Origin of the sequence: Kribbella italica, from assembly GCF_014205135.1 — a bacterium.
Classification (GTDB): Bacteria; Actinomycetota; Actinomycetes; order Propionibacteriales; family Kribbellaceae; genus Kribbella; species Kribbella italica.
This window is the reverse complement of record NZ_JACHMY010000001.1, coordinates 3242446-3357788: the sequence shown is the minus strand read 5'-3', so window position 1 is coordinate 3357788 and position 115343 is coordinate 3242446. Positions and strand designations below refer to the sequence as shown.

Annotated in this window: 96 protein-coding genes, 3 rRNA genes and 1 pseudogene (2 of these 100 only partly in view); 64 read left to right on the top strand and 36 right to left on the bottom strand. The window is 68.1% G+C overall.

The window, feature by feature from the left end; translation table 11 throughout:
* The 9 genes from HDA39_RS15470 to HDA39_RS15430 all read left to right on the top strand — a co-directional run.
* Positions 1-19 carry the 3' end of an extracellular solute-binding protein gene (locus HDA39_RS15470; protein WP_184795912.1) on the top strand. 1262 nt of this gene lie to the left of the window's left edge, so the window shows 19 of its 1281 coding nt (coding positions 1263-1281); its start codon lies off the left edge, out of view; the stop codon is at positions 17-19.
* The gene (locus HDA39_RS15465) at positions 16-948 is read left to right on the top strand and encodes a carbohydrate ABC transporter permease (protein ID WP_184795911.1); all 933 of its coding nucleotides are present in this window, start codon (positions 16-18) and stop codon (positions 946-948) included. Before HDA39_RS15470 ends, HDA39_RS15465 begins: the two co-directional genes overlap by 4 nt.
* A complete protein-coding gene (locus tag HDA39_RS15460; RefSeq protein ID WP_184795910.1) occupies positions 941-1759 on the top strand; it encodes a carbohydrate ABC transporter permease in 819 nt (272 codons plus the stop codon). Before HDA39_RS15465 ends, HDA39_RS15460 begins: the two co-directional genes overlap by 8 nt.
* A gap of 1 nt (position 1760) precedes the next feature.
* A complete protein-coding gene (locus HDA39_RS15455; protein WP_184795909.1) occupies positions 1761-3494 on the top strand; it encodes a GH39 family glycosyl hydrolase in 1734 nt (577 codons plus the stop codon).
* A gap of 2 nt (positions 3495-3496) precedes the next feature.
* A complete protein-coding gene (locus HDA39_RS15450; RefSeq protein ID WP_184795908.1) occupies positions 3497-4885 on the top strand; it encodes an NAD-dependent succinate-semialdehyde dehydrogenase in 1389 nt (462 codons plus the stop codon).
* Positions 4882-5790 carry a dihydrodipicolinate synthase family protein gene (locus tag HDA39_RS15445; protein ID WP_184795907.1) on the top strand — a complete coding sequence of 303 codons (909 nt, stop codon included), beginning with the start codon at positions 4882-4884 and terminating at the stop codon, positions 5788-5790. The genes HDA39_RS15450 and HDA39_RS15445 overlap by 4 nt, the downstream gene beginning before the upstream one ends.
* A complete protein-coding gene (locus HDA39_RS15440) occupies positions 5787-7484 on the top strand; it encodes a dihydroxy-acid dehydratase (RefSeq protein ID WP_184795906.1) in 1698 nt (565 codons plus the stop codon). Before HDA39_RS15445 ends, HDA39_RS15440 begins: the two co-directional genes overlap by 4 nt.
* Before the next feature lie 288 nt (positions 7485-7772).
* Entirely contained in the window at positions 7773-8267 is a 495-nt protein-coding gene (nrdR, locus tag HDA39_RS15435) for a transcriptional regulator NrdR (protein WP_184795905.1), read from the top strand.
* A gap of 95 nt (positions 8268-8362) precedes the next feature.
* On the top strand, positions 8363-11257 hold the full coding sequence (locus tag HDA39_RS15430) for a vitamin B12-dependent ribonucleotide reductase (protein ID WP_184795904.1): 2895 nt from the start codon (positions 8363-8365) through the stop codon (positions 11255-11257).
* A 221-nt stretch (positions 11258-11478) separates the two neighbouring features.
* Here the strand turns inward: HDA39_RS15430 and HDA39_RS15425 are convergent, their stop codons facing one another.
* Both HDA39_RS15425 and HDA39_RS15420 read right to left on the bottom strand, forming a co-directional pair.
* On the bottom strand, positions 11479-12291 hold the full coding sequence (locus tag HDA39_RS15425) for an NAD(P)H-binding protein (RefSeq protein ID WP_184795903.1): 813 nt from the start codon (positions 12289-12291) through the stop codon (positions 11479-11481).
* On the bottom strand, positions 12284-12709 hold the full coding sequence (locus tag HDA39_RS15420; protein WP_184795902.1) for a nuclear transport factor 2 family protein: 426 nt from the start codon (positions 12707-12709) through the stop codon (positions 12284-12286). The genes HDA39_RS15425 and HDA39_RS15420 overlap by 8 nt, the downstream gene beginning before the upstream one ends.
* A 90-nt stretch (positions 12710-12799) precedes the next feature.
* On the opposite strand from HDA39_RS15420, the gene HDA39_RS15415 reads away from it, so the two are divergent.
* A complete protein-coding gene (locus tag HDA39_RS15415) occupies positions 12800-13396 on the top strand; it encodes a TetR/AcrR family transcriptional regulator (RefSeq protein ID WP_184795901.1) in 597 nt (198 codons plus the stop codon).
* A gap of 31 nt (positions 13397-13427) precedes the next feature.
* Here HDA39_RS15415 and HDA39_RS15410 read toward each other — a convergent pair whose 3' ends face one another.
* A complete protein-coding gene (locus HDA39_RS15410; protein ID WP_184795900.1) occupies positions 13428-14252 on the bottom strand; it encodes an aldo/keto reductase in 825 nt (274 codons plus the stop codon).
* 129 nt (positions 14253-14381) lie between these two features.
* On the opposite strand from HDA39_RS15410, the gene HDA39_RS15405 reads away from it, so the two are divergent.
* The 3 genes from HDA39_RS15405 (at position 14382) to HDA39_RS15395 (ending at position 17236) form a co-directional block, all read left to right on the top strand.
* Complete coding sequence (locus tag HDA39_RS15405; protein WP_184795899.1) at positions 14382-15011, top strand: hypothetical protein; 630 nt, start codon at positions 14382-14384, stop codon at positions 15009-15011.
* A gap of 160 nt (positions 15012-15171) precedes the next feature.
* Entirely contained in the window at positions 15172-16110 is a 939-nt protein-coding gene (locus tag HDA39_RS15400; protein WP_184795898.1) for a hypothetical protein, read from the top strand.
* A gap of 187 nt (positions 16111-16297) precedes the next feature.
* A complete protein-coding gene (locus HDA39_RS15395; protein ID WP_184795897.1) occupies positions 16298-17236 on the top strand; it encodes an aldo/keto reductase in 939 nt (312 codons plus the stop codon).
* Between the two features lie 368 nt (positions 17237-17604).
* Here HDA39_RS15395 and HDA39_RS15390 read toward each other — a convergent pair whose 3' ends face one another.
* Positions 17605-17985 (bottom strand): MerR family transcriptional regulator, encoded by a 381-nt coding sequence (locus HDA39_RS15390; RefSeq protein WP_184795896.1) that lies wholly within the window; start codon positions 17983-17985, stop codon positions 17605-17607.
* Positions 17986-18098: 113 nt separating this feature from the next.
* Positions 18099-18365 (bottom strand): hypothetical protein, encoded by a 267-nt coding sequence (locus HDA39_RS15385; protein ID WP_184795895.1) that lies wholly within the window; start codon positions 18363-18365, stop codon positions 18099-18101.
* A gap of 139 nt (positions 18366-18504) precedes the next feature.
* On the opposite strand from HDA39_RS15385, the gene HDA39_RS15380 reads away from it, so the two are divergent.
* The 7 genes from HDA39_RS15380 to rrf all read left to right on the top strand — a co-directional run bounded on the left by HDA39_RS15380 (position 18505) and on the right by rrf (position 27160).
* A complete protein-coding gene (locus HDA39_RS15380; RefSeq protein WP_184795894.1) occupies positions 18505-18858 on the top strand; it encodes a helix-turn-helix domain-containing protein in 354 nt (117 codons plus the stop codon).
* Between the two features lie 67 nt (positions 18859-18925).
* Entirely contained in the window at positions 18926-19129 is a 204-nt protein-coding gene (locus HDA39_RS15375) for a KTSC domain-containing protein (protein ID WP_184795893.1), read from the top strand.
* A gap of 100 nt (positions 19130-19229) precedes the next feature.
* A complete protein-coding gene (locus tag HDA39_RS15370) occupies positions 19230-19457 on the top strand; it encodes a hypothetical protein (RefSeq protein WP_184795892.1) in 228 nt (75 codons plus the stop codon).
* Between the two features lie 183 nt (positions 19458-19640).
* Positions 19641-20987 (top strand): serine hydrolase domain-containing protein, encoded by a 1347-nt coding sequence (locus tag HDA39_RS15365; protein WP_337925756.1) that lies wholly within the window; start codon positions 19641-19643, stop codon positions 20985-20987.
* A gap of 791 nt (positions 20988-21778) precedes the next feature.
* A 16S ribosomal RNA gene (locus tag HDA39_RS15360) occupies positions 21779-23296 on the top strand.
* A 482-nt stretch (positions 23297-23778) separates the two neighbouring features.
* Positions 23779-26904 (top strand): 23S ribosomal RNA (locus tag HDA39_RS15355).
* 138 nt (positions 26905-27042) lie between these two features.
* Positions 27043-27160: ribosomal RNA gene (gene rrf, locus HDA39_RS15350) — 5S ribosomal RNA — on the top strand.
* The 16S, 23S and 5S rRNA genes sit together here, the layout of an rRNA operon.
* A gap of 124 nt (positions 27161-27284) precedes the next feature.
* On the opposite strand, the gene HDA39_RS15345 is transcribed toward rrf, so the two are convergent.
* The 9 genes from HDA39_RS15345 to HDA39_RS15305 form a co-directional block, all read right to left on the bottom strand.
* Positions 27285-27851, bottom strand: a complete 567-nt coding sequence (locus HDA39_RS15345) for a dihydrofolate reductase family protein (RefSeq protein WP_184795890.1) — start codon at positions 27849-27851, stop codon at positions 27285-27287.
* A gap of 1 nt (position 27852) precedes the next feature.
* Positions 27853-28668, bottom strand: a complete 816-nt coding sequence (locus HDA39_RS15340; RefSeq protein ID WP_184795889.1) for an alpha/beta fold hydrolase — start codon at positions 28666-28668, stop codon at positions 27853-27855.
* Between the two features lie 52 nt (positions 28669-28720).
* Positions 28721-29443: a helix-turn-helix domain-containing protein gene (locus HDA39_RS15335; protein WP_184795888.1), complete on the bottom strand. Its 723-nt coding sequence runs from the start codon at positions 29441-29443 to the stop codon at positions 28721-28723.
* 1012 nt (positions 29444-30455) lie between these two features.
* Entirely contained in the window at positions 30456-31109 is a 654-nt protein-coding gene (locus HDA39_RS15330; RefSeq protein ID WP_184795887.1) for a hypothetical protein, read from the bottom strand.
* A 547-nt stretch (positions 31110-31656) separates the two neighbouring features.
* Entirely contained in the window at positions 31657-35052 is a 3396-nt protein-coding gene (locus HDA39_RS15325) for a coiled-coil domain-containing protein (protein ID WP_238356066.1), read from the bottom strand.
* A complete protein-coding gene (locus HDA39_RS15320; protein ID WP_184795886.1) occupies positions 35049-35702 on the bottom strand; it encodes a hypothetical protein in 654 nt (217 codons plus the stop codon). The genes HDA39_RS15325 and HDA39_RS15320 overlap by 4 nt, the downstream gene beginning before the upstream one ends.
* Positions 35695-36303, bottom strand: a complete 609-nt coding sequence (locus HDA39_RS15315; protein WP_184795885.1) for a hypothetical protein — start codon at positions 36301-36303, stop codon at positions 35695-35697. The genes HDA39_RS15320 and HDA39_RS15315 overlap by 8 nt, the downstream gene beginning before the upstream one ends.
* The gene (locus tag HDA39_RS15310) at positions 36300-37490 is read right to left on the bottom strand and encodes a hypothetical protein (protein ID WP_184795884.1); all 1191 of its coding nucleotides are present in this window, start codon (positions 37488-37490) and stop codon (positions 36300-36302) included. Before HDA39_RS15310 ends, HDA39_RS15315 begins: the two co-directional genes overlap by 4 nt.
* Before the next feature lie 139 nt (positions 37491-37629).
* Positions 37630-38658, bottom strand: coding sequence for a substrate-binding domain-containing protein (locus tag HDA39_RS15305; protein WP_184795883.1), 1029 nt, complete (start codon positions 38656-38658; stop codon positions 37630-37632).
* A gap of 112 nt (positions 38659-38770) precedes the next feature.
* Here HDA39_RS15305 and HDA39_RS15300 point away from each other — a divergent pair, with 112 nt between their 5' ends.
* From HDA39_RS15300 to HDA39_RS15265, 8 genes are all read left to right on the top strand, one after another.
* The gene (locus tag HDA39_RS15300) at positions 38771-40378 is read left to right on the top strand and encodes a glycoside hydrolase family 13 protein (protein WP_184795882.1); all 1608 of its coding nucleotides are present in this window, start codon (positions 38771-38773) and stop codon (positions 40376-40378) included.
* Between the two features lie 3 nt (positions 40379-40381).
* The gene (locus HDA39_RS15295; RefSeq protein WP_184795881.1) at positions 40382-41737 is read left to right on the top strand and encodes an ABC transporter substrate-binding protein; all 1356 of its coding nucleotides are present in this window, start codon (positions 40382-40384) and stop codon (positions 41735-41737) included.
* Positions 41738-41740: 3 nt separating this feature from the next.
* Positions 41741-42619, top strand: coding sequence for a carbohydrate ABC transporter permease (locus HDA39_RS15290; protein WP_184795880.1), 879 nt, complete (start codon positions 41741-41743; stop codon positions 42617-42619).
* Positions 42616-43491 carry a carbohydrate ABC transporter permease gene (locus HDA39_RS15285; RefSeq protein WP_184795879.1) on the top strand — a complete coding sequence of 292 codons (876 nt, stop codon included), beginning with the start codon at positions 42616-42618 and terminating at the stop codon, positions 43489-43491. Before HDA39_RS15290 ends, HDA39_RS15285 begins: the two co-directional genes overlap by 4 nt.
* Before the next feature lie 28 nt (positions 43492-43519).
* Positions 43520-45961, top strand: coding sequence for a carbohydrate-binding protein (locus HDA39_RS15280; RefSeq protein ID WP_184795878.1), 2442 nt, complete (start codon positions 43520-43522; stop codon positions 45959-45961).
* Positions 45962-46090: 129 nt separating this feature from the next.
* A complete protein-coding gene (locus tag HDA39_RS15275) occupies positions 46091-46435 on the top strand; it encodes an SH3 domain-containing protein (protein ID WP_184795877.1) in 345 nt (114 codons plus the stop codon).
* Positions 46436-46606: 171 nt separating this feature from the next.
* Entirely contained in the window at positions 46607-47584 is a 978-nt protein-coding gene (locus HDA39_RS15270) for a GDSL-type esterase/lipase family protein (RefSeq protein ID WP_337925755.1), read from the top strand.
* Positions 47585-47587: 3 nt separating this feature from the next.
* Complete coding sequence (locus HDA39_RS15265; RefSeq protein WP_184795876.1) at positions 47588-47932, top strand: iron chaperone; 345 nt, start codon at positions 47588-47590, stop codon at positions 47930-47932.
* A 4-nt stretch (positions 47933-47936) separates the two neighbouring features.
* Here the strand turns inward: HDA39_RS15265 and HDA39_RS15260 are convergent, their stop codons facing one another.
* Positions 47937-49250: an SWIM zinc finger family protein gene (locus tag HDA39_RS15260; protein WP_184795875.1), complete on the bottom strand. Its 1314-nt coding sequence runs from the start codon at positions 49248-49250 to the stop codon at positions 47937-47939.
* A complete protein-coding gene (locus HDA39_RS15255) occupies positions 49247-52312 on the bottom strand; it encodes a DEAD/DEAH box helicase (protein WP_420488721.1) in 3066 nt (1021 codons plus the stop codon). Before HDA39_RS15255 ends, HDA39_RS15260 begins: the two co-directional genes overlap by 4 nt.
* A 24-nt stretch (positions 52313-52336) precedes the next feature.
* On the opposite strand from HDA39_RS15255, the gene HDA39_RS15250 reads away from it, so the two are divergent.
* Positions 52337-53323 carry a zinc-binding dehydrogenase gene (locus HDA39_RS15250; RefSeq protein ID WP_238356065.1) on the top strand — a complete coding sequence of 329 codons (987 nt, stop codon included), beginning with the start codon at positions 52337-52339 and terminating at the stop codon, positions 53321-53323.
* A 121-nt stretch (positions 53324-53444) separates the two neighbouring features.
* Here the strand turns inward: HDA39_RS15250 and HDA39_RS15245 are convergent, their stop codons facing one another.
* Positions 53445-54734, bottom strand: a complete 1290-nt coding sequence (locus HDA39_RS15245) for a GGDEF domain-containing protein (protein ID WP_337925753.1) — start codon at positions 54732-54734, stop codon at positions 53445-53447.
* 146 nt (positions 54735-54880) lie between these two features.
* Between HDA39_RS15245 and HDA39_RS15240 the strand changes: the two genes are divergently transcribed.
* The gene (locus tag HDA39_RS15240; RefSeq protein ID WP_184795874.1) at positions 54881-55057 is read left to right on the top strand and encodes a DEAD/DEAH box helicase; all 177 of its coding nucleotides are present in this window, start codon (positions 54881-54883) and stop codon (positions 55055-55057) included.
* Positions 55058-55137: 80 nt separating this feature from the next.
* On the opposite strand, the gene HDA39_RS15235 is transcribed toward HDA39_RS15240, so the two are convergent.
* Complete coding sequence (locus HDA39_RS15235; protein WP_184795873.1) at positions 55138-56376, bottom strand: MFS transporter; 1239 nt, start codon at positions 56374-56376, stop codon at positions 55138-55140.
* A 405-nt stretch (positions 56377-56781) separates the two neighbouring features.
* On the opposite strand from HDA39_RS15235, the gene HDA39_RS15230 reads away from it, so the two are divergent.
* The 11 genes from HDA39_RS15230 (at position 56782) to HDA39_RS15180 (ending at position 71253) form a co-directional block, all read left to right on the top strand.
* Positions 56782-59349, top strand: coding sequence for an MXAN_6230/SCO0854 family RING domain-containing protein (locus tag HDA39_RS15230; RefSeq protein ID WP_184795872.1), 2568 nt, complete (start codon positions 56782-56784; stop codon positions 59347-59349).
* A 525-nt stretch (positions 59350-59874) separates the two neighbouring features.
* Positions 59875-60381 carry a hypothetical protein gene (locus HDA39_RS15225; RefSeq protein WP_184795871.1) on the top strand — a complete coding sequence of 169 codons (507 nt, stop codon included), beginning with the start codon at positions 59875-59877 and terminating at the stop codon, positions 60379-60381.
* 188 nt (positions 60382-60569) lie between these two features.
* Entirely contained in the window at positions 60570-61520 is a 951-nt protein-coding gene (locus HDA39_RS15220) for a type IV toxin-antitoxin system AbiEi family antitoxin domain-containing protein (RefSeq protein ID WP_184795870.1), read from the top strand.
* A 329-nt stretch (positions 61521-61849) separates the two neighbouring features.
* Positions 61850-63361 carry an ABC transporter substrate-binding protein gene (locus HDA39_RS15215; protein ID WP_184795869.1) on the top strand — a complete coding sequence of 504 codons (1512 nt, stop codon included), beginning with the start codon at positions 61850-61852 and terminating at the stop codon, positions 63359-63361.
* A 43-nt stretch (positions 63362-63404) separates the two neighbouring features.
* Positions 63405-64352 (top strand): ABC transporter permease, encoded by a 948-nt coding sequence (locus HDA39_RS15210; RefSeq protein WP_184795868.1) that lies wholly within the window; start codon positions 63405-63407, stop codon positions 64350-64352.
* Positions 64349-65188 carry an ABC transporter permease gene (locus HDA39_RS15205; protein ID WP_184795867.1) on the top strand — a complete coding sequence of 280 codons (840 nt, stop codon included), beginning with the start codon at positions 64349-64351 and terminating at the stop codon, positions 65186-65188. Before HDA39_RS15210 ends, HDA39_RS15205 begins: the two co-directional genes overlap by 4 nt.
* Positions 65185-66276, top strand: a complete 1092-nt coding sequence (locus HDA39_RS15200; RefSeq protein WP_184795865.1) for an ABC transporter ATP-binding protein — start codon at positions 65185-65187, stop codon at positions 66274-66276. The genes HDA39_RS15205 and HDA39_RS15200 overlap by 4 nt, the downstream gene beginning before the upstream one ends.
* Entirely contained in the window at positions 66269-67324 is a 1056-nt protein-coding gene (locus HDA39_RS15195; protein WP_238356064.1) for an ATP-binding cassette domain-containing protein, read from the top strand. The genes HDA39_RS15200 and HDA39_RS15195 overlap by 8 nt, the downstream gene beginning before the upstream one ends.
* Complete coding sequence (locus HDA39_RS15190; protein WP_184795864.1) at positions 67321-68928, top strand: aldehyde dehydrogenase family protein; 1608 nt, start codon at positions 67321-67323, stop codon at positions 68926-68928. The genes HDA39_RS15195 and HDA39_RS15190 overlap by 4 nt, the downstream gene beginning before the upstream one ends.
* Before the next feature lie 147 nt (positions 68929-69075).
* On the top strand, positions 69076-69852 hold the full coding sequence (locus tag HDA39_RS15185; RefSeq protein ID WP_184795863.1) for an SDR family oxidoreductase: 777 nt from the start codon (positions 69076-69078) through the stop codon (positions 69850-69852).
* 21 nt (positions 69853-69873) lie between these two features.
* Positions 69874-71253: an amidase gene (locus HDA39_RS15180; protein ID WP_184795862.1), complete on the top strand. Its 1380-nt coding sequence runs from the start codon at positions 69874-69876 to the stop codon at positions 71251-71253.
* A 90-nt stretch (positions 71254-71343) separates the two neighbouring features.
* Here the strand turns inward: HDA39_RS15180 and HDA39_RS15175 are convergent, their stop codons facing one another.
* From HDA39_RS15175 to HDA39_RS15165, 3 genes are all read right to left on the bottom strand, one after another.
* Positions 71344-72495 (bottom strand): aminoglycoside phosphotransferase/kinase family protein, encoded by a 1152-nt coding sequence (locus tag HDA39_RS15175; protein ID WP_184795861.1) that lies wholly within the window; start codon positions 72493-72495, stop codon positions 71344-71346.
* Between the two features lie 156 nt (positions 72496-72651).
* Complete coding sequence (locus tag HDA39_RS15170; RefSeq protein WP_337925752.1) at positions 72652-73482, bottom strand: L,D-transpeptidase family protein; 831 nt, start codon at positions 73480-73482, stop codon at positions 72652-72654.
* A gap of 189 nt (positions 73483-73671) precedes the next feature.
* Complete coding sequence (locus HDA39_RS15165) at positions 73672-74088, bottom strand: hypothetical protein (RefSeq protein ID WP_184795860.1); 417 nt, start codon at positions 74086-74088, stop codon at positions 73672-73674.
* A 140-nt stretch (positions 74089-74228) separates the two neighbouring features.
* Here HDA39_RS15165 and HDA39_RS15160 point away from each other — a divergent pair, with 140 nt between their 5' ends.
* The gene (locus tag HDA39_RS15160) at positions 74229-75110 is read left to right on the top strand and encodes a LysR family transcriptional regulator (protein WP_184795859.1); all 882 of its coding nucleotides are present in this window, start codon (positions 74229-74231) and stop codon (positions 75108-75110) included.
* Positions 75111-75297: 187 nt separating this feature from the next.
* On the opposite strand, the gene HDA39_RS15155 is transcribed toward HDA39_RS15160, so the two are convergent.
* Entirely contained in the window at positions 75298-76272 is a 975-nt protein-coding gene (locus tag HDA39_RS15155) for an aldo/keto reductase (protein WP_184795858.1), read from the bottom strand.
* Between the two features lie 220 nt (positions 76273-76492).
* Here HDA39_RS15155 and HDA39_RS15150 point away from each other — a divergent pair, with 220 nt between their 5' ends.
* The 3 genes from HDA39_RS15150 to HDA39_RS15140 all read left to right on the top strand — a co-directional run bounded on the left by HDA39_RS15150 (position 76493) and on the right by HDA39_RS15140 (position 78459).
* Positions 76493-77458 carry an SRA domain-containing endonuclease gene (locus tag HDA39_RS15150; protein ID WP_184795857.1) on the top strand — a complete coding sequence of 322 codons (966 nt, stop codon included), beginning with the start codon at positions 76493-76495 and terminating at the stop codon, positions 77456-77458.
* Positions 77459-77655: 197 nt separating this feature from the next.
* Complete coding sequence (locus HDA39_RS15145) at positions 77656-77877, top strand: hypothetical protein (protein WP_238356063.1); 222 nt, start codon at positions 77656-77658, stop codon at positions 77875-77877.
* 321 nt (positions 77878-78198) lie between these two features.
* Positions 78199-78459 (top strand): hypothetical protein, encoded by a 261-nt coding sequence (locus HDA39_RS15140; protein ID WP_184795855.1) that lies wholly within the window; start codon positions 78199-78201, stop codon positions 78457-78459.
* Between the two features lie 86 nt (positions 78460-78545).
* Here the strand turns inward: HDA39_RS15140 and HDA39_RS15135 are convergent, their stop codons facing one another.
* Together HDA39_RS15135 and HDA39_RS15130 are read right to left on the bottom strand one after the other, a co-directional pair.
* Positions 78546-78905 (bottom strand): hypothetical protein, encoded by a 360-nt coding sequence (locus HDA39_RS15135; RefSeq protein ID WP_184795854.1) that lies wholly within the window; start codon positions 78903-78905, stop codon positions 78546-78548.
* Positions 78906-79035: 130 nt separating this feature from the next.
* Positions 79036-80172: an epoxide hydrolase family protein gene (locus HDA39_RS15130; RefSeq protein ID WP_184795853.1), complete on the bottom strand. Its 1137-nt coding sequence runs from the start codon at positions 80170-80172 to the stop codon at positions 79036-79038.
* Between the two features lie 60 nt (positions 80173-80232).
* Between HDA39_RS15130 and HDA39_RS15125 the strand changes: the two genes are divergently transcribed.
* Positions 80233-81201 (top strand): helix-turn-helix transcriptional regulator, encoded by a 969-nt coding sequence (locus HDA39_RS15125; RefSeq protein WP_184795852.1) that lies wholly within the window; start codon positions 80233-80235, stop codon positions 81199-81201.
* Positions 81202-81219: 18 nt separating this feature from the next.
* Here HDA39_RS15125 and HDA39_RS15120 read toward each other — a convergent pair whose 3' ends face one another.
* Both HDA39_RS15120 and HDA39_RS15115 read right to left on the bottom strand, forming a co-directional pair.
* Positions 81220-82275 carry an alpha/beta hydrolase family protein gene (locus HDA39_RS15120; RefSeq protein WP_238356062.1) on the bottom strand — a complete coding sequence of 352 codons (1056 nt, stop codon included), beginning with the start codon at positions 82273-82275 and terminating at the stop codon, positions 81220-81222.
* A gap of 52 nt (positions 82276-82327) precedes the next feature.
* Positions 82328-82963, bottom strand: a complete 636-nt coding sequence (locus tag HDA39_RS15115) for a TIM barrel protein (protein WP_202893007.1) — start codon at positions 82961-82963, stop codon at positions 82328-82330.
* A gap of 251 nt (positions 82964-83214) precedes the next feature.
* Between HDA39_RS15115 and HDA39_RS15110 the strand changes: the two genes are divergently transcribed.
* From HDA39_RS15110 to HDA39_RS15075, 8 genes are all read left to right on the top strand, one after another.
* Positions 83215-85308, top strand: a complete 2094-nt coding sequence (locus HDA39_RS15110) for a beta-galactosidase trimerization domain-containing protein (protein ID WP_184795851.1) — start codon at positions 83215-83217, stop codon at positions 85306-85308.
* Complete coding sequence (locus HDA39_RS15105) at positions 85308-86147, top strand: 2-hydroxy-3-oxopropionate reductase (RefSeq protein ID WP_184795850.1); 840 nt, start codon at positions 85308-85310, stop codon at positions 86145-86147. Before HDA39_RS15110 ends, HDA39_RS15105 begins: the two co-directional genes overlap by 1 nt.
* On the top strand, positions 86144-88066 hold the full coding sequence (locus HDA39_RS15100; protein WP_184795849.1) for an alpha-amylase family protein: 1923 nt from the start codon (positions 86144-86146) through the stop codon (positions 88064-88066). Before HDA39_RS15105 ends, HDA39_RS15100 begins: the two co-directional genes overlap by 4 nt.
* Before the next feature lie 88 nt (positions 88067-88154).
* Positions 88155-89468 (top strand): ABC transporter substrate-binding protein, encoded by a 1314-nt coding sequence (locus HDA39_RS15095; RefSeq protein ID WP_184795848.1) that lies wholly within the window; start codon positions 88155-88157, stop codon positions 89466-89468.
* Positions 89469-89470: 2 nt separating this feature from the next.
* Positions 89471-90415: a carbohydrate ABC transporter permease gene (locus HDA39_RS15090; protein WP_202893769.1), complete on the top strand. Its 945-nt coding sequence runs from the start codon at positions 89471-89473 to the stop codon at positions 90413-90415.
* Entirely contained in the window at positions 90415-91272 is an 858-nt protein-coding gene (locus HDA39_RS15085; RefSeq protein ID WP_184795846.1) for a carbohydrate ABC transporter permease, read from the top strand. The genes HDA39_RS15090 and HDA39_RS15085 overlap by 1 nt, the downstream gene beginning before the upstream one ends.
* A complete protein-coding gene (locus HDA39_RS15080) occupies positions 91269-92174 on the top strand; it encodes a D-2-hydroxyacid dehydrogenase (protein WP_184795845.1) in 906 nt (301 codons plus the stop codon). Before HDA39_RS15085 ends, HDA39_RS15080 begins: the two co-directional genes overlap by 4 nt.
* 56 nt (positions 92175-92230) lie before the next feature.
* On the top strand, positions 92231-92896 hold the full coding sequence (locus HDA39_RS15075; protein WP_184795844.1) for an FCD domain-containing protein: 666 nt from the start codon (positions 92231-92233) through the stop codon (positions 92894-92896).
* Between the two features lie 21 nt (positions 92897-92917).
* On the opposite strand, the gene HDA39_RS15070 is transcribed toward HDA39_RS15075, so the two are convergent.
* The 5 genes from HDA39_RS15070 to HDA39_RS15050 all read right to left on the bottom strand — a co-directional run bounded on the left by HDA39_RS15070 (position 92918) and on the right by HDA39_RS15050 (position 96033).
* Entirely contained in the window at positions 92918-93478 is a 561-nt protein-coding gene (locus HDA39_RS15070) for a dihydrofolate reductase family protein (protein ID WP_184795843.1), read from the bottom strand.
* A gap of 263 nt (positions 93479-93741) precedes the next feature.
* Positions 93742-94176 (bottom strand): hypothetical protein, encoded by a 435-nt coding sequence (locus HDA39_RS15065; RefSeq protein ID WP_184795842.1) that lies wholly within the window; start codon positions 94174-94176, stop codon positions 93742-93744.
* The gene (locus HDA39_RS15060) at positions 94173-94715 is read right to left on the bottom strand and encodes a hypothetical protein (RefSeq protein WP_184795841.1); all 543 of its coding nucleotides are present in this window, start codon (positions 94713-94715) and stop codon (positions 94173-94175) included. Before HDA39_RS15060 ends, HDA39_RS15065 begins: the two co-directional genes overlap by 4 nt.
* 187 nt (positions 94716-94902) lie before the next feature.
* Positions 94903-95442 carry a dihydrofolate reductase family protein gene (locus tag HDA39_RS15055; RefSeq protein WP_184795840.1) on the bottom strand — a complete coding sequence of 180 codons (540 nt, stop codon included), beginning with the start codon at positions 95440-95442 and terminating at the stop codon, positions 94903-94905.
* Between the two features lie 15 nt (positions 95443-95457).
* Positions 95458-96033: an NADPH-dependent FMN reductase gene (locus tag HDA39_RS15050; protein WP_184795839.1), complete on the bottom strand. Its 576-nt coding sequence runs from the start codon at positions 96031-96033 to the stop codon at positions 95458-95460.
* A gap of 94 nt (positions 96034-96127) precedes the next feature.
* Between HDA39_RS15050 and HDA39_RS15045 the strand changes: the two genes are divergently transcribed.
* A complete protein-coding gene (locus HDA39_RS15045) occupies positions 96128-99166 on the top strand; it encodes an AfsR/SARP family transcriptional regulator (protein WP_184795838.1) in 3039 nt (1012 codons plus the stop codon).
* On the opposite strand, the gene HDA39_RS15040 is transcribed toward HDA39_RS15045, so the two are convergent.
* Positions 99163-99594, bottom strand: a complete 432-nt coding sequence (locus HDA39_RS15040; RefSeq protein ID WP_184795837.1) for a MarR family winged helix-turn-helix transcriptional regulator — start codon at positions 99592-99594, stop codon at positions 99163-99165. The genes HDA39_RS15045 and HDA39_RS15040 overlap by 4 nt on opposite strands.
* Before the next feature lie 88 nt (positions 99595-99682).
* Here HDA39_RS15040 and HDA39_RS15035 point away from each other — a divergent pair, with 88 nt between their 5' ends.
* The gene (locus HDA39_RS15035) at positions 99683-101275 is read left to right on the top strand and encodes an LLM class flavin-dependent oxidoreductase (RefSeq protein ID WP_337925751.1); all 1593 of its coding nucleotides are present in this window, start codon (positions 99683-99685) and stop codon (positions 101273-101275) included.
* Between the two features lie 18 nt (positions 101276-101293).
* Here the strand turns inward: HDA39_RS15035 and HDA39_RS15030 are convergent, their stop codons facing one another.
* Positions 101294-101920, bottom strand: coding sequence for a DUF6308 family protein (locus tag HDA39_RS15030; protein ID WP_184795835.1), 627 nt, complete (start codon positions 101918-101920; stop codon positions 101294-101296).
* Between the two features lie 224 nt (positions 101921-102144).
* On the opposite strand from HDA39_RS15030, the gene HDA39_RS15025 reads away from it, so the two are divergent.
* From HDA39_RS15025 to HDA39_RS14995, 8 genes and pseudogenes are all read left to right on the top strand, one after another.
* Positions 102145-105225 carry a DUF6531 domain-containing protein gene (locus tag HDA39_RS15025; RefSeq protein ID WP_184795834.1) on the top strand — a complete coding sequence of 1027 codons (3081 nt, stop codon included), beginning with the start codon at positions 102145-102147 and terminating at the stop codon, positions 105223-105225.
* 36 nt (positions 105226-105261) lie between these two features.
* Positions 105262-106460 (top strand): IS3 family transposase gene (locus HDA39_RS15020; protein WP_184805606.1). Its coding sequence is split into 2 segments (ribosomal slippage): positions 105262-105526 and positions 105526-106460, totalling 1200 coding nucleotides; the frame shifts between segments, so codons are not numbered across the junction.
* Between the two features lie 104 nt (positions 106461-106564).
* A pseudogene (locus tag HDA39_RS43715) lies at positions 106565-106918 on the top strand (RHS repeat-associated core domain-containing protein); the annotation flags it as partial.
* A 129-nt stretch (positions 106919-107047) separates the two neighbouring features.
* On the top strand, positions 107048-107566 hold the full coding sequence (locus tag HDA39_RS15015; protein ID WP_238356061.1) for a hypothetical protein: 519 nt from the start codon (positions 107048-107050) through the stop codon (positions 107564-107566).
* A gap of 590 nt (positions 107567-108156) precedes the next feature.
* Positions 108157-108372: a hypothetical protein gene (locus HDA39_RS15010; RefSeq protein WP_184795833.1), complete on the top strand. Its 216-nt coding sequence runs from the start codon at positions 108157-108159 to the stop codon at positions 108370-108372.
* 125 nt (positions 108373-108497) lie between these two features.
* Positions 108498-108854 (top strand): hypothetical protein, encoded by a 357-nt coding sequence (locus tag HDA39_RS15005; protein WP_184795832.1) that lies wholly within the window; start codon positions 108498-108500, stop codon positions 108852-108854.
* Between the two features lie 118 nt (positions 108855-108972).
* Positions 108973-109401, top strand: a complete 429-nt coding sequence (locus HDA39_RS15000) for a hypothetical protein (RefSeq protein ID WP_184795831.1) — start codon at positions 108973-108975, stop codon at positions 109399-109401.
* A gap of 825 nt (positions 109402-110226) precedes the next feature.
* Positions 110227-110616, top strand: coding sequence for a hypothetical protein (locus tag HDA39_RS14995; RefSeq protein ID WP_202893005.1), 390 nt, complete (start codon positions 110227-110229; stop codon positions 110614-110616).
* Here the strand turns inward: HDA39_RS14995 and HDA39_RS14990 are convergent.
* From HDA39_RS14990 to HDA39_RS14980, 3 genes are all read right to left on the bottom strand, one after another.
* Positions 110613-112067 (bottom strand): serine hydrolase domain-containing protein, encoded by a 1455-nt coding sequence (locus HDA39_RS14990; protein ID WP_184795829.1) that lies wholly within the window; start codon positions 112065-112067, stop codon positions 110613-110615. The two genes, HDA39_RS14995 and HDA39_RS14990, sit on opposite strands and share 4 nt — an antisense overlap.
* Positions 112068-112211: 144 nt before the next feature.
* Positions 112212-112772: a LysE family transporter gene (locus HDA39_RS14985; protein WP_337925750.1), complete on the bottom strand. Its 561-nt coding sequence runs from the start codon at positions 112770-112772 to the stop codon at positions 112212-112214.
* Positions 112773-113041: 269 nt separating this feature from the next.
* Positions 113042-115343: the 3' portion of a UvrD-helicase domain-containing protein gene (locus HDA39_RS14980; protein WP_184795828.1), read on the bottom strand. The gene runs 1364 nt beyond the window's last position; 2302 of the gene's 3666 nt are visible here — the last part of the coding sequence; its start codon lies beyond the right edge, outside the window; its stop codon occupies positions 113042-113044.

Genomic DNA, 115343 nt, shown 5'->3' with positions numbered 1-115343 from the left:
GATGAAGGAGCCGTCATGAGTGTCGCCACGACCCGGGTCGGATCCCGCGCCGCGGCCCCACGCGCTCAAGCCGTCAAGGGCCGCAGCCGAGGCAGCGCCGCACTGCTCTTCCTCACCCCCTTCGCAATCCTCTACCTCCTGCTCTGGGCGGTCCCGATCGTCAGCGGCCTCTTCCTTAGTACGACGGACGTCAACGTTGCCGACGGCACCGGTGGCTTCGTTGGCCTGGACAACTACCTCGGCCTGGCCGGCGACAGCGACTTCCGCGCCGCCTTCGGGCACACGCTGCTGTTCGTCGTCCTCAACGTGCCGATCCTGATCGCGGTCGGTCTGATCCTGGCGCTGGTGCTGAACCGCGACCTGTCCGGCCGCAACCTCCTGCGCGCCGCCTTCGTCTCGCCGTACCTGCTGCCGGGTGCCGCTGTCGCGCTGATCTGGAACCTGGTGCTCAACCCCGTCAACGGCTCGCTCAACACCGTGCTGGAGAAGGTCGGGCTGCCCGCCCAGCAGTGGCTGACCGAGCCGGGCCAGGCGATGGGCGCGGTCGTGCTGCTGACTCTCTGGTGGCGAGTCGGCTTCCCGCTCCTGATCCTGCTGGCCGCGCTGCAGGACATCCCGAAACCGCTCTACGAGGCGGCCAGGATCGACGGCGCGAGCGCGTGGCAGCAGTTCCGGTACGTGACGCTGCCCGGGATCGCGCCGGTCCTCGGCCTCGTGATCCTGCTCCGGCTCATCGACTCGTTCAAGGTCTTCGAGCAGGTCTACCTGCTCACGGCCGGCGGCCCCAGCGGCAGCACGCGCGTCGTCCTGCAGATGCTCTACGAGACCGGCTTCCGCGACTTCAGGACCGGGTACGCCGCCGCGATCGGCTGGGTGCTCGCCCTGGTGATCCTGCTGGTCGCGATCGTCCAGCAGGTCCTGACCAGGAGGGCGGCCGGCCATGGCTAAGCGATGGATCGTCACCTGCATCTCGATCGCGATGGCACTGCTCTGGGCGTTGCCGTTGCTCTGGGCCCTCTCGTCGTCGTTCGAGGGATCGACGGCCAACGGCAACCAGCTCTGGCCGACCGAGGCAACGACCGCGAACTGGAGCATGCTGGTCGACCCGGGTGGTCGCGCGGTCAACATCTTCGTTGCCTTCTTCAACAGCATGGTCGTTGCCGTGAGCGCCACGGTGCTCGCGCTGATCGTCTGCTCGATGGCCGGCTACGCCCTGGCCCGGTTGCCGTTCCGCGGCAACGGCGCCGTCCTGGGGCTGCTGCTCGTCACGATGCTGATCCCGAGCGAGGTCGTGCTGGTCCCGCTGTTCCAGCAGTTCAACAAGCTCGGCCTGCTGAACACGTACGGCGCGCTCGCGCTGCCGCACGTCGTGTCGCTGCTCGGCGTCGTACTGATTCGCCAGTTCATCGTCAACCTGCCCGAGGACCTCACCGACGCGGCCCGGGTGGACGGCGCGAACGCCTGGCAGACCTACCGTCACGTCGTCCTGCCGCTGATCCGGCCGGCCCTGGCCACGCTCGGGATCCTGGTCTTCCTCGGCGCCTGGAACGACTTCCTCTGGCCGCTGATCTCGACCAGTTCGCCGGGCATGCAGACGTTGCCGCTGGCCCTGGTCACGTTCCGTTCGGCGTACGGCGACATCGACTACGGCGTCGTGATGGCCTCGACGATCCTCGCCGTGACGCCTCCTCTGCTCGTCTTCCTCCTTGCCCAGCGCTTCATCATCCAAGGCATCAGCAGCACCGGACTGAAAGGTTGAGATGACCACCGAGACCGATCTGCCTGACCAGAACAGCTCCCGCAGCGGCGTGCAGGAGGTGCCGTACACCCCGTCGGACCCCGACGCCGCGCACGTCCGCCTGGCCCGCGTCACCGTGGACGCGGCCGACGACCTCGGGGTGCTCGACCGGCCGTGGGCCAGCCTCGGCTACGACGAGATCAACTGGACCTACACCCCGCAGGGCCGCCGGACCCTGCAGACGATCGGCGGCTTCGCCGAGACGCCGTACCACGTCAGGCCGCACTACGTTTTCAACAGCGGCACCGGCCTCGGCCTGCCGCATTGGGGCAGCGGCAACGTCTACCACGAAGATGCCGACGGCAACCCGTACTACGACTTCACCATCGCGGACCAGACCTACGACACGATCGTTGCCGCAGGCCATCACCCGCTGGTGGAGCTGGCCTTTACGCCGCTCGCGCTGGTGCCGGACCACGCCAAGGCGGAGTTCGCGTTCGAGAGCAGCCCGACGCAGTACAGCGAGTACGAGGCGGGGCTGTGGTCCTACCCGCCGAAGGACTACGACAAGTGGGGCGGCCTGGTCGCCGCGCTCGCGCAGCACTGCCTCGACCGTTATGGCGAGGAGGAGGTGTCGGGCTGGCTCTGGGAGCTCTGGAACGAGCCGGACATCTTCTACTGGCGCGGCACGCCCGAGCAGTTCCAGGACCTGTACGCCGTGACCGCCGCCGCGATCCGCAGCGTTCTCCCTGATGGTCGCGTCGGCGGACCGACGGTTACCGGCGGGGACAAGGGCGTGGCGTTCCTGCGCGGCTTCCTGCAGGCCTGCTCGGCGCGGGACCTTCCTTTGGACTTCGTCTCCTTCCACACGAAGGGCTCGGCGTTCTCGCCGTGGCGGGTCTACGGCCCGATCGGCGCTCCGGCCCCGGTCGAGCAGTCGCCGTCGACGACCAAGATGCTGCGCGAGATCGACCGGATGCTCGCGGTGATGGAGGAGTTCCCGGCGTACGCCGGACTGCCGGCGATCGTCGACGAGTGCGACGCGTCGGTGCCGGCGCACTGGGGGATCTACGACAACGCGAACTTCGGCTACCGCAACACCGAGTACTACCCGGTCTTCCAGGCCAAGCTGATGAAGAAGGTGCTCGACCTGAACGACCGGCACGCCGCGAAGGTCGCCGAGGCCACGACCTGGAGCTTCTCGATGGAGGGCGAGCGGTACTTCGAGGGGACGCGGAGCTTCGTCACCGCGTCGGGCCTGGAGAAGCCGTTGATGAACGGGTACCGGGCCTTCGCCAAGCTCGGTGACCGGCGGCTCGCCGCGTCGTCCGACGCTCTCATCGACACCGCGGACCTGGGTGCTTTGGGCAACGGGCTCGGTGAGGAGGTCGACGTGATCGCGTCGCGCAGCTCGGCGGACGGGAGCGTCGCCGTACTGGTGTGGCGGCATGCCGACGACCAGTACCTGGAAGACGGCGAGCCGACGGCGGTCGAGCTGGAGGTCTCCGGGCTGGACGCGGGGGAGTGGACGGTCGAGCACTGGCGGATCGACCGGAACCACAGCAACAGTCACACGATCTGGCAGGACCTCGGTGCACCACAGGATCCGACGCCGGAGCAATTGGCGACGATCCGGGACCGGCAGGGGCTGGAGCGGTTCGCGGAGGACGTGAAGGTGACGGTGGACGGCGCTTATCAGGCCCGGATCGAGCTGCCGTTGCCGTCGTTGAGCGTGATCGTTCTGCGGACGGCGTGAAGATGCTCTTCATCGGTGGCAAGTGGCGGCCGGCGTCGGACGGCCGGGTGATCGACATCCTCAACCCGGCGACCGAGGAGGTGATCGGCCAGGTCCCCAACGCGTCCTCGTCGGATCTCGACGACGTCCTGGCCGCGGCCGCCGCGGGCTTCGCGACCTGGCGTCGTACGGCGCCCGCCGAGCGGGCTTCGGTGCTGGACCGAGCCGGGCGGTTGTTGCTCGATCGCGCCGAGGCGATCGCGGCGACACTCACCGAGGAGCAGGGCAAGCCGCTGGAGGAGTCGCTGGCGGAGGTCCGGCAGTCGGCCGAGTACTTCAGCTGGTTCGCCGGTGAGGCTGTTCGCTCGTACGGGCGTTTGTTGCCGACGGCCCCTGGCCGGCGGGCGTGGGTCGAACGGCGGCCGGTCGGCCCGGTCGCTGCCTTCACCGCCTGGAACTTTCCGGCCTCGTTGCCGGCGCGCAAACTCGCCCCGGCGGTCGCCTTCGGCTGCAGCATCGTCCTGTGCCCGGCCGTCGAAGCACCGCGTACGGCGGCCGCCCTCGTCCAGGCCCTGGCCGACGCCGGCGTCCCGCCCGGCGTCGTCAACCTGATCACGGGCGACCCGCCACGCGTCAGCGAACACCTGATCAGCTCGCCGGTGATCGCCAAGATCACCCTCACCGGCTCGGTCCCCGTCGGCCAGACCCTGGTCGGCTTGTCGGCCAGGCATCTCCAGTCCCTCACCCTCGAACTCGGCGGCCACGCGCCGGTCCTGATCTTCGACGACCTCGATCCAGACCAGTTGGGCCGAGCCGCCGACGCCCTCGTCCGCGCCAAGTTCCGCAACGCGGGCCAGGTCTGCATCAGCCCCAGCCGGGTCTTCGTCCAAGAAGCCGTTCACGACTTCTTTGTGGAAGCTGTCGTAGAGCGTGCTGCGGGGCTTGCTCTCAGCCCACTCGCCAACGCCCGCCGTCGCGACGCTGTCTCCTCTCTCATCTCTTCCAGTGAAGCCAACATCCGCACCGGCGGTGTCCAACCCGAAGGCCCCGGCTTCTTCTACCCGCCCACCGTCCTCACCGACCTCCCACCCGATTCCGCGGTCCTCCGCGACGAACCCTTCGGCCCGATCCTCCCGCTGCTCCCGTTCACCACCCTGGAGGACGGTCTCGAGCAGGCGAACGCCGTCCCGTACGGCCTGGCCGGCTACCTCTTCACCGCGAACACCGAACGCGCCGACGCCGCGATCGCCGGCCTCGACGTCGGCATGATCGGCCTCAACGAAGTCGCCCTGGCGTCGGCCGCCTCCCCGTTCGGCGGCGTCGGCCTGTCCGGCTACGGCCGCGAAGGCGGCACCGAGAGCCTGGAGGCGTACACGGTCGCCACCGCGGTCACGACGAAAGGAGCCCCATGACTCTGGCCCCCGGTGTGTGGGGCGTGCTCGCCACCCCGTTCACGGCGGACGTCACCGCCGTTGACACCGACTCCCTGGCCCGGCAGGTCCGCCACTACGAGACCATCGGCGCGACCGGCCTGACAGTCCTCGGTGTCTTCGGTGAGGCCGCCTGCCTGACCCCTGCCGAGCGCCGTGCGGTCGTCGACACCTTCGTTGCCTCCTGCAACCTGCCGCTTGTCGTCGGCATCAGTTCCCTTGCCCTCGACGACGTCCTCGCCGAAGCCGCCAACGTCGTACCGACCGCCGCCGATCGACTGGCGGGCTTGATGATCCAGGTCAACACTCCCGATCCAGATGCCCTGAGCAAGCACCTCACGGAGATTGCCCAGCGCACCGAACGCCCGCTCGTCGTCCAGGACTACCCGGTGATCACCGGCATCCCGATCGCCACCGCCGACCTGGTCCGGGCGGTCCAGGCCGTCCCGCAGGTCGTCGCGGTCAAGTCCGAGTCGTCCCCGAGCCCACCCGCCGTCGCCACGCTGGTCGCCGCTCTCGACGTCCCCGTCTTCGGCGGACTGGGCGGCACCTGCCTGCTCGACGAGCTCGCCGTCGGCGCCGCTGGTGCGATGACCGGCTTCTCCGTCCCCGAAGGCCTGCTCGCCTGCGTCACGGCGTACGCCGAAGGTGGTTTCGACCAGGCCCGCGAGGTCTGGCGCGACTACCTCCCGCTGGTCAACTTCGAGTTCCAGTCCGGCATCGCGCTCGGCCTGCGCAAGCACAGCCTGGTTCGCCGAGGCCTGATCGCCTCCGACACGGTCCGTACGCCGGGAGCCGTCCCGCCGCCGTCCATGCTGAAACTGCTGAGCCGCCACCTGGCCCGGACGCCGGGTGTCGAGCCGCGTGATGATGTGCTGGCCGGATGAGCGAAGAGAGCGGGATCTACCGCGGTCTGGTCAGTTACGGCGACCGGGACTTCTCCAAGTACCTGCGGCGCACGTTCCTGCACGCGAGCGGCCGTTCGCCGGAGTCGCTCGACCGGCCGGTGATCGGGATCGCGACGTCGACCAGCGACTTCAACCCGTGTCACCGGCAGCAACCGGAGCTGATCCGGTCCGTGGCCAACGGCATCATCGCGGCCGGCGGCCTGCCGATGGAGTTCCCGACCGTGTCGCTGGGGGAGAGCTTCCTCGAGCCGACCTCGATGGTCTACCGCAACCTGATGGCGATGGACGTCGAGGAGCTGGTCCGGGCCCAGCCGATGGACGCCGTGGTCCTGGTCGGCGGCTGCGACAAGACCGTCCCGGCGCAGCTGATGGGTGCGTTCTCCGCCGGGCGCCCGGCGATCCAGTTGGTCACCGGCCCGATGTCGACCGGCCGCTACCAGGGCGAGCGCGTCGGTGCCTGTACGGACTGCCGCCGCTTCTGGGCCCGGTACCGGGCCGGTGAGGTCGACGCGGCCGAGATCAGCCGCGTCGAGCGGAACCTGGCGACCACAGCGGGCACCTGCGCGGTCATGGGTACGGCGTCGACTATGGCTTGCATCGTCGAGGCACTCGGGATGGCTCTGCCCGACAGCGCGACCGCACCGGCAGTCCACGCCGACCGCCTCCGCATCGGCGAGGCCACGGGCGTCGCGGTCGTCGAGATCGCGGCCGCACGGCGTACGTCTTCGCAGGTGGTCACCGCGGCCTCGGTCCGGAACGCCGTCAGAGTCCTGCTCGCTATCGGTGGCTCCACGAACGCCTTGATCCACCTGACCGCCATGGTCGGCCGGCTGGGCCTTCGGATCGATCCGGACGAGTTGAACGAGCTGAGCGCGACTACGCCTGTCCTGGTGGAGCTGAAGCCGACCGGTGCGCACTACATGGAGGACCTACATGCGTCGGGCGGGCTGCCCGCCGTACTGCATGAGCTGCGGGACCTGCTCGACCTGTCCGCGCTGACCGTGACCGGCGAGACGCTGGGGGAGCGGCTCGGTTCTGGGCCGGTGTGGGTCGACCGGGAAGTGGTGCGCACGCTGGACTCGCCGGCCCGTGCTGAGGGCGGTCTGGTCTGGCTGCAGGGCTCGCTGGCGCCGTCGGGTGCGCTGATCAAGCGGTCCGCGGCCGACCCGGCGCTGTTCGAGACGACAGGGCGGGCGGTGGTGTTCAGCTCGCTGGCCGACCTGTCGGAGCGGATCGACGACCCGGAGCTGGACGTCGCGGCGTCCGACGTACTGGTGCTGCAGAACGCCGGACCGATTGGTGCCGGGATGCCGGAGGCCGGGTACCTGCCGATCCCGGGCAAGCTGGCCAGGGCCGGCGTGCGGGACATGGTCCGGATCTCGGACGCGCGGATGAGCGGTACGGCGTACGGGACGATCGTGCTGCACGTGACGCCGGAGTCGGCCGTCGGTGGGCCGCTCGCGCTGGTCCGGACCGGTGACCAGATCCGGCTGTCGGTCGCCGAGGGCCGGCTGGACCTGCTGGTCGCGCCTGACGAGCTGGAGCGCCGCCGGGCCGAGCTGCCACCTCCGCCGCCTGCTCCCGCCACCGGCTACCGGCGGCTGTTCCACGAGCACGTGCTGGGCGCCGACGAGGGCTGCGACTTCGACTTCTGCCGCCCTCCGGCCGGCTAGCACCCGAGGCCCTTCGGAGCGCCGTATTTTGCGCCTCCGGAGGGCCTCTGCTACGGCGCCACGCGGGAGTACACAGGCCCGCGCGGGTGTTGGAACAAAGAGACGCGCGCGGAATCCGGGCGTTCTTGCAAACTGTCGGAGCAGCGACGTAGCATCCCTAGATGTAGTGGTTACACGGGTGTAATTTTCCACAGGTAGTGGTTGGTTACCCACAAGTCGTACACAGGTTGTCCCCAGCTCGATCCACAGCGTCGCCGTTCGGCGCCCCCACGGGAGGAGTGATTCGCCGTGCACTGTCCGTACTGCCGGCACAGCGATTCCCGGGTCGTCGACAGCCGGGTGGCCGAAGACGGCGGAGCGATCCGCCGCCGGCGACAGTGCCCGGTCTGCGAGAAGCGGTTCACCACCGTCGAGCAGATGCAGCTGACGGTCGTGAAGCGCTCCGGCGCGACCGAGCCGTTCAGCCGCGAGAAGGTCATTCGCGGCGTGAGCAAGGCCTGCAAGGGCCGGCCGGTGGACGCCGACGCGCTGTCGCGGCTGGGACAGAAGGTCGAGGACGCGCTGAAGGGCGGCGGCTCGCCGGAGGTGCCGGCCCACGAGGTCGGCCTGGCCATCCTCGGCCCGCTGCGCGAGCTCGACGAGGTGGCCTACCTGCGGTTCGCGAGCGTCTACCGGCAGTTCGAGTCGGCCGACGACTTCGAGACCGAGATCGCGCTGCTGCGGGCCGAGAAGGACCCGGAGGGCACCGAGCCCGCGCCGCAGGGCGTGGCTCCACAGACATAACGGGGATGCAATACCCAGCACCACCGCAGTACAGGCACAGGGAAGTACCAACGGGGCGGTCCCGACAGACCGCAGACACAGGGCGAGGAGCAACCATGACAGAGACGGTGACCGGCCACTCGGGGTCGACCAAGAGGTCGGCGGCCGGGTTCCGTGGGCGCAAGAGCGCGCCGGCGGGACTCACCATCGAGCGCATCTTCACGACCGAGGGCGTCCACCCCTACGACGACGTGACGTGGGAGCGCCGCGACGTCGTGCAGCAGAACTGGAAGACGGGTGAGACCGTCTTCGAGCAGCGCGGGGTCGAGTTCCCCGACTACTGGAGCGTGAACGCCTCCACCATCGTCACCACCAAGTACTTCCGCGGCGCGGTCGGTCACGACAACCGCGAGTGGAGCCTCAAGCAGCTGCTCGACCGGGTCGTGAAGACCTACCGCAAGTCCGGTGAGGCCGAAGGCTACTTCGCCACTCCCGCCGACGCGGAGATCTTCGAGCACGAGCTCACCTGGATGCTGCTGCACCAGTACTTCAGCTTCAACTCGCCGGTCTGGTTCAACGTCGGCACCTCGTCCCCGCAGCAGGTGTCGGCCTGCTTCATCCTCGCCGTCGACGACTCGATGGACTCGATCCTCAACTGGTACAAGGAGGAGGGCCTGATCTTCAAGGGCGGCTCCGGTGCCGGTCTGAACCTGTCGCGGATCCGGTCGTCCAAGGAGCTGCTGCAGTCCAGCGGCGGTACGGCGTCCGGCCCGGTCTCCTTCATGCGCGGCGCGGACGCGTCCGCGGGCACGATCAAGTCCGGTGGCGCCACCCGGCGCGCGGCCAAGATGGTCGTGCTCGACGTCGACCACCCGGACATCGAGGAGTTCGTCGAGACCAAGATGCGCGAGGAGGACAAGATCCGCGTTCTCCGTGACGCCGGCTACGACATGGACCTCGGCGGCCGCGACATCACCTCGGTGCAGTACCAGAACGCGAACAACTCCGTCCGGGTCACCGACGAGTTCATGCGCGCGGTTGAGGAGAAGGGCGAGTTCGGCCTGCGTGCCCGGATCGACAACTCGATCATCGAGACCGTCGACGCCCGCGAGCTGTTCGACAAGATCAGCCACGCCGCCTGGGCCTGCGCCGACCCGGGCATCCAGTACGACGACACGATCAACGACTGGCACACCACCCCGGAAACGGGCCGGATCACCGCGTCCAACCCGTGCTCGGAGTACATGCACCTCGACAACTCCTCCTGCAACCTGGCGTCGCTGAACCTGCTGAAGTTCCTCACCGACGACGACATGTTCGACTCGGAGAAGTTCGTCAAGTCCGTCGAGCTGATCATCACCGCGATGGACATCTCGATCTGCTTCGCCGACTTCCCGACCGAGGCGATCGGCGACACCACCCGCGCGTACCGGCAGCTCGGCATCGGCTACGCCAACCTCGGCGCCCTGCTGATGGCGACCGGGCACGCCTACGACTCCGACGGTGGTCGCGCGCTGGCGGGCGCTATCACCTCGCTGATGACCGGTACGTCGTACAAGCGGTCCGCGGAGCTGGCCGGCATCGTCGGCGCGTACGACGGTTTCGAGCGCAACAAGGACGCGCACACCCGGGTGATGCGCAAGCACGCCGCGGCCAACGACGCGATCCGTACCGTCGGTGAGATCGACAAGGACGTCCAGAAGCACGCCACGCTGGCGTGGGAGGGCGTGCTGAAGACCGGCGCGAAGAACGGCTGGCGCAACGCGCAGGCCTCGGTGCTGGCCCCGACCGGCACGATCGGCTTCATGATGGACTGCGACACGACCGGTATCGAGCCGGACTTCTCGCTGGTCAAGTTCAAGAAGCTGGTCGGCGGCGGCTCGATGCAGATCGTCAACCAGACCGTCCCGCGGGCGCTGCGCCAGTACGGGTACACCGAGGAGACGATCGAGGCGATCGTCGAGTACATCTCCGAGCACGGCCACGTCGTCGACGCGCCGGGCCTGAAGACCGAGCACTACGAGATCTTCGACACCGCGATGGGCGAGCGGGCGATCAAGCCGATGGGCCACGTGCGGATGATGGCGGCCGCGCAGCCGTTCCTGTCCGGCGCCATCTCCAAGACCGTCAACCTGCCGGAGACCGCGACGGTCGAGGAGATCGCCGACGTCTACTTCCAGGGCTGGAAGCTCGGCCTGAAGGCGCTCGCGGTCTACCGCGACAACTGCAAGGTCGGTCAGCCGCTGTCGGACTCCAAGGCCAAGAAGGCTTCGGAGTCCACCGAGGCCGCGGCCGAGAAGGTCGTCGAGAAGATCGTCGAGTACCGGCCGACCCGCAAGCGCCTGCCGAAGTCGCGCCCGTCGCGCACCACGTCGTTCAGCGTCGGCGGCGCCGAGGGCTACATGACCGCGGGCTCGTACCCCGACGACGGTCTGGGCGAGGTCTTCCTCAAGATGGGCAAGCAGGGCTCGACCCTGGCCGGCGTGATGGACGCCTTCTCGATCGCGATCTCGATCGCGCTGCAGCACGGCGTGCCGCTGGAGACCTACGTCCAGAAGTTCACCAACCTGAAGTTCGAGCCGGCCGGTCTGACCGACGACCCGGACGTGCGGATGGCGCAGTCGATCATGGACTACATCTTCCGCCGCCTGGCGCTGGACTACCTGCCCTTCGACGACCGGGCCGCCCTCGGCATCTACTCCGCCGACGAGCGTTCCCGTCAGCTCGACACCGGCTCCTACGAGCCGACCCCGGTCGAGGTGTCGGAGCCCGAGTCGCTGAAGGCCGTCGAGCCGGCCCCGGAGAAGCCGGTCGCGGTCGAGGACGCCTCGATCGACGCCGCGGCCGCCAAGCCGGTCAGCTCCGAGGTCCGCACCACCGCCGAGATGTTCGAACTCATCACCGGTACGTCGGTCGACGCACCGCTGTGCTTCACCTGCGGCACCAAGATGCGCCCCAGCGGTTCCTGCTATGTCTGCGAAGGCTGCGGCAGCACCTCCGGCTGCAGCTAGCAGTCCCGGCTGCGGCGCCCTCACGGGCCGCAGCCCCGGTCGCTTCATCAGCCGAACCACCTGAAGGCTCGAACGACAGAGCCGCCCGGCCCTCACCCGGCCGACCCGAGTGAAAGCACCACGGCCCCCGGGAACTTCCCACCTTCCCCGGGGGCCGAGGTGCGTTCTGGCCGGGCCCGTCGACGGAGGAGTTCCCCGTCAAGTTCGCTGAGCCGGGCGCGTCACAGCTCACTGCCGACGAACGCGCGAAAGTCCCGGGCCGGACGCCCGGTCACGCGGTCCACCGTGTCGCTGACCCGATCCTCCGCGCCGCCGGCGATCGCGACGTCGAGCGCGGCAAGGATCGCGGCGAACTCCGGCGGGTAGGCCGACATCCGCGAGACCAGCTCCGGTGCCTCGACCGCGCGATGGGTGACCGGCCGATCGGTGACGTCGGTGATGATCGCGGCCGCCTCCGAGTAGCTGATCGCGTGGGGACCGGTGATCAAGTGGTCGGTGTTGTGCGGCACCTCGTCGATCAGCGCACACACGGCGACGGCGGCGATGTCCTCCGCGTCGACGAATCCGACCCGGCCGGTCCCGGTGGCCGTGACGATCTCACCCGCTCGGACCCCGTGGGCCACCGGATGATCGCCGGTGAAGTTGTTCATGAACCAGCTCGGCCGCAGGACCGCCCACTCCGAACACAGCGCGCGCACCAGGCGCGGCAACGCACCCAGTCCAGGGGTTTCGTCCGTGACGGCGGACGAGCTGAGCAGCACAACTCGCCGTACGCCGGACTCGACGGCCTCCCGCAGCAGCGGCTCGACCAGGGGAGCCGGCTCGGCCTCCCCGATCGGCGGGATCAGGTAGACCGCGTCGGCCCCCTTCAGCGCGGGCCGGTGCGTGGAGGCGTCAGTCCAGTCGAAGCGAATCTCACCGGGGGCACTGGGTGTGCGAGTGGCGAGCCGGGCGGCGGCGCCACACCGGCCGAGTCCTGCCGCCACCCGCGACCCTGTGGTGCCAGTGGCGCCGATGACCAGGACCTCAGACATCGCCGCTCCGGCTTTCGTTGCTGGTGAAGTCGGCCTCGTCGTTCGCGGACGCCGCTGACCAGTAGTCGCGGTAGCCGACGATCTGCCCGTCCCGCACGGTGAGCACGCAGACGTAGCGATTGCCGTACGGCTCACCGGTGCGCACCATCAGGCCTTCCACGGCGAACTCGACCACGATCACCTCCGGATCGGTGGTCTCGTGCACGGTCAGCTCGGTGACGCTCTTGACGTCGAAGATGCCGGTGTAGCCGCTCAGGTACTCGCGCACCGCCTCGCGGCCGTCCAGCCGGGTCGGCCAGCCGGGCGGAGCGAACGGGAACTCCATCGTGCCGTCGGCCGCCCAGAGATCGGCGAACCCGGACATGTCCTTGGCCAGCAGCAGGCTCAAGGCCTGGTCGAACAACTCACGCGGTGCCATGGGTGCTCCTCTCGCGTGTGGACGAGACGGTCCCGTCCCGACCACAGTACGTCGGACGGTACCGTCTCGTCCATACGCTAGGCTGGCCCGATGAACCGTCGTACGCCGTCCGGAGCCGCCGTACTGCGACCGGGCATCACCGCCGCCATCACCGACACCGTCCTGGCCGAACTGGTCGAGCGCGGTTACGCGCGGCTGTCCATGGAAGGCGTCGCCAAGCGCGCCGGCGCGGGCAAGAGCGCCCTGTATCGCCGGTGGCACACGAAGCAGGAGATGGTGCTCGCCGTACTGGCCGAGCTCAGCGTGCCGCTGGCCGACGTCGAGGACACCGGATCACTGCGCGACGACCTTCGCGCGATGATCGGCGCCGTCGCCGCCTGGCTCACCGAGCCGCCGTTCTCCCGGATCCTCCCGGACCTGACCGCCGAGGCCAACCGCACTCCAGAACTCGCCGAGGCCGTCGCGGCCACCATCGGCGAACCCCGCCGAGCCCTGGCCCGGCCGACGCTCGAACGCGCGATCGCCCGCGGAGATCTCCCCGCCGACACCGACCTCGAAATGGCCCAGGACCTGATGGCCGCGCTCATCTACTGGCGCCTGGTCGTGCGCCAAGCCCCCGCCGAACCCGACTACCTCGACCGAGTCACCGAAACCGTCCTCCGAGCCCTCGGCGCCTCCACGAAGTAGCCCTACCCAAGCCCCAGGTCACCGGCGTGCTTCAGTGTCCCGAGCGGTCCGAGTCGGCGGGGGTCGAGCCGGTGCCGTCGAACGCCGACAGCCGGCCGAGCTGCTCGTCGGTGAGTTCGAAGTCGAAGACGTCCAGGTTCTGCGCGAGTCGTTCCCGGTTCGCCGACTTCGGGATCGGTACGACGTTCAGCTGAACCTCCCAGCGCAGCACGATCTGCCCCGGCGTCTTCCCGTGGTCCTTCGCGATCTGTACGACGTCCGGCCGGTCGAGCAGGTCGCTGCCCTTGCCGAGCGGACTCCACGCCTCGGTCACGATGCCGTGCTGGGCGTGGAAGTCGCGGTTCTCCTGCTTGGTCCAGATCGGGCTCAGCTGGATCTGGTTGACCTCGGGCGCCTCGCCCGTCTCGTCGATCAGGCGCTGGAGGTGAGCCGGCTTGAAGTTCGACGTACCGATGGCACGCACCAGGCCGGCCTTGCGCAGCTCGATCAGCCCGCGCCACGCGTCGACGTACTGGTCCTGGTCCGGGTTCGGCCAGTGGATGAGCAGCAGGTCGAGGTAGTCGAGACCGAGCTTCTCCGCGCTCGCCTCGAACGCCGTCCGCGCGCCCTCGACGCTGTGCCAGCGCTTGTTGAACTTCGACGTCACGAACAGCTCCTCGCGCGGAGCACCCTTCAGCGCACGGCCGACGCCGGTCTCGTTGCGGTAGTTCTCGGCCGTGTCGATCAGCCGGTAGCCGAGCTCGAGTGCCGTCGCGACAGCGCGCTCGGCGTCGTCGTCGTTCATCGGCGACGTACCGAGCCCGAGCCGCGGCAACGCGGTTCCGTGACTCAACGTGACGGTAGGGACAGCACTCATCGGACTTCTCCTCGGCTGGTCGGGTCTCGGCCCACGGTATCCACCGACCCCGAGGTCAAACTGTCGGGATCCTGGGTGATGATGATTCCGGGCCCGTGAGGCGGGCCCCGGGATGCGAGGGGGTTGGGGATGAAGAACCGGCTGATCACGCTGGTGGACCTCGGTCTGGACAGCTCCTTCGATGCTTCGATGACGTTCGTCCAGGGCGTTGTGGGCAACGTCAACGCCGGCTGGAACGAACCGGTGATCGACGTGAACTTCGTCCGCACCCGGGACCACGAGACGGCGTTCTCCGCGCTCACCACCCCGTCGACCGTGCTGCACGTGATGGCGCACGGCGACCACAGCGAGGAACCCTCGTTCCTGTCCACCGACGGTCGGACCCAGGTCTCGCTGAGCGCCCTGGCCGACTGGTTCCTGGATCGCCAGTGGGGGATCTCCAGCGGCGTGGTGATCGCCGACGGCTGCAAGACCGGCATCGGCAAGTGGCAGCGCGCCATTCGCGACTGCCTGCAGGACGACATCACCTACATCGGCACCAGCACGGTCGTCGGCTGGTACGAGGCGACCGTGTTCTGCTCGGCGTTCTACGGCGCCCTGATCCGCAACCGCGGTCTCGGCAAGAGCCCCGCCGAGCAGGGCTGGGACGCCGCCAACCGCGCGATCAGCGCGTACGAAACTCTCACCGACGCCCGCTGTCCGTACAAGCCGGTCGTCCTCACGCCGTCCCGCCGAGCGCTGCGCTCCCTGACCGGCTGACCCGCCGTTTCTCACGGAGTGAGAGCGACACGCAGAGCTGTCGCTACGGTCCGTCGACCATGTGAGACTTTTTGTGACTCTGACCGACCGCCCAGGACCTAACAGCGGGGACTCCTCCAGCCGGGTACGCCGGCCGGTACTTGCGTTGAAGGAATCCCTGATGAAGCTCGACAAGAACACCCTCCTGCTCTCCGCCGCGGTGGTTGCCTTCCTGTACCTGCTGGCCCTTGTCCTCGGTCTGCCGGGCTGGGTCGCCGTCATGGTCTCCGTGGTCCTCCTACTGGTCGTCGCCGTGGTCTACAACGAGCCCCTCACCAAGCCGGCTCCGATCACGGTCCAGGCTCCCGTGACCCATGCGCCGCCGAGCGTTCACTCGTCACACGCTGTGGACCACGATCCGGTCTTCTCCCTTCCGCCGACCCGCACGATCGCCGACGTACGGCTGCCGTCCGCATCGCCGGACTTCCAGTTCAGCTTCTCCGCTGTCGTTCACTGGTCCACCGTCCTGTCCGGATCCCGGCACGCCGACCTCAGCAGCGTCGCCGTCGACTCCCTGCTGAACCGTGCGAAGGCCCTGACCGCCGGCCAGCAACCCACCGAGGAATCCCTCAACCAGCACCGCCTGGCCGCCCTCCTCGGCGAACCGGACCTCGACGACCGAGGCCAGGTCCGCACCTGGGCCACGGAGGTCCGTCTCCGCCTCCCCGACGCCGACAGCAAGCACCTCCAGGTCCTCGCCGCCCTCCACCGCCGCGAACAACGGACCCTGCTCGAACGCCGGATGGAACGCGACGAACGCGCCTATCTCCGCGACGAGGTCCTCGCCAGCCCCGGCTCGGCCGCCGTCTGGTGGCTCGTCAACAACCCTGGCGAAGTCGAGAAGGCCGTCGAGCTGCTGGAAACCCTCGCCCAGCTCTCCTCCGTCGCGAACACCGACGAACTCCCGCCCCGGCAGCACCCCAAGCCCCACCTCACCTCCGCCGACAAGTCCATCGCCGAACTCGCTACGGTTCTCAACCACCGCCCCGAGGAAGACACCCCCACGGACTACCGCGAACAGTTCTTCGCGGAAAAGCCACCCCACCCGGACCACGGCTGATCGGACGACACGCGCCGCGTCACTACGATCCGTCATCCCGACGCCCGGCAGCTTGGCCAGGTGGTCCAGGTAGGTGTGAAGCATCGAGGGCTCTGGCGGACTCACCGCGGCCCGCGTTCCCGTGAATCCGCAGTGCCGTGAAATCGCAGCTTGACCTGGAGCGCGCTCCAGCTACCAGGCTGGTGCCATGAACACACCAACGATGGCCCTGGGGACGATGTACTTCGGCACCAGGGTGGACGAACGAACCGCATTCTCGATCCTCGACCGGTACGCCGAACTCGGCGGAGCCTTCGTCGACACTTCTGACAACTACAGCTTCTGGACCTCGGAGACGGGCTTCGGCGGCCAGAGCGAGGCGCTGCTGGGCCGTTGGCTGGCGTCCAACTCCGGGGTCCGCGTTCGCCTCAGCACCAAGGTCGGCGCCCAGCCCACACGGGTCGGTGGGTTCCCCGACCACCTCGAAGGACTGCGCGAGGACGTCGTACGCGAAGCCATGGCGAAGAGCCTGGAGCGGCTGGGTGTGGATGGTGTCGACCTGTACTGGGCGCACGTCGAAGACCCGACCGTTCCGGTGGAGGACCTGGTCGAAACGTTCGGCGGTCTGGTGCGTGCCGGCCTGACCGCTCGCTGGGGAGTGTCGAACCACCCGTCCTGGCTGCTCGAGCGGATCCGCGCCACCGCCGAACGCGACGGCCACCCGGAACCAGTCGCTTACCAAGAGCGCTACTCCTACTTCCAGCCCGCCGGCGGCATGGAAGTAGAGGGCCAGCCGATCCCCCTGGGAATGCTGTCACCGGACGGCCTCGACTTCCTGCACCGGAACCCGTCGTTCGAGGGCTGGGTCTACACGGCCACCCTCCAGGGCCGCTACGACCGCACCGACCGCCCCCTCGAGCCCGAGTACCACCACCCCGGCACCGACCGACGACTGGCGGCACTGACCCGTGTCGCCACCGAGCGCGGACTTCTCCCCGGCCAGGTGGTACTGGCGTGGCTGGCCTCCGGGAGCCCGGCCCTGACCCCGATCGTCGGAGTCAGCACCGTCGAACAACTCGAGCAGGCCGTGCAAGGCGCATCCACCACCCTCACCAAGGACGAACTAGCGCTACTGAACGCCGCCTAGCCAACGCCACCCGGGCAGCCCGCCACCAGAAGGCGAATAAGCCCCGATCCCAGGAGGCGGGCAGCCCGCGCGTCGGCAACGGACAGCCCCGACGCCTAGAGGCGGACGAGCCCCTCGATCCCGGGAGGCGGACAAGCCCTCCGATGCCGGGAGGTGGACAGCCCCGACCGGACGCCGACCAACGTGCAGTCGTCGTTCCGCCGGGGAGGCGGACAAATCTTCTGATGCCGGGAGGTGGACAGCCCGATGTCAGGCAGGCAAACAGCCCCGACGCCGAGGCGGACGAGCCCCCGATGCCGGAAGACGGGTTGCCGACACTCGCTCGCCTTTGGTGCGCGCCGCCCCTGCGGTCGGCTCGCGGCAGCGCGTCAGGACGCCGCTTCCCCAGTCCGGCGGAGTTCGCCGCGGTACCAGTCTGCCTTCTCCTCGACCCGTGCGAGCACCCCATCGAGTTCGGCCATCTTCGCCCGGATCGAGGCGGCGTGCTCCTCGAGCAGAGTGACGCGCTCCGGCATCGTGCTGTCGTCACGACTCAACTCGCCGTACCGGCGCAGCTGCTCGATCGACATCCCGGTGTCCCGCAAGCAGCGCAGGAACCCGAGCATCCACAGATCGCCGTCGCTGTATACACGCCGGCCACCAGCGCTGCGCTCGATGCGCGGCAGAATTCCTTCCCGCTCGTAGTAGCGCAGCGTGTCGATCGTGAACCCGGACTGTGCGGCCGCCTCGGCCGGCGAGTAGGTCGTCATCACGCAAAGCTAACAGCGCGCCTGGAGCCGACTCCAGATCTCGTCGCGTCTCACGTCACACGGGCTGGTGGAGCCGTCCCCAGAAAGCAGGGGAAGGGGACGGCTCCACCAGGTCAGGGATCGAGCCAGCGGATGGTGGTCGCGCCGTTGTGACCGTGGATAGTGAGAAGGGCCGGGATGCCGTCCTGCCAGACGGTGGTCGTGGGGTAGGGCCCACCCCATCGCAGGGTGACAGTGTGGTCGGACCACTCGACGCCTTCGGCGACTATGCCGGTGCCACTGACTCCCGAGACGTCGACATGGCGAATCAGGTGGAAGCGGCGTGGAGGCTGCCTGGTGAGGCGGTCGAGGTGGCGGCGGATCGTGGGTGCGCTTGTCATGCATTCAGTCAACGGCGCAACGAGCGCCCGCACCATGAACTGAACAGGTATCCACAGGGCATTCTTTGCGCACTCGGCGAACGGCCGAAAACTCGTACCTTTCTTGCAGACAGCGACCGAGCGAGTGAAGGAGTGGGCGATGGCAGTCATCGAGAAGTGGACCGGCCGGCACGCGCAGGCCCTGCGGGAAGCACTGCGGCTGACCAACGAGTCGTTCGCCGAGCGGCTCGGGATCGCGCCGCGGACGATCACGAAGTGGAAGGAGCGCCCGGACATGCTGCCCAGCCCACACCTGCAGGAGGCGCTCGATGCGGAGCTCGCCCGCGCACCGGTCGACGTCCAGACGCGCTTCGCGGCGAACCTGGGTGAGCCTGATCAGCGGATCGCACTGGATCAGGCATCGATCGGCCAGCTCAACGCCGCGGTGACGGATCTGGCGCGGCTGCTGGCGCGCATCGAGGTGAGCGGATTCCAGCAGCCTTCGGCACACTGAGGTGGACCTGCGGCCGGGCATCGTCACGGCGTACAGGTCAAGCGAGGTGTGCTGAGAGGGGTTGGGGATGCGGCGAAAGCCGGTGAACTCGGCAAGTGTGCGGTCGATCGGCTGGCAGGACGGGACGCTCGAGGTGGAGTTCGTGAGCGGCGACGTGTACCAGTACTTCGAGGTCTCGGAGTTCACGTACGCCGCCTTGGTGCGGTCGGACAGCATCGGGCGATTCATCAACACCCGGATCAAGCCGCACCACGACTTCAAGGAGGTCTGAGGCGGCTGCGAAAAAGGTGGTCGGGCTTGGGGTTTTCGCTGTGTCACCGGCGGGCACCAGAGGGTCGTTCCACGGGGGTGCGCTCAGCCAGGAGGTGGACATGCGCACTCGTAGAGCCTCTACGACTGGTTCTCGCGTCATCACGATTGTTGTTGTGGTCTGGCTGTTGATCGGTCTCGCGGCCGCGGCGCAGCGAAACTACTTCGGAGGTTCCGATGCCACCTGCGCGAAGGTGGGGACCACGCTGGTCACCATCGTCGCCGGACCGCTGAACTACATCGGAGCCAACCCGAAGATCGACTGCGACGCCCCGCAGCCGTCCAAGTAACCAGAGCACTGGCAACACTCGAGTTCGTCCCGGCCACGGATGTTCCGGCATCCGTGGCCGGTGCTCGCAGTGAGGCGACCTAGGTGGCCGGCCGCGAAAGGATGTCGCAGGCGAAGCGCGAGTCGGAGCGGGCCGGACTGTGCGCGCTCTAGGCTCCGGAGGAGTCGAGTGTGGGGAGCAGCCGTGGGTGTTGGGAGCGACGTACTGCGAGAGCAGATCGCGGGGGAGCTGGAGCGGTTCGCCGTGCCGGGAGCTGGATGGGCGGTCATAGGTGGCGGCGAGATCGTAGGAGCCGGGGCCGCTGGAGTTGTCGACGCCACGGGCGGCGTCGAGGTGTCGACGGGAACGCTGTTTCAGGCCTGCTCGATCAGTAAGCCGGTGACGGTGTTCGCGATGCTTCGGCTGGTCGACCGAGGCCTGCTCGAACTGGACGAGGACGTCAACCGCCGGCTGACCTCGTGGCAGGTTCCACAGACGGGGAACTGGCAGCCGGTGGTGACGTTGCGCCAACTGGCGACCCACAGTGCTGGCCTCACCGTGCACGGCTTCCCAGGCTATTCGTCCGGCGAACCGCTGCCGACGACAGTGCAGATCCTGGACGGCGTACGGCCGACCAACACCTTCGGGGTAAGGGTCGACACGGTGCCGGGCGCACAGTTCCGGTACTCCGGGGGCGGGACGGTCGTGCTGCAGCAACTGCTGGAAGACGTAACCGGTACGCCGTTCCGCGAGTTGGTGCGGGAGCTTGTGCTCGAGCCGTCGGGGATGGCTGACAGCGACTATGCCCAGCCCTTGCCCGACGACCTCCACGAGCGAGCGGCGACGGCGCACGACGAGCAGGGGCTCGCGATCCCGGGGCGCTGGCACAGCTATCCGGAGTTGGCCGCCGCGGGCCTGTGGACGACGCCGAGCGATCTCTGCAGGTTCGCGCTGGCAGTGCAGGCGGCGTACGTCGGTGCTGACGGCGCACTGCTGTCGCCCGAGCTCGGCCGGGAGATGCTCACCCCACAGGTTCGCGCGAGTGATCGGCTCGGGGGACTGAATCACCTTGGCTTGGGGGTGTTCCTCGGGGCCGGCGGCGTACGGTTCGGACACAGCGGTGGGAACAGGGGGTTCAAGTGCCACCTGCTGGCGGATCGCGAGTCCGGGGTCGGCGCCGCGGTGATGACGAACGGCGACAACGGCATGTGGGTGGTGCAACGGGCGTTCGCGGCGCTGGCTTCGGCGTACGGATGGAGCGGGTACGACGAACCGCTGGACGACTGGGACGTTCCTGGTGACGACGTGCTCGACGGGCTGGTCGGGAAGTACCGGTTGCGGGACGGGTTCGGCTTCGTGGTCGATCGGCTGGGTGGTGGCGTCGAGGTGACCTTCGACGGTCAGGAGCCGATGAGGTTCATCCCGGTCGACGGCAGCACGTTCGCCAGCTCGATGGTGAGTGCGCGGTTGCGCTTGCGTGGTGACGACCTGGTCTTCGAGCAGAACGGCGAGCAGCTCGAGTGCTCGCGGGACGACCGAGACCGGGAATAGGTCGGGTGGGGGACCGGTTACACCTGATGCCGCCCGGTACATGACCCCCGGGCCTCACACTCAGCCGCTTCGAGCGGCCACTCGCCGAGAGGCGTCTGCTGGGCGGTGCGGTACTCGGTGGGTGGGTGACGAGCGATCGTCGCCCACCCACCACCCGTCTTGGCGAAACTCACTTGAACGGGTAGGGCACTATAGAGAGTGGACCTGGCGGTGACGCGAGGGCCGGCCTCGCGGAGACGCGAGTGACGAGTGGGACCAGAGGGACGGCAACGGCATCACGTCGGTGTGGTCGAGGAGTGCTCAGCACAGGTCAGGACATCGGCCGGATCTCGATTTGCATCTTCACCGTGAATGTCAGTAATGTTCTTCTTGTTGGAGCGAGTGCGGGACGCGGAAGCGGCCGGTTGCTTCGACAAAATCCTTGAAGGTCTTCTGGAGCCGAGATTCGCCTAGTGCGGGTTTGGGTTGCTGAGTCGCGCAGGGGTGCTGGTTCGGGAAGGGCCGATTTGACCGGGCCTGGACGGATCAGTAAGGTTTGTCGAGTTGCCCCGGAGTCCTGGCTGCGAAGTCATGGACGCGGTGTGTGCCCGATTCTTGAGAACTCAACAGCGTGCCGAAAGTCAATGCCGAAATTTAGCATTAACCCCATTCGCGGGTCATCTTTCGGATGATTCGTGATGGATTCCTTTGAATGTAATTTCTGGATTCAAGTCAGTTTGATTGTCTCTGATTCAAAGGATCACTCAAAGTAGTCTGTTTTCTGTGGTTCGCCGCAGTTAAACATATAGATTTCAACGGAGAGTTTGATCCTGGCTCAGGACGAACGCTGGCGGCGTGCTTAACACATGCAAGTCGAGCGGTAAGGCCCCTTCGGGGGTACACGAGCGGCGAACGGGTGAGTAACACGTGAGCAACCTACCCTCAACTTCGGGATAAGCCTCGGAAACGGGGTCTAATACCGGATATCACTCCATTCTTCATGGTTTGGGGTTGAAAGTTCTGGCGGTTGGGGATGGGCTCGCGGCCTATCAGCTTGTTGGTGGGGTAATGGCCTACCAAGGCGTCGACGGGTAGCCGGCCTGAGAGGGCGACCGGCCACACTGGGACTGAGACACGGCCCAGACTCCTACGGGAGGCAGCAGTGGGGAATATTGCGCAATGGGCGAAAGCCTGACGCAGCAACGCCGCGTGAGGGATGACGGCCTTCGGGTTGTAAACCTCTTTCAGCAGGGACGAAGCGAGAGTGACGGTACCTGCAGAAGAAGGACCGGCCAACTACGTGCCAGCAGCCGCGGTAATACGTAGGGTCCGAGCGTTGTCCGGAATTATTGGGCGTAAAGGGCTCGTAGGCGGTTCGTCACGTCGGGAGTGAAAACTCGGAGCTTAACTCCGAGCCTGCTTCCGATACGGGCAGACTAGAGGTAGGCAGGGGAGAGCGGAACTCCTGGTGTAGCGGTGGAATGCGCAGATATCAGGAAGAACACCGGTGGCGAAGGCGGCTCTCTGGGCCTTACCTGACGCTGAGGAGCGAAAGCGTGGGTAGCGAACAGGATTAGATACCCTGGTAGTCCACGCCGTAAACGTTGGGCGCTAGGTGTGGGGGACATTCCACGTCCTCCGTGCCGCAGCTAACGCATTAAGCGCCCCGCCTGGGGAGTACGGCCGCAAGGCTAAAACTCAAAGGAATTGACGGGGGCCCGCACAAGCGGCGGAGCATGCGGATTAATTCGATGCAACGCGAAGAACCTTACCTGGGTTTGACATATAGGGAAATCCTCCAGAGATGGGGGGTCCGTAAGGGTCCTATACAGGTGGTGCATGGCTGTCGTCAGCTCGTGTCGTGAGATGTTGGGTTAAGTCCCGCAACGAGCGCAACCCTCGTCCTATGTTGCCAGCACGTTATGGTGGGGACTCATAGGAGACTGCCGGGGTCAACTCGGAGGAAGGTGGGGATGACGTCAAGTCATCATGCCCCTTATGTCCAGGGCTTCACGCATGCTACAATGGCCGGTACAAAGGGCTGCGAAACCGCAAGGTGGAGCGAATCCCAAAAAGCCGGTCTCAGTTCGGATTGGGGTCTGCAACTCGACCCCATGAAGTCGGAGTCGCTAGTAATCGCAGATCAGCAACGCTGCGGTGAATACGTTCCCGGGCCTTGTACACACCGCCCGTCACGTCATGAAAGTCGGCAACACCCGAAGCCGGTGGCCTAACCCTTGTGGAGGGAGCCGTCGAAGGTGGGGCTGGCGATTAGGACGAAGTCGTAACAAGGTAGCCGTACCGGAAGGTGCGGCTGGATCACCTCCTTTCTAAGGAGCATTCGGCGATCAACTCGTAAGAGTGGTCGCCCATTCGTCGTATCTTGAGCGAATGTCTCAAGGCGACGGTGCTTCGGAATGTGGAACATTGACCATTAGGCCTGGATCGTATCTGATCGAACTAGTACTGCTCACTTGTGGGCGTGGAACGTGAGTGAGGGTGGGTGAAAGGCCGAGGCGCGCTGTTGGGTCCTGAGGGATCGGGCTGTTGGAATCTTTGCGGATTCCTGGTTCGGTTTTTCTAGGCCGCTTCTGCACTGGGGTCCTTTACTGGATTCTGGTGTGGGTGTGTGGCTGGGGCCGGCTCTCACCAAACTCCTGGTGATGGTGTTTCGAAGGGTGTGTTGTTCCCCCTGAAGGGATGCTTTCCGAGGGTAGTGGTGGACAAGGGCTGGTGTTCCTGCCCGTATTTTGAGAACTGTATAGTGGACGCGAGCATCTTTTGTAGCAATGTATTGTTCCTTATGTATGTGTGACAAGCTACTAAGGGCAATCGGTGGATGTCTAGGCACCAAGAGCCGATGAAGGACGTTGGAGCCTGCGATAAGCCCCGGGGAGTTGGCAACCAAGCTGTGATCCGGGGGTGTCCGAATGGGGAAACCCAGCTGGCATTCTAAAGCCAGTTACCAGTTCCTGAACACATAGGGTTCTGGAGGGAACGCGGGGAAGTGAAACATCTCAGTACCCGCAGGAAGAGAAAACAATAGTGATTCCGTGAGTAGTGGCGAGCGAAAGCGGATGAGGCTAAACCATGTGCGTGTGATAGCCGGCGTGCGTTGCGTATGTGGGGTTGTGGGAGCATTCAGACACTAATGCCGTGGTGTCGGGGAGTTATAAATCGTTGTTGAAGCCGAACCGGTTGGAATGCCGGGCCGTAGTGGGTAATGGCCCCGTAGGCGTAAGACAGTGACTTCCGAGTGTTTTCCCGAGTAGCACGGAACTCTTGAAATTCCGTGTGAATCTGGCGGGACCACCCGCTAAGCCTAAATACTTCTTGGTGACCGATAGCGGACTAGTACCGTGAGGGAAAGATGAAAAGTACCCCGGGAGGGGAGTGAAATAGTACCTGAAACCGGTTGCCTACAATCCGTCGGAGCGCTCACCTTGTGTGGGTGTGACGGCGTGCCTTTTGAAGAATGAGCCTGCGAGTTAGTGGTGTGTGGCGAGGTTAACCCGTGTGGGGTAGCCGTAGCGAAAGCGAGTCTGAATAGGGCGCTTTAGTCGCATGCTCTAGACCCGAAGCGGAGTGATCTATCCATGGGCAGGTTGAAGCGCGGGTAAGACCGCGTGGAGGACCGAACCCACCAGGGTTGAAAACCTGGGGGATGACCTGTGGATAGGGGTGAAAGGCCAATCAAACTCCGTGATAGCTGGTTCTCCCCGAAATGCATATAGGTGCAGCGTCGCGTGTTTCTTACCGGAGGTAGAGCACTGGATGGTCTAGGGGGCTTACCGGCTTACCGAAATCAGCCAAACTCCGAATGCCGGTAAGTGAGAGCGCGGCAGTGAGACTGCGGGGGATAAGCTCCGTAGTCGAGAGGGAAACAGCCCAGATCACCAGCTAAGGCCCCTAAGCGATTGCTAAGTGGAAAAGGATGTGGAGTTGCCCAGACAACCAGGAGGTTGGCTTAGAAGCAGCCACCCTTGAAAGAGTGCGTAATAGCTCACTGGTCAAGTGATTCCGCGCCGACAATGTAGCGGGGCTCAAGCAATCCGCCGAAGCTGTGGCATTCATATTAGTACTCGGCCAGAACTTGTTCTGGTCCAGGTGTGTGGATGGGTAGGGGAGCGTCGTGCAGCGTGTGAAGCAGCAGAGTGATCTAGTTGTGGATGCTGCACGAGTGAGAATGCAGGCATGAGTAGCGAATGACGGGTGAGAAACCCGTCCGCCGAATGATCAAGGGTTCCAGGGTCAAGCTAATCTGCCCTGGGTAAGTCGGGACCTAAGGCGAGGCCGACAGGCGTAGTCGATGGACAACGGGTTGATATTCCCGTACCGGCATTAACACGACCCGACCGAGGTCACTGATGCTAAGAACGAGAAACCATGATGTCTTCGGACGGATTGGCGGATCTTTCGACCCGAGGTGGTATTAGGTGCACTAAGGAGTGACGCAGGAGGGCAGTCCATCCGCGGCGATGGTAGGCGCAAGCTGATCCGCGGGCAAGGTGGTAGGGCGAGGCATAGGCAAATCCGTGTCTCATTGAGCCTGAGAACCGAGGCGGACCCGTTCAGGGGAAGTGGATGATCCCATGCTGCCAAGAAAAACTTCGTAGTGAGTGTTAGAGCCGCCCGTACCCCAAACCGACACAGGTGATCAGGTAGAGAATACCAAGGCGATCGAGTGAACCATGGTTAAGGAACTCGGCAAAATGCCCCCGTAACTTCGGGAGAAGGGGGGCCGGATGCGTTACACCACTTGCTGGTGGAAGCGTTGATGGCCGCAGAGACCAGGCCCAAGCGACTGTTTACTAAAAACACAGGTCCGTGCGAAGAAGTAATTCGATGTATACGGACTGACGCCTGCCCGGTGCTGGAACGTTAAGGGGACAGGTTAGCTGGTTTAGGCCGGCGAAGCTTTGAACTTAAGCGCCAGTAAACGGCGGTGGTAACTATAACCATCCTAAGGTAGCGAAATTCCTTGTCGGGTAAGTTCCGACCTGCACGAATGGCGTAACGACTTGGGCGCTGTCTCAACCATGGACTCGGCGAAATTGCATTACGAGTAAAGATGCTCGTTACGCGCAGCAGGACGGAAAGACCCCGGGACCTTTACTACAACTTGGTATTGGTGGTCGGTACAACTTGTGTAGGATAGGTGGGAGACTGTGAAATCCGGACGCCAGTTCGGGTGGAGTCATCGTTGAAATACCACTCTGGTTGTTCTGGCTGTCTAACTTCGGTCCATTATCTGGATCAGGGACAGTGCCTGGTGGGTAGTTTGACTGGGGCGGTCGCCTCCTAAAAGGTAACGGAGGCGCTCAAAGGTTCCCTCAGCCTGGTTGGCAATCAGGTGTCGAGTGTAAGTGCACAAGGGAGCTTGACTGTGAGACAGACATGTCGAGCAGGGACGAAAGTCGGAACTAGTGATCCGGCGGTGGCATGTGGGAGCACCGTCGCTCAACGGATAAAAGGTACCCCGGGGATAACAGGCTGATCTTCCCCAAGAGTCCATATCGACGGGATGGTTTGGCACCTCGATGTCGGCTCGTCGCATCCTGGGGCTGGAGTAGGTCCCAAGGGTTGGGCTGTTCGCCCATTAAAGCGGCACGCGAGCTGGGTTTAGAACGTCGTGAGACAGTTCGGTCCCTATCCGCTGCGCGCGCAGGAGACTTGAGAAGGGCTGCCCCTAGTACGAGAGGACCGGGGTGGACGAACCTCTGGTGTGCCAGTTGTTCCGCCAGGAGCACGGCTGGTTGGCTACGTTCGGGAGTGATAACCGCTGAAAGCATCTAAGCGGGAAGCACGCTTCAAGATGAGGTCTCCCACCGAGTTAATCGGGTAAGGCCCCCAGTAGACCACTGGGTTGATAGGCCAGAGGTGGAAGCACCGTAAGGTGTGGAGCTGACTGGTACTAATAGGCCGAGGGCTTGTCTCAACACCACACTTGTGGTCATACACGAGACGATATGCTGCGTAAGTAATGTTCGCGTTCACTGTACGGTTCCCGGAATACGGTCAACCCCAGCCAGATGTTATGTGGCTAGTGTGTGGTTGGTTGATATTTCTATAGAGTTACGGTGACCATAGCGTCGGGGAAACACCCAGTCTCCATTCCGAACCTGGAAGTTAAGCCCTTCAGCGCCGATGGTACTGCGACCGGGAGGTCGTGGGAGAGTAGGACGTCGCCGGACATTCACACTGTTAAGGGCCACCCCACACCGGGGTGGCCCTTAACAATTCCCCCAACACCACCACCACGACCCCCAAGCGGCCGGGCCTACCAGGCCGGCCGCTTTCACGCGTTCCAGGAACAGATCAGGCCGTGGTGCGGCGGGTGTAGATGGTGAGCAGGGTGCTGTCGCCGTAGATGGTTGCTTCGCTGAGGGTCCACGCCGTCTTGTCGGGCGTCTGTGTCCAGAGTCGCCGGCCGTGGCCGAGGATCAGGGGTGAGGCCATGAGGTGGATCTCGTCGATGAGGTCGAGGGCGAGGAGGCTCTGGGCGAGTTGGATGCTTCCGGCAACGGAGATCTCGCCGTTGACCTCTTGCTTGAGTCGAGTGACGTCCTGGGCCAGGTCGCCGTTCAGTACGGTCGTGCCCGCCCATTTGGGGTCGGTGAGAGTGCGGGAGACTACGTACTTGGGCATGGTGTTGTACTTGTCGGCGAGCCCGCCCTCGTACTGCGGCCAGGCTGCGGCGAAGCCTTCGTAGGTCTTGCGTCCGAGCAGGAGCGCCGTCGCCCGGAGCGATTCGGCCTCTTTGTACCGTTCGCCGTCTCCGCGGTCGAACTCGAAGGTCCAGTTCTGGTATTTGAAGTCCTCTCCGCCGGGTGCTTCCACGACGCCGTCGATGGAGATGAACTCGGTGAGCACGATCTTGCCCATGTCAGTTCTCCTTGATGAATGTGCGCAGCGCGGCGGCCAGTACGTCGGCGGTGGTCGAGTGCTGCTCACCGGGTACCGGCGTGAGGGTGGACGTGGGCAGGTGTGCGGCGATGGCACGGGAGCCCGCGGCCAGGGCCGGCCAGGTGTCGATCTCGTGCATCACTAGGACCGGGATGTCGATGCGCTTCCACAGCTCGGGGCGCAGCGGCTTGCCGGAGAGAGCGTCGCCGACCTGACGGGCGTCGTACGCGATCGTGGGGGCGATGGCCTCGAGTCCTGCCCAGAAGTCCTCCTCGCGCATCCCGGCGACTACCTCCTCCGGCATCATGGCCGCGGCGGTCATGAACAGGGCGACCGCGTCGCCCGGTCGGCCTTCGGCAATGGCGGCGTCGAGGCTCTCGACGTAGTCGTCAGACAGCGGGGGACGGGCGTCGTCGATGGCGGCGTTCGGCTCGAACAGCGCGAGACGCGCGATCGGCACGCCGTCGTGGGCGGCGTTGAGCGCGAGATTGGCGCCGGAGGACCAGCCGAACACAGTCGCCGGGCGCCCCTGACCGGCCTGTTCGATGATCGCCTCGAGGTCCTCGAACTCGCGCTCGACGACGTACGGCGGAGTGTCGCTGCTCTCGCCGCGGCCGCGCCGGTCGTAGTTGATGACCAGGAACTCGCCGGCGAGCAGTTCCGCCGTCTCCTGGTTCAGCGGGTTCGCAGCGCGATAGCCGGTCGCGCCGTCGATGAGGACGATCGGGTCGCCGGCGCCCCACGCCGTGTAAGCAATGATGGTGCCGTCGGCGGAGGTGACGGTGCCTTCTGGCATCGGAGTGGCCTTTCGTTGGGTGCGCGGTGACGGTCACCGCTCGCCCACGACGCTATGAGGCGGCCGGATTCTCCGGCTTGTACAGAAGCGACAGGGGATCGGCGGCGGGGTCCGGCTGCCGGAGCTGGGTGGCAGTTCGGCCGATGAACCGTTGCAGAGAGCGGGCGAGGTGCGGCTGGTCGTAGTAGCCGAGCTTGTGCACGACATCCAGGGCTGCGAGCCCCGCCCGCAGCAGCACCGCAGCCTCCCGTGCCCGTTCGATCTGACGGATCGCGCCCTGGGTGAGTCCGGTGGCCGCGGCCACCCGCCGCTGCACTGCCCGCGAACCGACCCGTGCGGCGCCGCCCCACACCACCTCGTCCACGAGCGGGTCACGGACCAGTACGCCGGCGCGCACGAGCTTCTCCACGAGCAGTTCCGCGTCGTCGAAGTCGGGGATCTGCCACTGCTCGTCGCGCAGTACGAACGTCCGTTCGGTCACGTGTGGACTGCCACGGCCGCCGTCGACGAGCGCGCCGATCGGGAGGTGCGGCATCGAGGTGCCGTGCGCGAAGGTGATCCCGAACGACTCCGAATCGCCCGCCGTCTCGGCGATCGACGCTGTCGTCTCAGGTCCGCTGATAGCGGCGTGCATGACGCCTTGCTGCTCCCAGAAGACCAGTTCCCAGGTCGAGGTGGCGATCGAGGTCATCCGGTCGACCCCGGACGTGCTGCCGCGCCAGACCCGCGCCACGTAGGGCGAGTCCGACGCGCGATGGTCACTTTCGATCGGCATCGTCCTACCCCCTGACTGATGGCTGTGCGCGTGCGATGAAGAGCATTTCACGCGGAGGGTGCGCCTTCTGCGGCCGTTGACAGGGAGCATCTGCCCGGCCTGTACGAGGTCGATTCTGGCTCACGCGGTGAGCGTAACAACGGCGGCTCGAACGGCCAGTACGCCGGATCCGGCAGCTGGCGGCCGGCCCGACCGAGGACGACGCCACCAAGAAGCGCGAGGCCGCCTTCCTCGCGAACGTCACCGACGGGCTGGTCGACATCAAGGAGGCTGACTACCCGCGGCGTTGAGCGTCGGGGGAATCTCCGACGGCCCCGCTGCGGCCGGGCGATTGGGCTGGTGTTCCGCGGCCCCGGGGCACGTTGACGCGGACGCGGCGCGCGACCTGCGCGAGCCCTCGGAGGTCGAGCCGTGATCGGACCACCATCAGTCAGCCGATCATCACTTGACGGCTGGTCAGATCCTTCGCCGCGGCCGACATCGGGCTCGGCCCGACCCGGAACGCCGGGCTGTGGGAGTGCCGCGGCGTGCCGGCCGCCTGGCGCGTGCTGGGGCGGGGCCGCGGGGACAGGAGTGTCGCGGTGTGCTGGCCGCTTGGCGCGTGCTCGGGGCGGGGGCCATGGGAGCAGATGGGCGGCGTCGACCAGCCGCTTCTCGCTCGCTGTCTGCAACGGTTCATCGGCCGAACTGCCACCCGACTGCGGCACCCGGACCCGCGGCATGGCGCCGTCGGCACCCGGCCAGGCCGAGCGGAACGGCCGGGGCCAGGAGGCCGTCAGGTTTTCCCGGTGCCGCGGTGATCGTCGGACGCCGCGACGACGAGGTCGCATGCAAGGCCACGGCGCCGGTTGGTTCGTGGCATCGTGGACAACCCGGACGACGTCAATGTCCGGTCGCGTAACCTGCGCCGGGTCGCAGTACGGGCAGTCGCAGTACGGGCATCAGTGGCTAGGTCTGCCCGCTGTGATCGCGGCGGAGTTAGCTTGCGGAGGACCGTTGGGGGCTTTGGGGGTCAGAGGTCTTCTGGGGTGATGCCTACGAGGGCTGCCGCGGCGCAGATGTGGACCGGGGAGAGGTCGATGGGGGCGACGGGGGCCTGGAGGAGGGTGCCGCGTTCGAAGGGGGTCAGGTCGATGTCGATGCCGTGGGCACCGGCGACCATGCCTCGGACGTAGGTGAGCCAGCCCATCGTGGGGATACCGCGGCGGAAGAGGCCGGCGGCAGTGGCGAGCTCGGTGTCGGCGATGCTCGCCCACTCGGGTTCCCAGATGGTGACGACTGCTCGGAGGACCTGGGCGAAGCGCTCGGACTGGATGAGCGCGTCTTCGTCGCTCCAGTGGAGGGTGAGCTGGTCCGACGCGGTGGTCAGGGTGCTGCCCATGGAGAGGTCGAAGAGCCAGGGGAGTTCGCCGGTGCTCTGGAGGTGGAGTCTGGTGGTGCTGGAACCGTTGGAGAGGACCTTGGTGGTCGCCTCGACCATCTCCTCAAGGGGAGTGGTGCCGTCGGCTTCCAGTACGTGGTACCCCCAGCGCTCGTCCTGGGTCCAGGCGTGGACGTCGGGGAAGGCCACGGCGACTGCGGTGAGTGTTCGGCCGACACGGAGTGCGCGCTGCTCGACGGACTCGTCGCGGTGCGACCACTGGGCGCGCAGAAGCCAGGATGCCATTCACGCCCTCCGATCGGTTACCGGCTGGAGTTGCCCCACGGACGGTACGCCGCGTGACGACGGGTTGGCCAGATGTGAGCCGTGGAAGCGGGCGACATCCCCGTTCAGCAGACACATCACGGGTCCAGTGTGAGGGATCCCTGGTGCGGGCTGGACCGTGGGGGTCCTATTCCGCAGTATCCCGGCCTAACCTGCGCGGTTGGTGAGGTGGTTCGGGGGAGGTGCCGCTTGCCGTCGGTGGTGATGCGGCCGGGGAGGTCGCGGGGGTGGAGGCCGCTGCGGCCGGAGAAGAGAGGAGTGGTGGAGGGGGCGGGGCGGTGGTGATGCGGCCGGGGAGGTTGTAGGGGTCGAAGCCGCTGCGGCCGGAAAGGAAGAGAGCGGTGGGGCGCCTGGGTGGTGGTGTGGGTGCGATGGGTGGCGGGTGTGGGGATGGCGCGGCAGGACCCGGCGGGTAGGACCCGGTGGGCGCGGGCAGGACCCGCCGGGGCTCGCCCCGGGCGGCTGTGGTGTGGGTGTTGCCTGCTCAGCGCAGGTGGGGTGGGGCGGGTTACGGGGTGTCGAGGGTGGGGGTGGGGAGGTCGAGGGTGGGGGCTGGGCCTCGGTAGGAGTCGAGCCAGGTGCGGAGGAGTTCTACTCTGGCGGCGTAGTCTTCGTTGCCCTTGACGACGGGGGCCTGGTTGTACGGCATGGTGTCGGAGCTTCGGCGGAGTTTGACGTAGAGGCGGGACGAGGCCAGGGCGTAGCGTTCCATGTCGTCCTGGAGGGCGCCGATGACGGTGATGTTGCGGTCGCGGCCGATCTGTTCGAAGAGGGCTACTGCCTCGCGGCGGTGCTGGGAGCCGAGGTTGCGGCCCAACTCGTCGAGGATCAGGAGCAGGGGGCGGTCGCTGCCGCCGGCCAGGGCCGCGGCGCAGACGAGTTTGACCGCCTTCTCGTCCATCTGGGCGGTGTTGCCCTTGACGTTGAAGGCGGAGAACGGGCCGCCTTCGGAGCGGCGCCACTTCGGGGTGACGGTCCAGCGCCAGGGCTTGTCGGGCTCGGACGGCGGGTCGGGCTCCGGGTACTCGAGCTTCGCGCCGTAGCCGCCGTACGCCTGGTCGAGGCGGTCGAACTCGTTCGAGACGAGGCGCAGGCGGGACTTGATGCCGTCGGCAAGGGACGCGCGGTGGGCTCGGGCGGTGCTTTCGGCCTCGCCGAGGCCCTCGCGGGCGCGTTCGAGGGCGGCGTTGCGCTCGGCGCGCTGGCTGGCGATCTGTTGTTGCTGGAGGCTGTCGAAGGTCTCGTGCTGGGCGAGGTGGCTGGCCAGCGTGCGCTGCAGCGCAGGGACCAGCCCGACGCGGGTGCCTAGGGTGCCGGTCGACCAGCCGTCGGGGCCGTTCAGGATCTCCCACAGCTCGGTGGGGATCTCTTCCCGGGAGCGTGCGTTCGGGAAGCAGCGGCGGATGACGTCGTCGAGTTGGGTCGAGGTCTGGTGGTTCCAGTCGGCCGTTGTACGGCGCTGAGTGTCGCCGGCGAGGGCGAGCAGGAACTCGGAGGCTTCGTCGGCGGTGCCGCCCCAGGCCGTCGTACGGGAGACGAGGTCGAGGTTGGTCTGCTCGTCGAGCAGGACCAGGCGGCGGCCGCCGAGTTCGTCGAGGAGGCGGTCGTGCTCGCGGCGGGTGGCTTCGAGGTTCTTCAGGCGCTCGTCGCGGACCAGTTGCTGGCCGGCGGCCGCTTCCGCGGACTCCTTCGCGGCCTGGAGCTGGGGAGCGAGGGCGTCGCGGTCGGTTTCGTGGCGGTCGTTCTCCTCGCGCAGGGCGAGCATCTGCTCCTGCAGGTCGGACGCCGTGCCGAGGGCGCGGGCGGCCGCCGTACGGCGCTCGGCCTGCTGGACGCGGGAGCGGGCCTGTTCCAGCGCGGCGGATGCGGCAATACGTGCCTCGACGGCGGACTCGACGCGGCGGCGGGCGGCCTCGATGCGGGCGGTCCGCCCGGTGATCGGCTCGTCGTGCTGGCCGACGGAGACGACTCCGGCGGGGTCGTCGATGAGTTCTTTGCTCGCGCGGGAGGCGAGGGTGGCGAAGAAGGTGTCGAGCGAGAAGCGCGGATCAGCTGAGCTCGGGCCGTTGGCGGCCGACTTGCGGCCCTTCGCGGCCGAGCCGGACGCCTTGGCGGCGCTGTCGCCGGGGCGGTTGGCGAGGACGAGGAGGAAGCCGGGGTAGCCGGCGTCGGCGAGGGCCGTGGCGGCCAGAGTCGCGTCGTCGGCGTCGACGACGACGGCTTCGCTGTACGGCGAAAGGCGCGGCTCCCACTCCGCGCGGTCGCCGGCGGGGAGCTCGGTGATGTCGGTGAGGGCGCCGCAGGCGATGCCGGCGTTCTCCAGGACCTGCTGCTGCGGCGCGGAGACGGTCTGGCCGCTTTCGGCCTCGCGCAGCTCGCCGGATGCTTGGTCGACGGCCAGCCGGGCGGCGTGGTCGCGGCCGATGTGCTCTTCGAGTACGCCGCGGGCCTCGTCCTGCTCGGCGAGGGCGACGTCCAGCTCGCGTCCGTCGGCCGAGCGGCCTGCGTCGACCAGGCGGCGGTGCTCCTGGCCTAGCCGCTCCAGCTGCTCGCGGACCGAGCGTTGCGCGAGGTCGAGCTCACGGTCGCGGGCGTCGAGCTTGTCCCGCTCCTGGCGGGTCAGCTGGACGTCGCGGAGGAGGTTCTCTTCGCTGCCGAAGGCGTCGATCTCGGTGTCGACGGCCTCGCGTCGGGCTTCCTGCTCGGCGACGCGCTCGTCCAGAGCGGCCAGCTCGTGCAGGATCTCGCTGTTTCGGGCGTCGCCGTCGACGAGGTGGCGGGCGCAGCGCGCCAGCCAGGACTCCTTCGCGGCGGCCAGCGCGGAGCGGGCTGCGGCGCGCTGGAGGATGCCGGCTTCGACGGTGGCCATCTCTTGCTCCCACCGCTGCAGGTCGGTGGCCGCTTGCTTGGTCGCCTCGCGCTGGGTGTGCTCGGCGGAGCGGTGTGCCTGCTCCTGCTCGAGCTCGTGGTCGAGGCCGGTGAGGGTGGCGATTGCGTTGAAGATGCGCGCGGGGCCGAGCTCGTTGAGGGGCTCGGCGAGCAGGTTGGCGGTCGGGCTCGAGCGGACCGAGGTCGACAGGAACGAGACGCAGCGCACCTGGCCGCCGTACAGGACCTGGGACAGCTTGTTCGCGTGGTAGTCGGTGCGACCGTTGGAGTGGGGGAGTGCCGCCCAGAGGGCGTCGGCGCCGGCGGCGCGTTCGGACTCGGTGGCGCCGTACGGGACGTGCAGGCCGTTCTTCCAGCGAAGGTCGAGGTACGACGCTTTGCGGTTGATGCGGATCCAGACCGTGATGGCGGCGGACTCGATCTCGGCGAGGTCGGTCAGGTCGGGGTCGGAGAAGACGCCGACGATATAGCCGCGGTCGACGTTCGACCAGTTGCCTTCCTGGCCGGCTGCTTCGGCGGTGAAGAGGAGTTCGGCCGCGCCGGGGGCGCCGCTGGTGAGGCGCCATTGGTCGTCGGCGTGGAGGAGCGAGAGGGCGGCGATCCAGGAGGACTTGCCGGCGCCGTTGGAGTCGACCGGGCCTTGGCCGGCGACGGTGACCAGGCCTTGGCCGACCATCGGGATGGGGTGGGTCGAGAGGCGGGAGAGGTCGACGACCTGTACGCCGAGCAGCACCTTGGAGCCGAGGATGTCGAAGGCGCCGTCGGACGGGGCTTCGGCGGTACGGCGGGACTTAGGCTTCGCGTCCTTGCTTGTCGCGGTGTCTGCAGGGGTCGGATCCGCCGACTTGGGGTCGCTCGGCGCGCTGGTGTTGGCTTGCGCGCTCGCCTTGGGCTTCGCGTCCTTGTTTGACGCGGAGTCTGCTGGCGTCGCCTCCGCCGACTTGGGGTCGGCGGTCGCCTGGGAGTCGGTGGTCGGGCCCTCGGGGGCGTTCTCCTGCTTGCCCTCGGATGTCATGCCGCTCCCTCGTCTTCGGTGATGCCTGTGCGCGCGCGGATGGCCTCCGCGATCGGGCTGGCCGGTGCGGCCGCGAGGATCAGCTGGTCCTGCAGGCGGCGGCGGGCGGCTGGGGTCAGTCGTTGGAGTTGCGGGCCGGGGATGTAGCTCGGTCCGCCGGAGTGGTCGCCGGACAGCTGGATCAGGCCGGCGGCGCGGAGTCGTTGCAGGGCCAGGCGTCGTTCCTCGCCGCTGATCTTGGTCGTCCGCAGCTCGTCGACGGTGGTCGGGCGGGCCGACTTCCAGCTGTCGCCGGTGAGGATGCCTTCGCTGCGGGGGATCGCTACCGAGTGCACGAGGACCAGGACCAGTACGGCGCGGTCGACGGCGGACAGCGGCTGCCAGCCCTGGGCGGTCAGGGTCGCGGCGACGTCGTCGGCGTACCCGGCCGTCCAGTGGGTGCCGTCGACCTTCACCAGGACACGACCGATCAGCGTGAGCATCTTCTGGACCTGGCGCCGGAGCGTGACGTCGCGCAGGCCGGGGAGCTGGACCTCGGCGACCGGGTTCGCGGAGTACTGGACGGCACTGAACGCCGCGAGCACCTCGTCGCGGGAACGGTCGCTGAGGTCGCGCAGGACGGGGTCGAAGAGCGCGTGCTGCTCAGGCATCGGAGTCCTCCGCGGGCAGCGGCTCGGCCGGAGTTTCCGGCTTGCGCTCGACCAGTACGGCGGTCGGCGGGTCCGGAAGCACTCGGCAGATCTCCCGCAGCGTGGCCAGATCGCTCGTTCCCCAAGTGATCGTCCGGGGACCGAGCCGAACCTCGCCCACCTTCTCGTCCCACAGAAGCCATTGGGTCGAGTGAAGCCGGCGGAGCGAACCGATGATCAGCGTGAGATCACTCGACTGCTCAGCCCGCCCGCGCATCCCAGCGTAGACAGCCTTGATCTGGACCAACGTCCCAGTGACGCCCGGCCAAGCAGACGAATCCCGCTCCACCCAGCAGCACGCCACGCAGATCGACAGCACGCGGGCCGTCTCGTTCGGCATCTCGACCGCGACCGGCGGCGAGCCAAGCTCCTCCAGTACGCCGTGCCCGGCGCCGTCCGGCAACGTCGGCAGCACCCACACACCCGATCCATCCGGCTCGACCGCCCGCGCCAGCCCAGCGACCGCAGGCGTATCCACCGGGACCTTCAGCGCCCCGCCCGACTGCACCTTCGCCCACCACAACGCGTTGTACGTTCGCCCGTTCTCTACGACGTCGGTCATCGCGTCACCCGCCGGAACGACCCCTCGGTCGCCCACGGCGTCCCCGCCGCAGGATCGATCCGCATCCCGTCCGACCACACCAGTTCGTAGTCCAGCTCGTCGTGCAGATGCGCCGCCGTCAGCTCGGCCAGCACCCGACGAGCAGTCACCCAGTCGCCCGCGTCATCGACCACCGACACGATGCTCACGCTGTCCCGCCCGGCCAGCACCCGCTCGGCCTCGGCGCGCAGATCCTCGCGATCCGTCGCCGCGGCGGACTCCGGCGCCTCGGTCTCCGCCGACGGCCGCGGCGGCGCCATCCGCGCCGTCCCGGTACGACGGCCCGTCTCGACCGCCTCCAGCATCGTCTCGGGCGAGAAGTCCGGCGCAGCCGCGTCGAACAGCAACCCATCCAGTACGCCGGCCAACACCTCCGTGTCACTCCCGCGCGTAAAGGACAGCCAAGTCTCGATCGGCAGCAACCCCAGCGCCCGCGTCGTACCGGCTCGCTCGACCAGCCGTCCCGCGGCGAGCTGCACCGCATCCGCGTACGCCGCGAGCGCCATCCGCAGCTGGGTGCAGTCGCGGTGCAGCGTCGGCCAGCGCTCGAGCACGATCCGGTGGACCTTCTCGGCCTGCTCGATCAGCCGCTCGTTGCCCCACGCGAGCTGCGCGTTCTCCCGCAGCTGGGCCGTCGTACTGGTCGAGACCAGGATGGCCAGCTCGTTCCCGAGCAGCCGGAAGACCTTCGTCAGCCGCAGGATCGACGCCTGGCCCTCGTCCTCGGTGGCGCGCGGGTCGCTGACGCTGTGCGCTTCGAGGGTGAGCAGCTGGTGCAGTTCGCCCTGACCGCCTTGCACGGACATCCGGCGCAGGAACATCAGCATCACGTACGGCGCGAACGCCGCGCGGTGGCGCAGCTCGTTCGGCCGGTCGACGAGTTTGGTGATGGCGCCGTACTGCCGCAGCACCTCGAAGCGGCGGACCACCAGGTCGTGCTGGAACGAACGGCAGGCCTGCGTCGCCTGCTCGACGGTCATCCCGTCGCTGCCGGCCTCGGCGAACGCGTCCAGGATCGCCTGGTCGACGTCGAGCAGCTCCGGGTCGACGATCATCGCCCCGGCCTCGCGGGCGAGCACGGCGAACACCTGCCGGTAGACCCGCAGGACCGCGGCTTCCGCCTCGGCGTCCAGCAAAGTGGCGTCCATCGCACCTCCTCCCGTCGGCCGCCGCCCCGAATTCGGCGACCAGACCAGGGACTCTAGCGACCAGGACCCACAGACCGAAAACCGACCGACCGTGATCCTGTGGACAACCGGAACTCAGGGGGTGTCTCCCAATTCCCGCCTACTGCGCGGCACGCGGCGCGGCGGTCGATTCGCGCGTGATCAGCCGGACGTCGAGCGTGATCGGATCGGCCGGGTGCTCGGCCCGCTCGACCGCCGCCAGCAGCAGCCGGACGGCGATCGCCGCCTTCCGCGGGATGTCCTGGGCGATCGTCGTCAGCTTCGGCGTCACGTACCGGCTGAGATCCAGGTCGTCGAAGCCGAGTACCGAGACGTCGCCGGGCACCGAGCGGCCGGCCTCGCGCAGCCCCTCCATGATCCCGATCGCCAGGATGTCCGCCGTCGCGAAAACCGCTGTCGCGTCAGGATGCGACCCAGCCAACCCCAGGCCCAACGCAAGCCCCGAAGCGTGATCGGTGGTCGACACCGTCACCAGCCGCTCGCTCCACGACAGCCCCGCCTCGGCGAACGCCGCCCGGAACCCCTCGTACCGCTGGTGCACCACACCGACGTCCGAGAACGCCGGCCCCGCGAACACGATCTCCCGATGCCCGAGCCCCAGCAGGTGTCGGGCAGCCAGCAGCGCGCCGGTGTAGTCATCAGACCGTACGCCGGTAGTCAGCGGGTTGTCCGAGTAACTGTCGATCGCCAGCAACGACACCTTGCCCACACCAGAAGCGGCCAGCCGGTCGACCTCCTCGTCCAGGAACCCGAGCAGCACCGCGCCGTCCAGGCTCCACGACTGCAGGGCCTCGGCCACCTCGGCCGGCTGCGAGATCCCGCGCAGCAGCAGGTGGTACCCGCCCTTGCGCAGCTCGCGCTCGATCAGCCCGACGATCGCGACGTTGTGCGGACTGATCATCAGGCTGTCCTCGTCGGCGGCCGGCACGAGCAGGCCGATCAGCCGTGACGACTTGGCCGCGAGGCTGCGCGCGGACGCGCTCGGCACGTAGCCGCGCTCGGCGACGATGCGCTGGATCCGCTCGATCGTCTCGGGAGAGACGCGCGCCCGCTTGCCGTTCACCACGTTCGACACCGTCATCATGCTGACCCCGGCCTCGTCGGCGATGTCCTTCAGCGTGACCCGCACCAGATCTCCTCCCGACCTGTTGACAATCCCGATTCCCAGACTCTACGGTCCACCACAAGGTGGAGCGCTAAACCTACCATCAAACAAGGCGTTCCGGGACAGGGAGTGGACGATGGAGCCGAGCCTCGAGCCGGCGGTGGCGGCCTCGGACGAGTGGTGGCGCGACGCCGTGATCTACCAGATCTACCCGCGCAGCTTCGCCGACGGCGACGGTGACGGGACCGGCGACCTGGCCGGCGTACGGGCGCGCTTGCCGTACCTGAAGAGCCTCGGCGTCGACGCGCTCTGGTTCACCCCGTGGTACCTGTCACCGCTGGCCGACGGCGGGTACGACGTCGCCGACTACCGCGTGATCGACCCCGCGTTCGGGACCGTCGAGCAGGCCGAGCAGCTCATCGCCGAAGCCCAGTCGTTAGGCATCCGAACGATCATCGACGTGGTCCCGAACCACATCTCCAGCGAGCACGTCTGGTTCCGCGAAGCACTGGCCGACGAACCGGGAGCCCGCGAGCGGTTCTGGTTCCGGGAGAGCGAGGAGCTGCCGACCGACTGGGTCTCCAGCTTCTCCGGCGACACCTGGACCCGCACCAAGAACGCGGACGGTACGCCGGGCGCGTGGTACCTGCACCTGTTCACCCCCGAGCAGCCCGACCTCAACTGGAACCACCCCGACGTGCACCGCGAGCACGAGGAGATCCTGCGCTTCTGGTTCGACCGCGGCGTCGCCGGCATCCGGATCGACTCGGCCACCATGCCGGTCAAGGACCCGGCGTTCCCCAACCTCCAAGACGCGGCCATGCACCCGTACGTCGACCGCGACGGCGTCCACGACATCTACCGGGAATGGCGCCGAGTCGCCGACGAGTACGACCCGCCAAGGGTCCTCGTCGGCGAGATCTGGCTGGCCGATCCCGAACGCTTCGCCCGCTACCTGCGCCCGGACGAGATCCACACCGCGTTCAACTTCGACCTGATGGGGCGCCCCTGGGACGCCGTCGAGCTGCGCGACTCGATCGAGACCACGCTCGCCGCGCACGCGCCGGTCGACGCGCCCGCGACCTGGGTGCTGTCCAATCACGACGTCACCCGTCCGGTCACGCGGTACGGGCGGGAGGACAGCTCGTTCTCGTTCGCGACCAAGCGGTTCGGCGTACCGACTGATCTGACGCAAGGGACCCACCGGGCGAGAGCAGCCGCGTTGCTGACGGCGGCGCTGCCGGGGTCGCTCTACCTCTACCAAGGTGACGAGCTCGGTCTGCCCGAGGTCGAGGACCTGCCGCACGACGCGTTGCAGGACCCGATCTTCCATCGCTCGGCCGGTCAGGATCCTGGTCGCGACGGCTGCCGAGTTCCCTTGCCCTGGACAACGACCGGTGCGAGCTTCGGGTTCAACAGCCAGGGCTTCACACCGTGGCTGCCGCAGCCGGCCGACTGGGGCAACTGGTCGGTCGAACGACAGGAGCAAGACGCGGGGTCGATGCTTCAGCTCTACCGGACAGCACTCGAACTGCGGCGAGGGTTCGGAGAGTTCAGGTGGCACGAGCTCAACCACCAGGACCTGATCGCCTTCACCCGCGGCGACCTCCTCTGCCTGGTCAACTTCGGGCCGCCGCTCGCGCTGCCCACGCCGTACGAAGTCCTGCTCGCCAGTACGACGGTCGCCGGCGAGCTCCCCACCGACGCCGCTGCCTGGCTCCGGCCGATCCCCTCAGGAGTTTGACCCATGAAGAAGCTGATCACTCCACTCGTCCTGGTGGGCCTGCTCGCCGCGGCGGCCTGCTCCAACAACCCGGAGCAACAAGCCGACGCCGGCCCGGTGACCCTGAAGGTCGCCCGCGACCCGGGCCTCGACAAGGGCGCGATCGCCGCGTTCGACGAGCGGGTCGCGCAGTTCGAGAAGGCCAACCCCGGCATCGACGTCCAGCCGCAGGAGTACAACTGGACGGCGACCACGTTCACCGCCCAGCTCGCCGGGGGCACGCTGCCCGACGTGTTCACCGTCCCGTTCACCGACGGCCGCGGCCTGATCGAGCGCAAGCAGATCGCCGACATCAGCGGTCTGGTCGGCGGCCTCCCGTACGGCGCGAAGTTCAGCCCGAACGTCGCCAGGTCGGGGCAGGCCGAGGATGGCAAGATGTGGGCCGTCCCGATCGCGGCGTACGGGCAGGCGCTGCACTACAACCGGACGCTGTTCAAGCAGGCCGGGCTCGACCCGGACAAGCCTCCGGCGACCTGGGACGAAGTCAAAGCAGCCGCCAAGCAGATCGCCGAGAAGACCGGCAAGGCCGGCTACGCCCAGCTGACCACCGACAACACCGGCGGCTGGATCCTCACCACGCTGGACTACGCGTTCGGCGGCCGCGCGGAGAAGCTCGACGGCGACAAGGCCACGGCCGAGATCGACACCCCGCAGATGGCCGAGGTGCTCCAGCTGCTGAAGGACATGCGCTGGACCGACAACTCGATGGGGGCGAACTTCCTCTACGACTGGGGTGGCATCAACCAGGCGTTCGCGGCCGGCCAGATCGGCATGTACGTGTCCGGTGGCGGCAACTACGGCTCGCTGTTCACGCAGAACGCGCTCAAGCCCGCCGACTACGGCGTGACCGTCGTACCGCTGAAGGACTCGCCGGACGCCGGTGTGCTCGGCGGTGGGACGCTGGCGACGGTCAGTGCGAAGGCCAACGAGCCGACGAAGGCCGCGGGGGTCAAGTGGATCGACTTCTACTACCTCAAGAAGCTGATCGACAAGGACTCCGCCGTGCTCGACGCGAAGACCACGGCCGCGTCCAAGCAGCCGGTGGGAGCGCCGCAGCTGCCGGTCTTCGACAAGGCGACGTACGACGAGTCGCTGACCTGGGTGAAGGACTACGTCAACGTGCCGCTGGGGCAGATGACGCCGTACACGGACAAGATGTTCGACCAGCCGCTGGTGACCGAGCCGTCCCGCTCGACCCAGGAGGTCTACAAGGTGCTCGACCCGGTGGTGCAGACGGTGCTGACCAAGAAGGACGCCGACATCGCCGACCTGCTGAAGAAGGCCGACGCCGAGGCGCAGGCTCTGCTGGACCGGAACTGACCGATGCGAGCCAAAGGCGGCCTGAGCACCCTGGTGTTCCTCCTGCCGCTGCTGCTGGTGTTCGGGCTCTTCTCCTGGTTCCCGATCGCCCGGGCGGTGGTGATGAGCTTCCAGGAGACCAACCTGGTCACTCCACCCACGTTCGTCGGGCTGCAGAACTTCCAGGACGTCCTGGCCGACCCCCTGCTGTGGACAGCGGTCAAGAACACCCTGTACTTCGCTCTGCTCGCCCTCCTCTTCGGCTACCCGGTCCCGCTGCTCGCAGCGGTGCTGATGAGTGAGGTACGCCGGTTCAAGGGGCTCTACAGCGCACTGGCCTACCTGCCCGTCGTCATCCCGCCGGTGGTCGCCGTACTGCTCTGGAAGTTCTTCTACGACGCGTCGCCGACCGGGGTCTTCAACACCATCCTCGGCTGGGTCGGACTCGGCCCGGTGTCCTGGCTGCAGGACTCCGGCTCGGCGATGCCCGCACTGGTCCTGGAGGCGACCTGGGCCGCGGCCGGCGGCACGGTGATCATCTACCTGGCCGCACTGACCGGAGTCTCCACCGACCTGTACGAAGCCGCCGAGATCGACCGCGCGTCGATCTGGCGCAAGGTCTGGCACGTCACGCTCCCGCAGCTGCGGGGAATCCTGCTGATCACGTTCATCCTGCAGATCGTTGGTACTGCCCAAGTATTTCTCGAGCCGTTCCTCTTCACCGGCGGCGGCCCGGCCAACTCGACCACCACGATCCTGCTGCTGATCTACAACTACGCCTTCGCCAACAGCCTCGGCGGCGCGTACGGCTCGGCGACCGCGCTGAGCATCATGCTCGCGGTCGTGCTCGGCTTGCTGTCCGCGCTCTACTTCCGCCTGACCCGATCCTGGAGCACCTCATGAGCAGGGGCATCCTGTCCGACTCCGACTGGCGCCGGCCAGGTCTGCGGCGTACGTCGTACGGCGTGCACGCGGTGCTGCTCGTGCTCCTCTTCGTGGCCGGCCTCGGTCCGATGCTCTGGCTCGCGAAGGGCGCCCTGACGCCGACGCAGGACACCCTGCGCGCGCCGCTGGCGCTCTGGCCGAACGGTATCGACTGGGCCAACCTGTCCACCGCGTGGACCCGCGTCGAGATCGACAAGTACTTCTTCAACACCGTCGTGCTCGCCGCCGGGTCCTGGCTGGTGCAGTTGCTAGTGGCAACGACCGCCGGGTTCGCCCTGGCGATCCTCCGGCCGCGGTACGGCAAGCTCCTCACCGGCGTCGTCCTGGCGACCCTGTTCGTGCCGTCGGTCGTCCTGCTCGTCCCGCTCTACCTCACGATCGTCGACCCGCCGCTGCTGAAGGTGTCGCTGATCAACTCGTTCTGGGCGGTCTGGCTGCCGGCCGGGGCGAACGCGTTCAACATCCTGATCGTGCAGCGGTTCTTCGCCAACCTGCCGCGCGAGGTGTTCGAGGCCGCGCGGGTCGACGGCGCCGGTCCGTACCGGCTGTTCTGGTCCGTCGTCCTGCCGATGTCGCGGCCGATCCTCGGGGTGGTCTCGGTGTTCGCCGTGATCGCCGCCTGGAAGGACTTCCTCTGGCCGCTGCTGGTCCTGCCCGATCCCGATCGGCAGCCGCTGTCGGTGCGGCTGCCCGCGCTGCAACGCTTCGTCGAGCTCGACGTGTTCCTGGCCGCGCTCGCGATCTCCACCGTCATCCCGGTCGCACTGTTCCTGGTGTTCCAGCGCCTCTTCCTGAAGTCCGGGGCGCTGGGCGGTGCCGTCAAGGGATGAATCCACTCACCCAGAGAAGGGCCCGCCCATGCCCAGATTCCGACTCGCCGCCGTCCTGGTGCTCGCACTGGCGACGCTGACCATCCCAGCCCAAGCCGCCACACTCGAAGCCGAGAGCGCCGCGCTCGCGGGTGGCGCGACCGCCCAGACCGAGCACGGCGGTTACACCGGTACGGCGTACGTCGGCGGCTACACCGACGGCAACAAAGGCAACGCCGCCACCACCTTCACCGTCTCCGCCCCCAGCGCGGGGACCGGTACGGCGACCCTGCGCTACGCCAACGGCACCGGCGTCACGATGACGCTGTCCCTGTACGTCGGCGGCTCCAAGCTCCGCCAGATCAACCTGCCCGCCACGGGCGGCTGGGCGAACTGGGGAACGTCGTCGGAGTCCGTCCCGCTCGTGGCCGGTGCCAACACCGTCGCCTACCGCTTCGACACCTCCGACTCCGGCAACGTCAACCTCGACAACCTGAACGTCTCCGCGCCGGTCCCGCCGTCCGACGGCACCGGTCTCGAAGGCGGCTTCCTGTCCGGCGGCGCGAGCGTCGCGGCAGCGGTCAGCGGCTTCACCGGCAGCGGCTACGTGACCCTGCCGAGCGTCGGCAGCCGGGTGATCCGCACCGTCAAGGTCAATGCCGCAGGCAACGTCAGCACTGCCCTGCGCTACCACAACTCGTCGGGCAGCACGAAGACCCTCAGCGTGTACGCGAACGGCGTGAAGACCGGCCAGGTCTCGTTGCCCGCGGCCACCGGCTGGGCCACCACGCAACAATCCCTGCCGCTCCGCGCCGGCCTCAACCTGATCGGCTACCAGTACGACGCCGGCGACAGCGGCAACGTCGCCCTCGACGACGTCACCGTCACGGGCGCGACCGCCCTCGCGACCCGTGGCGCGACCGTCAACTACACCGAGTACGAGGCCGAGAACGGCAGCACGAACGGCACGGTCCTCGGCCCCGACCGCACCTACCGAACCATCCCGTCGGAGTCCTCGGGCCGCCGCGCGGTCCGGCTCGACAACGCCGGCAAGTACACCCAGTTCACCCTCACCCAGCCGACCAACTCGCTCGTCGTCCGCTACTCGATCCCGGACAACGCAGCCGGCACCGGTATCACCGCGCCGCTCGGCATCTACGCGGGCGGCACGAAGGTCAAGGACGTCACCCTCACCTCGGCGTACAGCTGGGTCTACGGGAACTACCCGTTCCCGAACGACCCGGGACTCGGCAACGGCCACCGCTTCTACGACGAGGTCCGTACGACGTTGCCGAGCTACCCGGCCGGGACCGTGCTCAAGCTGCAGAACGACGGCTCGACGCCGATCACCGTCGACCTGATCGACACCGAGGTCGTCGCGCCCGCCCTGACCGCACCGGCCGGCGCGCTCGACGTCACGGCGTACGGCGCGACCTCGGGCTCCGGCGACGACACGTCGGCGTTCACCAATGCGATCAGCGCGGCGAAGTCGCAGGGCAAGCCGCTCTGGGTGCCGGCCGGGACGTTCGACCTGACCAACCGGCTGAACGTCGACAACGTGACGATCCGCGGCGCCGGGATGTGGCACACCACGATCCGCGGCACCAACGGGCTCGGCGGCTTCCTCGGAACCGGTAGCAACATCCAGCTGGCCGACTTCACGTTCGCGGGCGACGTCCGGTACCGCGATCCCGACGGCGTGGTCACGACGCACGCGGCGATGCAGGGTGACTTCGGGACCGGCTCGCTGATCCACAACGTGTGGGTCGAGCACGCGAAGGTCGGGCTCTGGGTCAACAACGCCGACGGGCTGTACATGGCCGGCGTACGGATCCGGAACACGTTCGCCGACGGGGTGAACCTGAACGACACGGTCAGCAACTCCCGCGTCGACCAGACCGTCCTGCGCAACACCGGCGACGACGCGCTCGCGATGTGGTCGTTCAGCGCGTCGGTGACCAACAGCGCGTTCACCTTCAACACCGTCCAGTCGCCCGCGCTCGCCAACGGCGCCGCGATCTACGGCGGCAACGGGAACCGGATCGAGGACAACCTGGTCTCCGACACCGTCTACACGGCGTCCGGGATCGCCGTCTCGACCTGGCACGGCGCGCAGCCGTTCGCCGGGACGACGGTCGTGCAGCGCAACACGATCACCCGGGCGGGCGGCTTCAACACCGACTGGAACAGCAGCCAGGGCGGCCTGTGGATCTACGCCGAGTCGCGCGACATGACGGCGCCGGTGCTGATCAAGGACGTCGACATCCTCGACAGCACGTACCAGGGCATCCTGATGACCTGGCAGCGGCCGATCACCAACATCACCTTCGACCACGTGAAGGTGAGCGGCGCCGGGACGTACGGGATCGAGATCTTCAGCCCTGGCTCCGGCACCTTCAACTACGTCACCGTCACCGGCACCGGCAGCGGCGGCCTCAACAACACCACCGGCTACACCCTGAACCGCGGCCCGGGGAACTCGGGCTTCTGACGGGTGGAGCGTGGGCGACCGACCGATGACGAGAAGTTCCACCCCAGGTTGCGACGGATGCCGGTGGTCCGCCGCCGACCCGGCAGACAGGCTGGCGAGGTCAGTACTTCACCGGAGCGAGGAGTTTTCATGAGGAAGAGGGTCTTCAGCACCCTGACGGCCGTCGCGCTGACGGCCGGGCTGGCCTTCGCCAACACCCAGCAGGCCTCCGCGATCAGCGAGGTCAAGTGTGGCCCGGGGACCGGGTACCTCAAGATCACGGTGGTCGTGTTCGGTGCTCCGGCCGACCCCATCGAGACCTGCTTCGCCCTCGCCGGAGAACGGGCCCTGCCGAAGGGTCTCTACCTGAAGCGGATCTCGAGCGGGAACAACGTCGTCATGCACCACGGGAACGGCAGCTGGAAACCGTACGTTCCGAAATTCACCATCAGGTACTACGAGTCCGAGCACATCGACAAGATCAGGATCCTCTGAGTCGTCGGCGGCACCGGGGCGACAGTCACCCCGGTGCCGCCGTGCACGGAGTTGCGGATCCGGGCGGAACCTCACACCGGTAGGCCGCGGGCTGATCACCCGGGGTGGGTACCGGCGGCTCGCTCAGACCGGGGAGAATGGCCCGGTCGCCGGCGATGGAGGAGAGTGGACGTGACGTTCGTACCGGGTGAGGTCGTGGCGCCGGGGGATCCGCGGATCCTGCTCGAAGGGCAGTGGGGGCACGAACCGGGCCTGGCGATCACCGTCAACTCCGGGTCGCGGCTGTCGTTCGGGTTCAGCGGGACCGGGGTGCGGGTGCTGTTCGACACCGATGGTCTGGAGGTCGCGCCGCACCTGTGGGTCACGGTGGACGACGGCGAGCCGGCGCTGCACCTGATCGAGCAGCCGGTGCTCGAGCTGACCGTCGACGACGGCCGTCACACGGTCGAGCTCGTGGTCAAGGACGTCAACGAGTTCGTCAACCGCTGGGAACCGCCGTTCGCCTGCGCGGTGAGCTTCGCCGGGCTGATCCTCGACGACAGGACGACGCTGCGCCTCGGCGCGCAGCCCGGTGGTCCGCGGTTCGAGTTCTACGGCGACTCGATCACGCAGGGCGTGCGCGCGCTGAGCGCGGATCCCGAGTCGGCCGGCGCAGACGGGACCAAGGCCTTCGCGTACCTGACGGCCCGCGCGTTCGGCGCGACGTCGTACCAGGTCGGCTTCGGCCGTCAGGGCGTCGTCAAGCCGGGCAACGGCGGCGTCCCGGCTGGTCCGGAGTCCTTCGGCTGGAACTTCGCCGGCTCCCGCGCGCTCCGGATCGCCGCTCCCGACCTGGTCGTGTTCAACCTCGGCGTGAACGACGACACCCTCAGCCCCGACCAGTACGCCGACTACGTGCGGATCGTCCGTACGGCCTACCCGGGCAGCACGATCGTTGCCGTCAGCCCGTTCAGCGGCAAGTACGCCGAGGAGATCGAGTCCGGCGTGAAATCCCTCGACGACCCGGCGGTCCACTACGTGCCGACCACGGGCTGGATCACCGAGGCCGACTGCACCGACGGCCTGCACCCGTCGGTCGCCGGCCACGCCAGGATCGCCGACCGCCTGATCCCGGTGCTGCAGGAACTCACGGGCCTGCGGCTACGCTGAGGTATGGCGGACTTCGCGACGATCGACGAGTACCTGGACGCACTGCCCGCGGACGTCCGGCCGGTGGTCGAGCGGATCCGGCAGACCCTGCACGACGCCGTACCGGACGCGGGGGAGAAGATCGCGTACCAGATGCCGACGCTCACGCTCGACGGCAAGTCGCTGGTCCACTTCAGCGGCTGGAAGCAGCACGTCTCGCTCTACCCGGTCCCGCCGGTCGACGACGACCTCGCGGCGGCGATCGCGCCGTACGTCGCGGGCAAGGGCACGCTGAAGTTCCCGCTCAACCAGCCGATCCCGTACGACGTGATCGCCCGGCTCGCGAAGGCGTACGTCGACTCACGCTGAGGCCTCACCCCAGCGGCGGCTGCACGAGCTCCCGCGGATCCGTCGCCGGCGGACCGGACAGCGTCCAGTCGCCGAAGTGCTCGGTGAACAGGTACCACAGCCCATCACGCCCGAGCCGCAGCTGCCGCCGTCCCGACGTCACCCGGTTCTTGTCGACGCGCGGCGCATCCGCCCAGGCCGGTCCACGGCTCGCGCCGGCCAACCGCCCGCCGTCGTTCCCGAGCGCGACCAGCGCCGCCTCGCCCTCGGCCAGAGCACCGGGCTCCGGCGTGAACGACTCGGAGGCAACCGCCAACCCGCCCGGCCCAGCCTCCCGCCACGCCACCGCCCAGTTCGTCAGCTTCCGCGACGACACCCCAGCCCGATGCGCGAGATCGGCCAACGCCGACCGGCCGAGCACCTCCGCAGCCCGCCGCGCCAGATCCTGCTCGAAGGTCAGTGACAACCCGCCGTCCCCCATGGCCAGCTCCCAAGCCCGCCGCGCGGCATCCGTCGCGAGGGTGACCAGATCCGAGCCCTCGACACCCGACGACCGAGGCGGGGCCAACGCGAGCACCGCCGCCGGCACTCCCGCCTGCCCACCAGGCCGCAACGGCGTCGGCACCTGTCCCGGCGTCGCAGCAAAAGCCTTCCGCGCCAGTACGCCGGCCGGCTTCACCTTCACCGTGCTCGGCGCCGACTTCCGCCGCGCCCGCAACGCGGCGAGCAGCTCGTCCCGCCGCCGCCCCCGCAGCAGCATCAACGCGAACGGATCGTCGTCCAGCGCGTCCGCGATCAGGTAGGCGACCGCCGCCGCGTGCTTGCACGGCACGGCGAAGTCCGGGCAGTTGCACGCAGTCCGCACCTCGCCCGCCCCCGGCAACAGGTCCAGCCCAGCAGCCTGTACGTCGTCCACCAGCTCCGGCGGCAGCTCGCCGTCCAGCAGCGCGGCGACCCGCCCGATCTGCGCCGACACGATGTCGAGCACCGCGTCCCACTCGGCATCGGTGAACGCCCTGATCTCCACCGTCACCCCGTACGGCGTGACGCGGCTGCCCTGCACCTCGGCCCGTACGACGCCCGGGTCGACCGTCAGCTCCAGCACGCTCCCGCGTCGCGCGTACGACCGGCCGCGGCTCAGCCGGTTCGGATCGAGGCGAGCCCGCTGCTCCAACGCCTCCAGCCAGGCCTTGCCCCACCACGTCGTACCGAACGGGCGTCGTGCACCCGCTCCTTTCGCGGCCGGCAGCCCGGCGTTCTCGCCGCCGCCGCGCCAGCTGCGCCACGGCGCGCGCTCGTGGGGCGCGCGCTCGTGGGGCGTCGGCTCGTCGGGGCTCACGGCGTCACCCCTCCGGCGGGCGTTTTCCCCACTGCAGAAGGATTGTGGACACTCGCCGCGCCCGCCTTGACCGGCGCGGTCGACAGCTCGACCAGCTCCGTCAGCTCGGTGTCGGACAGCTCGCTCAACCACGCCTCACCCGACCCGACGACCGCATCCGCGAGGTCCCGCTTGGCCGCGATCACGGTCGCGATCCGGTCCTCCAGCGTGTTCTCCGTGACGAGTCGATGCACCTGCACCGGCTGGTCCTGGCCGATCCGGTACGCGCGATCGGTCGCCTGGTCCTCGACCGCCGGGTTCCACCAGCGGTCGTAGTGCACGACGTGGGTCGCCTTGGTCAGCGTCAGTCCGACCCCGCCCGCCTTGAGCGACAGCAGGAACACCTGCTGCTCACCCGCCTGGAACTGCTCGACCATCTGCTCGCGCCGGCGGACGCCGATGCCGCCGTGCAGGAACAGCGACCCGATCTGCCGCGACGCCAGGTGCGCCTCGATCAGCCGGCCCATTTCGACGTACTGGCTGAAGATCAGCACCGACTCGCCCTCGGCGAGGATCACGTCCAGCAGCTCGTCCAAGGCCGCGAGCTTGCCGGAGCGGCGGGGGAGTGGACCGGGCTCGTGCAGGAACTGCGCCGGATGGTTGCAAACCTGCTTGAGCTGCGTGAGCAGGCTCAGTACGAGCCCGCGCCGCTCGATGCCCTTCGCCTGCTCGATCCGTGCGAGAGTCTCCCGCGCGACGGCCTGGTACAGCGTCGCCTGCTCGGTCGTCAGCGGTACGACGACGTCGTGCTCGGTCTTCGGCGGAAGCTCGGGCGCGATGCCCGGATCGATCTTGCGCCGCCGCAGCAGGAACGGCCGGGTGACCCGTGCGAGGCGCGCGGTCGCCTCGGCGTCGTGGTACCGCTCGACCGGTACGGCGAGATTCTGGCGGAAGCGCTCGAGCGTGCCGAGCAGGCCGGGCGCGGCCCAGTCCAGGATCGACCACAGCTCGGAGAGGCGGTTCTCCACCGGCGTACCGGTCAGGGCGAGTCTGGTTGCCCCCGGCAACGTTCGGAGACTGCGGGCGGTCCGGGAGAACGGGTTCTTCGCGTGCTGCGCCTCGTCGGCCACGACCAGGCCCCAGCGGATCTCGCCGAGCACCCGGTGGTCCTGCCGGACCACGCCGTACGTCGTGAGCACGACCTCGTCGGGGTGCAGATCGCTCAGTGACCGAGCGCCGCCGTGATAGCGCCGTACGGCGACGTCGGGCGCGAACTTCGCGAACTCGCGCTCCCACGTCCCGAGCAGCGTCGACGGGCAGACCACGAGCGTCGGCCCCCGGCCGCGCCCGGACAGGTGGAGGTGCAGCGCGATCACCTGGATCGTCTTGCCCAGACCCATGTCGTCGGCGAGGCAGCCGCCGAGCCCGAGCTCGGCGAGCTGCGCCATCCAGGCGACGCCGCGGCGCTGGTAGTCGCGCAGCGTTGCGTGCAGGCCGGCGGGTTCGACGAACGGCTCCAGCGCCTCGGCCTGCTCCTCGGCCTGCGCCTCGGGCGACGGGTCGCCGGCGTCGGCGCTCCGGCGAGCTCCGGTGCGCAGCCGGTCGACCATCGTCTCCAGCGAACCACTCGGCTCGAACGCGACCAGCTCGCCGTCCACCTCGACCCGCCCGGTCAGCGCCGCGGCCAGAGCCTCGGCGCCGGTCAGCTTGCGCGACGTACCCCGGCGGAGCTTGCGGACCAGGTCCTGGTCGATCCGCACCCACCGGCCGCGCATCCGGATCATCGGGCGCTTCGCCTCGGCCAGCGCGGTGATCTCCTGCTCGGTCAGTTCCGAGCCGTCCAGCGTCGGCCGCCACTTGAACGCCAGCAGGTCCTGCAGGTTGAAGTCCGGCCCACTCACCGCCGTCGGAGTCGGCGTCGCCTGCACCGAGCCGCGCACCGCCAGTTCACCAGCGAAGAGCTCAGCGGGCCAGAGCACCTCAATGCCCGCGCCGTCGAGCGCCGTACTGTCTGCGGCCAGGTCGTCCAGCGCGTCGTCGTCGATGGTGATTTCTGCTGGTGCCGCGTCCTCCAGCGCCGCCTTGAGCGGAGGCCACACCCGCCCACCCCTGCGGAGCGCCAGCAGCAGGTCTGTCTCAGCCCGCTCACCCAGTGCGGCCAGTACGGCGGGCGGTGCGCTCCACACGTCAGCCACGTCCACCAGCAGGCTCGGGTCGACCCCACTCCGCAGCTGCAGCACAGCGCGGAAGTCCTCCAGATGGTCCGGCGGCTCGATCCGCAGCACCAGCCGCGCCCCGGCCTCCTCAGCCAGCGCCGTCTCACTCAGCCAGTCAGTCGGACCGGTCAACTCCCGCGGCTCGACCTCAGCGAACGCAGCCGCCCCAGCCCGTACGGCGACCGCCGCCGCGGGCGTCCGCACAAGGGTGTCGGCCAGCGCGTCCCAGAACGCCCGCACCAGCTCATCAGCACCAACCAGCCGCAACGGCCTCGACCCCGCGACCGCCAGCGCATGCCCGTACGCCGGCATCGCCGCCGCCAGCTTCTTCAACCACCCCCGATCCACCGGATCCAACGGAGCCACCCGCCACACCCCGAACCCCGCCGGACTCACATCGGGCACGATCCGCCCCCGCCCGATCAACCCAAACCCAGCCCAAAGCGCAGCCCCCCAAGCCCGCCGACTCGCGCTACCCGCATCGTCTGCACCCCAAGTACCGACCCCCGCAGCATTGGCCTCCCCCCAAGCCCCCGCCCCCGACTCACCCCAAGTACCGACCCCCGCCACACCGGCCTCACCCAAAGCCCCCGCCCCCGACTCACCCCAAGTCCCAGCCCCCGCAGCACCGACCTCGTCGACCCTCAAGTACTCGATCGCTTCCTCGACCCCCAGCAACCTCGCCGGCACCAGCACCCGCCGCACCCGCTCGCCCCGCGGCTGCACCAGCTCGATCCGCTCGTCCGCGACCACACCGTCGCCGTACAGCGCAAGCCGGCCCGCGCGCGGCGGGTCGGCGGGAAGGAAGACCACCTCGACCACGCACCGCAGGCTACGCGGCTCCACCGACAACTTGACCTCAACCATCGTTCAGGTAGCACTGTGGCGGGCATGACAACGACCATGCGCGCAGCAGTGGTGACCGCCTTCGGCGACGCCGACGTGATCCAGCTCCAGCACCTGCCCACCCCGACGCCCGGCCCCGGCGAGGTCCTCGTCGACGTCCGGCTCACCGACCTGATCTTCGTCGAGACCGCGATCCGCGCCGGCCAGCACGGCGGCTTCTTCGACGTCACCCCGCCGTACGTGCCCGGCAACTCCTTCGGCGGCGTCGTCCGCGCGGTCGGCGACGGCGTCAGCGCCGACTGGATCGGCAAGACCGTCACCGGCCGGACGCCCTCCTTCGGCGCCCACGCCGAGCAGGCCGTCGCCGCCGCGGAAGACCTGCACGAAGTCCCCGCCGGCCTCACCCTGGAAACCGCCGTAGCCGTCTCCGGCGACGGCTACACCGCCCTCATGCTCGAAGAACTCGCCCCCGGCCTCGCAGGCAAGCAGGTCCTGATCACCGCGGCCGCCGGCGGCATGGGCATCCTCCTCGTCCAGCTCGCCCACCGGGCCGGCGCCCACGTCATCGCCGCCGCCCGAGGCCAGGCCAAACTCGACCTGGTGAAGGCCCACCACGCCGACGGCGTACTCGACTACAGCCAACCGGGCTGGGAGAAAGCGGTGCTAGAGGCAACCAACGGCGCCGGCGCCGACATCACCTTCGAAGGCGCCGGCGGATCCCTCGGCGCCACGGCGTTCACCGTCGCCGCCGACAGCAGCTGGTTCTCCGCCCACGGAGCCCCGAGCGGCGACTTCGCGGCGTACGACGAGAGCGAGGCCGAGCGCCGCGGCATCACCGTCAAGGGCATCCGCGACCTCCGCGTCGACACCACCACGACCACGGTCTCGGCCGCCGAGGTCCTCGCCCGAGCGGCCCAGGGCGACCTGGTCCCCGTGATCGACCGCATCTACCCGCTGGAGCAGCTCGCCGACGCCCACCGCGCCATGACGTCCCGGGAGCTCGTCGGCAAGGCTCTGATTCGCGTCAGTTGACGTTCGCGTTAGCGGAAGGGCCAGTTCGGGCACCATCCCCAGTGGGAGGTCCGCCATGGCCGCACCTGGATCACGCCGACGGTGTCGTACTACGGGCGCCCGGCGGCGTGCCCTGGGTGGGTCAGTTGTCGATCGGCTGGTGGTCGACCGGCGGGTTGGGGCGGGCGGAGACGATCTGGTTGCGGCCGCCGCGCTTGGCGGTCAGCAGGGCGTTGTCGGCGGCCAGGATGAGCTGGTCCATGGTGCCGGCGACGTCGGGGTAGACCGCGGCACCGAACGACGCCGGGACTCCACTGATGATCGCGGTCCGGTTGGCGACGGTCTCCACCGAGACAGTCAGGGCGCTGAGCCGGTCACGGATCCGCTCGGCGACCTCCAGCACCTCAACCTCGGACGCACCGGGCAGCAGCACGGCCAGCTCGTCACCGCCGACGCGTGCGACCAGGTCACCCTGGCGCACCTCGGCGCGGACGCTCTCACCGACGGCCCGCAGCGCCCGGTCACCAGCCGGGTGCCCGTAGGTGTCGTTGATCTCCTTGAACTTGTCCAGGTCGAGCATCAGCAGTCCGACGCTGCTGCGCAGGGACTCGGCCCGCGCCAGCTCGAGCGGCACCGCGTTGGCCCAGTACGACGGGGTGGCCAGACCGGTCTTCACGTCGACCCCGGCGGCCCGCTGGTACTGCGGCAGCAGCAGGTCGCGGTGCAGGGCGAGCACGGTCACCATCAGGACCGGGACGACCCACGGGTACGACGACTGCAGCGCGGCGATCGCGATGCCGAGGCCCAGTCCGGCGCAGATCACCAGCTGGTGGGACAGTTCGCCGAGCGCGTCCTTGGCCTTGGCCTCCGGCGACGAGATCAGGATCGCGCCGACGACCAGCGCGTAGTTCACCAGCCACCAGGTCGCCGCGGCGGCCAGGACCACCAGCAGGGACCAGAAGTCGGTCGGCACCCGCGGCTCGGTGAGCAGGCCGCCGCCGCGCAGCACGGCGGCCGCCGCGGCGCTGGCCAGGATGCAGGTCGAGTTGGAGAAGATCTTGCGGTGCGCGATGGTGCGGCCGAACACCCGGAACCAGGAGTACAGGTACGACAGCACGACCAGCGGGATCACCAGCGACAGCGGGAGCAGCAGCAGGCTGGCGAAGAACCAGAGGCACTTGAGGTTCGTGTGCGGGGACGTGTTGGCGGCCATCTCCCGGCGCCGCTCGATTCCGCGGGCGGACTCCAGGTGCAACGTCGAGGCGACGGCGAGAACGGCGAACGCCGTCCACTCCGCACTGGTGATCGGTCCGCCGATGACGGAGGCCCGCACCGCGAGCACCGTGATCACCAGCGCGACCGCGTCGACCGCGATCACGTACCCCAGAGCCGTGGGCGGCAGCGACCACAGTTTCCATTGCCGGGGTGGCACCCAACCGCTCCGACCGATCAGAATCATCATTAGCCTCACACTGTTCAGCCTGAACGGTATTGCAGTCATCGTAGTGGTTTGCTCACTTCAGGTCACCCCCGCCCCCGGGGTAATCCTCAAACAGTTGTTCGGAAGGGTCGAGAATCATGGCTAAGACGACGCGCATCATGGGTCACAGCAACGACTGGTTCACCGGTGGCAGCAACGACTGGTTCGCTGGTGGGAGCAACGATTGGTTCACCGGTGGCAGCAACGACTGGCTCGTCGGCGGCAGCAACGACTGGTTCGCCGGAAATGTCCGTACGGCCAGCAACGACTGGTGACGGTCGGTAAATCTTTACTGCCCTCTTACATTCGAACCCGGTGAATCCGGAGCGGTATTCCAGATTCACCAACGGGTGATTTACCGGGAATCGGTCGCAGCCCGGTGGGCGCGGGCCCAGGCAGCGCCCGCCGCGATCGCGGCCAGCGTGCCGACGGCGCCCATCACCGCCAGCGCCTGCGGTGCACCGAGCGGTTCTGCGAGCGCGCCCGCGAGCAGGATGCCGAGTCCTTGGCTGCTCTTGAGCGCAGTGCTGGCCACACCGAAGGCCTGTCCCCTTTGGTGGTCCGGCACGGCCTGGACGAAGGCGGCACTCGTGGGCAGGTGGTACGCCGATGCGAGGCCCGACAGCGCCCACAACCCGACAGTGGGCAGCAGGCCGGGCTCCAGCGCGCACAGCACCAGTGGGACGCACGCGCCTGCCGCCAGCGGCCCGATCAGCTTCATCCTGCGCTCAGGCGGCAGGAGAGTGATCAGCCACATGCCCAGTACGGCGCCGGCAGGGCTGGCCGCGAGCAGGAGGCCCGACGCCTCCTTGCCCTGCCCGATGGCGTCGGCGTACGGGACGGCGAGGCCTTCCACGGTGACGTAGAAGCCGGCGATGGCTGCCAGAGAGATCAGCGCGCGCAGCTTCGGCGTACGGAGTACTAGAGAGGTACCGGCGACCAGGTCGCTGAAGTAGCTGGCTCGCGGCTCGTCGCTGACACCCTCCTGCACCGGCGCCGGGCGACTCCGTACGCCGACGGCGATCAGCAGGGCGGACAGCAGGAACGTCCCGGAGTCGAGCAGCAGGCCGCCGGAGACGCCGACGGCGACCACGATCACCCCACCGGTCCCGAAGCCCAGCACCTGGCTGAACTGGACCACCATGTCGTTGGCGGCCTTGCCCAGCACGTAGTGGTCGCCGGGCAGTACTACCGGCAGTGTGGCGGCGCGTGCGGCGTTGAAGGGCGAGCCGAACGCCTGCAGGCCCAGCAGCAGGAGGATGACTGCCCAGAGGGGGAGTGCCTCGATGGCCATCAGAGCGACCACGCCGGCCCTGGCGAGGTCTGTGACGATCATCACCTGACGACGCGGGTAGCGATCGGCGAAACCGGCCAGCAGCGGGCCGAACACCAGGTCCGGGATGAAGGTCAGGGCGTAGGTGAGAGCGGTCAGTCCGGCCGACGCGGTGCGCTCGTAGACGAGGACGGACAAGGCCACCCGGGCCAGCTGATCACCGGCGACGGACAGGATCCCGGCCAGGAACAACGCCCTGAACTCCGTCTGCCCGAACACATCCCGCCAGCGCGCACGCTCGACCCCCACCCCACCAGCCATGCAGAGACCTTAACCACAATCCGTGCTGCCACACCTGCCCGCTGTGACGACAGGGGAATCCCTTCGGCGTGACCTTCCTGACACCGCCGGTGGATCAAGGGTTTGCTCGCGGCGAATCAGTGCCACTTCTCCTGCCCGGGTGTCGATGCGCTTGTCCGGGCCCTCTATCCTGGAGTTCTTCGGTACCGGGGTCTGGGCGGGGCGGCTCCGACCCTGGTACCGGAGTCTTCCTCCCGGGTCGAGCTTCGCTCCCCGGATCGCGAAACTGTCGGTGGTGCGCGGTAGCGTTCGTGGTGCCAGGGGCGGCTCCTGGGCGTGCTTCCTTCTCCTTTCCAAGGCCTAGTAGCGCGTCCGCTCTCCGCCCCTGGCGCTTCCGTCCTGTCGTGTTCACTGCCAGGAGGTTCGATGCCGGACGCGCTCGCCGCGGTGCTGCTGCGGCGCCGACGACTGGTCGACGGCGACCGCCTCACCCCACCGGTGCGCCGGTCCGCCTGGCAGTGGCTGAAGCGACCACTGACCACCCAGGCCGGTCTCGGCGCGCTGCAGGCCGAGCTGATCCAGCGCGGCTTCCTGACCTCCGTCGACCTCTACCGGTACGCCGCGGGCCTCAACCCGCTGGCGCTGACCGGTTTCGGGCGCGACCTGCTCGCTCTGCTCGACCGGGAGTCCGGTGCGGACGCCCAGCACGTCCCCCTGTTCCGCGGCTTCCCGGAGAGCGTGCCCGGCAACACCGAGACCTTCTACGTCAACCGCGTCTTCGCCCGCCTCCTGCAGGAGCCCGAGCAGCCGTGCGTGCTGTGCGGCGAAGTCGGCAAGGTCCACCCGGTCTCACCGTGCGCGCACCTGGTCTGCCGGTCGTGCTGGGACGGCGCCGACTTCAGCGCCTGCCCGCTGTGCCTGCAGCGGATCGATCCGGACGACCCGTTCCTCGAGCCGGGCTTCGACGACGTACCGGCTGATCCCGTCGACGGGGACCGGCTTCGCCTGCTCGGTCTGGCGCCGCGTGATGCCGCCCAGCTCGCGGCGACCGATCTGCTCGCGCGCCGATCGCCCTTGTCCGTGGTCGATCGCGCCGACCTCGCCGTACTGCTGCAGGACGCCGACCCGACCTGGCTCCCGCCGGTCGTCCCGGTCCGCGAAACCCGTGCGGTCGTCGTCGCCCAACTGATGCAGCGGCACCCGTCGGTGGTCGACCTGATCGAGACCGCCACCGACGCCCTCCGCCTGCTCTACGTCCTGATGGACGCCGATCCAGGCCTCCGCACCCCACCCGTACGACGCCGCTCGCTGCCCCGCGCCGTCCGCCGGACGATCCTGGCCCGCCTCGATCACGTACCGCTGGAAGCCCTCGCCGACGACCTCCACCGCCACGAACGCGCGTGGAAACGCCTCGCCGAAAACCTCCACCCCTTCGAGCATGCGGCGCGCTACCCGTCGGCCGCGACGGCGTTCGCGCTGATCCGCCGGACGACGCTCGACCCGGCGACGCCGGCCCATCGCGCCGTCCTGGCCGAAGTCGCTCGGCATCCTTCGATCCGTCTGCAGAACACCCCGGCGGGTGTCCAGTTGGCGACCAACACCTTTGCCAGCAGGGTCGAGGGCGCCTTCGCGGCGGACCAGCCGGTTGCGGCGTTGGACCTGTTGCGCCAGCGCCCCGGCGAGCTCGTACGCCGGCTCGTCCACCTCGCGCGAGTGCTCCCGCCGGACGCGCACGGCGTACTGGTGGAGGCTCTCGGCACCGCCGTCTCCGACGTCTCGCCCGTCGTACTGACCGCCGCGCTCGGCCAGGTCCGCACGCCGCCAGGCGATCTCCGCCTCTTCTTCCCTCGCGGCGGCACCACCAAGGTCTGGACCACCGTCGACGAACGGGAGCCGCTCCCGGCCCCGCTCGCCGCGGCGCTGGCCGGCCTGCTGATCGCCGAACTGTTGCGCAGGGCAACAGCTTTGCCGCGGCTGCGCCGGGGCTTCCTGGACGAGGACCTGAGCCTGCTCGCCGCCCCCGGCAGTGAACGCGCGACCTCGTCGACGCTGCTGCGGATGACCCGGGGGAGCGCTCAGCCGATCCCGATCGACGACGAGCTGCGTCTCTTCCTGCACTGGCAGGAAGCGCCCGGCCAGCGCGTCGACCTCGACCTGTCCGTCGCGGTCTTCGACACCGACTGGGGCTTCGTCGGCCTCTGCGACTACACCCGCCTGCGCTTCGACCAGGACGCCCTGGTCCACTCCGGCGATCTCACCTCCGCGCCCGGCCCGCTCGGCGCGACCGAGTTCGTCGACCTCGATCTCACCGCCGTACGCCGGGTCGGCGGCCGGTACCTGTTGCCCGTCGTCTTCAGCTACAACAACATCCCCTTCGACCGTCTGCGGCGCGGCTTCGCCGGCGTCATGCGCCGCCCGTCCGGCCTGTTCGACCCGCTCGCCGTCGAGGACCGCTTCGACCTCTCCGGCCCGGCGAAGATCCTGATGCCGTTCGGCGTCGACCTGCACACCAAGGAACTGCGCTGGTACGACGTCAACCTCAGCGCCGCCGGGTACCGCCACAGCATCGCCAAGTACGCCGGCCAGCTCGCCCTGATGTCAGCCGCCCTCGAAGAGGTCCACGGCTCCGGCGACCGCGTCTCCCTCTGGGAGATCGCCTGCTGGCACGCGGCCGCGCGGACCGACGAGGTCGTGGTCCGCTGCGCCGACGGCTCCGTCGTCGGCTACGTCCGCACCCCCGACGAGGACACCACCACCTTCGCCCACCGCCTCACCACCCGCCGCGAGCCCGACCGCGTCTGGGACACCGACGCCGCCCAGCGCGCCGACTTCGTCGCCGTCATCACCGCCGACGACCTCACCCCACCCCCAGGCGCCACCGTCTACGCCCTCCACCCCCGTCTGCTCGACCCCACCACCCACAACCTGATCGCGGCCCCCACGCTGCTGTCCCCCCTGACCCCCGACACCCGAGCCCGGCTAGCCACCCACTGACAGCCGCCTCAGCCCCCGCACTCCGTCCCACCCACCCCCGTACGCGCCACCGCCCCCCGACGTACCGGCCCCGCGCTTCACCCCAAGTACCGACCCCCGTACGTCCCACCGCCCCGACGTCCAGCCCCCGCACTCCGTCCCGCCCACCCCCGTACGCGCCACCGCCCCCGACGTACCGGCCCCGCGCTTCACCCCAAGTACCGACCCCCGTACGTCCCACCGCCCCGACGTACCAGCCCCCGCACTCCGCCCCGCCCACCGCCGTACGCGCCACCCCCCGACGTACCGCCCCCCGCGCCTCACCCCAAGTACCGACCCCCGTACGCTCCACCCCCCCCGACGTACCGCCCCCCACGCCTCACCCCAAGTACCGACCCCCGTAGGCCCCGCCTCTCCGCTCCCCACCAGCCCCCACACCCAGCCAGAAGATCGCGGCACTTCACATTCCGGTGACGTGCCGCGGTTCGCCCGCGACGGAATTGCGGGAGCGGAGTACAAAGGAAGTGTCGGCGAAGGGAGCCAACCATGACCTACGACGTGGTGGTGCTCATCGAGCGTGAGATGAGCGAGGGCGACGCCGCGAGGGTCGCCGCCCTGCATGCGAGACACGACGACGCAGTGGACTACCACCTGCTCGTCTCCAGTCATCCGACCGAGGGAATCGCCGGGCCGATGGCCCTGCTCGGGTCCAGTTTCGCCGACGTCGCCGGGCTGTCCGGCGGTGCGGTGAGCAACCGCGCCCGGTCCGGTACGGCGACCGCGCTCGCGGACCCGCAGTACGACCTCGCCTCGGTGATCGAACACAGTTCGCGCCGCCTCCGCGGCCGCAACCCCGGCACGGTCAACGTGTCGATCACCCACGGCGAGATCCTGCTCGCCCTCCGCACCCTGGTGAACAGCACCAAGAGCCAGGAGGTGATCGTCGTCGCCTGGCCCGAGACCGCCGCCCGCTTCGTCTGCTCCGACTGGCCCACCAGAGCCCGCAAGGAGCTCAAGGTCCCCAGAGTCCGCGTCGTGGAACACGACACCTGACCAACGCGGGAGCCGTACCCCGCCCGGCCCCTACGCCGTACGGCGACTGGCGCCGTTTGTGACGACTGCTCCGTTGTTGGACGACTGCTCCGTTGTACCGCGCCAGTCGTCGTACAGGGAGGCAGTCGGCTGTCCACAGGTGGGAGATCGGCGGCTGCGCAGGCACGGGACGACTGCATCTTCAAGGAGTGAACGGGAGACTTGCGGTGGTCGCCGCCGCGCGCGGTGGCTGGTTCGGGCGGAGCGACGCCATCGAGGCGGGGTATTCGGATGCGGAGATCGCCCAGCGCGTCCGCGCCGGCCGGTGGACGCGGCTCTGCCGCGGTGCGTACGCCGAGGCTGATGCCGGCGTGTGGTCGATGCCGCCGTGGGAGCGAGAGGCCTGGATGCACACCCGCGTCGCCAAGGCGTACTTTCGGCGCCTCAACGGTCGGGCGGTGATCAGCCATCAGTCCGCGCTGGTACTGCACGGGCTCGAGATCAGCGATCTGGATCTCCGCCGAGTTCATCTCACCAACCTGAGCGGACCCGGCCGTTCGGGACGGCGCGTCTGTCAGCACGTCGCCGAGCCGCCGATCAGCGCCGTCGTCTCGATCGGTGAGGTCCAGCTGACCTCAGGCCCGAGGGCCGTGATCGAGACCATCCACTCCACGTCGTACCCGGTCGCGGTGTCGGTGGTCGACGCCGCGCTGCGCGAACGCCTGGCCACCGCCGATGAACTGTTCGAGTCCGTCCGCCTCTTCGGCCGGCGACGCGGCGTGCTGGCAGCCGCGCGAGCGGTCGCCTTCGGGGACGGCCTCTCGGAGTCGGTCGGTGAGTCGAGGATGCGCGTCCTGCTGGCCGATCTCGGGCTGCCCGAACCGACCCTCCAGGCGGTCATCACCGACCGGTCCGGCGGGTTCGTCGCCCGCGTGGACTTCCTGCTCGCGGCGTACGGAGTCGTGGTGGAGTTCGACGGCACCGGCAAGTACGCCGGCCGAGAGGCGCTGGTCGCGGAGAAGCTCCGCGAGGACCGGATCCGCGAACTCGGCTACGAGGTCGTCCGCGCGACCTGGTCCGACCTGTCCAGTCCGACAGCCTTCGCCACCCGCCTCCACCGCGCCATCGACCGAGCCACCCCCTCCTGGTCCCGCTACTGACCCAGCCCCTCCGGCGTCACGCCTGAGCCTCCGCACGACGACAGCCCCGGTTTGCGACGACAGCTGCCGAGTACGACGGCTGCTCCCGTCTGCGACGACTGCTCCGTTGTACCGCATCAGTCGTCGCACACCGCGTCAGTCGTCGTACAACGCAACAGTCAGAGGCCTGCTCGGCGCGCGCCGCGGGCTGTTCGCGGGGCTGCTTGACACGGGATGCCTGCCGGACGAACCTAGTGAACCGGTTTGCCCGAGGGCGTGGCTCCGGGTCTGTCGCTTGTCGCGCGGCAGACTAGGGGGCCACACCCTCCGACCAGTTCAGGAGTTCTTGCGTGAAGTCCTACTTCAGCCCCGCGGTCGCGCTGTTCGGATCGGCCGCGTTGCTGGCCGTCGCGGCGTGCTCGGCCGGTTCCGGCTCGTCCTCGGGGACGGGCTCGCCCGGCGCGGACGATTCGCTCGCGATCGGGCTGGTCGCCGAGCCGGCCAGTCTGGACTTCACCACCACGGACGGTGCCGCGATTCCGCAGGCGCTGCTCGGCAACGTCTACAACGGGCTGGTCAAGCAGGACGAGACCGGCAAGATCGTGCCGGACCTGGCCACCTCCTGGAAGGTCTCGGCCGACCGCAAGACGTACAGCTTCACCCTGGTCGGCAACGCGAAGTTCACCAACGGGCAGGCGTTCACCGCCGACGACGCGGTGTTCAGCATCGACCGGGTGAAGACGGCGTGGACGACCTCGCTGAAGTCCGCGATGGACGTGGTCCAGACCGCGAAGGCGGTCTCGCCGACCGAGCTGCAGGTCACCCTGGCCAAGCCGAGCAACGACTGGCTGTTCCGGATGACGACGCGGATCGGCGCGATGTTCTCCAAGACCGGTGTCGACAAGCTGGCCACCGCCCCGGTCGGCACCGGCCCGTACAAGCTCGGCACGTGGAAGCGCGGCGACTCGATCGTGCTGCAGCGCAACGACGCCTACTGGGGGACCAAGCCGCACTTCGGCCAGGTCACGCTGAAGTACTTCAAGGACCCGACCGCGCTGAACAACGCGCTGCTCACCGGCACGATCAACGTGATCGGCACGGTCCAGGCGCCGGAGGCGCTGAACCAGTTCACCAGTAACGACAAGTACCAGGTGATCGAGGGCACGACGAACGGCGAGGTCCTGCTGTCGTTCAACAACTCCCGCGCGCCGCTGTCCGACCTCCGCGTGCGCCAGGCGGTCCGGGCCGCGATCGACCACAAGGCGCTGCTCGACACCTGCTGGGCCGGCCGCGGCAAGCTGATCGGCAGCATGGTGCCGCCGACCGATCCCTGGTACGAGGATCTGACCAGCGTCGCGCCGTACGACCTGGCCAAGGCGAAGTCGTTGCTGCAGGCAGCGGGTGCCACCGGCAAGACGCTGCGGTTGCGCTTGCCAACGTTGCCGTACGCAACCTCTTGCGGCCAGGTGGTGAAGAGCCAGCTGGAGCTGGCCGGGCTGAAGGTGCAGATCGACCAGCTCGAGTTCCCGGCGGCTTGGCTGACCGCCGTACTCAAGAACGCCGACTACGACCTGTCGATCATCGCGCACGTCGAGCCGCGCGACCTGGGCGCGGTGTTCAACGCGAAGTACTACACCCGGTACGACGACCCGACGCTGCAGGCCGACCTGGCCGCGGCCGACGCCGGTGACGAGGCGACGCAGATCGCCGGGATGAAGAAGGCGGCCCGGCGGCTGTCCGAGCAGGCGGCCGGCGACTGGCTGTTCCTGATCCCGAACCTGATGGTCGCCGACAAGGACGTGAAGGGCCTGCCGCAGAACGCGATCACCGAGTCGCTCGACCTGTCCACGCTGTCGCGATGATCCCGCGTCCGGTGTCGCCGACGCGGCTGGAGCTGGTCCGGCGATGATCCTGCGTCTGGTCGAGCGGACCGCGGTGCTGCTGGTCAGCCTCGCGGTCAGCTCGGTGCTGGTGTTCGCGTTCCTCGCCGTACTGCCCGGCGATCCCGCGCGGGTCGCGCTCGGCGTCAACGCCTCCGACGACGCGGTCGCCGAGTTGCGTAACCAGTTCGGGCTCGACCGGCCGTTGCCGACCCAGTACGCCGACTGGCTGACCGGCCTGCTGCATGGCGACTTCGGCACGTCGTACATCTCGAAGGCGGAGATCGGGCCGCAGATCTCCGACCGGTTCCAGGTGACGTTGTGGCTGGTGGTCGTCGGGATGGTGATCGCGCTGCTGGTCGCGGCGCCGGCCGGGACGGTGATGGCCGCGCGGCATCGCAAGGTCTCCGGGCTCGCGCTCTCCGCGGTGTCGCAGGTGGGCGTCGCCGTACCGGCTTTCCTGGCGGGAATCCTGCTGATCATGCTGTTCGCGGTGAAGCTCGGCTGGCTGCCCGCGAACGGGTGGACGCCGCCGGCCGAAGACCCGGGGATGTTCCTGCGCCAGTTGGTGCTGCCGGCGCTGTCTTTGGGGCTCGTGCAGGGCGCGGTGCTGACGCGGTACGTGCGGAGCGCCGTGCTGGATGTACTGCGCGAGGACTACCTGCGCACCGCCCGGGCCAAGGGGCTGCGCCCCTTTCGCGCGTTATGGCGACACGGGCTGCGCAACGCCGCCGTACCGGTGGTCACTGTCCTCGGGTTACAACTTGCGACCCTGCTGATCGGCGCGGTCGTCGTCGAGCGCGTCTTCGTCATCCCCGGCCTCGGCAGCCTGCTGCTGGACGGAGTCTCGAACCGCGATCTCCTGGTGGTCCAGGCCGTGGTGATGGTGCTCGTGGTCGCCGTACTGGTGGTCAACTTCCTCGTCGACCTACTGTACGTCGCGCTGGATCCGCGGCTGCGGGTGAGCCGATGAGCACCGCTGCTGTCGGGCGCCGCCGCTGGAACCCCAGCCTGCTCGTCGGCGGCTTCATCGTTGTCGTGATCGTCCTGCTCGCCCTGGTGTCCTTCGTCTGGACGCCGTACGACGCGACGCTGGTCGACCCCGCCGGCCGCCTGGCCTCGCCGTCGTGGGAGCACTGGCTCGGAACCGACAAGTTCGGCCGCGACATCTTCAGCCAGCTCATGGTCGGCTCGCGGACAACGCTCTTCGTCGGCCTGGTCGCCGTCGGCGTCGCGGCCGTGATCGGTGTCCCGCTCGGCATCCTCGCCGCGATGACCCGGCGCTGGTCGAGCGAACTCATCATGCGCGCCAATGATCTGCTGCTCGCCTTCCCGGCGCTGCTCCTGGCCATCATGTTCGGCGCCGTCTTCGGCGCCAGCACCCTCACTGCCATGGTTGCCATCGGCATCGCCACGATCCCCAGCTTCGCCCGCGTGATCCGCAGCGGTGGGCTGCAGGTGATGCGCACCGAGTACGTCCTGGCCGCCCGCGCCGCCGGGCGCCGGCCGCTGCCGATCGCCGTACGGCACGTCCTGCCGAACGTCGTCAGCCTGATCACGGTGCAGGCGTCGGTCTCCTTCGCCATCGCCGTACTGGCCGAGGCCGCACTGTCCTTCCTCGGCTACGGCACGCCGCCACCGACACCGTCGTGGGGCCGAATGCTCCAGGAATCCCAGGAGTTCCTCTTCAGCGCGCCGCGCCTCGCCGTCTTTCCAGGCCTCGCGATCGCCATCGCCGTCCTCGGCTTCAACCTCCTCGGCGACGGCCTCCGAGACCACTTCGACCCCAAACTGGAGGACCGCCGATGACCCGCCCGGCGGATGCCGCGAGCCCCGCCCCGCCCGTCCCGTCGGCCGATGCGGCACCCTCGGCCGCAGACGCCCCCGGTACGCCCCCGGCCGCTGCCGCGGCCCAGGACGTCCTGACGGTGCGCGGGCTGACGGTGTCGGTCCGCGACCTCCAACTCGTCAGCGACGTCGACCTCTCCGTCGGCCCGGGGGAGCGGGTCGGCCTGATCGGCGAATCCGGCTCCGGCAAGTCCCTCACCGCTCTCAGCCTGCTCGGTCTCCTCCCCGAGGACGTCACGGCGACCGGCTCCGTACGCCTCGCCGGCATCGACCACGACCTGATCGGCGCCGGCGAACGCCGCCTGTCCCGCATCCGCGGCAACCACCTCGCGATGGTCTTCCAGGAACCGATGACAGCGCTCAACCCCACCATGCGCATCGCCGACCAGGTCGCCGAAACGATGCTCATCCACCACACCCGCTCCGGCCGTCGTACGGCGCGATCCGCGGCCATCGACCTCCTCGACCGCGTCGAACTGACCGGCGTAGCCCGCGCCTACCCCCACCAACTCTCCGGTGGCCAACGGCAACGAGTAGTCCTCACCATTGCCCTGGCCAACGATCCCACCCTCCTCATCTGCGACGAACCAACCACCGCTCTCGACGTCACCGTCCAGGCGATGGTCCTCGACCTCATCCTCCGCGGCGTCACCGCCCGCGACGCGGCCCTGCTCTTCATCACCCACGACCTCGCCGTGGTCGCGACGATCTGCCAACGCGTCCTCGTCATGTACGGCGGCCGAGTGGTCGAGTCCGGTCCCGTTCACCAGGTCTTCACCGCCCCCCGCCACCGCTACACCGAAGGCCTCCTCGCCGCCTCCGACCTGGAATCCGCCGACTCCGGCGAGGTCACCTCCGCCGAACCAGCCCGCCGCCGCCTCCCCACCATCCAAGGCACCGTCCCCGCCGCCGGCCACTTCCCCGACGGCTGCGTCTTCCGTACCCGCTGCCCCCAAGCCACCGACCTCTGCACCACCCCACCCCCCTGGACCGGCACCCCCACCACCGGCTACGCCTGCCACCACCCAGCCGGAGCCCCCCATGCCTGAGCCCACCACTCCCGAACAACCGGCCCGTCCCACCTCACCCACCACTCCCGAACAAGGGACCCGCCCCACCTCACCCACCACTCCCGAACAACCGGCCCGTCCCACCCCACCCACCACCCCCGCTGCTGCCAGACCCCACACTTCTTCTTTCCCGGCCGCAGCGACCTCGCCCCGTGCAACCCATCCGGCCGCATGGGCACCTACAGCAACCGGCAACAACCCCCTCATCAAAGTCACCAACCTCACCCGCGACTACCCCCGCCCCCGCACCTCGATCCTCAAGCGCGCCGAGGTGGTCCACGCCCTCAAAGGCGTCACCCTCGACGTCAAACCCGGCGAACGCTTCGGCATCGTCGGCGAATCCGGCTGCGGAAAGTCCACCCTCCTCCGCATCATCGCCGCCCTCGACCGCCCGACCACCGGCAAGGTAGTTGTCGATGGCAAGGACATCACCAACCTCCCCGAACGCCGCCTCCGCTTCCTCCGCGAGAACCTCCAGCTCGTCTTCCAGGACCCGATGAGCTCCCTCGACCCCCGGATGCGCGTCCGCGACATCATCGCCGAACCACTGGTCGTCCAAGGCCACCCCGCCTCAGGCGCCCGAGTGAAAGAACTCCTCGACGCCGTAGGCCTGTCCGCCGACGCCGGCGACCGCTTCCCGCACCAGTTCTCCGGCGGCCAGCGCCAGCGCATCTCCATCGCCCGCGCCCTCGCACCCAACCCCAAGATCCTCATCGCCGACGAACCGGTCAGCGCCCTCGACGTCTCCGTCCGCGCCCAGGTCCTCAACCTGATCTCCGACCTCGTCGACGAACTCGACCTCACCCTCGTGTTCGTCTCCCACGACCTGTCCGTCGTCAAGCACGTCTGCGACCGCGTCGCCGTCATGCACGCCGGCGAAATCGTCGAGACCGGTACGACCGGCGAGGTGTACGCCGCCCCCCGCGCCCCCTATACCCGCCGCCTGGTCGCCGCCATCCCCACCCTCCCCAAAGCCCTCGCCGGCGCAACCCCCCAAGACCTCATCCCGAAGGGAGCCCGAGGATGACCCCGTCCCCACCCGCCGCGCTCCCACCCGACCCGGCCCCCGCAATCCCACCCGACCCACCCGCCGCGCTCCCACCCGCCGCTCTCCCACCCGACCCGGCCCCCGCAATCCCACCCGCCTCCCCTCCCCGGGCCAGCCCCCCACCCACCTCCCAAGTAGTCCTCCAGTTCCCCACCGGCCTCCCCATCGGCGAGTCCTGGGTCGAGGCCCCCACATCCACCCCCGTCCACTTCCCGTACGACGGCACAGCCATCGCCCAAGCCCCCGTAGGCAACACCGCCCTCGCCCACCAGGCCCTCGAGAACGCGCTCTCCGTCCGTCCCCAGGTCGCCCACCTCCCGTCGTACACCCGCAGGTCAGTCCTCCAGGGAGCGCTCTCCGCCCTCTCCACCAGGCGCGAGGAGTTCATCGACCTCCTCATCCTCGAAACCGGCAAACCCCGCGTCGACTGCGTGGTCGAACTCGACCGCACCCTGCTCACCCTCCAGACCGCCGCCGAGGAAGTCGCCCGCCTGCACGGCGAAACCGTCCCCCTCGACCTCCTCCCCAGCGGCGAGAACCTGATCGGCTTCTGGGTCCGCAAACCGATCGGCGTCGTCGTCGGCATCACCGGCTTCAACTACCCGCTCCTGCTCGCCGCCCACAAGATCGCTCCCGCCCTCGCCGCCGGTTGCCCGGTCATCGTCAAACCCGCGCCGCAGACCCCGCTCGCAACCCTCTGGCTCGTCCACCTCTGCCGCGAAGCGCTCGCGGAAGCCGGCGCTCCGAGGTCCGCCGTACAGCTCATCACCGGGGGAGTCGACGTCGGCTCCACGCTCACCACCGACCGCCGCATCGGCGCCGTCTCCTTCACCGGCTCGGCCGCTGTCGGCCACCAGATCGCCCGCGACGCAGCCCCGACGAAGGTCCTCCTCGAACTCGGCTCCAACTCCGCCCTCGTCGTCGCCGAGGACGCCGACCTGGTCGCCGCCGCAGACGCCGTCGTCCGCGGCGGCTACTACGCCTCCGGCCAGGCCTGCATCAGCGTCCAACGCGTGATCGTCGTCGAATCCGTCCGCGCCGCGTTCCTCGCCGAACTCACCCCACGCCTCGACGCAGTCAAGGTCGGCGACCCCCGAGAGAGCGCGACCCGCGTCTCGGCGCTCATCGACGAACGCTCCACCACCCGCGTCAACCTCTGGATCGACGAAGCCGTCACCGCCGGCGCGACCCTTGCCTACCAGGCCCAAGGCAACGATCCACGCATCGTCGGCCCCACCGTCCTGCTCGATCTCCCACACGGCCAACAGGCCTGGGACGAGGAGATCTTCGGTCCGGTCATCGCAATCCGCTCGGTCCCCGACGTCGAGACCGCGTTCCAGGCCGTCAACGACACCCGATACGGTCTGCACGCCGCCGTCTACACGTCATCCCTGGCGACCGCCTTCGCCGCGATCGACCAGCTCGACGTCGGGGGAGTGGTCGTCAACGAGGTCCCCGGCTTCCGCTCCGACGTCATGCCGTACGGCGGGGTGAAGGACTCCGGCACCGGCCGCGAAGGCCCCCGCTTCGCCATCGAAGAGCTCACCACCACCCGCATGGCCATCATCCGCCCCACCCCCTGACCCACCCGCCACCCGACCCGATCAAGTCCCGCCACCCCTGACCCTCCCGCTGATCCCTACAAGGCCTGCCGCCGACCCCGACTACCCGCCGACCCCCACAAGACCCGCCGCCGACCCCGACCACCCGCCGACCCCTGGAAGGTCCCCGTGCCGCACGACTACGCGAACCTGTTCCGCCTAGACGGCCGGCACGCCCTGGTCGTCGGCGCCGGCAGCGGCATCGGCCGCGAAGCCGCCCTCGCCCTGGCCGCCCACGGAGCCCACGTCACCTGCGCCGACCGCGACCTCCCCGCCGCCGAACAAACCGTTGCCCTAGGCAACTCAACGCTCACGCCGTACGAACTGAACATCCTCGACCCCGAAGCGATCACCACCGCAGCCCAAACCCTCGCTCCGGTCGACATCCTCGTCTTCACCGCCGCCACGAACGTCCGCAAACGCATCCTCGACTACACCGGCGAGGAGTTCGACCGCGTCATCGCCCTCAACCTGCGCGCGTCCTTCGACCTCATCCGTGCCTTCGGCCAACAAATGGCCGACCGCGGCCGCGGCAGCATCATCGGCTTCAGCTCCATCCGCGCCACCACCGTCGAACCAGGCCAATCGGTGTACGCGGCAACCAAAGCCGGCCTCGTCCAGCTCCTCCGCACCGCCGCCGCCGAACTCGGCCCCCACGGCGTCCGCGTCAACGCCATCGCCCCCGGCGTCGTCGAAACCCCCCTCACCGAACAGATCAAGTCCAACCAGCCCTGGTACGACGCGTACGCCGCCAAGAGCGCCCTCAACCGCTGGGCCACCCCCGACGAACTAGCCGGCGCCGTCGTCTACCTAGCCTCCGACGCCGCCAGCTTCGTCACGGGTTCGGTCCTCCACGTAGACGCCGGCTGGACCGCCATCGACGGCCGCTTCACCCCACCCAACTGACCGTCGTACTGGAGACACCAGATGAGCCTCGCCGATCTGACCGCCATCGACCTGGTCGCGAAGTACCGCGCCGGCGACCTCTCGCCCGTGCAGGTGATCGACGACGTCCTCGCCCGCGTCGACGAACTCGAACCCCGCCTCCAAGCGACGTACGCGCTCGACCCCGAGGCCGCCCGCCAAGCAGCCCGCGAATCAGAAGCCCGGTACAGGAAGAACGCAGCAGGCCCCCTCGACGGCGTACCAGTCACTGTCAAGGAAAACATCGCCACCCAAGGCACCCCAGTACCCCAAGGCACCGCCGCCACAGAGCTCGTCCCAGCCAAAGAAGACCACCCAGCCGCAGCCCGCCTCCGCCAAGCCGGCGCGGTGATCTTCAGCAAGACGACCATGTCCGAGTACGGCATGCTCTCCTCCGGCGTATCAACCTTCCACCACCTCGCCCGCAACCCCTGGGACCTCACCAAAACCCCCGGCGGCTCCAGCGCCGGCGCCGCCGCGGCAGCCGCCGCCGGCTACGGCCCGATCCACCTAGGCACCGACATCGGCGGCTCCATCCGCCTCCCGGCAGGCTGGTGCGGAGTCATCGGCCTCAAGCCCACCCACGGCCGAGTCGCCGTCGGAAACCCCTACCCAGGCAGGGCCATCGGCCCCATCACCCGTACGGCGTCCGACGCGGCCCTCACCCTCCAGGTCATCTCCGGCCCCGACCGCCGAGACCAGACCTCGCTCCCGCCCTTCACCGACGACCCTCGCCCGCTCGCCCTGCAGGGCACCCACATCGCCCTCCTCCTGGACGCCGGCCCAGGCCTCCCGGTAAACCCCGAAATCACCGCGGCCGTCACCAACGCAGCCCAGACCCTAGAAGCCGTCGGCGCCACCATCACCGAGATCCCGCCGATCATCACCCGCGAGATGCTCGACGGCCTCGACCACTTCTGGCGAGTCCGCTCCGCCGCCGACCTCGCGGCCCTCCCCGAGAACCGCCGCGCCAAGGTCCTCCCCGCCATCCGCGAATGGACCAGCACAGCAGATTCCCTCACCCCGTACGACGTCTTCCACGGCCACACCCAAATGCAGAACATGTCCACCGCCGTCGACCAGGCCTTCGCCGCGTACGACTTCATCCTCTCGCCGACGGCCCCCATCCCGGCCTTCCCCGCCGACCAGGCCTACCCCACCAACAACCCCCTCCAGCCCTTCGAACACATCGCCTTCACCGTCCCGTACAACATGTCCACCCACCCCGCCACCACCGTCAACTGCGGCCACACCTCAACCGGCCTCCCCATCGGCCTCCAAATAGCAGCCCCCCGCTTCCAAGACCTCCGCGCGCTGGCCCTCGCGGCGTACCTGGAGACGATCCTTCCCACCAACCCCTGGCCGACCAACGTCCACCACTGATCAACCGCCGACCGGCCGCCTCGACCACGCTCAACGCAGGCTGGTTTCTCCCCGGCCAGGGGAGTTGATCAGTGGTGGGCGTCGCCGTCTTCAGGTGTCGAGAAGCTGCTGCAGCGACGCCCGCGTCATCGGCCGCTGGAGGAGATCCGAGACCTCGCGCTCGGCGAACGGGGCCCGGTCCGGATCCGACGGATCGATCGCCTCGCAGAGCGTGTTGTACGTCCAGTTGAGCCACCCCGTGACAGCGACCGCGAACGACGTCAGCTCCAGCTCGGGCCATTTCCCGGCGGCCTGCACGTAGCCCTCGCGGAACGCGACGATCGCCGTCCGGTTGAGCGCTGGTCGCAGACCCCAGTGGCCGAGCGCGGACCCGAGTTCCTGCTCAGGCGTGAGCGACCCCGCGAAGTCCCACTCGGTGATCACCAGGTCGTCCCGGTGGCCGACCCGGACGTGCTCCGGGATGAGCGCGCAGTTGCAGAGGAGGAACTCACCGTCGAGATCAGCCTCGATCCCGCGGAGGTCGGCCACCGTGGGCAGCAGGTCGGTCAGTTGATCGACCCACGGCTTCCCGGCGGCGCGGGCCCGCGCGAGCAGTTCGCGCCACTGCGCGTCGTCGCCGCGCGCGGTGAGGTAGGGGTTGACCGGCGTCGTACTCGGCATCGCCAGCGAGTGCAGGATCCCGTACGTCGTACCGATGCCTCGGGCGACGGCTGCCGGCGTCGGGCTGACCGGCGACGGCCCGACCTCGATCCATTCGTGAACCCGCCAGCTCTGTTCGCGCAGGGTCTCGATCAGTCGGCCGCCAGGGCTGCGAACCGGAGTCGGCGCCGCGACACCGGCAGCGACCGCGGCATCGCGCAGTCGGGTTCCGAGCTCGGCCTGGTCGTTCGTGATCCACGGATAGACCGTGACGGCGAGCCAACGCCCGCGATCCGTGCTGATCGACCAGCAGCGCCCCATCGGTGTGAACGCGACAGGGGAGGGCCGCGCGATGACTCGCCCCAATCCGAAGGCGGACGCCAGGTCGTCGGCGAGCCCCTCCGGCGCAACCGGTACAGCGGCCGCCCGGCGTTCGGTCTCAGCCTTCAGCTCGGCCCAGTCGCGCAAGCCGTACTCACCGGCCAACGCCTGCTGGGCCTCGGCCAGCGTCGTACCGGACCGTGACTCACGCAGTGCCGCCAGGAGGTCCTTGGCCTCCTTGCGCAGGAACCCGAGGCTCGGTTTGTCGGGCAGGAATCGCATCGCGCATCCTCTCGCGCCCGGACTCGCACAGGCGGCAAAGAGAGCGCGTCGGACCTGGCTCATCGGGGTGGCTTCCAGCCTGCCGGCGAGTCTCGACGCGGCCCCGGCCGCGCTCCGGCAACGCTAACCGGCGGACGCGACCGAGGTCAACGGGGCTCAGTACTGCCCGTACACCGAGACCGTCGTACCGATCTTCGTTTCCTTGAAGATCTGGCGGATCTGCGGCCGCATCACCCGCACGCACCGGTGCGAGGCCGGGTAGGTCTTGATCAGCGAGTTGGACCGCGAACCGTGCAGCGCGATCCCGGGGCGGTCCTTCAGGAAGTAGATCGAGTCGTACATGTACGCGTCGTCGTACAGGCTGCTCTCGTGCGCGCCGGCCCACTTGCGCCACACCTTGCCGGTGCGGTTCGGGGTGTCGTACCCGGGGGCGCCGGTCGAGACCCAGACGATGCGGCGGTACGTGTTGTCGACGACCTGGTACAGGACCTGGCAGGTCTTGTTGACGTAGATGCCCGCGGGCTTCGTCGGCGCCGGGCGGTTCTTTGCCAGCAGCACCGATCGGACGTCGGCCGTCGTCAGGCGCTCGCGGTTGATCGGCAGGCCGTTCGTCTCGCGCCATGCGCACAGCGCCTGCTTGGTCCGCGCGGTGACCTCGCCGTCGACGTCGCCGACGGGATAACCCCACGCGGCCAGGCGCTTCTCGACCTCGAGCGGGTAGTTGACCTTCACCGGGGTCGTCGGCTTCCCGGTGGTGGGCGTCGCCGTCGGCCGCGTTGTCGGCGTACCGGTCGGCGTCGCGGAAGGCTGCGCGGTCGGCGTCGTGGATGGAGTCGACGGCGTCGCACTCGGCGTACCTGACGACGCAGCAGTCGGCGTACCGGCCGAAGGAGACTTCGCCGGCTCGTCCGCCGCGACATCGGTACACCCGCTGAGCACCACGCCCAGCACCAGCAACCCGGCCACGATTCCCCGTCGACGCGCCACGAAATCCCCTCTCCTCAGGACTTTCAGCGTCGCAGACGGGGCCGTTCCGGGGCGGAAGCCTCGCCGTACTGCGTTCGCTCGCCGAACGCTAGTACTCCGGCAGGGCCGTGGGCGCGGCCGTTCGCCGCGCCGTCACCGAACCGTTGTGATCGGCGCCGGACCGCCCCACGAATCGGTTGCCTCAGGCGCCTACAGCCCGAGATCGCGCAGGAACTCCGGCTTGTACGCCTGCATCACGACGTACCGCGGGTCCGGGACTTCCATGTCGGCGTTCTTCGCCGCGTCCTCGGCCGGGCTGTGCGCGCCCTCGGGCGCACTCGGGTCGGTCCACTCCTGCGCGGCCGGGTTCCACCGGGTGACCGTGTACTCCGCGCTCAGGTTGTCCCCGGCGACGAGTTCCTTGACCGTGCTCTCCGCCTCGCGGGCGTCCTCGAGGGTCTGCGTGTAGAGCAGCATCCGGTTCCCGTCCCGGGTCACCGTCACCTGCCGCCCGAGCCGCTTCCGCGCGTCGTCGTCCAGATCGAGCGCCCGCAGCCGCTCCCAGAACGTCAACCCGTGCTCATCGCTGCCGAGCTCGACAACAACCCGAAACTCCTCATCCGCCATGCGCACACCCTACCGAGCCCGGTACGCCGAACCGTCGCTCGCCTCGACGGCGCATCTGTACGGCGTACTGGGAGCGACGATTGAACGTGAAATCGCCGACGGGACAATCCATTCCGATCCATCGACTAGAGTTCTGAGTCATGGAGCTTCGCCACCTGGAACACTTCATCGCCGTCGCCGAGCAGAAGCACTTCACCCGCGCCGCCGAAGCGATGTCGATCTCCCAGTCGGGCCTGTCCGCCTCCATCCGCGCCCTCGAACGCGAACTCCACGCGTCCCTGTTCGTCCGCAACACCCGCAGCGTCGAGCTCACCGAAGCCGGCCGAGCCCTCCTCTGCGAAGGCCGCCGCACCCTCGCCGCCGCCGAAGCCGCCCGCGACGCCGTCGCCGCCGTCCAGGGCCTCGTCCGCGGGCACCTGACCGTCGGCCTGGAGCAGTGCCTCGGCGTGGTCGACGTACCGGCTCTGCTCGCGAAGTTCCGCTCCGCCTACCCCGGCGTAGAAATCGAGGTCCGCCAAGCCGGCTCGACCCCCATGCTCGACGAACTGGCCTCCGGCCGACTCGACGTAGCCTTCGTAGCCACCTCCGGCCACCCCGTAGACGGCCTGGACCTCCGCCCACTCTCCACCGAATCCATGGTCCTGGTCTGCGCCCCCGACCACCGTCTCTCCGGCGCCCCCGAGGTCTCCCTCCAGGACCTCGCCGGCGAGTCCTTCGTCGACTTCGACCGCACCTGGGGCGCCCGCGCGATCTCCGACCACGCCTTCGCCGCCGCCAACGTCGCCCACCCCGTCACCATCGAGGTCAACGACGTCCACACCCTGCTAGCCCTGGTAGCCCACGACCTGGGCGTAGCCCTGGTCCCCGAACGCATCGCCGCCAAACGAGGCGACCACAAAACCGTCCCCCTCACCCCCGGCGCCGCCTCGGCCTGGCAGGTCTCAGTAGCAGTCCCCACCAGCCCCGCCGCCAGCCTCACCGCCGACGCGCTGATCGGCATGCTCCCAACCACTCGCACGTAACAGCCTGTACGCCGTGCGGTCTGGGCCTGTCGGCGAAAGCGAATCCCGTACGCCGAATCGGGCCGCCCCCCGATCCCTCGGCGAACGACCCGATTCAGTAGCCCTGTCACCGGCGTACCGGCGTACCGGCGTACCGGCGTACCGGCGTACCGGCGTACCGGCGTACCGGCGTACCGGCTTCGTGCTTTTACCAGGCGTAGTCCTCAGGGGAGGTCTTGTAGCCCGGGAAGATCTCGTCGAGGCGGGCAAGTGCCTTCTCATCGAGCTTCAGGTCGACGGCCCGTACGGCGGACTCGAGCTGCTCCATCGTGCGCGGCCCCACGATCGGACCGGTGACCGCCTTCTGGTGCAGCAGCCACGCTAGCGCGAGGTCGCCAGGCTGAGTCCCGAGCTCGTCCGCGAAGTCCTCGTACGCCTCGATCTGCGGCCGCAGCTTCTCGACAGTCTCCTTCGCGCGCCCCTCGAGCCGGCGTACGCCCTCGTTCTCCTTGCGGATCACGCCGCCCAGCAGTCCACCCTGCAGCGGCGACCACGGAATCACGCCGAGACCGTAGTACTCGGCGGCCGGCAGCACCTCCCGCTCCACGTCGCGCACGATCAGGTTGTAGATCGACTGCTCACTCACGAGCCCGGTGAAGTTGCGCTTCTCGGCAGCGGCCTGAGCCTGCGCGATGTGCCAGCCGGCGAAGTTCGACGACCCGGCGTACAGGATCTTGCCCTGCTGAATCGCGACCTCGATCGCCTGCCAGATCTCCTCCCACGGCGTGTCCCGATCCACGTGGTGGAACTGGTACAGATCGATGTAGTCGGTCTGCAGCCGCTTCAGGCTCGCGTCGAGCGCGCGCCGGATGTTGAGCGCCGAGAGCTTGCCCTCGTTGGGCCACCCCTCGCCCATGTCCCCGTACACCTTGGTCGCCAGCACCGTCTTGTGCCGCTTCACCGGGTCCTTCGCGAACCACTCGCCAAGAATCTCCTCGGTCCGCCCCGGGTAGATCGCCCGCCCGTACCCGTTGGCGGTATCGAAGAAGTTGATCCCCTTCTCATGCGCCGCATCCATGATCGCGTGGGAGTCCTCCACGCTCGTGTGAGGCCCGAAGTTCATCGTCCCCAACACGATCCGACTGACCTTCAGTCCCGTCCGCCCAAGCTGAGTAAAGTCCATACCACCCACCCTGCGCGCCCGGCGCTCAGACTTCCAACAGAAGAATCCGCACAGTCCGATCGGCTGAGCTTCTGAGTCGTGCTGCGCAAGCTCGGTTCGGCTGCTGAGTTACCTGCTAGGTAACAATCGTGAGCAGATCGCGGAGGATGCCGTTGATGACGTCACCTATATCGTTAAAATACCACGGCGAGTGCTGAGTCCTACTGCCCTAGGAGTTGCCTTGACGGAGTGGTCGCTTGATATCGGTCAGACGCTGTCGCGGTCGGAGCGAATGCGAATCTATGGCGGCGGACTTCAGGGTGGCATCAACCCTTCGGCTAAATCACCGAATATCTTCATCTACTCCGACCCGTTGATCGCCAGTCGGTATGGATATAACTATGACGGTTGGGCTAACGATTCCGTCTTTCTCTACACGGGAGATGGTAGTAGCGGGGATCAGAAACTGCGAGCCGGAAATCGTAGTGTCGAGCGACACTTGTCGGACGGTAAGGCGCTGCGAGTTTTCGTAGCGGATGGCAAGGTTCCAGGCAAGAATGAGAAGGTCCAGCGGTACCTCGGTGAATTTGTGGTCGATACCGTTCTTCCGTATGTGCGAGCCGAGGCGCCTGATGTCGATAAGGTTCTGAGGTCTGTCATTGTCTTCCGCCTGCGTCCAGTGGGTCAGGTGCTAAGGCGGCCTGAGGATCGAAGCAAGTTCCCTGATGTGGTGAACCGGCCGGAGACGGCGGTGCAGTTGCCGGCTGTTGTGACACCCGATCTGTTGGTGGATGGTGTGCCGCTTGAGGTTGTGGGTGAGACCGAATTCGAGGTGAGCGCCCAAAGTGCACGAGTGGCGTCTCGCCGAGAGTCGCTCTTGGTTGATCGCTTCCGGATCTACCTGGAATCTCTTGGTCATAAAGTTGGACGCTTCGAACTGAGGCCGCCTGCAGAGTTGCGCAGTCTTTATACTGATCTCTTCGATTTCAGCGACGAGACGCTTTATGAAGCGAAGGCTGCTACAACGCGTGAGGCTGTACGGATGGCTATCGGTCAACTGTATGACTACACGCGTCATGTGCCTCAATCTCACTCGTTAGCGGTTCTGCTTCCCGGTGAGCCCTCAAGAGATCTTGTCTCCCTCCTGGCTGCTAGAGACATCCGCTGCGTTTGTGAGGTGGACGGCGACTTCGTCACCGTCACCTAAACCCCCGCTGGCCGTCTAGCCCTCGCGGAAGGTCGCACGTCGCCCAACTGCGCACCGAGTAAGAGATCGTGGTCGCCGGCGTGCTCCCACCGCGCACCGCTGTCTGGTTCCTGACACGCCGGAATCAGACAGCGGTGAGGCCTCCTTCGGAGGTAGCGGCGCTGATGCACTGGAGGGAGCCTGTGGGAGGAGGAATCGTGGACAACCCCGAGGCGAAGGTGCGGCGGCGGGTTCGGGTTTGGTTTGGCGAGCATGTGATTGCGGACTATTGCGCTGAGCCGCTGCTGGCTGATCGGTATGCGAAGGCGATGGCCCGCCGGTTCGCGGGGCTTCGGGTGACGAACGAGGCCTTGAGCGGGGACGGGCCGAGTTCGCGGCCGTTGCCCAATGAGCGGCTTTGGGGGCTGGGGCCGCAGTAGGACCCGCGGGGGAGCTCGCAGGTCTGGACGGCGGCACCTGCGGGATAGCGGTCAGCGAGTTGGTGGGTCGGTTGGGTGGTCGCGTTCAGGCGGACGGCGTACAGAGTCTGGTGGTGCGGTGGAGTGGGCGGATCCTGGAGGTCTGGCGGCGCCGCGGGGAGATGGGTTGCCTTCGATGCCTTTGAGGGCCCTGGCCAGATCCGGCGGAAGCGGCTGACGGATCGGGGCGATGGCCGATGAAGCGCGATGGTCGCTGAGTGTTTGGAGTCTGACCCCTGATGCGCGTTGTAGGCGGCCGGCGGCGACGTCGAAGGGGCGGTTGTGGCCGCGGTGCTCGAAGCAGACGACTTCGCGGTACGGCGGGCCGCCGTCTTCGGCCTCGAACTCGCGGTAGATCAGCCGGTGGGACGGTCCGAGTGTGTGGTTTCCGCGGGTCTCTGGAAGCACCGGCAACTTGATCTCCGCGCAGTCGCTGAGGTCGTGGGCCATGAAACCCAGGCGCTTGCCGTCGAAGTCCGCCTCCTCGCCGTTGGCGATGGCACGCAGGCCGGCGCGGAGGGCGCGGTACTCGCGGTGGCGTAGGCCGCCGGTCTGCTGAGTCGCGGCGGCTCGTTCGAGGGTGCGTAACTGCTGCAGCACCTCGCGGCTGAGGAGGAGACGGTACGGCGTCATTTCGGCTTGCGGAACTCGGAGTCGTCGACGTCTTCGTCGAGGTCCCAGCCAAGTTCGGCGGCCACTTCTTCGATCGGCACCGAGGGACCGCTGGGGTTCTTGAGGCGATGGCGCGCAACGGAGTAGCTGGAGTCGAAGCCTTCTTCGTCGGTGCTGGCCTCGACGAGCGCGCGCCAGACCTCGAAGGGGATGACTACGCCTTCGGGTTGGCCCGCGTCCCCGAAGATCAGGGGTTCGGTGTCGCCGGACCGATATAGGGTCAGAAGGTTCCCGAGGTTCTCCGATGCCGCGGAGGTGGACAGCACCCAGACCGTATCCCCGCCGGGGAGCAGGTGCTGGGTCTCGTCGGAATCCATGGCCGGTCCTTCCAAGTTGTCGAGCGTCGGCATCAGGATAGGAGGGATCCGCGGCTCGCGAGGCGACTTGTCCACAGGCCCCGTACGACCGAAGGCCGGCCCAAGTGGGCCGGCCGGTCGGGACGGTTGATCAGCGGAGGTTGGCGAAGAACTTGCGGAGGTCGGCGACCAGTTCGGTGGGGCGTTCGAGGGAGGCGAAGTGGCCGCCGTCGGGGTAGTTGGTCCAGTGGACGATGTTGGGGTTGTCGCGGTCGGCGAGGGGGCGGATGGTCTTGAAGTCGTCGGCGAAGACGGCGACGCCGGTGGGGGCGTGGTTGAGGGCGGGTTCGGTGCCGGCGTTGGCTTCTTCGTAGTGGTAGCGGCCGGCGGCGGCCGAGGTGTTGGTGAACCAGTAGAGCGAGACCTCGGTGAGGATCTGGTCGGTGGTGACCAGGCTGGTGCCGTTGCCGAAGTTGTTGAAGAGTTCGTTCCAGGCCAGCTGGCCGACCGGGGAGTCGGAGATGCCGACGGCAACGGTCTGCGGGCGGGTGGAGTTGATCGCGTTGTAGCCGCCGACCGACTGGAACCACTGCAGGTGCTCCACTGCGGCGTAGTCCTCACCGGTGAACTTCTCGAACTCAGCCGGGTCGCCGCTGGGGAACGAGAACAGCTGCAGGACGTGCAGGCCGAGGAAGCCGGGAGGGTTCAGCAGGCCGAGTTCGCGGGAGATCATCGCGCCGGCGTCGGAGCCGTGTGTTCCGTACGAGTCGTAGCCGAGCCGCCGCATCAGCTGGTCGAAGGTCTTGGCGACCTGCGCCATCGTCCAGCCGCGCTCGACCAGCGGGGTGCTGAAGCCGAAGCCGGGGATCGACGGTACGACGACCGAGAACGCGTCCGCCTCCGAACCGCCGTACGCGACCGGGTCGGTCAGCGGGCCGATCAGGTCGAGGAAGTCGACGAAGGAGCCGGGGTAGGTGTGGATGAGCAGCAGCGGCGTCGCGCCCTCGACGGCGGACGGGACGTGCAGGAAGTGGACGGTCTGGCCGTCGATCTCGGTCAGGTACTGCGGGAACTCGTTCATCCGGGCCTCCTGGGCCCGCCAGTCGAAGCTGTTCTGCCAGTGGTCGACGGTCTCGCGCAGGTAGTGGTTCGGGGTGCCGAGGTCCCAGTTGTCACCCGGCGCCGGCTCGGGCAGCCGGGTGTTGGCGAGGCGGGCCTGCAGGTCGTCCAGGTCGGCCTGGTCGATCGTGACGGTGAAGGGCCGGATGACGTTCTCGTTGTTGTTCATGGCTCTACCGTAGAAGCCATATAGGAACGTTAGATTCCTATTTGTGCGATCATTTTCCGCATGCGTGAGACGTCGTCGAGATTGCTGTCCTTGTTGTCGCTGCTGCAGACCCGGCCGGCCTGGACCGGGGCCGAGCTGGCGGGCCGGCTCGAGGTCAGTACGCGGACGATCCGGAACGACGTCGACCGGCTGCGCGAGCTCGGGTACCCGATCGACGCGACGCGTGGTCCGGCCGGGCACTACCAGCTCGGGATCGGGGCGAAGATGCCGCCGCTGCTGCTGGACGACGAGGAGGCCGTCGCGGTCGCCGTCGGGCTGCGGACCGGTGCGGGCGTCAGCGGGATGGAGGAGAGCAGCGGGCGTGCGCTGGCGAAGCTCGAGCAGGTCCTGCCGCACCGGCTCCGGCGGCAGGTCAACGCGATCCACACGACGCTGACCAAGGGCCCGGACAACACCGGCTCCAACGTGCCGGATCCGGAGGTCGACCCGGTCGTGGTCACCACGATCGCCGCCGCCATCCGGGACGAGCACTACCTCCGGTTCGAGTACGCCGTACCGGACTCCGAGCCCGGGTTCGCGATCCTGGTCGAGCCGTACCGGTTGATGAGCTGGCAGCGGTACTGGTACCTGGTCGCGCGCGACGAGAAAGGGGCCTGGCGCACCTATCGCGTCGACTGGATGAACTTGCGGATGGCAATCGGCCGGCGGTACCAGCCGCGGCCGATGCCGAACGACGACTACACCGACTTCGTACTGCGCGACGTGGCAACGACCGGGTGGAAGGTACACGCCAGGATCACGGTCTTCGCGTCGGCCGAGGAGGTGCTGGCCCGGATCCACGCTGCTGTAGGGATCGTGGAGCCGGTCGACGATCACACGTGCGTGCTGGTGACCGGCGCGGAGTCGCTCGAGGTCGTTGCCGTGTACATCGGCATGCTCGGCATCGACTTCGAGGTCACGGCCCCGGACGCGTTGGTCGAGCACCTTCGGGTGATCGGGCAACGGTATCTGCGGGCGGTCACTCCGTAGCGCGGTAGGGGCCGAGCCCTAGAGCCCGTTCTGCTTGAGGAAGGCGACGGTTCGGGCCATCGACGTGGGCCAGGCGGGGCCGAAGGCGTGTTCTTCGCCGGGGTAGGTGTACATCGACGCGGGAGCGCCGGCTTTCTTCAGGGCGGCGAGGGTTTTGGTGGACCAGGCGATGGGGCAGGTGGAGTCGGCGGTGCCGTGGTGGATGAGGAGGGGGTCCTTGGCCTGGTCGAAGAAGTTGATGGCGGAGAGGTTGCGCCAGAAGGTGGGGTTGGCGGTGGGGGAGCCGTGGGCTCGGGTGATGGCGGCGGCGGTGGCGGTGTTGGGGCGGGTCCAGCGGTTGAAGTTGTCGACGGCGTCGGAGCTGACGGGGGCGAAGACGACGGCCGCCTTGACGAGGCCGGGCTTGGTGACCAGGGCGTTGTAGGTGACGCCGCCGCCCATCGAGCGGCCGAGCATGCCGATCCGCGCCGGGTCGACGTACTGGGACGTGCGCAGGGCGAGGACCGCGTTGATGGCGTCCTCGGTGTAGCCGAGGCGGAGGTTGACCTCCGACGACGGGTCCTTCGACGACTGCGCGTGGTTGCGGTAGTCGGTGTGCAGTACGACGTACCCGCGGCGCGCGAGGTAGTCCTGCTCGCGCATCAGACCGCGGCCGTTGGTGTAGATCGACAGGTCGATGTGGCCGTGGTTGAGGACGAGCGCGGGGTGTGGCCCGGGCGTCGACGGGACGTTGAGGATGCCGGAGATCGTCAGCGAGCCGCTGGGGTAGGTGACGAAGTACCGCGTGTACGCCGGGTTGCGGGCCAGCACGCGGCCGAGCTTCACCGGGCCGCCGGTGAACTTCTTCGCCGCCAGCGCCTGCAGCGAGACCGGGTCAGGTGCCGGTGCCGCAGGGGTGGAGGGTGGCGGCGGCGAAGGCTCCACGGTGGGCGGGACGGATGACGGAGCGGGTGTGGAGCTGACCGCCGTACTGGGAGCGGACGCAGGGGGTGCCGCGTCGTCCGTCGTCGTGCAGGCGACCGCAGCCGTCATCCCGAGCGCGGCGAGCCCCGCCCACGTCATCTGCCGGTTCATCTCCCCAGTCTGCCGGGCGGCGGAGAAAGCGGAGCGAAAATCCTCGCAACGATCAGAGCCAGCCCAGGCTCGACGCCGTGTCGACGGTCGGCTTGTACTCGGCCGCGACGACACCGGAGTACCCGGCCGACTTCAGGGCGTCCAGAACCGCCGCAAAATCCACCGCGCCGGACCCCGGCTCACCCCGACCAGGGGTGTCGGCCAGCTGGACGTGCGCGAGGTCGGCGCCAAGCGCGGCGGCGGCAGAAACCAGGTCCACCCCGTTGCTCCCGAGGTGGAACGTGTCGAACAGCAGCGAAAGATTCGGCACGTCCTTCAACGGCCCGTCCAGCAACCCCAGTACGTCGGTTGCCGTCAGCAACGGATAGCGCCCGTTCAGGCCCGCGGTCAGCGGCTCGATCAACACCGTTCCGCCAAACCCGGCGACCGCCGCGGCAGCCGACCGGATCGCCTCGACAGCACAGGCCTCCTGCTCTTCAGCGGACCAGCAATCGTCGAGCTGCCCGTACAACAGGTTGAACAGCCGGCACCCGGTCCGCTCCGCGATCTCCACCATCTGCGAGATGTTCGCCGCGAGCTCTTCCTGCCGGTCCGGGTGGGACGCGACGCCGCGTTCGCCGCCGGGGATGTCGCCGCCGTAGAAGTTCAGCGCGCTCAACGTCACGCCCGCGGACTTCAGCGCGGTCACCAGCAGGTCGAGCTAGGCCGGTGACGCGGTCGGTCCAGGGAAGGGCCACCACGACTCGACCAGGTGGAATCCGCGGCGCGAGGCCGCGGCGTACCGGTCCAGGTACGGCAGTTCGGTGAAGAGCATCGACACGTTGGCGCTGACCTCGAAGCCGCGGAAATCTCCTGCGAAAAGGCTAGCACCAGCTCTTGCCACTCATGCAATCTTGTCTAACAATCCTAACCACAGCCCATCCCAGGAGGAGCCGCCGCATGCGCACCGATCCTGACCAAGCGCCCCTGAGCACCGACCGGACTCCGGACTGGCCGGAGCGGGCCACCCGCTGGGCGCAGATCACGCTGGCCGAGGACGACCCGCTGCACTTCGACGCCGGCTTCTGGCTCGACCTGATGCGCGACAGCCGGTCGAACGCGACCTGCATCAGCGCCGGCGGCTACGTCGCCTACTACCCGACGCAGATCGAGTACCACTACCGCAGCCGGTTCCTCGGCGACACCGACCCGTTCGGCGCGCTCGTCGACGGCGCGCGCGAGCTCGGGATGAGCGTGATGGCCCGGGTCGACCCGCACGCGATCCACGCCGACGCGGCCGCGGCGCACTCCGAGTGGCTGGCCCGCGACCTCGACGGCAACGCAATCGAGCACTGGGCCCACCCGGACATCTGGCTGACCTGCGCGTTCACCGGGTACCACCGCGAGTTCATCACCGAGGTGGCGCGCGAGATCGTCCGCGAGTACGACGTCGACGCGATCTTCGCGAACCGCTGGGAGGGCTACAGCGGCATCTCGTACAGCGACGGCGCGCGCAAGTCGTTCCGCGACGAGACCGGTCTCGACCTGCCGGTCGGCGAGCACCAGGAGAACTGGCACGAGTACGTCGGTTGGCGCCGTCGGCAACTGAGCCGGCTGGTGTCGATCTGGGACGAGGCGGTCCGCGACCTCCGCCCGCACACCCGCTTCATCCCCAACCTCGGCGCGCTCGCCGCCCGCGACCTGGATCGCGCGCTGGTCGAGAAGCACTACCCGATCTTCTTCATCGACAAGCAGGGCCGGTCCGGTATCGAGGCGCCGTGGGCGGCCGGCCGCAACGGCAAGCGCAACCGCGGCGTCTTCCCCGATCGCCCGGTCCGGCTGATCACGTCGGTCGGTCCCGAGCACCACCAGTACCGCTGGAAGGACTCGGTCGCGCCGGCCGAGGAGACGAAGACCTGGATCGTCGACGGGTTCGCCCAGGGCGCGTTGCCGTGGTTCACCAAGTTCAACGCGAGCGTCCCGGACCATCGCTGGGTCCCGCCGGTCGTCGAGGCGTTCACCCTGCACGCCAAGGTCGAGCCCGTCCTGAAGGACCTGCGCATCACCGCCGAGGTCGCGCTGCTCGACCCGACGCGCGCCGGGCAACTCCGTACGCCGGACGGCATCGGCCACGAGGACGGCTTCTACCAGGCGCTCGTCGAGGCGCGGGTGCCGTTCGAGTTCGTCTCCGACCAGGAGCTCACGCCCGCCAGGCTCGCGCCGTACAAGGTGATCGTGCTCGCGAACGCCGAGCAACTCGGCGACGACCAGCTGGCTCAGCTCGAGGCCTACGTCCGAACAGGCGGCTCGCTCGTCGCGGCGTACCAGACCTCCCTGTACGACGAACGCGGCCGGCAGCGCGACGACTTCGGCCTCGGTGACGTGCTCGGGGTCAAGCTCGAGGACCCCGCGCGGCAGGTGAAGAACAACTACATCGCACTCACCGGTGAGCACCGCCTCAACCAGGGCTTCGAGGGAACGACCCGGATCATCGGCGGCACTCACATCCTCGGGGTCGCGGCAACAGACGATGCCCAGGTCCCGTTCCGCTTCATCCCCGACTTCCCCGACCTGCCGATGGAGGAGGTCTACCCGCGCGAGGCCCCGGACCGGCCCGCGGTGGTCTGTCGCGAGCACGCCGGCGGCGGGCGGACCGTGTACTTCCCGTTCAACCTCGGCGCGATCTTCTGGGAGGCGCTGCAGACCGACCACGGTCAGCTCGTCGCCAACGCCGTGTCGTGGGCCCTGGGCAAGGTTCCCGAGGTCACCGTCGAGGGCGCCGGCCTGGTTGACCTCGCCGTCCATCGGGGAACCGACGAGGTGGCCGTTGCCCTGGTCAACCTGACCAACCCGATGGCGATGCGCGGCCCGATCCGGGAGACGTTGCCGTTGCCTCCGCAAACCGTGTCGGTCGCCGTTCCCACGGACCAGGTGAGAGCTCGCCTGCTGGTCGCGGAGGTCGATGTCGAGGCAACGGTCGAGAACGGCCGGGCGGTGGTGACGCTCCCGACAGCGGGCCTGCTCGAGATCGTGCACCTGGACTGGAGGTCGTGATGCGGATCGGCTTCGTCGGACTCGGAGTGATGGGTACGCCGATGGCGGCCAATCTCGCACGAGCGGGCCACGAGTTGTTCCTGTACCGCGGACGCGAGGGCCTCGACGGTACGCACTGCGCATCGGCGGCTGAGGCGGCGGCCGAGGCCGAGGTGGTGATCCTGATGCTGCCGGACACCCCCGACGTCGAGAACGCGCTCTTCGGCCCCGAAGGAGTTGCCGAAGGCCTCAAGCCCGGCACGTTGGTGATCGACATGAGCTCGATCTCGCCGGCCGCGACCAAGGAGTTCGCGCAGCGACTCGTTGGGTGTGACTACTTGGACGCGCCGGTCTCCGGTGGTGAGGTCGGCGCGCAGCAGGCGACGTTGACCATCATGGTCGGCGGCAGGCCGGAGGTGTTCGAGCGGGCGCGGCCGTTGTTCGAGACGCTCGGCAAGAACATCACGCTGATCGGCGCGACCGGCGCCGGGCAGACCGCGAAGGTGGCCAACCAGATCGTCGTCGGGCTGACCATCGAGGCGGTCGCGGAGGCGCTGTTGTTCGCGGAGAGGGCGGGCGCGGATCCGGCCGTCGTACGGGAAGCGTTGATGGGTGGGTTCGCTCAGTCGCGGATTCTCGAGCTGCGCGGGGAGCGGATGGTCGAGCAGACCTTCGAGCCCGGCTTCAGGGTCCGCTTGCACCGCAAGGATCTGGCGCTCGCGATCCAGGCAGCGGCCGAGCTCGATCTGGCCCTGCCGAACACTGCCTCGACACAGCAGTTGATGAATGCGGCGATCGCGGACGGCGATGGCGAGCTGGATCATTCGGCGCTCTACAAGACGCTGAGGCGCGGGCGATGAGCCGGCTCTGGTGGCAGGACCCGTTCCGGATGTTCCAGACCAACCTGCGCGAGATCGACGCCGGCCTGGACGTGGAGGAGGTGCTGGACTACCTGGTGGAGTTCGGCGCCGACACCTGGCTGCTGAGCGTCGGCGGCATCCTGTCCAACTACCCGACCGACCTCGACGTCCAGACCCGCAACCCGTACCTCTCCCAGCGCGCCTCCGGCGACCTCGTCGGCGACGCGGTGAAGGCGGCCGGGCGGCGTGGGATCCGGGTGATGGGCCGGATGGACTTCTCCAAGATCGACCACCGGCGGGCCGAGCAGCACCCGGACTGGTGCTTCGTCGACGCGGCCGGCGATCCGCAGGTCTACAACGGCCTGACCAGCGTCTGCCCGAGCGGCGACTACTACCAGGCCAAGCTGTTCGACGTCCTCGACGAGGTGCTCGACCGCTATCCCGTCGACGGCTTCTTCTGCAACTGGATGTCGTTCAACGAGGTCGACTACAGCCGCGCGTACCGCGGCGTCTGCCACTGCCTCGCCTGCATGAGCCGGTACGCCGAGTACGCGCCCGGCGAGAGCCTGCCCGAGGACAAGGGATCGCCCGGGTACGAGACCTGGCAGCGGTTCGCCCGGGAGATCCTCGCGGACCTCACCGGCCGGATCCGCGACCATCTCGCCCAAAGGCGTCCCGAGGCGCCGCTCGTGCTGGGCGACCGCGCCGACATCGTCTTCCACGAGGCGAACAACGCCGTCGGCCGGCCGTTGTGGCACCACCGGACCAGCGAGGCCGTCAGCTCCGCGAAGACCTTCCGCCCGGCCGTTCCAGTGCTGACGAACTCGGTCGGCTTCGTCGACATGCCGTACCGGATGGCCGGCGAGGAGCCGCACCACTTCGCGCAGTACCTGGTGCAGGCGATCGCGCGCGGCGCCAACCCGTCGACGTACATCATGGGCACGCCGAAGGACAACCCGTACGAGTGCCTCCACGTCGCCGGTGAGCTGACCCGGTTCCACCGCGATCACCACGACGTCTACCGCGAGCTCGTGCCCGCGGCAACGACCTTGCTGGTCCGGCCGGACCAGTTCAAGTCGGGCGCGACGCGCGAGTTCCAGGGGCTCTATCTCGCTTTGCTGCAACGGCATGTGCCGTTCGACGTGCTGCCGGAGGAGCGGCTCGGGGACATCGAGCTCGGCCGGTACGCCGTGGTGGTGCTGCCCGATCTCGGCCCCCTGGGTGACGCCCCGGCGATCGACCGGTACTGCGCGGCCGGCGGCGCTGTGGTTGCTACGGGCAACAGTGGGATCGTTGCCGAGGAGATCCAGCTGGAGTGCTTGCCGGCGGTGAGGCGGCTGGCGAGTCACGACACCGAGGAAGCCGTCAGGTCCCTGCACCTGCGGACCGGGTACGGCGTGGTGCCGGTGGTCGGGGCGTTCGATCTGGTCGAGCCGTCGGCGCGCGCCGAGATCGGTCAGAGAGCGCTATCGCGCGCGCCGTACGGACCGCCGGAGAAGTGCTACGGGCATCTCGAGCTGGAGCACGCGGGACGCCTGCGGGCGTCGTACGGGGAAGGCCGGGCGGTGATGCTGCCGTGGACGGTCGGGCGGGCGTACCGCGAGGTCGGGCTGAGCGCGCATCGCGAGCTGGTGGTCGACGAGGTGCTGTGGGCGGGTGGGCAGCAGGTCGAGACCGGGCTGCCGGAGCAGGTCGAGATCGTGCTCGGTGAGTCGGTGGCGGGACGGGTGATCCACCTGCTGAACAGGTCGGGGGATGCCGATCAGAGGTTCGCCGAGCCGCTGCCGATCGGGCCGTCCTGGATCCAGCTGCTGGATGCGGAGAGCGTCGAGCTGCTGCGGGCCGGCGTGCGGCTGCCGGTGATCGACGGCCGCGTGGAGCTGCCCGCGCTCGGGCTCTTCGAGACACTTGTCTTTTGACAAATTGTCAAACAACTATGCATGACCTCTTGACCGTCATGTGTCGGAAACAAACAATGAAGCCACCCTGAGGAAACGGGAGACCGTGATGACCGGACTGGATCGGCGAGGGTTTCTGAGGCTCGCCCTGGGGACGACGGCAGCGAGCCTGTCCGTGGCGGCGGTGGCCGGCTGCGGTGGGAGTGGCGGGGGTGGCGAAGCCGGGGGCAAGACGACGCTGCGGTACGCCTGGTGGGGCAACAACATCCGTCAGCAGAACTACACCAAGGCGCTGCAGCAGTTCAGCACCGCCAACGGCGACATCGGCATCGAGCCGGAGTTCGCCGAGTACAGCGCGTTCCAGGAGCGGATGACCACGCAGATCGCGGCCCGCGACGTACCGGACATCTTCTGGATCGCGTCGCCGCAGGTGATGACGTACGCGAAGAGCAAGCTGTACCGCACGCTCGACGACGTCCCGACGCTGAACTGGGGCGACTACAGCAAGGAGGACCTGGAGACCTTCAAGCTGGGTGGCGAGCTGAACACGGTGCCGTTCGCGATCTTCGTCCCGGTGATCCGGTACAACGAGACGGTCGCGAAGGCCGACGGTGTCACGCTGCCGGCGGACGGCGCGGGCTGGAACTGGGACGCGTTTTCCGAACTGCTCATCACGTACAGCAAGAGCAATCCCGCCAAGCGCAAGGGCACGCCGTACGCGCCGGATCACGACCTCACCTTCGAGGCCTGGCTGCGGCAGCGCGGCGAGCAGTTGTGGACCGAGGACGGCCAGGTCGGCTTCACCGCGGACGGTCTCGGCAGCTGGCTGGAGTGGTGGGAGAAGCTGCGCAAGGCCGGGGCCGCGCTCTCGCTGAGCGAGCAGGAAGGCATGGGTCCCGATTGGGCCCAGGTCGGCAAGAAGGTCCTGGTGAACTTCGGCAACTCCAACCACATCATCGACGACGCGAAGATGTTCCCGCAGGAGAAGTTCCGGCTGCGCGCGATGCCGGTCGACGGCAGTGCCGTGGCCGGGCACAAGTACCTGTACTTCCCGCGGATGGCGATCTACCAGCGCATCGACGACGACAAGCTCGAGGCGGCCGGCAAGGTGCTCGACTACAACGTCAACAACGCCGAGATGCTGAAGACGGTCCGGCTGACGATGGGCGCGCCGACCAACCCGAAGGTCGCCGAGCAGGCGGGCGCGTTCGCCAGCCCGGACGAGAAGGAGATGCTCGCGGTGGTCGCGACCGACCGCGCCGCGCAGCGCAAGCCGCGGTTCGAGGCGCCGCCCGGGTCGAGCACCTGGCGGACCACGATGGCCCGGATCTGCGAGGAGATCGCGCTCGGCAAGCGCGGTGTGTCCGACGGCTCGGCGAAGATGATCGAGGAGATCGCGGCCGGCATCAAGCGAGCGCAATGACCATGCTGACCGACCGCGAGCCGGCGGTCGAGCAACCGGCGGGGCCGAAGCGCAAGCGGCCGGCCTTCCACCTCAACCGGCAGGGCCGGGCCGCCCACATCTTCCTGATCCCGTGGCAGCTCGGCTTCCTGCTGATCACCGCGGTGCCGCTGTTCGCGTCGCTCTACCTCGCCTTCACCGACTACGACATCCTCAACCCGCCGGAGTGGTCCGGGCTGGAGAACTTCCGCCGGATGGTGCACGACGACCAGTTCTGGGCGTCGGTCAAGGTCACCCTCGTGTACGTCGTGGTGTCGGTCCCGCTGCAGCTCGGATTCGCGTTGCTGCTGGCCCTCGTTCTGGATCGCGGGCTGAGCGGTTTGGCCTTCTACCGCAGCGCTTTCTACCTGCCGTCGTTGCTGGGGACCAGCGTCGCGATCGCGATCCTGTGGCGGGAGATCTTCGGCGACGCCGGCCTGATCAACAAGGGCCTGGCGGTGATCGGGATCGACGGCGAGAGCTGGTTGCAGAACCCGAGGACCGCGCTGGCCACGCTGATCATCCTGAACGTCTGGACGTTCGGCTCGCCGATGGTGATCTTCCTGGCCGGGCTGCGGCAGATCCCCGACGAGCTGTACGAGGCGGCGAAGGTGGACGGCGCCGGCGTGTGGCGCCAGTTCACCCACGTCACCGTGCCGCTGCTGACGCCGATCATCTTCTTCAACCTGATCCTGCAGACGATCGGCGCGTTCCAGACCTTCACCCAGGCGCACATCATCAGCGGTGGTACCGGCGGACCGGCGAACTCGACGCTGTTCTACACGCTGTACGTGTACCAGCAGGGATTCGTTGCCTTCGACATGGGCTACGCGTCGGCGCTGGCCTGGGTGCTGATGGCCGTGATCGGCCTGGTCACCGCACTGCACTTCGTCGCGTCCAAGTACTGGGTCTTCTACGGAGACAACTGATGACGCTCATCTCGGCTCCGCCGCTGCGGGAGCGACGGATCAAAGCGGCGCTGAAGCACACCGGGCTGCTGATCTTCGTCGCGTTCATGATCTACCCGCTGGTCTGGATGGTGGTCAGCGCCTTCAAACCGGCCGACCAGATCCTCACCGACCCCGGGCTGATCCCGAAGGACCTCACCCTGGACAACTTCAAGGACGGCTGGCACGCGCTCAACCGGCCGTTCTCGGTGTTCTTCCTGAACTCGCTGCTGGTCACGCTCGGCTCGATCGTCGGCAACCTGTTCAGCTGCTCGCTGACGGCGTACGCGCTGGCCCGGTTGCAGTTCCGGATGCGCAAGGTGTACTTCGCGATCACGCTGGCCTCGGTGATGCTGCCGTTCCACGTGCTGGTGATCCCGCAGTACATCTTCTTCTCCCAGTTCGACCTGGTGAACACCTACTGGCCGCTGCTGATCCCGAAGTTCCTGGCCACCGACGCGTTCTTCGTGTTCCTGATGGTGCAGTTCATCCGGACGCTGCCGCGCGAGCTCGACCGCGCGGCGTGGATCGACGGTGCCGGACCGTTCCTGACCTTCTGGTACGTCGTACTGCCGCTGATGCGCCCCGCCCTGGTGACCACGACGATCTTCACCTTCATCTGGACCTGGAACGACTTCTTCGTACCGCTGATCTACCTGACCCGGACGCAGGTGTTCACTGTGCCGGTGGCGCTGAACTCGATGGTCGACTCCGAGACGCAGACCGGCGTGGGCATGCTGTTCGCGATGTCCCTGCTGTCGTTGCTGCCGATCCTGGTCTTCTTCGCCTTCGCCCAGAAGTACCTGATCCGGGGTATCGCGACGACGGGACTCAAATGATCGTTGTAGTAGGCAAGCACCGGGCCGACCTGGTGGAGGTTGCCGCAGGCACCGAGCTGCGGTTCGTCGACAGCTTCGACGACGTGCCGTTGGAGTCGGTCGAGGCGGTGATCGGGCGGATCCCAGCCGATTTGCTGGCGAAGGCGCCGAAGCTGCGGTGGGTGCACAGCCCGGCCGCGGGCGTCGACGCGGACCTGTCGCCGGAGATGCTGGCGTCGGACGTTGTTCTGACCTCGTCGGTCGGCAACGGCGCGATCCCGTTGGCGGAGCACTCGATGCTGCTCATACTGATGCTGAACCGGGACGTCCCGCGCTGGATGAAGGCGCAGGCCGAGCGCCGCTGGGAGCGGTTCACGCACGGCGAGCTGGCCGGGCTGACGCTCGGGATCTACGGGCTCGGGCACTCGGGTCTCGATCTGGCGGTCAAGGCCAAAACTTTCCACATGCGCGTGATCGGCGTACGACGACGTGCCGGCGAGCCCTCGCCGTACGTCGAGCAGGTGTCCTTCGAGCAACTGCTGGACGAGTCGGACTTCATCGTCGTGACGGCGCCTCGGACTGAAGACACGGCTGGACGCTTCGGGGCCGTGGAGTTCGCCCGGATGAAGGAGTCGGCGTACTTCGTCTGCATCTCGCGCGGCGGGATCGCGGACGACGACGCGCTGCTGGACGCCTTGCGCACCGGGCAGATCGCCGGCGCCGGGTTGGACGCGCACGGGATCGAGCCGTTGCCGCCGGAGAGCGCGTTCTGGGACCTGCCGAACGTGATCGTGACGCCGCACAACGGCGCGACCAGTCCGGGGACCGTCCGGCGTGGCGAGGAGATCGTGCGGGAGAACCTGCGACGCTTCCTGTCAGGGCAGGAACTGGTGAACGTGGTCGACAAGGCTGCGGGCTACTAGCCGGGGGTTGGATGGCCAGTACACTTGCCTGACCATTCGACCGGAAGGGGTGCCCGGTGGGTACCGAATCGAGTCTGGAGCTCGGGCCGTCCTCGCTGACCGAGGCGCTCTACGAGTCGGTGCGCAAGCGCATCGTGAACGGCGACATTCCGCAGGGGGAGAAGCTCACCGAGGTCCGTTTGGCCGGCGAGTACAACGTGGCCCGGCCGACCGCGAAGGCCGTGCTCGAACGGCTGACCGCGCTCGGGCTGCTCCGGCGTACGGCGCACAAGACCGCCGTCGTACCGACGCTCGACGAGGACGAGATCCGCGACCTGTTCTTCAGCCGGGTGACGATCGAGAAGGCCGCGGTCTCCACCCTGGCCACCGGCGGCGAGGTCCCGCCGGCCGCGGCGAAGGCCCAGGTCGCGATCGAGTACGCCGCCCGCGACAAGCTCTTCGAGAACCAGGTCGAGGCCGACATCGCCTTCCACAGTGCGCTGGTCGCGGGCGTCGGCAGCCGGCGGCTGTCGCGGATGCACGAGCTGATCATCGGCGAGGTGCACCTGACGATGGGCCAGTACCAGGCCCACCGCACCGCCAAGCCGTCGACGGTCGCCGCCGAGCACGCGGCGATCCTGCAGGCGATCGAGTCCGCCGACCCGACCGCCGCGGCCGAGCACATGGCGTACCACTTGGAGCAGGCCCAGAGCCGGCTGCTCAGCTCGCTGCAGAAGTCCTGACCTTCGGCCGCGGCCGGGACTTCACCTGCGATCGTGCCGCAGCAGCACGGTCTTGCCGTCGAGCACCCGGGATTCGGTCAGGGGGAGCTCGATGCGGTCCGCGCCCGGCTTGTGCACCGGCTTGCCGCCGCCGAGCACGACCGGGTGCACGATCACGTGGTACTCGTCCAGCAGGTCGAGCTCCGCCAGCGAGTGCGCGACACTCGCGCTCCCGGTGATCAGGATGTCCTTGCCCGGCTGCTGCTTGAGCGCGCGCAGCTCCTCGGGCGAGCGGATCACGCCGGTGCCCCAGCCGAGATCGTCGTCGAGCGTCGTGGAGAGCACCAGCTTCGGCGTCTCCAGCCAGACCGGCGCGAACTCCCGCACGTGCTGCTCATCCGGCTGCAGCTCCAGCGCGTGCGGCCAGTACGACGACATCATGGTCCAGACCGTCCGCCCGTACAGGAACAGATCCGAGCGCTCGGCCAACCCCATCGAGTAGGCACCGAGCTCGGGCCCGAGCTGCGCCCAGTCGAACTCGCCCTTCGGCCCCTCGATGAAACCGTCGAGCGACTGGTGCACGTAGTACATGGTCTTTCGCATGATCCTGCTCCTTCGACGTGGTGGTGCCCAGTGGTCGGAGCGGACCGCGCGGCTTTGACATCGGCCGCGGGACCCGATTCCTTCGCGGCGGGCAGGCCGCCGTCCAGTTGTCCCAGACCATCGCGTGGGCGTTGCCGACGCGGGTGAAGGTGGCGCGCGGGAAGACAGGAAGGAGACGCCGGCGGGTCGGGACAACGTTGGCGCGCCCCAGGAACGGATCGTGGACTCCGTTCCCGGGGCGCGCTCAGTCGGTGCTCGGTCGGTCAGAGGGTCAGCAGGCGCTGGAAGAAGGCTCGGTACTTCTGGAGGGCGCCGCGGAGGTCCTCGGTCGACGGTTCGCCGTCGGACCACTGGCGTTCGAGGTCCTGGTGCTGTTCGTCGAAGGTTGCCGAGAGGCGGTTGAGCAGGTCGTCGACCAGCTTGTCGGCCTCGCTCACGGCCTGGCGCGGATCGTCGACGAAGCCCTGCTGGATGACTTCCCAGCGGGAGCGGAAGTCGACCGCGGCGTCCTCGGCGACGAGCGGTCCGTCGGTCGAGGTCGCCGGCTGCTCAGGTGCGACCTCGACCGGAGCTTCCTCTTCTACTACAGGCTGTTCGTCGTCGATGACCGCTTGTTCGTCGGTCGGGCGGTCGGCGAAGTCAGCGTCGGTGAGGTCGGGCGAACGGTCTTCCGTACGGTCTTCCGGGCGGTCGGTCATGCCTGCTCCTTGGTGTTGTCGTGGTCGGTCAGCAGGGCGTCGACGAGTTGCCGGTACGCCGTGACGGCCTGGCGGAGTTCCTCGGTGTCGGCCTCGCCGCGATCCCGCGCGACGGCGACCCGGTGCGCCGCGCGGTAGTGCTCGGCGACCTCGGGGTGATCGACCGAGATGTCGCTGACCCGCTGGTCGAACTCGTCGACCGGATAGCCGGCCTCGCGCATCATCCGCAGTACGAGCCGGTCGGCGTCCTCGACGGCCTGCCCCGGCTCGTCCACGAACCCGGCCTGCACCGTGTTCCACTCCGCGCGGTAGCGCTCCGCGGTCTCGCCGCTCAGCGGCTGGACGTCGAGCTTGGAGACGCGCCGTTCGCGTCCGCGCAGATCCCGCTCAGCCGTGCGCTTGTCCCCAGACTCCTCGACGGCGTGGTCGTACTCGGGCCCGAACCTGTTCTGCAGCTGCCCGGACCGCTGGCGCTGGTAGAAAAACAGCGCCGCACCGGCCAGTACGACGGCCAGTACCACGATGACGATGATCTCCATCAAATCCTCCAGTCGGGACGTCACCACCTCGTCCCCGACCGGAACAGCACGAGGACCGATGGCTGCGGACCGTGTTCCCGGTCCGTCCAGATCCCCGTGCACCTTCCTCGGTACCCACGCACTCACAGGTGAAGCACGTCGGCCGGTCACCGACGAGGGTCGGTGACCGGCGGTGACGCGGGGCGGTTCAGGCCTTCGGGGCCAGCTTGTGGACGACGATGCCGGACTTGAAGGTGGTGGTGCCGAGCAGTTCGAGGTGGGTCGCGGCCAGGTCCTGGCCCTGGAACATCCGGTCTCCGCTGGCGACCACCGGGCAGACCCAGAAGTGGTACTCGTCGACCAGTTTGTTCTCCAGCAGGGTCTGGGAGAACTCGCCGGTGCCGAACTTCAGCAGGTCGCCGCCTTCGGTCTCCTTCAGGGCCCGGACGGCCTCGACGACGTCGCCTTCGAGCAGTTCGGCGTTCCAGGTCGTCTCCTTCAGGGTCCGCGAGGCGACGTACTTGGGCATCGAGTTGAACTTGTCGGAGTACGGGTCGCCGCTGCGCTGCGACCAGGCCTCGGCGAAGGACTCGTAGGTCTCCCGGCCGAGCAGCAGCGCCTCGGTGCTCTCCATCAGCTGCATGCTGTAGCCGGCGTGCTCGTCGTCCCAGTACGGGCCGCTCCAGTCCTGCGGGTCGGAGATGATGCCGTTGAGGGTGACGAACGTGGTTTCGACGATCTTGCGCATGATGGGTGGTTCCTCTCAGGGTTGGTACGGCGTGTGCAAACGGGCCGTGCGGAGTGCTTTGGCCCACCAGATGAGTTGGTCGAGCGTGGTCTTGACGGAGCCTTCGTAGCCTGAGCCCGGCCTGGGCCAGCTGCCGTCGGCGGCGAACTGCTCCCAGTAGCAGGGCAGGGCCACGGTGTTGCGGATGGCGACCGAGTGCAGCTCGGTGAAGATCTGCCGCAGCTGCGCGGCGGCGTACAGGCCACCGGTCTCCCGGCCGTAGCTGACGATGGCGACCGGCTTGGCGTGCCACTCCTCGTAGTACCAGTCCAGTGCCGTCTTCAGCGGAGCCGGGAAGCTGCTGTTGTACTCCGGCGTCACCACGACGAAGGCGTCGGCAGCTGCGAGCCGGGGAGCCAGTACGGCGACCTCTGCGGGCGCCGGCTGGTCGGCGTCGGTCAGTGTCGCCGGCAGGTTCGCGGCGGCCAGGTCGATCAGGTCGATGTCGAGCTCTGCACGCTTGGTGGCCTGCTGGGCGAACCAGTCGGCCACCGTGGGTCCGAAGCGCCCGCTCCGGGTACTGGCGACGATCACCGCTACGTTCAGTCTCATGTCCACCTCCGCTCTGTTGAGGAAGACTCTGCCGGAGAGGGTTTACGGTTTCTTTCCGGTCCGTTGCGGACGCACCGAAATGTAGGGTGCGGCCATGCGATTCGGGGTGCTAGGGCCGGTAGCGGCGTGGACGGACAGTGGCGAGCCGGTCACCGTGCCGGGGCTGAAGGTACGGGCGCTGCTGGCCGACCTGCTGCTGCACGAGGGCCGGCCGGTGCCGGCGGACCGGCTGCTGGACGATCTGTGGGGCGAGGACCTGCCCGGTAACCCGTCCGGCACGCTGTCGGCGAAGGTGTCGCAGCTGCGGCGCGCCTTCGAGGACGCTGAGCCCGGCTCGCGGGCACTGGTGGTGTCCGGCCCGGCCGGGTACTCGCTGAAGGTCGACAGTGCGACGTACGACGCGCTGCAGTTCACGGCGTACCTGGAGCAGGGGCGGCTGGAGGAGGCGCTCGCGCTGTGGCGCGGCCCGGCGTACGCGGACTTCGCGGACGAGGCCTTTACCGAGACGACCGTAGCCCGGCTGAGCGAGCTGCGGCTGGGGGCGCAGGAGTCTTGCTACACCGACGTGAGTGCGCTGGCTGCGCTGGTTGCCGAGCATCCCTTGCGGGAGCGCCTTCGGGCTGCGCACATCAAGGCGCTGTACCGCGCTGGTCGGCAGAGCGAGGCGCTGGACAGCTACGAGCAGCTGCGCGCGTTGCTAGCTGATGAGCTGGGCCTGGACCCAAGCCCTGAGCTGGTGGCGCTGCAGCAGTCCGTGCTGACTCAGGAGCTTCCGGCCCGGCGAAACAACCTGCCGGCGCAGCTGACTGAGCTGATCGGCCGTGGGGTCGCCCTGGCCGAGATCGACGGGCGGCTGGTGGAGGACCGGCTGGTGACACTGACTGGTCCCGGTGGGGTCGGCAAGACCCGGCTGGCGATCGCTGCGGCTTCGCGGGCCGCCGGGCGGTACAGGGACGGGGTGACGCTGGTTGAGCTGGCCGGTATCGCGTCGGACGCGCTGGACATCACCGGGTCCCTGACTGACGCGCTGCAGGTGGCACTGGATCTGCGGGACGTCGGTGGTGAGGACGTCGTAGACCACCTGGCCGACGTACTGGGGGAGCGGCTGCTAGTCCTCGACAACTGCGAGCACCTGATCAGTGAGGTCGCTGGGTTGACTGACCGGCTGCTGGCCTCTGCTCCAGGGCTGCGCGTGCTGGCGACGAGCCGGGAGCCGCTGGGGTTGACCGGTGAGGCCGTGTGGAACGTGCCGACGCTGGCGGTGCCGTCGCTAGGAGGCTCTCTCGAGGAGCTGCAGGAGTCGACGGCTGTGCAGCTGTTCGTCGCGCGGGCGACTGCGGCGGACCGGGCGTTCGTGCTGGACTCCGCCAGCGCGTCGGCCGTGGCGGTGCTGTGCCGGCGGCTCGACGGGATCCCGCTGGCGCTGGAGCTGGCCGCTACGCGGGTCCGGGCTCTGGGCGTGGCCGGACTCGTTGCGCGGCTCGACGACCGGTTCCGGCTGCTGGCGACCGGCCATCGGGGTGCAGCGCCGCGGCAGCAGACGCTGACGGCGATGATCGACTGGTCGTGGGAGCTGCTGAGTCCTGACGAGCAGGTCGTCCTGCGGCGCCTTGCCGTGCACGCTGACGGCTGTACGCCGGAGGCGGCCGAGGCGGTCTGCGGGGTCGACGTGCTCGACGTACTGGTTCGCCTGGTCGACCGGTCGCTCGTCGTACCGGTGGCTGGTGCTGACGGGATGCGCTACCGGTTGCTGGAGTCTGTGGCGGCGTACTGCGTGGACAAGCTGCACAAGGCCGGCGAGTACGAGTCAACGCGTTCGCTGCATCGGCAGTACTACGTGGAGCTGGCTTCGGTGGCTGCTGGCCACCTGTACGGCGCTGAGCAGGGTGTGTGGCTGCAGCGGCTGGATGACGAGTCCGGGAACCTGCGCAGTGCGCTGGACGGGGCTATCGCCGCAGGCGACGACGTACTGGCTCAGCAGCTCGTCGCTTCGCTTGGCTGGTACTGGTTCCTGCGTGGGCGCTTTGCTGAGGCTCGGCGGTCGCTGGAGGCTGTGCCGGAGACACCTGAGCTGACGGCCTGGCTGGCGGGCTACCTCTACTTGCACGGCGACAGCGAGGCCACGGCTCTGCGCGATCGCTGCATAGCCGAAGTCGGACCGCGGTCGGTGTTCTGGATGGCCCTGCACTGCAGCGATTCCGGAGACCTGACGCAGGCGCTGGCCATGCTGGAGCAGTGCCTGAAGTCGTTCGAGCAGTCCGGTGACCGGTGGGGGATGGCCGCTGTCCTGGCGGCGCGGGCGAAGCATGCGCATGTCCGTGCTGACCTGGAGGCGTTGCGGAGCGACTCTGCCGAGAGTGCTCGGCTGTTCCGTGCGTTGGGCGATCGGTGGGGTCAGCTGCAGGCGCTGGGCTGGCTTGGCTCGCACGCGGAGCTGGTGGGCGACTTCCGGGGCGCGGTGAAGCTGCACACCGAGGCGCTGCGGATGGCGGAGGAGCTGGGGCTGTGGCCGGACGTGGCGGGTGAGTACGGATGGCTCGGCTGGACCGCCGTACGGGAGGGTGACTACGCGCAGGCGACGGCGTACGGCGAGCAGGCGTTCCAGCTGGCGCTGGAGCAGGGCAACCGGCCGATGGAGTCGCTCGGTGCGCTGGTGCTGGGCTTCGCGGCCCGGCGCAGTGGCGCCCTGGACGTCGCCGAGAAGCGGTTGCAGAACCTGATCGACGAGGCCCGGCAGCAGGACGACGCGGTGCTGTACCTGTCGATGGTGCTGGACGAGCAGGGCTTCCTGATGGAGCAGCAGGGCGAGCTGGAGGCTGCGCGTGCGCTGCACGTCGAGGCGTACGAGCTTGGGGTGGAGCAGGAGTCTCGGCGGGCGATGGCGTGGTCGCTCGAGGGCATCGCGGGGGCGGTGGCTGTTGCTGCGCCTGCTGTCGCAGCACGGTGTCTGGGAGCTGCCGTTGTGGTGCGTGAGGTCGAGGGGCTTCCGGTGACCGCAGCGGAGGGTGCGGACGTGCTGCGGATCGAGCAGGCTGTTCGGGCCGTATTGGGCGATCAGTACGACGCCGAGTACGCCGCTGGGCGGCTGCTGACGCTGGAAGAGGCCTACGCGCTGGTGCCGGACGCTGGTTAGTCGGCGAACACCGCGGGGGCGTCGGCGACGATCCGTCGGAGTGTCCTGGTGAACTGGTCGCGCTCCTTGGCCGGCAGCTCGGTCAGCAGCTGCTCCAGCTTCTTGGTGAGCTCGTCGTGGAACCGGTGCAGGGCGTCCAGGCCCTCGGCGGTCAGCGTGACCTTCACGGCCCGGCGGTCCTGCGCGTCCGGCTGGCGTACGACGAGGCCGCGGTGCTCGGCGCGGTCGACCAGACCGGTCAGGCTGGAGCGCTCGACGCCCAGAGTGGCGGACAGCTCGGCCATGCCGGTCGGACGGTTGCCGAGCGAGCAGAGCATCTGGGCCTGGGCGGTGGTGAGGTCGCAGCCGCGCCCGACCTCGGCGTACAGGGTGTGGACGAGGTGGGTGAGGCGGACCAGACTGCTCGCCGTGCTGAGCGTCTCATCCATCCTGGGTCCTCCTGAGTTGTGAATGTTCGTGTCACGAAGTAATTTGTTCGTCAGGACGATAATACGTGACACGAACTAGTTGTGGGGTGTGGACGTGGATTACGGGCACGAGCTGGTCTTCGGAACGTTCCTGACGCCGACGATCGATCAGGTCGACCGCGTGATCGCGCTGGCCCAGCTGACCGAGCAGGCCGGGCTGGACCTGGTCACGCTGCAGGACCACCCGTACCAGCCACGGCTGGCCGACGCGTGGACCCTGCTGAGCGTGATCGCCGCCCACACGCAGACGGTGAAGGTCGCGACCAACGTCGCGAACCTGCCGCTGCGGCATCCCGTCGTACTGGCGCGCAGCGTCGCGTCGCTCGACCTGATCACCGGCGGGCGCGTCGAACTCGGCCTCGGCGCCGGTGGATTCCGCGAGGCCGTCGCTGCGAACGGCGGGCCTGAGCTGACCGCCGGCCAGAGCATCACGGCGCTTGAGGAGGCGCTCGCGATCATCCGCGAGGTGTGGACGCCCGAGGGCGGCGGCATCCGCTTCCCCGGCAAGCACTACACCCTGAACGGCGCCAAGCGCGGCCCAGCTCCCGCGCATCCGGTCGAGATCTGGCTCGGCGCGTACAAGCCCCGCATGCTCGCTTTGACCGGCCGCCTGGCCGACGGCTGGGTCCCGTCCAGCGGCTACACGGGCCCCGACGCGCTCACCGCGATGAACAAGCTCATCGACGAGGCAGCCGTCGAAGCCGGCCGAGACCCGTCGGCCGTCCGTCGCCTCTACAACCTCTCCGGCACCTTCACCGGCTCAGGCGGCTTCCTCCAGGGGCCGGAGCCCCTGTGGATCGAGCAGCTCACGGAGCTGACCCTGACCGAGGGCATGAGCACGTACATCCTGGCGTCCGACAACCCCGACGACATCCGCCGCTTCGCCGAGGTCGCCGAGGGCGTCAAGGAATCAGTAACCGCAGCCCGCGCCGCGGCGATGGCAGCCACCTCCGCCGCGGCGAATGCCGCCGGCTCCGGGGACGTCCACCCCACCAACAACCGCACCGCCGGCTCCGCCGTGTCGGTCTCCGCGCCGGCCTCAGCCACCTTCCCCGTCGTACCGACTCCTCCGTCGACCGAGCGGCGCAGCGACGTACAGGTGTGGGACGAATCAACCCGCCCGACCGGCCCAGCGCTGGACCCGGAGCGCACCTACACGCCGTACCAGCTCTCCTCCGGCGAACACCTGATCCAGGTCCACGACCACCTCCGCGCCGAGCTCGAGCAGATCCACGACCTGGTCGAGCAGGTAGCCGCCGGCTCGATGGGCGTCGGCGCGGCTCGCTCCCACATCAACACCATGACCATGCGCCAGAACAACTGGACCCTCGGCACCTACTGCGAGTCCTACTGCCGCCTCGTCACCACACACCACTCCATCGAGGACGCCTCACTCTTCCCACGCCTGCGCCGAGCCGACGACCGCCTCAAGCCCGTCGTCGACCGCCTCCAGGAAGAGCACCTGGTCATCCACGACGTCCTCGAGAACGTCGACAAGGCGCTCGTCAGCCTGGTCTCCGGCGAAGGCACCCTCGACGACCTCCGCGCCGCCGTCGACCTGCTCGACGACACCCTCCTGTCCCACCTGTCCTACGAAGAACGCGAACTGGTGGAACCACTGGCCCGCCTCGGCGTGATGTAACCCCGTACGCCGTACCGCCTACTTCGCCTCGCCCAGCAGCGACGCGAGGATGTCGAGCAGCCGCAGCGTCGGCGCCTCGGACAGCACCTTGGCCGCCGACGTCGCCGGCTCGGCGATCAACCGCACCTGCAGCGCCTTGAAGTCGCGCACGTTCGCCGGGTTCACCAGGTCGCGGTGCACCGCCGCCAGGAACTCGGCGCCGGCCGACGCCTGGCTGTAGGTCATCCGGATGAAGCTGTCGCTGACCGGGAAGAGGTACGGCCGCTTCAGGTGCAGCAGCTTCGCCTTCTTCGCCTGCCCGAACCCACGGTGCCCGGAGAACTTCTCGTCCAGCGCGATCGCCGCCTCGAACAGCTCCGACCCCGGCGCTGCGTCCTCGAGCTTCGCGCCCACCGGGATCGCCGCGAACTCCTTGTCCGCGTCCACCTCCAGCAGCCACGGAATGTCCAGCGCGCGCAGGTCCGACCCGATCACCATCGTCCGCGCGAGATCCTCGAGCGTCACCTTGTCCGGCTCCGACCCACCCACCGTGGTCAGCCCCGGAAGCCCGTCGTAGTACCGCAGCACCGCGCCGTTGGACTCGCAGTAGATCCGCAACTGCGCGATCGCCTCGTCCACGACGATCTTCCGACTACCGATGTTCATGAGCCACACCCTCACACTCTTGGTGGCGAACCCGCCAGCCGGATTGGGCGATCCGACCGGGAATCCGATCAAATCCGGATGCGGTGCATCGTAGGGGAAGACCACCGGTCCCCGCCCACAGGGTGACCGCCCCACTTGTCCACAGCCGACAACAAAGCCCCCCGTAACCACCAGCGACCACCGTAAACTCTCCGTGACGGCAACCAACCGAACGGAGACAGCAGATGCAGGCAGCCCGCCGGACCTTGTCTGCCCTCCTCGCGTTCCTTCTCATCGTCTCCGTAATCACGGCGACCGGCCCGACCGCGTACGCCGAGGACGGCACCTGCGTCCACGTCGACGTCAGCATCACCGCCGGCGGCGAGCTCCTGACCAAAGGCCCCCAGATCGCCAACGACGGCGGCTTCGGCCACGCGGGCACGGGCCAGACCTTCACCTTCAAGGCCCGGACCTTCGCTCCGTCGATGAACATCTGCGCCATGCAGCTGACCGACCTCCGCACCTGGCAGGTCAGCGGCTGGCCCTGCACCAACCACCCGAAACCCAAGCCGGCCCGAACGCAGTCGCTCACCTGGTCCGTCGCCGTTCCACTGGACTGCGAAGTGCCGTCCTCACCCGGCCTGCTGGCAGCCTCCCTGACGAACGGCAAGGGGTCAGCGACCGGGAACGTCAACCTCTACGCGGGCGCACCCGGATTCGTGCTGCCGGACAAACAGGCGCGCGGCCTGTTCGGCCCGTTCGCGATGCAGTCCGATCCGGTGAACTCCCTGACCGGTGCCTTGACGGCGGTCGAGACGGACGCGGCGGTGGCCGGCCTCGGCGTGCCGCTCAGCGTCGACAGGACCTACAACTCGAACGACACGACCACCGGCGCGCTCGGCCCCGGCTGGCGTCCGTCGTACTCGGACAAGCTGGTGCTCACCGGCCGCTCGGCGACGTACCTGGCCTCGGACGGCCGGGAGATCGCCTTCACCCCACGCGGCACGGGCTTCGTCGTCGAGCCGGGCGCCGCGCGGTTCACCCTTGGACGCTCGGGGACGGACTTTGTCCTGACCGACGTCGACCAGCAACGGATGCGGTTCTCGTCGTCCGGCGAGCTGCTGTCGATCCTCGACCGTAACGGCCAAGGCCTGACGATCACCCGGGAGTCGGGCCGGATCGGCTCCGTCATCAACGGCCGCAGGTCGCTCGACTACTCCTACGACGAGGCCGGTCTCCTGACGGCGGTGGTGCTCGCCGCTCCGGGAGCGGAGGCTCGCAGGGTCCAGTACGAGTACTCCGACGGCAAGCTCGTCGCCGCCACGACTCCCGGCGGCGTCAGGACGGAGTACGGGTACGGCACCGCGGGCCGGTTGAGCACGGAGAAGCGCGGCACCGGCAGCCGCCCGACCCTGACGACCGAGTACGACGAGAACGGTCGCGTCGTCAGCCAAACCGACGGCAAGGGCGCCAGGAGTACGTGGACCTGGGAAGACGCCGGGATCCGCGGCAAGTCCACGATGACGGACCCGACCGGCGGCCGGTGGACCAACGAGTACGAGCGGAACTGGCTCGTCCGCCAGGCCGACCCGACGGGCGTCGCGGTCACCTTCCACTACGACTCCGCGGGCAACCTGATCCGCGTCTTCGACCCGCTGGGTCACGGCGCCCGCCACACGTACGACGCTCTCGGTCGCGTGACCAGCTCCACCGACGCGGCAGGCTTCACCACCCGGCGCTCCTACAACAGCGCGAACGATCCTGTCTCGATCAGCGATCCGCTCGGCCGCCGCTCGACCTTCGGCTACGACGCCCGAGGCAACCTGACCACCACCTCGTACGCCGGGAGGACCTCGTCGGTCACCTACGACGAGCGCGGTCTGCCGGTGTCGGTCCGGGACGGCACTGGCCGGACGACCCGGTCCACCTATTCGCCGGACGGCGATCTGACCAGCACCACCGATCCGGCCGGCAACGTCACGAAGTACACACCGGACGGTTGGGGCCGACCTTCCAAGGTCACGGGGCCGCGCGGCCAGACGAGCACCTTCACCTACTCCGCCGACGACCAACCCCTCGAGCAGCACGGACCGCTGGACCAGAACACCCGCCTGGACTACGACGACCACGGCCGGCTCTCGGCCTCGACCGACCCGCGCGGCGGCACGACCCGCTACCGCTATGACGACGCCGGTCAGCTGGTCAGCGTCACCGCACCGTCCTTGCCAGAGGCAGCTTTTGAGTTCGATGCCTCTGGTCGACTGGTCGAACAGACCGACGCGAGCGGGCGGACCCAGACCTCGGCGTACGATGCAGCCGGCCGGCTGACCGCGACGACGTACGGCGGCCGCACCTGGCGCTTCGCCCACGACAAGGCCGGCCGCCGGGTCCGGACGACGCTCCCTTCCGGCAAGGCGGCGTCCTTCACCCTCGACGCCCGCGGCGCGCTGACCCGCGTCGACTACTCCGACAAGACGCCGTCGAACTCCTTCACCTGGGACGCCGCGGGCCGTCGTACGACGACGACCGACGTCGGCGGCGTCACCCGCTTCGGCTACGACACCTTTGACCGGCTGACCTCCGTGAACCGGCCCGGCTCGACCATCGCCTACACGTGGGACCAGGCAGGCAACCTGCAATCCCGCAGCGCGGCCGGCCACACGGAGACCTACACCTGGGACGCCGTCAACCGCCTCACCTCGGCCAAGGTCGACGGCAAACCCGCGGCCACCTACGCGTACGACGTCACCCGCGGTTCGATCACGACCCGACGCCCGTCCGGTCTCACCGAAACCCGGCGGTACGACCTCCTCGGGCGCGAGACCGAGCTCCGCCAGACTCAGCCCGGGAGGCCTCTCCGGACCGTCGTGTCCTCCTACGACGCAGGCGACAACCTGGTCCTCACAAACGACTCAGCCACGGGCAAGGCCGCCTACACGTACGACGCCCTCGATCAGCTGACCGCGGTCTGCTACGCGGTCGACCAGTGCACCGACGACGCCGAGGACTACATCCGCTACGCCTACGACGGCGCAGGCAACCGGACCTGGGAGGAACGCCCGAGCGCCACGAAGTGGTCCCTGTTCGGTCCCGGCAACGAACTCCAAGGCGCCATCACCGCACCCAAGGGCTACCCGAAGGTGCCGCCCGTAGGCGCCTTCAACACCTACGACGCGGACGGCAACCTCACCTCCGACGGCACCACCACCTACACCTGGACCGCCGCTGGCAAGCCCGCCTCCTCAACCACGGCCACCGGTAAGACCACCTACACCCACGCCGCCGACGGCCGCCGCCTGAGGCGCCACGAACCTTCCGGACAGTGACCCAACTAAGATTGGGTTGTCTGGAAAGGGAAGATGTTGCCGCGTCCGAAAAAGAATTTCACTCCTGAGTATCGGGAGGAAGCCGTGAAGTCGGTGATCGAGACTTCACGTCCTGTCGCTCAGGTTGCCAGGGAGTTGGGCATCAACCCGGGAACCCTCAGTAACTGGGTGAGCGCCTATAAGCGTGACCATGCCGGCGAGGAACCGGCACTCAGTGTGAATGAGCGTGCCAGGCTCCGCGAGTTGGAGCGGGAGACGCGGGAACTCCGGATGGAGAACGAGTTCCTGAAAAAAGCCGCAGCATACTTCGCCAAGGATCATCGTTGAGCGACAAGTTCGAGTTCATCGACGCGGAATATGCAGACAGTCTGACCGGGAAGAACGAAGACGCGCCGTCGATTGTGAAGATGTGCCGATGGCTCGGGGTGAAGCGATCCAGTTTCAACGATTGGCGCAGCCGGCCGGCGTCGGCGACCGTGAAGCGCCAAGGCGAACTCAAGTTGATCATCGCCAAGTCATTCGAGGAGTCCGACGAGACCTACGGATACCGGCGCGTGCATGCTGACCTGATCGCGTGGGGCGTCGGCTGCGGGCTGGAGTTGGTGCGCAAACTCATGCGGGAACTGGGCCTGGAGCCGTGCCAGCCGCGGCCGTGGCGGCACAGCCTGACTGAGCAGGACGGCCAGGCCGGCCCGATCCCTGACCTGGTCGCGCGAGACTTCACCGCCGACGGGCCCGGCGTCAAGATGGTCGGTGACATCACCTATGTATCGACTTGGGAAGGCTGGTTGTATCTGGCGACTGTGATCGATTGCCACACCAAAGCCGTGATCGGGTGGGCGATGGGCGACAACTACAAGACCCCACTCATCGAAGCAGCCATCGAAATGGCTGCCCGGAATCAGGAGCTCTCCGACGGCGCGATCTTCCACTCCGACCGGGGAAGTAATTACACATCCGCCCAGTTCGCCGAGACATTGAAGAATAACAACATTCGTCAATCAGTCGGCCGGACTGGCATCTGCTACGACAATGCGATGGCGGAATCGTTCTTCGGAGCACTGAAGAACGAACGCACCCACCGCACCGAATACCCGACCCGGGAACAAGCACGCCGCGATATTGCCCGATACATCGAATTACGCTACAATACCAAACGTCGCCACTCGGGGCTCGGCTACAAGACCCCGCAGCAAGTCCACGAAGATTACCTCGAATTACAGTCTGCAGCGTGAACTAACCGTTAAAAGGCTGTCCGGAAAACGCGTGGCACCTCAGCCTCACCGAATCCACCACGGGCAAGACCACCCGCTACCTCTGGGACTCCCTCTCACCCCAGATCCTCAGCACGACGGATGGCAAAGCCACCACCCGCCACACCTACGGTCGAGGCCTCCTCTCCACCACAGCCCTCACCAAGTCAACCGCCCACACCACAACGCCCACAGGCACAGTCCTCTCAACCGGCGACGCCCCCCGCGCCTACGAACCCTTCGGCACCCAACGACCATCCGCACCTCCCGCCCCCACCCCGTCCCCAGGCTTCGCCGGCGGCCTCCAACTCCCCAACGGCAACTACCTCCTGGGCCAACGCGAGTACAACCCCACCGCCGGCACCTTCCTCTCTCCAGACCAAGGCGCCTCGTCCCACCCGTACGGCTACGCCGGCAACAACCCCCTCACCAACACCGACCTCACCGGCCTCAACGACATCAACGGCACCCTCACCGACGTCTCCCACATCTCCGGCTGGATCTCGATCGGCACCATCACGGTCGCGGTGGGTTGCACCATCTATCGCCCCTGCGCGCCGGCTATCCCGGTGCTGATGCAGGTTTCTTCGGCGACCGGGATGGCATCCGGTCTCGCCGGGGGTGTACTGACCGCCGAGGCCTGCGTAGTCAAAGGCAACTGTTCCGATCTTGCGGCGAACTTGGCCATCATCGGCATCACGAGCCGTCTCCCCGGTGGAACAGGTCAAGCGGCACGTCAGTTCGAGCACCAAGCAGGACTGCGGACGCGCGTGATCCACTTCCGTCCGAATGCCGCCGATCCCAAGTGGGGGTTGACCGCGCTGCATCTGGAGAAGCACGTGTTCGGGTCAGGCTCAAAGTCCCTGCGCAGCATTGATCCGGGAGGAACGACAGACCAGTGGTTCGAGTACGTGCAGGAGTTGGCGTCCAGACCGCCGACAGAAATTCAAGGCAATGGGATCCAGGATATTATCGGCATGTTCCCGCGAGCTGATGGTGCCGGCAATTTCAGGCTGGGCATCAGAATCTCACCGAATGAGGATGGATCATTTGATCTCGTGACTATCTTGACGAAACAGGTGCCGTGATGTTCGAGTGTCCAGTGTGCTTTACAGAGACTTTGGATGTGAAGCCGTATGAGACTTGGCCGCCGCCTCCGGGGTTGGTCCTGCAGCCTCCCTACGAGAAGTACCTCGGGCGGCCGTCATACGAGGTGTGCCGGAGATGCGGGTTCGAGTTCGGAAACGATGACAATCCAGGAACCGCGCCGCCGTCGACCTTCGAAGAATATCGCGCTGAGTGGGAGGCCGAAGGCAGTCCCTGGTTCGATTGGCGAACGGCGCCGGACTGACCAAGAATCGCCATTCAGACGGCGAGGTCGGTTTCTGGCCTTGCCGTGGGACATGATCGTGAGGATTGGGTTCTGGTCCTCTCTTCCATTCAGAGAGTGGTTGATGAGGCTGATCCAGATTGGTTATTGGGGCCATGGCAACCGATCGTGGCCGGATCCGCTGTCTGTCGCGGACCCGTGCTGGGACAAGTGCGAGCGCGATGTCACAGCGGTCTATCTGCGCCACGGGGTGGTCGCCTGGGCGTACTTGGGGCCGACAGCCTGTCGGATCTGTGGTCAGCGGAACGGATCGCTTGAGTTGACTGACTGCCGCGCCGGGTGCAGGAGATGCAAGGCGCGATCGCGGCCGCCGAGCCGGAGTCCCTCGACGCGCCCGGTTCGCTCGAGGGCGGCGCTACGTGTGGCCTGAAGGGGCTGAGTCACTACCTGATCGAGCATAAGGTTCGGTTGCCTGAGGTCTTCGTCGAGCATGTCAGGACGCAGCGGGAACAGCTGGACGACCATGAGATCGACGATTCCTGGTGGCGAGGCTTTCGACGGTGACTTCGGAGGGATCAGCTGGATGTTCCCGTGAATGCTCCGACAGAAAAGTTCAAGATCAGTGGCAGAGGCAGGATCATCGATGATCCGGGCGGTGTCTGGATCATGTTCCATCCTAGGAGCGGTGGATGAAGCTCATTCGTATCGGTTACTGGTCCGACGGGGACGAGACGTGGCCGGACGTTCACGGGTTCGTGGATGCGGATTGGGATGAGGACGAACGGCTGGACGCCGTTCACTATCTGCGGCGGGGAGTCCTCGTTCATGCCTACTTGGGGCTGTCGAGGTGTCGGATGTGTGGCAAATTCAACGGCTCGGTGGAGCTCAGTGACCTCGTGTACGTCTGGCCTGAGGGGTTGGCGCACTACGTCTCCGAGCACAACGTGAGGCTGCCGGGCGAGTTCATGGGTCACATCAAGACACGGACCGACCTGATGGACGACGTCGAGATCGACGACTCCTGGTGGCGGGGTCTTCGACGGTGACTGCTGTGGGGCTTTGGGTCTGTCTCGGTTGTCCACAGGTCGCGTCAAAGCGCCCTCGTTGTCGCCTGCGGTCGCCATAACCTTTCGCTGGGGCTCATCGGAGACAGGAGAATCGGCGGTGGCACATCCTGAGATCACCTTTGGTGGGGACGCTGAGTTTCTTCGGGCTTTCGACAGCGCGGTCGTGGCTGCGGGTGGGCGGCGGAGGTGCTCGCCGACGACTTTGGTCGGGGGCTGGAGGGAGTTTGTTCGGGAGTGCGAGGACGGGTATCTGGACGACATCGAGGAGTTTCATTTCGATCTGTCGGTCCGTGGGCTGATCGAGAAGTTGCGGCGGGATCCGGAGCTGTTGCGGTTTCGGGAGTTGGACTGGGTGTGGGCGGAGATCTCGGCTGTTGACGTGAGGTATCGGGCGTTGCTGGTACCTAAGGGCGGCACGTATCCGCAGTCTTGGTGGAAGGCGGGGATTCCTCGGAAGGCGGGGCCGGAGTTGGCGGCGGAGTTTTTGACGCTGTACGGCGTACGGGTGGAGGTGGTCGATCGGTGAGCGGTGTGGAGGGTGGGTGTTCGACGGAGTTGGTGAGTGCGGGTTGGTGCGGTGCGCCGAGCGCACCGCCGAGAGCTACGGAGGCGTTCAGGTTGGTGCTCGCGTGCTGGGGCGACGGTGGGTTCCGCTCGTCGGTCGGTGGTGCTGCTGTTGATCAGCTCGAGGTGGGTGTTGGGCGGGCGCGATGTTGAGTCGGGAAGAGGAGCTGCGGCGGCTGCTGAGTGAGGAGATCTCGCAGCTGGTGGGGGATGAGGCCCCTCAGGGGATTGGGGTGCAGCTCGCGGTGGGGGTTGTTGACAGTGCGTCCGCGTTGGAGCGGTGTCGTGAGGTGCTGAGTGTTGTCTTGCGCTTTGGTGAGGAGGACTGGCCGAGTCTGGAGCGGTGGACTGTGGAGTTGCCGCGGTGGTTTGTCGAGGCGTGTGGGGTGGAGGAGACGGCGGAGAAGTCGTTGGAGGAGCGGGCGGATCTCTCGCCTGAGGAGCGGTGGGACCTTGCCGATGCCGAGCCGTGGCGGTTGTCGGAATGGCTGGAGTGGCTGCGTCCGAGTCGGCGGACCTGGCATTGGCTGGGGGCTTCCACTGGTGATGGCCGTACGTTGACTGTTTCGTTGGACACTCCTGGTGCACCGTCGCCGACCGGTGCGCTGGAATGGCTCCTCGAAGTTGCAGGGCTGTTCGAGTGTCCGGTGTGTGGTGGGAACTATCTGACCGTCAAGCCGTACGAGACCTGGCCACCGCCTCCTGAGCTGGATATGCGTCCGCCGTACGAGGAGCACCTGGGGCGGCCGTGGTTCGACAGCTGTAGATGCGAGAAAGGACGCCGGCCTTGGTCGCCTCCGCCAAGCTGAAACTCATCGGCTACTGGGGTGGTCCGAGTGCGCAGGACTGGCCGAATCCTCACGAGTTCGTCGACCCGAGCTGGGACCGCGACGAGCGGGAGACGGTGCGGGAGTACCTGGAGGATGGCTTTGTGCTCCGGGCCTTCGGAGGGATCTCGCGCTGCCGTTTCTGCGACCAGCCGAACGGGGCCCTGGAGCGTACCGATGGTCAGTGGTACTGGCCGGACGGTCTTGCTCACTACCTGGCGGAGCATGACGTTCGTCTGCCGCAGAGCTTTGTCGACCATGTTCTCGCTCTGGTTGACCGGCTTGAAGTGGTGGAGCGGGAGGTTGAGTGGTGGCGGTCTCAGAGTGGTTGTCGGCCGGCTGAGGATTAGGCGACGTCGGGGCGGGTCATCAGGGGTGCTTGGAGGTGCAGGGGCAGGTTGGGGGTTGTCAGGGGGACGACGTTCCATCGTGCTGTAGCTGTGCCTGTGGTGGCGTCGATGGTCAGGCGGACTCGGTGGGGTGTGGTGATGACGTAGAGGTCGGCGGTGAAGGTGTTGGCTTGCCAGGCGCCGGCGGCCACGACGGGGCGGCCTAGAGGTGAGGACTCTTGCCATTCGTTGTGACCGACCTTGAGGGTCAGGGTGGGGCCTAGGTGCAGGAGCCATCCGCTGTCGGTGGGGGCTAGGAGCACTGGGGTTTCGTGGGGGAGGGCTGAGTCCTCGGGGGAGGCGTCGATGGTGGCCTTGGTGGGGCTGGGTTGGGGCTGGTGGGTTGGGGTGGCTGTGCCTGGGACTGGTTTGAGGGACAGGTGTTGAAGCTGGTTGGTGAGGGTGTGTTGGTGGGCTGCGGTTGGGGCGTCGGCCGCGGCGTCCAGGTGGGGGAGGAGGTGGTCCCAGAAGAGGGCGGGTAGGGCGTCTGTGGGGTCTACTGCGCCGGTGAAGGCGATCACCAGGTCGTGGGAGGGGACGACCAGGCAGGACTGGCCGAAGGAGCCGTGGCCGTGGTAGCCGTGGCGGCTGATCCAGAACTGGTAGCCGTAGCCGTTCTGAAAGTCTGGGTTCGGTTTCCAGTTCGGGAGGGGGAGGGTTTCGATGTGGCGGCTGGTTGCTCGCTCGACCCATTCGCCCGGGATCAGTTGGCGGTCGCCCCAGCGGCCTTTGCGGAGGAGGAGTTCGCCGAAGGCGGCGATGGCCTCGGTGGTGAGATGCAGGCCGTGGAAGCCGAAGGCGGCGCCGCTGGCTACTCGGTCCCACTCGGCGTGGTCGATGCCAATCGGATTGAAGAGGCGCTCATCAAGGAACTCGGGGAGGCCTTGGCTGGTGACTCGTTCGACCATGCGGGCCAGGACGTACGTCGTCGCGTTGTCGTAGACGTGCTTGGTGCCCTCGGTGGTGGAGAAGGGTACGCGGAGGAAGCCCTTGGTCAGGTCGTTCGGTTCGAGTTCCCAGGCTTCGGTGAGGCTGTCCGTGGGGTGCCCGACCGTCATGGTGAGCAGGTGGTGGACGGTGAGGCGGCGGCCCTGTTCTGGGATGGCGGTCGGGACGTGGTCGGGGAGTACGTCAACCACTCGGTCGTCCAGGGAGAGCAGTCCGTCGGCGATCGCGAGGCCGACTGCGATCGAGGTGAACGACTTGGTCAGCGAGTAGAGGAGATGCGGGCGGTCGGCTGTGTACGGCGCCCACCAGCCTTCGGCGATGACGTGACCTCGGCGTACCACCATGAGCGAGTGGCCTTCGACGCCTTGCTCTTCGAGCTTGTCCAGCAGGGTGGTGATCGCTTGGGGCGACATGCCCATGCCGGCTGGGGTCGAGCGCGGGAGGAGCGGACGTTGAGGGGCCATTCAGGCACGCTAACAAGAGCGGGCAATCGAATTATGGCTGCGTCGGTTGGGCCGGTACGGCAGCGGCGCCGTACCGGCTTGGTGGTCAGGTGATGAGGATTCGTAGGGCCAGGGCGGTGATCACTGCGCTGGAGGTGAGGGCCGTCAGGAGGCGAGCTTTGGGGGTGGTGAGGAGGCGGCCCAGGAGGGCGCCGCTGGTGGAGAGGAGGAGTTGCCAGGAGGACGATGCGATGAAGGCCGCGGTGATGAAGATGGTTTGTTGTGTGTGGGGGTTGTGGTGTCGTGGGTGCCTAGGACGAGGGCTGTGAAGTAGAGAATGGTGGTGGGGTTGAGGAGGGTCATGCCTAGGAGGGTGAAGTAGGCGCTGGCGGGAGTGGGTGGGGGCGGGATTGGTTGGGTGGATTGGAGTCGGCGATGGTGGGTGATGGCTAGGGTCGCGCCTCGGGCGGCTAGGGCCAGGAGGACAGCTACCGAGATCCACTTGAGGGGCGTGGTGATGGGGGCCAGGGCGGGAGCTATGGCTGAGCCGCCGAGGGTGGCGATGAGGGCGTAGAGGCCGTCGGCGGTGGCTACGCCGAGGGCGGCTGCGGCGCCGACCTTGAGGGTCGTGCGGGCGGTGAGGGCTACGAGGTAGGTGCCGATGGCACCTACGGGGATGGCGATGCCGTAGCCGGCGATCAGGCCCGCGACGAGCGCGGTGATCACGTGCGAGTGGTGATCGATCCCAACGGTCGGCCGATCTGCTGCTGGGCCGCCACCGAACGATCGGTGGAGGACAGCAGGAGGTGGGCTTTGGTCGTGGTCATGTATTGATCGTCGGGCGGCGGGGGAGGTCAGGCAACTGAATTTGCCGCCGGGCCGCCGGAGAGGTAGGCGGTCGGGGTGGCGGAGTTGACTCGCAGCCTCGGGCTTGATGCGGGGCGGGGCGGCGGCGCAGGTGACGGGCGGAGCATTCGGTTGCTTAGGGCAACTGGTTAGAGCTGGTGGGGGTGGGCTTTGGTGGGGGAGAGGAAGAGGAGGGTGGCTTTCGCCTTCGTGGGGAGCATGGTGGTGTAGGCGCGGAGTTGTGGGGTGTAGTGGGCAATTCGAGCGTCCAGGGCCGCGGCGGGGATGGCGTCGGTTTTGTAGTCGACGATCATCAGGGTGCCGTCGTCCTCGCGGTACAGGAGGTCGATGAAGCCTTCGAGGACGGTGCCATCCGGCTGGGGGATGCCGACGAAGGACTCGCGCCAGTGGTCGCGGGTGGCGGCTCGTTGGACGATCTCTGAAGCGAGGGCTGAGTGGACGAGGGCTTTGACGACGTCGGCGTACTCGACGACGCCTTCGGCCAGGCATTGGGATTGGACGGCTGCGTCCAGGCCGGCCGCGGTGGTGAGGTCGATGACCTGCAGGACACCGTGGACGGCTCGGCCGATGGCGGTGCCGTAGCGGCCTTTGGACCAGGGTGGGAGGTCGATGTCGCGCGCGGCTTTCGCCGTACCTGGGTCTGCTTCGTGCAGGGCTACGTCGGGGCCGGTGCCTTCGAGGCCGGAAGGGCTTCGGCTGGAACGGCGGCGGCTAGTGGCGCGGGATTCGGCGATGCGGGATTCCCACTCGGCTCGGTTGAGGGGTGGGGATGCCTTGGTGGTTGTGGGGGAGGAGGTGCTGTTGGCTGAGGTGGGGGAGTCGGCGGTGGCGGAGGAGACCGCTGGCTCGGCTGGGGTGAGGTGGTGGAGGTTGGGGACCTCCAGGGCGTTGGCTGAGGTGAGGAGCTCGGCGTTGCTGGAGTGGCGGCGGGTGTTGGATCGGTGGAGGGAGACGACGAGGTGGTCGCGGGCTCGGGTGGCGGCGACGTACAGGAGACGGCGGCGTTCGTAGTCGTCCATCTGCTCGTCGACGGGTTGGACCAGGTCGAAGTCTTCGGTTTGGACTGAGGACTTGAGCTTGACCGCGTAGCCGCCGGCTTGGGGCCAGAGGACCTGGACGCCTCGTTGGCGGTTGGGCGAGGCGGTCATGCCGCTGAGGATGACGATCGGGAACTCGAGGCCCTTCGCGGCGTGGATCGTCATCACGCGGACGGCGTCGGCGTCGGTCTCGGGGAGGACTGCTTCGGCGACGCGAGAGGTCTCTTCGCCTTGGTGGGCGGCCCAGGCGAGGTAGGAGCGGAGGCCGCCGTGTTCGACCTCGGACCATGCTCTTGCCTGGTCGACGACGAAACGAATGCGGCGCCAGATGTCGCGGGCTCTTGGGCCCGTGGCGGCGACTTCGAGGATGCGGCGGTCGGCGACGATCTTTGCGAGGACCTCGCTGGGGGTGAGCCAGCGGGACGCGTAGTAAGTCTTGCGGAGCCACTCCATGGCCTCGCCGACCGGGTGGGTGAGCAGGTTGTCGGCGATGGGGGCGGTGAGGGTGAAGGAGCCATCGGCGCGCTTCCAGGTGAAGAGGTCGTCGTCGCCGCAGCCGAAGAGTGGGGAGCGGAGGGCTGTCACCAAGGCGAGCTGGTCGCTGGGGTCGCCTAGGGCTCGGGCGCAGGCCAGGAGGTCGCGGACTTCGGCGGTTTGGTAGACGAGGGAGCTGGCTTCGGCGCGGTACGGGATGTCGGCGCGGTCGAGGGCGTCTTCGAGGAAGGGGAGGGAGGTGCGGGCGGGGACGAGGACGGCGATGTCGCCGGCGCCGGCTGGGCGCCAGGTCGTTGTCTTCTCGTCGTACACCGTCCATTTTTCGTGCAGGGCTTGGGTGATGGTGGTGGCTACGTCGGCGGCTTCGCGTTCGCGGAGGACGGAGGCTTGGGCGCGGGGGAGGTCGTCGTGCGGGGTGGCGCCGAGGATGGTGACGGCGGGGCCGCCTGGTGAGTTGTTGTTCGTGGTTGATGTGTGTGGGTTGTCTTTGGGGGACCAGCCGGGGATTGCCGTGGCGGCGGTGAAGGGGGTTGCGGTGTCGTCGGTGGGTGGGACGACGGTGAGGTGGCGGCGGATGGAGGTGACGGTGGCCAGGGGGTGGTCGTCTGGATCGTCTGCTGGGGTGGGGGTTTCGTCGGGGTCGGTGAAGAGGGAGAGCTGGTCGCCTGTGGTTGGGGTCGTAGGGATGCGGCCGGTGGGGTTGGCGGGGGTTGAGGTCGCTTCGGCCGGAGGAAGAGAAGAGGGGTGAATGGGTGTGGGGGCGGGCTGGCTGGGGGTGGTCGGTGCTTGCGTGGGGGCGGGGCTGTCGGGGGAGGTAGGTGCAGGATCGAGGGGTGGGGGCGTGGTTGCGGATGAGGCTTCGGGTGGGGAGGGGCGGTGCGGGGTTAGGGGGTGGTAG

Bases quoted from the DNA above. Each gene is read 5' to 3' on its own strand.
- HDA39_RS15465 (WP_184795911.1), top strand. From the start codon at position 16: ATGAGTGTCGCCACGACCCGGGTCGGATCCCGCGCCGCGGCCCCACGC.
- HDA39_RS15460 (WP_184795910.1), top strand. From the start codon at position 941: ATGGCTAAGCGATGGATCGTCACCTGCATCTCGATCGCGATGGCACTG.
- HDA39_RS15455 (WP_184795909.1), top strand. From the start codon at position 1,761: ATGACCACCGAGACCGATCTGCCTGACCAGAACAGCTCCCGCAGCGGC.
- HDA39_RS15450 (WP_184795908.1), top strand. From the start codon at position 3,497: ATGCTCTTCATCGGTGGCAAGTGGCGGCCGGCGTCGGACGGCCGGGTG.
- HDA39_RS15445 (WP_184795907.1), top strand. From the start codon at position 4,882: ATGACTCTGGCCCCCGGTGTGTGGGGCGTGCTCGCCACCCCGTTCACG.
- HDA39_RS15440 (WP_184795906.1), top strand. From the start codon at position 5,787: ATGAGCGAAGAGAGCGGGATCTACCGCGGTCTGGTCAGTTACGGCGAC.
- HDA39_RS15430 (WP_184795904.1), top strand. From the start codon at position 8,363: ATGACAGAGACGGTGACCGGCCACTCGGGGTCGACCAAGAGGTCGGCG.
- HDA39_RS15425 (WP_184795903.1), bottom strand. From the start codon at position 12,291: ATGTCTGAGGTCCTGGTCATCGGCGCCACTGGCACCACAGGGTCGCGG.
- HDA39_RS15420 (WP_184795902.1), bottom strand. From the start codon at position 12,709: ATGGCACCGCGTGAGTTGTTCGACCAGGCCTTGAGCCTGCTGCTGGCC.
- HDA39_RS15415 (WP_184795901.1), top strand. From the start codon at position 12,800: ATGAACCGTCGTACGCCGTCCGGAGCCGCCGTACTGCGACCGGGCATC.
- HDA39_RS15410 (WP_184795900.1), bottom strand. From the start codon at position 14,252: ATGAGTGCTGTCCCTACCGTCACGTTGAGTCACGGAACCGCGTTGCCG.
- HDA39_RS15405 (WP_184795899.1), top strand. From the start codon at position 14,382: ATGAAGAACCGGCTGATCACGCTGGTGGACCTCGGTCTGGACAGCTCC.
- HDA39_RS15400 (WP_184795898.1), top strand. From the start codon at position 15,172: ATGAAGCTCGACAAGAACACCCTCCTGCTCTCCGCCGCGGTGGTTGCC.
- HDA39_RS15395 (WP_184795897.1), top strand. From the start codon at position 16,298: ATGAACACACCAACGATGGCCCTGGGGACGATGTACTTCGGCACCAGG.
- HDA39_RS15390 (WP_184795896.1), bottom strand. From the start codon at position 17,985: ATGACGACCTACTCGCCGGCCGAGGCGGCCGCACAGTCCGGGTTCACG.
- HDA39_RS15385 (WP_184795895.1), bottom strand. From the start codon at position 18,365: ATGACAAGCGCACCCACGATCCGCCGCCACCTCGACCGCCTCACCAGG.
- HDA39_RS15380 (WP_184795894.1), top strand. From the start codon at position 18,505: ATGGCAGTCATCGAGAAGTGGACCGGCCGGCACGCGCAGGCCCTGCGG.
- HDA39_RS15375 (WP_184795893.1), top strand. From the start codon at position 18,926: ATGCGGCGAAAGCCGGTGAACTCGGCAAGTGTGCGGTCGATCGGCTGG.
- HDA39_RS15370 (WP_184795892.1), top strand. From the start codon at position 19,230: ATGCGCACTCGTAGAGCCTCTACGACTGGTTCTCGCGTCATCACGATT.
- HDA39_RS15345 (WP_184795890.1), bottom strand. From the start codon at position 27,851: ATGGGCAAGATCGTGCTCACCGAGTTCATCTCCATCGACGGCGTCGTG.
- HDA39_RS15340 (WP_184795889.1), bottom strand. From the start codon at position 28,668: ATGCCAGAAGGCACCGTCACCTCCGCCGACGGCACCATCATTGCTTAC.
- HDA39_RS15335 (WP_184795888.1), bottom strand. From the start codon at position 29,443: ATGCCGATCGAAAGTGACCATCGCGCGTCGGACTCGCCCTACGTGGCG.
- HDA39_RS15330 (WP_184795887.1), bottom strand. From the start codon at position 31,109: ATGGCATCCTGGCTTCTGCGCGCCCAGTGGTCGCACCGCGACGAGTCC.
- HDA39_RS15325 (WP_238356066.1), bottom strand. From the start codon at position 35,052: ATGACATCCGAGGGCAAGCAGGAGAACGCCCCCGAGGGCCCGACCACC.
- HDA39_RS15320 (WP_184795886.1), bottom strand. From the start codon at position 35,702: ATGCCTGAGCAGCACGCGCTCTTCGACCCCGTCCTGCGCGACCTCAGC.
- HDA39_RS15315 (WP_184795885.1), bottom strand. From the start codon at position 36,303: ATGACCGACGTCGTAGAGAACGGGCGAACGTACAACGCGTTGTGGTGG.
- HDA39_RS15310 (WP_184795884.1), bottom strand. From the start codon at position 37,490: ATGGACGCCACTTTGCTGGACGCCGAGGCGGAAGCCGCGGTCCTGCGG.
- HDA39_RS15300 (WP_184795882.1), top strand. From the start codon at position 38,771: ATGGAGCCGAGCCTCGAGCCGGCGGTGGCGGCCTCGGACGAGTGGTGG.
- HDA39_RS15295 (WP_184795881.1), top strand. From the start codon at position 40,382: ATGAAGAAGCTGATCACTCCACTCGTCCTGGTGGGCCTGCTCGCCGCG.
- HDA39_RS15290 (WP_184795880.1), top strand. From the start codon at position 41,741: ATGCGAGCCAAAGGCGGCCTGAGCACCCTGGTGTTCCTCCTGCCGCTG.
- HDA39_RS15285 (WP_184795879.1), top strand. From the start codon at position 42,616: ATGAGCAGGGGCATCCTGTCCGACTCCGACTGGCGCCGGCCAGGTCTG.
- HDA39_RS15280 (WP_184795878.1), top strand. From the start codon at position 43,520: ATGCCCAGATTCCGACTCGCCGCCGTCCTGGTGCTCGCACTGGCGACG.
- HDA39_RS15275 (WP_184795877.1), top strand. From the start codon at position 46,091: ATGAGGAAGAGGGTCTTCAGCACCCTGACGGCCGTCGCGCTGACGGCC.
- HDA39_RS15265 (WP_184795876.1), top strand. From the start codon at position 47,588: ATGGCGGACTTCGCGACGATCGACGAGTACCTGGACGCACTGCCCGCG.
- HDA39_RS15255 (WP_420488721.1), bottom strand. From the start codon at position 52,312: ATGGTTGAGGTCAAGTTGTCGGTGGAGCCGCGTAGCCTGCGGTGCGTG.
- HDA39_RS15250 (WP_238356065.1), top strand. From the start codon at position 52,337: ATGACAACGACCATGCGCGCAGCAGTGGTGACCGCCTTCGGCGACGCC.
- HDA39_RS15240 (WP_184795874.1), top strand. From the start codon at position 54,881: ATGGCTAAGACGACGCGCATCATGGGTCACAGCAACGACTGGTTCACC.
- HDA39_RS15235 (WP_184795873.1), bottom strand. From the start codon at position 56,376: ATGGCTGGTGGGGTGGGGGTCGAGCGTGCGCGCTGGCGGGATGTGTTC.
- HDA39_RS15230 (WP_184795872.1), top strand. From the start codon at position 56,782: ATGCCGGACGCGCTCGCCGCGGTGCTGCTGCGGCGCCGACGACTGGTC.
- HDA39_RS15225 (WP_184795871.1), top strand. From the start codon at position 59,875: ATGACCTACGACGTGGTGGTGCTCATCGAGCGTGAGATGAGCGAGGGC.
- HDA39_RS15210 (WP_184795868.1), top strand. From the start codon at position 63,405: ATGATCCTGCGTCTGGTCGAGCGGACCGCGGTGCTGCTGGTCAGCCTC.
- HDA39_RS15205 (WP_184795867.1), top strand. From the start codon at position 64,349: ATGAGCACCGCTGCTGTCGGGCGCCGCCGCTGGAACCCCAGCCTGCTC.
- HDA39_RS15200 (WP_184795865.1), top strand. From the start codon at position 65,185: ATGACCCGCCCGGCGGATGCCGCGAGCCCCGCCCCGCCCGTCCCGTCG.
- HDA39_RS15195 (WP_238356064.1), top strand. From the start codon at position 66,269: ATGCCTGAGCCCACCACTCCCGAACAACCGGCCCGTCCCACCTCACCC.
- HDA39_RS15190 (WP_184795864.1), top strand. From the start codon at position 67,321: ATGACCCCGTCCCCACCCGCCGCGCTCCCACCCGACCCGGCCCCCGCA.
- HDA39_RS15180 (WP_184795862.1), top strand. From the start codon at position 69,874: ATGAGCCTCGCCGATCTGACCGCCATCGACCTGGTCGCGAAGTACCGC.
- HDA39_RS15175 (WP_184795861.1), bottom strand. From the start codon at position 72,495: ATGCGATTCCTGCCCGACAAACCGAGCCTCGGGTTCCTGCGCAAGGAG.
- HDA39_RS15165 (WP_184795860.1), bottom strand. From the start codon at position 74,088: ATGGCGGATGAGGAGTTTCGGGTTGTTGTCGAGCTCGGCAGCGATGAG.
- HDA39_RS15160 (WP_184795859.1), top strand. From the start codon at position 74,229: ATGGAGCTTCGCCACCTGGAACACTTCATCGCCGTCGCCGAGCAGAAG.
- HDA39_RS15155 (WP_184795858.1), bottom strand. From the start codon at position 76,272: ATGGACTTTACTCAGCTTGGGCGGACGGGACTGAAGGTCAGTCGGATC.
- HDA39_RS15135 (WP_184795854.1), bottom strand. From the start codon at position 78,905: ATGGATTCCGACGAGACCCAGCACCTGCTCCCCGGCGGGGATACGGTC.
- HDA39_RS15130 (WP_184795853.1), bottom strand. From the start codon at position 80,172: ATGAACAACAACGAGAACGTCATCCGGCCCTTCACCGTCACGATCGAC.
- HDA39_RS15125 (WP_184795852.1), top strand. From the start codon at position 80,233: ATGCGTGAGACGTCGTCGAGATTGCTGTCCTTGTTGTCGCTGCTGCAG.
- HDA39_RS15120 (WP_238356062.1), bottom strand. From the start codon at position 82,275: ATGAACCGGCAGATGACGTGGGCGGGGCTCGCCGCGCTCGGGATGACG.
- HDA39_RS15110 (WP_184795851.1), top strand. From the start codon at position 83,215: ATGCGCACCGATCCTGACCAAGCGCCCCTGAGCACCGACCGGACTCCG.
- HDA39_RS15105 (WP_184795850.1), top strand. From the start codon at position 85,308: ATGCGGATCGGCTTCGTCGGACTCGGAGTGATGGGTACGCCGATGGCG.
- HDA39_RS15100 (WP_184795849.1), top strand. From the start codon at position 86,144: ATGAGCCGGCTCTGGTGGCAGGACCCGTTCCGGATGTTCCAGACCAAC.
- HDA39_RS15095 (WP_184795848.1), top strand. From the start codon at position 88,155: ATGACCGGACTGGATCGGCGAGGGTTTCTGAGGCTCGCCCTGGGGACG.
- HDA39_RS15090 (WP_202893769.1), top strand. From the start codon at position 89,471: ATGCTGACCGACCGCGAGCCGGCGGTCGAGCAACCGGCGGGGCCGAAG.
- HDA39_RS15085 (WP_184795846.1), top strand. From the start codon at position 90,415: ATGACGCTCATCTCGGCTCCGCCGCTGCGGGAGCGACGGATCAAAGCG.
- HDA39_RS15080 (WP_184795845.1), top strand. From the start codon at position 91,269: ATGATCGTTGTAGTAGGCAAGCACCGGGCCGACCTGGTGGAGGTTGCC.
- HDA39_RS15070 (WP_184795843.1), bottom strand. From the start codon at position 93,478: ATGCGAAAGACCATGTACTACGTGCACCAGTCGCTCGACGGTTTCATC.
- HDA39_RS15065 (WP_184795842.1), bottom strand. From the start codon at position 94,176: ATGACCGACCGCCCGGAAGACCGTACGGAAGACCGTTCGCCCGACCTC.
- HDA39_RS15060 (WP_184795841.1), bottom strand. From the start codon at position 94,715: ATGGAGATCATCGTCATCGTGGTACTGGCCGTCGTACTGGCCGGTGCG.
- HDA39_RS15055 (WP_184795840.1), bottom strand. From the start codon at position 95,442: ATGCGCAAGATCGTCGAAACCACGTTCGTCACCCTCAACGGCATCATC.
- HDA39_RS15050 (WP_184795839.1), bottom strand. From the start codon at position 96,033: ATGAGACTGAACGTAGCGGTGATCGTCGCCAGTACCCGGAGCGGGCGC.
- HDA39_RS15045 (WP_184795838.1), top strand. From the start codon at position 96,128: ATGCGATTCGGGGTGCTAGGGCCGGTAGCGGCGTGGACGGACAGTGGC.
- HDA39_RS15040 (WP_184795837.1), bottom strand. From the start codon at position 99,594: ATGGATGAGACGCTCAGCACGGCGAGCAGTCTGGTCCGCCTCACCCAC.
- HDA39_RS15030 (WP_184795835.1), bottom strand. From the start codon at position 101,920: ATGAACATCGGTAGTCGGAAGATCGTCGTGGACGAGGCGATCGCGCAG.
- HDA39_RS15025 (WP_184795834.1), top strand. From the start codon at position 102,145: ATGCAGGCAGCCCGCCGGACCTTGTCTGCCCTCCTCGCGTTCCTTCTC.
- HDA39_RS15010 (WP_184795833.1), top strand. From the start codon at position 108,157: ATGCAAGGCGCGATCGCGGCCGCCGAGCCGGAGTCCCTCGACGCGCCC.
- HDA39_RS15005 (WP_184795832.1), top strand. From the start codon at position 108,498: ATGAAGCTCATTCGTATCGGTTACTGGTCCGACGGGGACGAGACGTGG.
- HDA39_RS14990 (WP_184795829.1), bottom strand. From the start codon at position 112,067: ATGGCCCCTCAACGTCCGCTCCTCCCGCGCTCGACCCCAGCCGGCATG.